A 115343-nucleotide genomic window follows, 5' to 3' on the forward strand; every position below is an offset into this window, starting at 1 on the left:
CGCCCCCGTGTCAAACGGGAAAAGCCCACAACGGCCACTCGAACGGTAACCCGACTACCGCCATTCCTGCCGCCCGGACTGCCAGGCAAAACTTGCCCCCCTGTCCGGAGCGTGACGCTCCCCTTACTCGGCGAACAGGGTGGCGCCCGGTGTCAGAGGCGGCTCAGGCAGTACGCGCCGAGGGCCAGCGCCACCGTTGCGGTCACGCCCGCGACCGTGGCCGACGCGACCCGGCCCACACCGTCGGCCACCGGTTCCCGGTGCCGCAGACGGGTCCCCGTCCAGGCCAGCAGACCGGCCCCGAACAGGGCGAACACCACTCCGGTGAAGATCGTCGGTCCGCTCTCCACGCCTCGCCCACCTCTTCCGCGCCGCCCGGTCCAGCCCCGCGCCGGGAGGGTGGCACGCGGGGGCGGCGGGGAGGCGACGGCGGGGTGAACGGAAGGCCGACGGAACGCCCGTGTGCGTTCGGACACGTCACCCGGAACGCGGCGCCCGTATTTTTCCGGCCTTTTTCCGTCACGGGTCCCGGCCGCCTGCCCGCGGCGCCCCCGCGGGGCCCTTGCCGACGGCATACGACACGGCGTGTGCTCCGTGCCGGGACCCGAGCCGGCGGCGCCCATGCGACGGCCCGGGCGCCGGACCTGCGGCCTCCACCGGCGACTGCGCGAGGCCCACGGAGACCGGACCTGCGGCCTCCACCGCGACTGCACGAGGCCCACGGAGACCGGACCTGCGGCCTCCACCGCGACTGCACGAGGCCCACGGAGACCGGGGCGCCGAGCGCGCGCCGGCCCCTGCTCCCCGGCGTGCGCCGGCTCAGCTCACCGGCTCCAGGAAGCCCTGCTCCACCAGCAGCCGGATCTGCGCCGGCGTCCGGTCACGCAGCACCACCGGGTCGTCGCCGACGAGCTGCGCGATGGCGTCCAGGATGCGGCCGGCGCTCAGCGTCCCGTCGCACACGCCCGCGAACCCGGCGCCGACCGTGTCCACCTTGGTCGCCCGGCGCATCCCGCGGTGCTGGCGCAGCACCACGTGCTCCGGGTCCTCGGCCCCGGGCAGCCCGACCTGCTCCTGGACCACCTCCACGGCGAGCCGGAAGCGGCTGTCCAGCAGCGACGCGTCGTCGTGCGCCCGGAGGTAGTCGAGACGCTCGAAGTGTTCCCGGATCGCCTCGCCGAGGGGCTGCTCCACCGGGTGCGGCCACTCCTCCACGGTGACCACGGGCTCGGCGGACCCGGTGCGGCGCAGGGTGATCCAGCCGAAGCCGACCCCCCTGACCTTGCGCGCCTCGAACTCGTCCAGCCAGGCGTCGTACCGCGCCTGGTACTCCACCGGGTCCGCGCGGTGGTCACCGGCGTCCCGCAGCCACAACTCGGCGTACTGCGTGATGTCCTGCACCTCGCGCTGCACGATCCAGGCGTCGCACCCGCGCGGCACCCACGACCTCAGCCTGTCCTGCCAGTCCTCCCCCGCCACGTGCTGCCAGTTGGCCAGGAACTGCGCGAACCCGCCCTCGGTCAGCCGTTCCCCCGCCCGCTGAACGAGCGAGCGGCACAGATCGTCCCCGCCCATGCCACCGTCCCGGTACGTCAGCCGGGCACCGGGGGAGATCACGAACGGCGGGTTGGACACGATCAGGTCGAACGTCTCGTCGTCGCGGACCGGCACGAACAGCGAACCCTCGCGGAGGTCCGCGGCGGGCGCCCCGGAGAGCGCCAGCGTGAGCGCCGTGATGTGCAGCGCGCGCGGGTTGAGGTCGGTCGCCGTCACGCGCGTGGCGTGCTGGGCGGCGTGCAGCGCCTGGATGCCGGAGCCGGTGCCGAGGTCCAGGGCGGAGGCCACGGGCGTGCGGACGGTGATGCCGGCGAGGGTGGTGGAGGCACCGCCGACGCCGAGGACGACACCCTCGTCGCGCTGTCCGATGCCCCCGGCGCCACCGACCGCGCAACCGAGGTCGGAGACGATGAACCAGTCCTCGCCGCCGGGCCCGCCGTACGGCCGTACGTCCACGGTGGCGACCACCTCGTCGCCGCCCACACGCGCGAGCCACCCGGCGTCCAGCGCCTCCGCGGCCGGCAGGATCGCCGCCGCCCGTGCGTGGGGCACCGGTTGCTGGAGCAGGAACAGCCGTACGAGGGTCTCCAGCGGCGTGTCGCCACGGGTCGCCCGGAGGGCGGGCACGGTCTCGCTGCGGGCCAGCGCCGCGTAGGCGGGCGCGCCGAGCAGGTCGAGCAGGCCGTCGGCGGTGAACGAGGCGGCCAGCAGGGCGTCCCGCAGGCGTGCGGCGATGTCGGGCCGGTCGGCGGCGGGCAGGGGAGCGGGTCCTGAGTCAGTCACCTCCCCATTGTGGCCCGGGGCGGCCGCCCGGGCCCTGCGCGCGGACCGGCCGCCGGTGTCAGCCGGCCGTCCCCGGGGAGGTCGCCTTGGACGTCGCGGACGCCGCCGGGACCTTGCAGCTGGGCTGCTCGGCCATCGCCGCCTTGACGTCGCCCTGCTCCAGCCGCTTCAGCGCCTGGGTACCGCTGTCGCTCTGCTTGCCGACGTCCTCGGCCTGGGCGGCGGCGACCTCCTTGAGGCCCTTGGCGAACTTGCCCTGGTCCTTGGTGTCGAGCCCGTCCACCTTCTTCTTCAGGTCGACGTACGACGAGGAGAGGCCGGCCAGGTTCCTGGCGGCGTCCTGCTGCCGCTTGGCGCCGTCGTCGACCCCGGGGGGCGCACCGGCGTGGCCGAGGGCGTCGGCGAGGGCCTTGTAGCCGTCGGCCAGGTCCTCGAAGGCCTGTGCGTACGTCTTCTGGGCGCTCTTCGGGGGGAGGTTGCTGTCGGTGGCGATGGACGCTATCGAGGCGTTGGCCGACCTGATCTTGGCGTCCTGCGCGGGAATCGCGTCGCACACCTTCTTGGCCCAGGCGACCAGCTTCGGATCGGGCCCCTTGTCGCCGCCGCTGCCGCCGCAGCCCGACAGTGCCCCTACCAGTACCGCACCGCCGGACAGCGCGGCCGCGAGCTTCTTGTTCACCGGATCGGTCCCTTCCATGGCTCTCGGCCCCCGGAATCTACACGGCGGACGGCGACCCTCCCTCGGCCGGACGACCTCTACGTAGGCTTTTGTGCCTATTCGCCCAGCGGGAGAGAAGGCTCACGGCGTACGCGGGCGCACAACAGGAAAATGGAGGGGCCACACCTACGCGGGCGCACGGAGACGGGCGGGTGGCGCGCCGTCATGCGCCACCCGCCCGCCCTGGACCCGGGGCTCCCGGCAGTCCTACGAGACCACCGCCGCGTCCGGTGAGTTGGCGGGCCGCCCGGTGTCTTCCTCGTCACCGACGGCGATGCCGCGCCGCTTGGAGATGTAGACCGCGACCACGATCACCAGCAGCGCGAGGACCGCGACCGCGATCCGCACCCCGATGTTCCTGTCGGCGCCGTAGGAGAACCTGATCACCGCGGGCGCGATGAGGAGCGACACCAGGTTCATGACCTTCAGCAGCGGGTTGATCGCCGGTCCGGCGGTGTCCTTGAAGGGGTCGCCGACCGTGTCGCCGATCACCGTGGCCGCGTGGGCGTCGCTGCCCTTGCCGCCGTGGTGCCCGTCCTCCACCAGCTTCTTGGCGTTGTCCCAGGCGCCACCGGAGTTGGCGAGGAACACCGCCATCAGCGTGCCCGCGCCGATCGCGCCGGCGAGGTACGCGCCGAGCGCGCCGACACCCAGCGTGAACCCGATGAAGATCGGCGCCATGACGGCGAGCAGACCGGGGGTGGCCAGCTCCCGCAGCGCGTCCTTGGTGCAGATGTCGACGACCCGCCCGTACTCGGGTTTCTCGGTGTAGTCCATGATCCCGGGGTGCTCGCGGAACTGCCGCCGCACCTCGAACACCACCGAACCCGCCGACCGTGACACCGCGTTGATGGCCAGGCCGGAGAAGAGGAAGACGACCGCGGCACCCGCGATCAAGCCGACGAGGTTGTTGGGCTGTGAGATGTCCATGGACAGGGTCAGCGGCGAGCCCGGCCCGCTGAGCGTCGCGCCGACGTCCCGCACGTTGGTGGTGATCGCGTCGCGGTACGACCCGAACAGCGCCGACGCGGCGAGGACGGCGGTGGCGATGGCGATGCCCTTGGTGATGGCCTTGGTGGTGTTGCCCACCGCGTCCAGGTTGGTGAGCACCTGCGCGCCCGCGCCCTCGACGTCGCCGGACATCTCGGCGATGCCCTGCGCGTTGTCGGAGACCGGACCGAACGTGTCCATGGCGACGATCACCCCGACCGTGGTGAGCAGTCCGGTGCCGGCCAGCGCCACCGCGAACAGCGCCAGCATGATCGACGTCCCGCCGAGCAGGAACGCGCCGTACACACCGAGGCCGATGAGCAGCGCGGTGTAGACGGCCGATTCCAGGCCCAGCGAGATACCGGAGAGCACGACGGTGGCCGGCCCCGTCAGCGAGGTCTTGCCGATGTCCCGCACCGGGCGGCGGTTGGTCTCGGTGAAGTAGCCGGTCAGCTGCTGGATGACGGCGGCGAGCAGGATGCCGATGGCCACCGCGACCAGCGCCAGGATCCGCGGATCACCGCTCTTGCCCCTGATGGCCACGTCGGTGACGCCGTCCAGGTCGGCGTACCGCCCCGGCAGGTAGACGAAGACGGCCACCGCCACCAGCACCAGCGAGATCACCGCGGAGACGAAGAAGCCCCGGTTGATCGCCGTCATGCCGCTGCGGTCGGCGCGCCGCGGGGCGACCGCGAAGATCCCGATCATCGCCGTGAGCACGCCGATGGCGGGCACCAGCAACGGGAAGGCCAGCCCGGCGTCGCCGAAGGCGGCCTTGCCGAGGATCAGCGCGGCCACCAGGGTGACGGCGTAGGACTCGAACAGGTCGGCCGCCATGCCCGCGCAGTCGCCGACGTTGTCGCCCACGTTGTCGGCGATGGTCGCGGCATTGCGCGGATCGTCCTCCGGAATGCCCTGCTCGACCTTGCCGACCAGGTCGGCGCCGACGTCGGCGGCCTTGGTGAAGATGCCGCCGCCCACCCGCATGAACATCGCGATCAGCGCGGCACCGAGGCCGAAACCCTCCAGCACCTTGGGCGCGTCGGCCGCGTACACCAGCACCACGCAGGAGGCACCCAGCAGGCCGAGACCCACGGTGAACATCCCGACGACGCCGCCCGTGCGGAATGCGATCTTCATCGCGGTGTGCGAGACGGTGGTGAGATCCTTTTCCGGTTCACCCGGTGCCGGGGTGGCTTCCCGGGCCGCCGCGGCGACCCGCACATTGCTGCGCACCGCGAGCCACATGCCGATATAGCCGGTGGTCGCCGAGAAAACCGCTCCGATCAGGAAGAACAGCGAGCGTCCGGCACGCTGATTCCAGTCGTCCGCGGGCAGCAGCATGAGCAGGAAGAAGACCACGACGGCGAATACGCCGAGCGTGCGCAACTGCCGGGTGAGATACGCCTTGGCGCCTTCCTGGACCGCCTCGGCGATCCGTTTCATGCTGTCGGTGCCCTCGTCCGCCGCCAGCACCTGGCGCACCAGGACCCCTGCGACCACCAGCGCGGCGAGGGACACCACCGCGATGACGGCCACGAGGATCCGGTTGTCGTCGGTCAGCACCGCGGCCGCGAGCGCCGCCGGGTGATCCGACTGATGTGAGAGGAAAAGCCCCGCCATTCGTCCTCCTTGACGCTTGGGCTGAGCTCAAGATGTGGACGGGATTGTAGGTACACCCGAGTGAACTAGACAGGGGACGGTAAACGAATCAGCCTCCGCGCACCCTCCACAATGATGGAGCCGATCATCGATGGCACGCCAGGAGGGCCGAATGAGGTAATGCCCCCGGCGCATTCACCCCGGATGGGCGCTTGCTTGATCGAATCATCCGCCGATTGATCGTGAATTCCTTCACGAATTCTGGGAGAGGAGCGGGAGAAGCAGCGTGAGAAGGGTGGCAGCGCCCCGAGAGGGGGCGGGCAGGGGGTGGCGCGAGGGCCGGGGAAACGATGAAGGGCCCTGCTCGGCAGGGCCCTTCGAGGAGGGTGCGAGGAGCGCGCGGGACGGCCGCGTCGGCTCAGAGCAGCACGGTGGCCGGCGGTGTGGTCGGCCAGGTCATCCGGATGAGTCCGCCGTCGCGTCCGGTGGAGACCTCCACGTCGTCGACGAGGCCGCTGATGACCGCGAGGCCCATCTCGTCCTCCTCGACGTCCGCGTCACCGTCGGGCGTGTCGCCGGGCGTGTCACCGCCCGGCACGGCGTGCGGGGCCTCGTCGCCGACCTCGATGGAGAACTGTTTCTCGTCCTCGATCAGCGCCACCTTCACCGGTGCCGTGACGCCGCTGTTCCGGTGCAGTCCGACGGCGCGGGAGCACGCCTCGCCCACGGCGAGCCGGACCTCGTCCAGGACGGCCTCGTCCACTCCGGCCCTGCGCGCCACCGCTGCCGCCACCAGCCGGGCGGTCCGGACGTGCTCGGGCAGCGCGCTGAAGCGGAGTTCGACGGTGGCCATGCATCCCCCTCGCGACTACGGGCGTGCGGTGGGGGGCGGGACCGCCTGGGGCCCGCACCCCCTGGTGTACTTCTGTGCCGGACCGTTTCACCGGCTCCACCGGCCCGGAACCGGCCGCATCAGCGGACGTGCCACGGGCCGGAGCCGACCCGCCACGGGGCCGACCGGAGCCACGGCCACCCATGGCACCCGCCCGGGCCGGTCACCTCCCGCGAACCGGAAGGGCCCGGGCCCGTGAACAGGACCGGACGGCCAGGACGGACGATTCAGACCGGCCATGACCGACGGCCTGGACGGACCACGACCGACGACACGGACGGGCCACGACGGACGACACGGACGGATGACGACCGATGGCCGGGACGGGTGACGGCCCGGAATCCGGACCGCTCACCGGCCCGTCCCTGGCAGGTCATCGCCCGGGCAGGACCGGCCGGCGGCAGACCCCGACGGGGGCCCGGCGCCGACGGCCGGTCCGACGTCAGTCGGTGGCCGACACCGCTTCATCGACCGAGGTGTGAATCGGGAACACCTTGGTGAGACCGGTGATGCGGAAGATTTTCAGAATGCGCTCCTGGTTGCACACCAGGCGCAGGGAGCCCTCATGGGCCCTTACCCGCTTCAGGCCGCCGACCAGCACGCCGAGCCCGGTGGAGTCGAGGAAATCCACGCCCTCCATGTCGACGACGAGGTGGAAATTCCCGTCGTTCACCAGCTCGACCAACTGCTCGCGCAGCTTGGGCGCGGTATATACGTCGATTTCGCCACCGACCTCGACGACCGTACGATCGCCGACGGTACGGGTCGACAGGGACAGGTCCACGGATCCTCCAGCACCTTGCTATCGAGCGCTCGCCCCTCGGGCACCTTGTCTTGCGGCCCCCGGGACGTATCGCCAGCCGCGATGGCATTCAATCACTTACCGGCAGGCGTGCACGACGCCTTGGCTCCATTGTCCGTCACTCCAGTGACACACTCGGTGCCGATGGCCAAGAATCACCGATCCGATCACTCCCCGGCGACCACGGCTTCCCGCCCGTCTCCCGGGACGGTCCTGGACCGGCTCGCCTCCGGGCCGAGCCGGTCTGCGCGCATCACTCATACGGAGCACTTGCCCCCGCGTGCGGGCCGCCATGCCGTCTGGCCTCACCGGATTCGCTCAGAAGTGATCGCGGCCGTACAGGCGTGCGGAATCGAGCACCCCTGGGCACACCAGGCCCTGGCCGCCGAGCACGCCCTGGACGGTGATTCGGTGGTCGTCGCCACCGGCACCGCCTCCGGCAAGTCCCTCGCCTACCTGGTGCCGGTCCTCTCCACCCTCCTGGAGGGCTCCGAAGCCCCGAACGGCCGCGGCGCCACCGCGCTGTACCTGGCGCCCACCAAGGCCCTCGCGGCCGACCAGTGCCGGTCGGTGAAGGAACTTTCACAACCTCTCGGCACGGCCGTACGCCCAGCCGTGTACGACGGCGACACACCGTTCGAGGAACGCGAGTGGATCCGCCAGTACGGCAACTACGTCCTCACCAACCCGGACATGCTGCACCGCGGAATACTCCCGTCCCACTCCCGCTGGTCCTACTTCCTGAAGTCGCTCAGGTACGTCGTCGTCGACGAGTGCCACACCTACCGAGGCGTGTTCGGCTCGCACGTCGCCCAGGTGCTGCGCCGCCTGCGCCGCCTGTGCGCCCGCTACGGCTCCTCCCCCGTCTTCCTGCTCGCCTCGGCCACCTCCGCCGAGCCAGCCGTCGCCGCCCGCCGGTTGACCGGCCTGCCGGTGGTGGAGGTCGCCGACGACGCCTCCCCGCGCGGCGAACTGGTCTTCGCGCTGTGGGAGCCCCCGCTCACCGAGCTGCACGGCGAGAAGGGCGCACCCGTACGGCGTACCGCCACCGCCGAGACCGCCGACCTGCTGACCGACCTCACGGTGCAGGGCGTGCGCTCGGTGGCCTTCGTACGGTCCCGGCGCGGCGCCGAGCTGATCTCGGTGATCGCCCAGGAGAAACTGGCCGAGGTCGACCGCTCCCTGGTCCGGCGTGTCGCGGCCTACCGCGGTGGTTACCTCCCCGAGGAACGCCGTGCACTGGAGCGCGCGCTGCACTCGGGCGAACTCCTCGGCCTGGCCGCCACGACGGCCCTGGAGCTCGGTGTGGACGTCTCCGGCCTGGACGCGGTCGTGATCGCCGGCTATCCGGGGACACGCGCCTCCCTGTGGCAGCAGGCGGGCCGCGCCGGCCGCGCCGGTCAGGGTGCCCTCGCGGTCCTCGTGGCGCGCGACGACCCACTGGACACGTTCCTCGTCCACCATCCCGAGGCCCTGTTCCACCAACCGGTGGAATCCACCGTCCTCGACCCCGACAACCCCTACGTCCTCGCCCCGCACCTGTGCGCCGCCGCCGCGGAACTCCCGGTGACCGAGGAGGACCTGGACCTCTTCGGCCCCGCCTGCGCCGACGTCCTCGCGCAGCTGGAGGCCGCGAAGCTGCTCCGCCGGCGAACCAGTGCCTGGCACTGGACCCGCCGCGAGCGGGCCGCCGACCTCACCGACATCCGCGGCACCGGCGGCCGTCCCGTGCAGGTCGTCGAGTCCGGTACGGGCCGCCTGCTGGGCACGGTCGACGCGGGCGCCGCGCACTCCTCCGTCCACGAGGGCGCCGTCCACCTGCACCAGGGCCGCACCTACCTGGTCCGCTCCCTCGACCTGGAGGACTCGGTGGCCCTGGTGGAACGCGCCGACCCGCCCTACTCGACGGTGGCCCGCGACACCACCGCGATCTCCGTCCTGGAGACGGACACCGAGGTCCCCTGGGGCACCGGCCGCCTGTGCTACGGCTCCGTCGAGGTCACCAACCAGGTCGTCTCCTACCTCCGCAGACGCCTCATCACCGGTGAGGTGCTCGGCGAGACGAAGCTCGACCTCCCTCCCCGCACGCTGCGCACCCGCGCGGTGTGGTGGACGGTCACCGAGGACCAGCTCGACGAGGCCCGGATCACCCCGGAGATCCTCGGCGGCTCCCTGCACGCCGCCGAACACGCCTCGATCGGCATGCTGCCCCTCTTCGCGACCTGCGACCGCTGGGACATCGGCGGAGTCTCGATCCCCCTCCACCCCGACACGCTCCTCCCGACCGTCTTCGTCTACGACGGTCATCCCGGTGGCGCGGGCTTCGCCGAGCGCGCCTTCCACACCGCACGCGCCTGGCTCACCGCCACCCGCGAGGCCATCGCCTCCTGCGAGTGCGACGCCGGATGCCCGTCCTGCATCCAGTCCCCCAAGTGCGGCAACGGCAACGATCCCCTGCACAAGCGCGGCGCGGTACGCCTGCTCACGACGCTCCTGCGAGGAGCCCCGGAGGAGCAGCCGGAACCATCCCCTTCGAACGAGGGCAACTGATCGGGACTGACCCGGTACCGGTGCGGGCCGATCTCGGCACCGGCACTTGTGCCGGCGGCTGATCGGCCTGGCCCCCCTTCACCTGGGCAGGCGCGCGGCCGGAGACTCGTCCGGCAAGATGGGCGAACCGGGGTCAACCGGTCCCGCCGGTCCCGCTCTCGCCCTGATCTCCGCTGTGAAGGGCCCGCTCCCGGATGCCACCGAGACGTCCGAGGTCTCACCCACGATCACGCACCGGACCAGACGTGTCCCCTGCGCTGCCGCCACCCGTTCGGCCCGGGCGCAGGCCGCTGTGCCGCCGCCGGCCCAGCCGTCCGCCGCCGCGAGCGCCGCCAGGTCCGCACCGCCTGCCGCCCTGTGCCGGACGACGACGGCATGCCCGAGAGCCAGTACCCCGCCGAACACCGCCAACAGGACAGCGATCGCCCCCAAGCTCCATACGGTGGCGGATCCCCGGTCGGACTCCCGGTCGCGGCCGGGAAGACCACGCTCCGCGCCCCGTCCCGTGCCAGGGCGCCGTTGACCCGTTTCCTCCCTTCGCCGCTCCGCGTCCTCGCCACCGAGACAACCCCCAGCGTCGGTGTTCCCCCGTCCGCCGTTCCGCCCACGCCGATGTCTCATGGCCTCGCCTCCCCCGCTCCCGCCATGTCCTCGGCGAGTGCCACGGCCTCCTCCCGCACCTCGAACGGCAACCCGTGCAGCACCGGTGGTTCGGCTACCACCGTCACCCGCACCCGCTCGCCCTCGCGTGCCACGCTCACCCGGGCTCCCGCCGGCGCCGCGTCCCGGGTCACGGTCACCACCGCGTCGGCCGGGTCCTGCCGGGCGGCGGCCCGGGCGCCCGTGCGGGCGGCGTCCACGCACTGGATCTGGGCCACCACGACGAGCAGCCCCCAAACCAGTGCCATCGTGAACGCCACCAGCACGGACAGCACCACTGCGGTCTCCGCGGTGACGAACCCCCGGTCCCCGCCTCGGTCACATCCGCGCACTGAGGGCCCTCTTCACGATGCCCTGGAGCTCCGCCCGGACCTGGCCGCTGGTGACGACCTCGTAGAGCAGCAACGCGAACCCGACGGCCGCGATGATGCCCATCGCGTATTCGGACGTCACCATTCCGGTGTCCTGCCGGCACACCCTGCGCACCCGGACCGCCGCTTTCCTGATCTTCCTGTTCATCGTCTTCCCGTTCCTCTCGATCCCGTGAAGGTCTGTCGTCGCCGTTCCCAGCGCCTACCTGACATGTGGGTCCTGGTCCGCTCTCGTGCTCCTCACCTCCCTCCCACCACCCCGCCCGCCAGTCCGATCACGACGGGCAGCACGCCTACGGCGATGAACGCGGGCAGGAAACACAGGCCGACCGGCGCGGAGATCAGTACGGCCGCGCGGCGCGCCCGGGCCGTCGCGGTTCGGGCCCACTCCGCCCGCGCGTCCGAGGCGAGGCGGGCGACCGGGCCGGCCGCGGGGACCCCGGTCTCGTCGGCCCGTTCCAACAGCCGCGCCAACCCGCCCGCCCCGGGCAGTGCGGCCAAGCCCCGCCACGCCGCCGCGGGTTCACCACCGAGCCGGACCTCCGCGGCACCCCGCGCCAGTGCCTGCCCGACAGGTCCGCCGAGGGCCTCGCCGACCGCGTGGGCGGCGATCACCGGACCGGCACCGGCCGCGATGCAGGCGGCCAGCAGATCGGCGGCGAGCGGAAGCCTGCGCGCGGCCCCCGCGGTGTCGACCGCCTCTTTCGGCCCGGTCGCCGCCTGGTGGTTCCGCCACCGCCACAGGACCACGCCCAGGCCGATCCCCAGCAGGACCCCCGTGACCCCGCCGGCCAGCACCCACACCCCGCACGCCGCACCGGCCGAGGGCAGCCACCGGCGTACGGCACCCGGGATCGCGAACGACGCCCCGGTCGCGGACGCCTCCATGTCCAGCAGCTCGATCACCCGGCGCCGCGCCAGGCGCCGTCTCCGCGCCAGCCCGAGTCTCCGGGCTCCCCAGCCGAGAGCCAGCACCCCGGCCACGGCCATCCCCAGCCTGTGGAGGACTTCCCCGCTCATACCGCTTCCGTCCTTTCCGCATCGTTCACACGGCGTCCCGCGCGCCGCACCGCACCGCATCCCGTGCCGGGACCGCCTCGAACAGCACCCGCCCATGCCCCGCGTCGGTCGCTCACACCGCCTCGGCGCCCCGCACGATCCGCATCGCCCACCACGTCCCGGCCGCCTCGAGCACCGCCCCCACCGCCAGACAACCGAGGCCGGCACCGCTGTGCAGCAGGACTTGGAGCGGATCGGCGCCCATGGCCGCGCCGAGCAACAGACCGAGGACGGGAAGGGCGGCGAGCAGTACCGCCGTGGCCCGGGCGCCCGACAACTGGGCGCGCAGGTCGGCACGCTGGTCCCGCTCGGCGCGCAGGGCACCGTCCAGCCGGTCGAGGCCGCCGGCGAGTCCGGCGCCCTGGTCCACGGCCACCCGCCAGCACGCGGCGAGTCCGAGCAGGCCCTCGGCGCCCGGTTGCCGGGCCGCCGTGGTGAGTGCGCCGGGCACGTCCCCGCCGAACCGGGCCGCCGCGACCACGGCCGCCTGCGCGTCACCGAGTCCGCGCGAGTCCCGTGCCGCCCGAAGCAGCGCCTCGCCCGGCTGCCGTCCCGCCCGCACCTCCCCGGCGAGCGCCCCGCACAGGGCGATCACCGCGTCCACGCGCCGTTCCCGGATGCGCCGTGCCTGCTGGGCGAGCCGCACCCGGCGGAGTACCGGCACTCCGGCCGCCCCCGCGACGACCGGCAGTACCGAGGCACCCAGCAGGCCGATCACCAGCCCCGCGAGGAGCGCCGCCCACTCGGGCCCCCACCGGGCGCGCAGCCGCCGCAGTTCCGCCAGCGCCTGTTCCCAGGCGGGGGGCCCGGTCGCCACCGCCCCGCCACCGGCGAACAGCCGCCGGGCACGCCGCAATCCGTGATGCCGTCCGCCGAGCAGCCAGGCCATCGCGCCGAGACAGAGCAGCGCGCCCGTCGTCGTCCCACCGGTCACCTCAGTCACCTCGGTCACCTCTCTCCCTCGTCCCCGAACTCGTCCGCCGCACCGAGCAGTCGCCGCAATCGCTCCCACCCCCGCTCCCGCACGAAGGCCCGCTCGCCCCACCGCAGGGCGGGCACCGTCCGGACCAGCCCCGTGGCGTCCCGGTCCAGCACATGGACCTCGGCGATCCGGCGCCGCCCCGACCGGTCGCGTGCGAGGTGCACCACCACGGACAGGGCCGCCGCCACCTGGCTGTGCAGCGCGGCCCGGTCCAGGCCGGCGGCGGTGGCCAGCGCCTCCAGCCGGGCCGGCACGTCCGTCGCGGTGTTGGCGTGGACCGTGCCGCAGCCGCCGTCGTGCCCGGTGTTGAGGGCCGCGAGCAGGTGCACGACCTCGGGTCCGCGCACCTCACCGACGACCAGCCGGTCCGGCCGCATCCGCAGCGCCTGCCGCACGAGGTCCTCGAGGGTCACGAGACCGGCACCCTCCTGGTTGGCGGGCCGGGTCTCCAGCCGGACGACGTGCGGGTGATCCGGTCTCAGCTCGGCCGAGTCCTCGGCGAGCACGATCCGCTCGCCCGGCCCGACCAGCCCGAGCAGCGCACTGAGCAGGGTCGTCTTGCCGCTTCCGGTGCCGCCGCTGACGAGGAAGGACAGCCGGGCCGCGAGCAGTGCCCGGAGGAAGCGGTCGCCGCCGGGCGGCACCGTGCCGGCCGCGACGAGTTCCTCGACGGTGAAGGCCCGCGGCCGCACCACCCGCAGGGCCAGGCAGGTGCAGCCGACGGCGACCGGCGGCAGCACCGCGTGCAGCCGGGTCCCGTCGGGCAACCGGGCGTCCGCCCACGGCCGGGCGTCGTCCAGCCGGCGGCCGGCCACGGCTGCCAGTCGCTGCGCGAGGCGTCGTACCGCCGCCGCGTCGGGGAAGGTCACCTCGGTCAGTTCCAGGCCGCCGCCGCGGTCCACCCACACCCGGTCCGGGGCGGAGACCAGGACGTCGGTGACCCGGGGATCGGCGAGCAGCGGCTCCAGCGGGCCACTGCCCACGAGTTCGGATCTCAACTGCTCGGCCGCTCCGAGGACTTCCGCGTCGCCCAGCACCCGCCCCTGTTCACGCAGTGCCTGGGCCACGCGCGCCGGAGTGGGTTCGGCGCCGCTCTCGGCGAGCCGGCGGCGGACGCCGTCGAGGAGGGCCGCGCCGTCGGCCAGGTCGAGCCCGGGCAGGCTCATCGGATGCCTCCCGCCTCGACCAGGGCACGCTCCCAGAAGTCCGCGCAGAACCGGGCCAGTGGACCGCGCCCGGTGGCGCCCGGGGGTTTCGCGCCGCCCTGCGGACGCAGCAGCGCCGGTTCGACGGGCACCTCCCCCGCCAGCGGCAGACCGAGCAGCCGGGCCACCTCCTGGTCGCCCAGACCGGGCGCGTACGGCCCGCGGACGGCCACTCGCAGGTCGCGTACGACCATCCCGACGGCGGAGGCGACCCGGCCGGCCGCCGCGACCGCGCGCAGCTCGGCGGGGACCACCAGTACGGCCAGGTCGAGCTGGGCCAGGGCCTCGGCGACCTCGTCGTCCAGGCGGCGGGGCAGGTCGACCACGACGGTTCCGCCGCGCCGCCGGGCAGCGGCCAGTACCGCGCGCACCGCCTGGGGCGGGACGGCGACGCAGTCGCCCCGGTCCCAGCTGAGCACCCGCAGGGAGTGCAGTTCGGGCAGCGACTCCTCCAGGGCACCGCCGCCCACGCGGCCCCGGGAGGCGGCGAAGGCGGGCCAGCGCAGCCCCTCCGCGCTCTCGCCGCCGAGGAGCACGTCGAGTCCCCCGCCCAGCGGATCGGCGTCCACGAGCAGGGTGCGCAGGCCTTCGCGGGCGGAGGTGACGGCGAGCGCGCAGGCCAGGGTGGAGGCCCCGGCACCACCGCGGCCGCCGATCACCCCGACGGTGAGGGCCGGTCGGCCGATGCCCTCGGCGACGTCGGCGATGCGGTCCACCAGCCACTGTTCTCCGTCGGGGAGCATCAGTACGTGGTCGGCGCCGAGCTGGACGGCTCGTTTCCATACCCCCGAGTCGTCCTGGTCACGGCCGACGAGCACGACTCCGGGCCGGCGCGCGGCCCCGCGCACCCGGTGGGCGGCATCGTCCCCGACCAGTACGAGCGGTGCCGACTCCCAGTCGTCGACGGATTCCGGTACGCCGTGGTGGACCTCGGGTGTGGCGCCTGCGGCGGCGCACAACCGCAGCAGATCGTCCAGCAGGGCGGCGTCCTCGGTGACGATGAGCGGTCGTCCGGGCCGCTCTCCGGCTCCGGCCGGCGGATCGTGGGTGACGGTTCCGGTCACGGTGTTCCCCCTTCGCTGCGCGGGGCCGCACGACCCCGCGGCCACGCGATTCCCATAGATGTGGAGAACCGGCGAACGGCCCCCATATGAACGGCCGATAGGAACCGGCCGTACGCGCTCGGGCAATCGGAACCGGCCATGAACTCGCCGCGGCCTGAGCGCGTGGGAATCACAGTGCGGCGATCCGCGAAATAATGTGGATCTTGGTCCAAAACTGTGGACGGCGCGGGCCCTGTGAATATTTCCGTCACCCGTACCGGTGGCCCGCGTGCCGATCCGCGCGCGGTTTCCCCAGCGCAGCGCGACAATTACGCACAGTGAGCAATCATGGGCATACGCGGACCCGGGACGGAACGACACGATGCCGGCCGCACGGTCGCGGGAAGGAAGGAGAGGACGGGCAAAATGCGTCCGGACATGCGACGACCCCCGCCGGGGGGGAGAGCGGGGGTCGTCCCCACGGCCGACTCGGGGGGGAGGAGTCGGGCCGGGTTAGCACGGTCGCGAACGATCCGTGACTTCCATGGTGTACCCGAGAGGCCTCTCAGGCAAACCCACGCGCCACACCTTACGCCGAATGGTGGGCGCCTATGCTCGGGGACGTGGAAAACCACTCCTTGCCCCGCGCGGCAGCCTTCTTTGACCTGGACAAGACGGTCATTGCGAAGTCGAGCACGCTCACCTTCAGCAAGTCGTTCTACCAAGGCGGCCTGATCAACCGCAGGGCCGCGCTGCGTACCGCGTATGCCCAGTTCGTCTTCCTGGCCGGCGGTCTGGACCATGACCAGATGGAACGGATGCGCGAGTATCTGTCCGCGCTCTGCCGCGGCTGGAACGTCCAGCAGGTGCGAGAGATCGTCGCCGAGACCCTGCACGAGTTGATCGACCCGATCATCTACGACGAGGCCGCCTCCCTCATCGAGGAGCACCACACGGCCGGCCGCGACGTGGTGATCGTGTCCACGTCCGGTGCCGAGGTGGTCGAGCCGATCGGCGAACTACTGGGCGCGGACCGGGTGGTGGCCACCCGGATGGTCGTCGGTGAGGACGGCTGCTTCACCGGGGAGGTGGAGTACTACGCCTACGGCCCGACCAAGGCGGAGGCCATCGAGGAGCTGGCGGCATCCGAGGGATACGACCTCGACCGTTGCTACGCCTACACCGACTCGGCGACCGACCTGCCGATGCTCCGCGCCGTCGGGCACCCGCACGCCGTGAACCCGGACCGCGCGCTGCGGCGTGAGGCCCTCGCGCAAGGATGGCCGGTGCTGGAGTTCCGCCGCCCGGTGCCGCTCAAGAAGCGGCTGCCGGTGCTGTCCGTCCCGCCGCGCCCGGCGCTGGCCGCGGCGGCGGCCATCGCGGCGGCGGGGGCGACCGCGGGCCTCGTCTGGTACGCCAGCAAACGCCGCGGCACCGCCTGACGATCGCCCGTTTCCTCCTTCTTCATCCCCATGCGTAAAGAAAGATGAGCAAGGGTATCGCTTTGTCGTGACTTGGGATACAAAGGAGTCATAGGCCCGCGAGACCAGAGGACATCCGAGAGGATCCCCTACCACTACGCACACGGCCCCACGGACCTCGCATGAACACCGCGCACCCACGCGACGTCGACCCGTCGATTACGGGCCAGCCGCACCAGGTGACGGGCAAAGTCCCCGGCCTGATGGGCATCTATCGAGGACGCTTGGTAACCCGGTGACCATGCCAGCGGCGGTACGAGAACTCGTACCGCCGCAACCCTGTCCGGGGAATTCGTCAGGCCGCGCCGCGCTGGAGCGCCTCGCACACCGCCGTGGACTCCCGCACTCCCAGCTCGACCGCCCGGCCGCAGTGGGCGATCCAGGCCGCCATGCCCTCGGGCGTGCCGGAGACGTACCCGTCCAGCGCGGCCAGGTAGGAGGCGCGGCCCAGTTCGGCGTGGCCGACCTCGGCCGGGCAGACCGCCTTCGGGTCCAAGCCGCTGCCGATCAGCACGATCCGTTCGGCCGCGCGCGCGACGAGACCGTTGTGGGACACGAAGGGACGCAGCGCGAGCAGTTCGCCGTGCACCACGGCGGCCGTCACCAGGGCGGGCGCGGAGCTTCCGGCGATGACCAGGTCCGCCAGCCCCTCCAGCCGGCCCGAGACCTCCGCGGCGTCCGGCAGCGCGAGCTCGACCAGCGGCTCGTCCACCTGCTCGCCGGCCTGACGCGGGCGGCCGACCTCGTCCCCGGTGTCGGCCGCTGCCACCAGGTGCAGGCGGGCCAGGACGCGCAGCGGCGACTGGCGCCAGACGGACAGCAGCTGTCCCGCCTCGGCGGTGAGGCGCAGGGCGGCACCCAGGACACGGGCCTCGGCGTCGGCGCCGAAGTCGGTACGCCGTCGCACCTCCTCGAGGGCCCAGTCGGCACCGGACAAGGCCGCCGAGCCGCGCGAGCCACGCAGGGCCGCCTCGGAGGTGATCTCGTTGCTGCGGCGCCGCATGACCCGGTGCCCGTAGACCCGGTCCACGGCCTTGCGCACGGATTCCACGGACTCGGCCACGCCGGGCAGTGCGCCCAGGGCCGCGAGCGGATCGGCGGTCGCGCCTGTCGTACTCATGAGTACGACAGTACGCACCCCACCGGCCGACCCCACGAAGGAGTGGTCTTCTTCACGTACGCGTGACACGCACAGCTAATGCGCGACTACTCTTGGTGAACATGAAAATTGCTTTCGTCGGGAAGGGCGGGAGCGGCAAGACCACTCTCTCCTCCCTCTTCGTCCGCCACCTCGTGGCCGCCGGCGCTCCGGTGGTCGCCATCGACGCGGACATCAACCAGCACCTCGGACCCGCGCTCGGCCTCGACGAGAAGGAAGCGGCGGCGCTGCCCGCCATGGGCGAGCGGCTGACGCTGATCAAGGACCATCTGCGTGGCACCAATCCCCGCATCGCCTCCACCGCGACGATGATCAAGACGACACCGCCCGGCGAGGGTTCCCGGCTGGTTCGGGTCGCGGATCCGAACCCGATCTACGACGCCTGCGCGCGTCCGGTGGAACTCGACGGCGGCGCCGTCCGTCTGATGGTCACGGGCCCCTTCACGGACGCCGATCTGGGGGTCGCCTGCTACCACTCCAAGACCGGAGCGGTGGAGCTGTACCTGAACCACCTCGTCGACGGCCCCGACGAGTACGTGGTGGTCGACATGACGGCCGGTTCGGACTCCTTCGCCTCCGGCATGTTCACCCGCTTCGACATGACGTTCCTCGTCGCCGAGCCGACCCGGAAGGGGGTCTCCGTCTACCGTCAGTACAAGGAGTACGCCCGCGACTTCGGCGTGGCCCTGAAGGTCGTCGGCAACAAGATCCAGGAACAGGACGACATCGACTTCCTGCACGCGGAGGTCGGTGACGACCTGCTCGTGACCGTCGGGCGCTCGGACTGGGTGCGCGCCATGGAGAAAGGTCGCCCGCCCCGCTTCGATCTGCTGGAGGAGGCCAACGCCCGCGCCCTGCGCGCCTTGCGGACCACCGCGGACGCCACCTACGAGCACCGCGACTGGGAGCGTTACACCCGGCAGATGGTGCACTTCCACCTGAAGAACGCCGAGGCCTGGGGCAACGAGCGCACCGGGGCCGACCTGGCGGCGCAGGTCGACCCCGGGTTCGTGCTCGGCGAGGGAGTGGCGACGCCGGCCTGAGAGCTACGACTTGTCCGCCGGCGCCCCGGGCACCCCCTTGGGCGCCGGGGCGGGGCGGCCGGACAGGAAGGACGCCCAGCCCTGCCGGGGCGCCTCGCCCACCTCCAGGGTGCGCAGGCGCTCCAGGGTCTTCGGGTCCTGGGCGTCGAGCCAGTCGGCCAGCTGGTGGAAGGAGACGCAGCGCACCTCGGGCTTGTTGCAGGTCTCCTTCACCACGTCCTCGACGGCGCGCATGTACGTGCCGCCGTTCCAGGACTCGAAGTGGTTGCCGATGATCAGGGGCGCACGGTTGCCGTCGTAGGCCCGGTAGAAGCCCTTGAGCAGGCCGTCGCGCATCTGGTCGCCCCAGTAGTCGAACTTGTCGGGGTCGCCCTGGGTCTCGGTGCCGGACTGGTTGACCATGAAGTTGTAGTCCATGGTCAGTTGCTCGTAGGTGTGGCCGGGGAAGGGCACGAGCTGCATGGACAGATCCCACAAGCCCTGCTTCTTCTTGGGCCAGACCTGGTTGTCGACTCCGCTGGAGTCGTAGCGGAAGCCCAGTTGGCGGGCGGCCTTCATGAAGTTCTTCTGCCCTTCCAGGCAGGGGGTCCGGGCGCCGATCAGCTCCTTGTCGTAGTCGAAGGGCAGCGGGGCCGCCCGCTGCATGCCGGTGTTGGTCTTCCACGACTTCACGAAGTCCTTGGCCTGGGCGATCTCGCTCTTCCACTCCTTCACCGACCAGGTGCCGACGCCGCCGTCGGGGCCGCAGAAGTGACCGTTGAAGTGGGTTCCGATCTCGTTGCCCTCCAGCCAGGCGAGACGTACCTGCCTGAGGGTGTCGGTGATGCCCTGCTCGTCGTTGAAGCCGATGTCGGAGCGGCCGGGCGCGTGTTGTGGCGGCCTGTACAGGTCGCGCTTCTCCTCCGGCAGCATGTACACGCCGCTGAGGAAGTACGTCATGGTCGCGTGGTTCTCCTTGGCGACCTTGCGGAAGTGGGAGAACAGCTTCTGGCTGTCCTCGCCCGCGCCGTCCCAGGAGAAGACGACGAACTGCGGTGGCTTCTGACCGGGTTTCAGCCGCTCGGGGCTCGGCAGGTACGGCTGGGCGCCGGTGTAGGCGGTGGAGCCGTCGCCGATCATCCGGAGCACGCTCTTGGGCGCGGGTGCTCCCTTCTGCGGGCCGGGCGCCCCTTCCTTGGCGCCGTCGGGGCCGGTCGCACAACCGGCGAGCGACGCCGCACAGGCCGCGGCGGCCATGGCGCCGACGGCGATCCTCTGGGTGGCGGCCATGTTCCGCCCACCTTCTTCCTTCTCTCGGACAAACGCTGACGAGGGCCTTTTGTGTTGGTGTGTCGGCCTTGCACCGACAGCGCCGTCAAGGTCCCACGGAGCCGAGAAGGAATTAATACGACAAGCCGATGAAATGACCACTTCACCCTGACGCGCGATTCACTAGGCCATTCGCCCCAGAAAGCTATGCCGCGCCTTTACGTGGCATTACTGTTCTTTTACCGAAAGCGATTCGTCCCGCCGCTGCACGCCGTGACCCACGGCCGCGACCGATCCCCGCCCCGTCGCCACGGGGTCCCATCCAGTCCGCGACCGCGCCGCCCCGGAGGAGACGGGAACATGCCAGCCTGCGCACCCCCTCACATCCAGCACCCCCAGCCACCGCAAGGTTCCGAACCGAAGCACCGCCGCCTCGCCGTCGACGGCGCCGACCTGTCCGCGGCCGTCGCGGTCTTCCTGATCGCCCTGCCCCTCTCCCTCGGCATCGCGCTCGCCACCGGCGCACCGCTCCAGGCCGGCCTCGTCGCCGCCGCGGTCGGCGGGATCGTCGCCGGACGGCTCGGCGGCTGTCCGCTACAAGTAAGCGGACCCGCCGCCGGACTCACCGTGGTGACCGCCGACCTGATCCAGCGCTACGGGTGGCGGACGACCTGCGGCATCACCGTGCTCGCCGGACTGGCCCAACTCGGCCTCGGCTGCCTGCGGGTGGCGCGCGGCGCGCTCGCGGTCAGCCCGGCCGTGGTGCACGGCATGCTCGCCGGCATCGGCATCACCATCGCCGTCGCCCAGCTGCACATCGTGCTCGGCGGCACGCCGGACAGCTCCGTCCTCGCCAACCTGGGCGCACTACCGGCGCAGTTGGCCGCAGTGGACCTGGCCTCCGTGGCGATGAGCGTGCTCACCCTGGCCCTACTGCTGGCCTGGCCACGTCTGCCCGGCCGTGCCGGTGGTCTGCTGCGCAAAGTGCCGGCCGCACTCGTCGCCGTAGCCGGTGCCGGCGTGACCGCCGCTGTCACCGGCCTGACCCTGCCCCGGGTCGACCTGCCGTCCTGGCGGAGCCACGCCCTGGCCGGGCTGCCCGGGGGGCCGGTGTCCGGCATCACCGCCGCCGTGCTCACCACCACCCTGGTGTGCAGCGTGCAGTCGCTGCTCGGCGCGGTGGCCGTGGACAAACTGGTCGCCGCCCGACCCCACCCCGCACCCCGGCCCGGCCGCGCCGACCTGGACCGGGAACTACTGGGCCAGGGAGCCGCCAACCTGCTGTCCGGTGCGCTGGGCGGACTGCCGGTCGCGGGGGTGGCGGTACGCAGCACCGCGAACGTGAAAGCGGGCGCCGTCAGCCGGAACTCCACGATGCTGCACGGCGTTCTCGTAGTAGCGGCCGCGCTGCTGATGGTCCCGGTCCTGGAGGAGATCCCGCTCGCCTCCCTCGCCGCCCTGGTGATGGCCGTCGGCATCCAGATGGTGTCCCCGCACCACATCCGCACGGTGACACGCCACCGCGAAGTGCCGGTCTACGCCTCGACCACCCTCGGCGTGGTGGTCCTCGGCGTCCTGGAAGGCGTGTTCCTCGGGGTCGCCGTAGCGGTCGCCGTCGCCCTGCACCGCCTGGCCCGCACCCACATCACCCACCACGAGAGAGAAGGAGTCCACCATGTGCGAGTCCAGGGCCAGTTGACCTTCCTCGCGGTGCCGCGGCTCAGCAGAACCCTGCACCTCGTGCCTCATGACGCCCATGCCGTCGTAGAACTGGACGGCTCGTTCATGGACCACGCGGCGTACGAGTCCCTACAGGACTGGCGCGGCACCCACACCGCGCGGGGCGGTACGGCCGAGGTGACGGGCCGGCGCGGGGGCATCCGCACCACCGGGCCGGACCCGGCGGCTGGGTGAGGGTGACAGCTGTGGACGACCTGGCGCACCTATCGGTCAGGAGCCACCGGCCTCTCCGGCAGCAGGCAGCCGGCAGGGGCGACGATCGGCGAGTCCGACGAGGCCGGACAGCGGAGCCGGTTGACAACTCGTCCGCAGCGTCGACTCGTTCCACCGATGGCCCGCGCTACCGGTGCGGGAGGGAGGGGAGGAGGAGCTCACGCTGTTCACCCAGGGGACCGAGCGGCTTCCGCGGCTCTGCCTCGGCCCGCAGCGAGTGACGGCTGACCGGATCGACGGCCGGCTCCAGCGGTCCCGATGACCCATTCGCGACCCGGGATGCCAGCCTCGCCTGCGAGCACCTGCCCCTGGCGAGGCACCCAGGGACGACTCGGTGGTCGCGGCCGTCGAGTGAGAAGTGGACGTGTCTTCCGGAGGCGCCCCATCACGGCGTGCGGGCGATCCCGACGCGGGGCGATGCCGGCCCTGCCGTCCGCCGACGCCGTCCGGGGCTCCGCTCCGCTGTGCCGACGCGTGCGGCACGGCCTGCCGCGCCGCACGCGGATGGCCGGGGAGCACCACAGCCGTCCGAGTCTGGCGGGGCGTGCCCCTGCGGACGAGGTGGAACGGCTGTACCTGACCGGCGCGGTCGGTCGGGCAGTCGGCGCACCGCGGGCGCACGGGCCGGTCCGCCCGGGCGTCGGCCACGGGCGTGCGGGCGCCGCACGGATGCACGTCGACGTGGCCGAGGCGCAGGCGTACCGCTCGCGCGGGCGGAGGAAGCGGCGCCGTCCGGGGAGGCTTGGAGGGATCGAGGGAGGTGGGGCGGTGCGCGGACTGGTGCGAGCGACGCGAATGAGATAGGTCTAAACCAATTCTGCCGTCGACCCTTGTCATCGGCCCCCCGCGTCTGATGAGCTGTGGACACAACGGACACCCTTGGAAAGGGAGATGTCGTGAGCAACGAGAGCCTGGCCAACCTGCTGAAGGAAGAACGCAGGTTCGCGCCGCCCGCCGACCTGGCAGCGCACGCCAACGTCACCGCGGAGGCGTACGAACAGGCCAAGGCTGACAGGCTCGGCTTCTGGGCCGAGCAGGCCCGCCGGCTGGCCTGGGCCAAGGAACCGACCGAGACGCTGGACTGGTCGAACCCGCCGTTCGCCAAGTGGTTCAAGGACGGCGAGCTGAACGTCGCGTACAACTGCGTGGACCGGCACGTGGAGGCCGGACACGGGGACCGCGTCGCGATCCACTTCGAGGGTGAGCCCGGTGACAGCCGTGCGATCACCTACGCGGAGCTGAAGGACGAGGTGTCCAGGGCCGCCAACGCCCTGCTGGAGCTGGGCGTCCGCAAGGGCGACCGGGTCGCGATCTACATGCCGATGATCCCCGAGACGGCGATCGCGATGCTGGCCTCGGCCCGGATCGGCGCCGCCCACTCGGTCGTCTTCGGCGGCTTCTCGTCGGACGCGCTCGCCACCCGGATCCAGGACGCGGACGCCAAGGTCGTCATCACCTCCGACGGCGGTTACCGGCGCGGCAAGCCGTCCGCGCTCAAACCGGCCGTGGACGAGGCGGTCCAGAAGGCGGGGAACGTCGAGCACGTGCTCGTGGTCCGGCGCACCGGGCAGGACGTGGCCTGGAACGGCGAGCGGGACGTGTGGTGGCACGAGCTGGTCGGACGGCAGTCCGAGGAGCACACCCCGGAGGCCTTCGAGGCGGAGCACCCGCTGTTCATCCTCTACACCTCCGGTACGACGGGGAAGCCGAAGGGCATCCTGCACACCTCCGGTGGCTACCTCACCCAGGCGGCCTACACCCACTGGGCCGTGTTCGACCTCAAGCCGGAGACGGACGTGTACTGGTGCACGGCCGATGTCGGCTGGGTCACCGGGCACTCGTACATCGTCTACGGTCCGCTGGCCAACGGCGCCACGCAGGTGATGTACGAGGGCACGCCGGACACCCCGCACCAGGGCCGGTTCTGGGAGATCGTGCAGAAGTACAAGGTCACGATCCTCTACACGGCGCCGACCGCGATCCGGACGTTCATGAAGTGGGGCGACGACATCCCCGCCAAGTTCGACCTGTCCTCCCTGCGCGTCCTGGGCTCGGTCGGCGAGCCCATCAACCCCGAGGCGTGGATCTGGTACCGCAAGCACATCGGTGCCGACCGGACCCCGGTCGTGGACACCTGGTGGCAGACCGAGACCGGCGCCATGATGATCTCGCCGCTGCCGGGGGTCACCGCGGCCAAGCCCGGTTCCGCGCAGCGCGCGCTGCCCGGCATCAGCGCCACGGTCGTGGACGACGAGGCGAACGAGGTGCCCGACGGGGGCGGCGGCTACCTGGTGCTGACCGAGCCGTGGCCGTCGATGCTCCGCACCATCTGGGGCGACGACCAGCGGTTCATCGACACCTACTGGTCCCGCTTCGAGGGCCGGTACTTCGCCGGGGACGGCGCGAAGAAGGACGACGACGGCGACATCTGGCTGCTGGGCCGGGTCGACGACGTCATGCTGGTGTCGGGGCACAACATCTCCACCACCGAGGTCGAGTCGGCGCTGGTCTCGCATCCGTCGGTGGCCGAGGCGGCCGTCGTCGGCGCCGCGGACGAGACCACCGGCCAGGCGATCGTCGCCTTCGTGATCCTGCGCGGCACGGCGTCGGAGGACGAGGCGCTCGTCGGCGCGCTGCGTGACCACGTCGGTGCCACGCTCGGCCCGATCGCCAAGCCGAAGCGGATCCTGCCGGTGGCGGAGCTGCCGAAGACCCGTTCGGGCAAGATCATGCGCCGTCTGCTGCGCGACGTGGCCGAGAACCGCCAGCTCGGCGACGTCACCACGCTGACGGACTCCACGGTCATGGACTTCATCCAGGCCAAGCTGCCGGCCGCGCCGAACGAGGACTAGGACCGTCCGTTCGGATCTTGCCGGGCTCACGGGGTCCGGCGAGATCCGAACGAGTGAGTGCCTCCGTACCGCTCCACCGCGGTGCGGCTGGGGCGGGGCGTCCGTTGGGGCACCGGGCGCACCGCTTCGGTTCCTCCACGGGCCCTCGATGTCACAGTCGGGTAAAGTGGCTGTTCCAGGGCGTGCCGGGAAGTCTGGTCGGCAAGGCCGTCGGCGATCCCGCGGGCGGCCGGAACCGTCGTACCGACTCGGAGGTCTTCCGTGACCGCGCCGCCCCGCCCCCCGGACACCGCCCGCAAGGCCCTCGGACGCCTGTCCCTGCCCGAGCGGAACTTCCTGGCGGAGGCGCTGCGCACGGAGACCACCGGCGGTGTCCTGCTGCTGCTCGCCGCGGTCGCGGCACTGGTCTGGGCGAACATTTCCGCCTGGAGCCACAGCTACGAGAGCGTGAGCGACTTCCACTTCGGTCCCGCCGCCCTCGGCCTGCACCTCTCCGTCGCCCACTGGGCGGCCGACGGTCTGCTCGCGGTGTTCTTCTTCGTCGCCGGCATCGAGCTGAAGCGCGAGCTGGTCGCCGGCGACCTGCGCGATCCCCGGGCGGCCGTACTGCCCGTCGTGGCCGCGCTGTGCGGGATGGCCGTACCCGCGCTCGTCTACACCCTGACCACTCTCAGCGGCGGCGGCACCACCCAGGGCTGGGCGGTGCCCACCGCGACCGACATCGCCTTCGCGCTCGCCGTGCTCGCGGTCATCGGCACCTCGCTGCCCAGCGCCCTGCGCGCCTTCCTGCTGACCCTCGCGGTCGTCGACGACCTGTGCGCGATCCTGATCATCGCGGTCTTCTTCACCGACCGGCTGAACTTCGCCGCGCTCGGCGGGGCCGTCGCCGGCCTCGTGGTCTTCTGGGTGCTGCTGCGCAAGGGCGTCCGCGGCGGGTACGTCTACGTCCCGCTCGCGCTCGTCATCTGGGCGCTGATGTACAACAGCGGCGTGCACGCCACCGTCGCCGGCGTGGCGATGGGCCTGATGCTGCGCTGCACCACCCGCGAAGGTGAGCGGCACTCGCCGGGCGAGCGCATCGAGCACCTCGTGCGACCACTGTCGGCCGGCCTGGCCGTCCCGCTGTTCGCCCTGTTCAGTGCTGGTGTCCCCGTGTCCGGCGGTGCGCTGCGGGACGTGTTCACCCGACCGGAGACGCTCGGGGTCGTCCTCGGCCTGGTCGTGGGGAAGACGGTCGGCATCTTCGGGGGGACCTGGCTGACCGCCCGCTTCACCCGGGCCCGGCTCGGCGAGGATCTCCGGTGGGCCGACGTCTTCGCGGTGGCGTCCCTCGCCGGGATCGGGTTCACCGTCTCGCTGCTCATCGGCGAGCTGGCCTTCGACGGCGACGCGGTGCTGACGGCGGAGGTGAAGGCGGCCGTCCTCACCGGATCGCTGATAGCGGCGACGTGGGCGACGGTGCTGCTGAAGATACGCAACGCCAGGTACCGCAGGCTGTGCGAGGAGGAGGACCGCGACGAGGACCTCGACGGCATCCCGGACGTCTACGAGCAGGACGACCCGGCGTACCACCTGCGGATGGCCGGGATCTACGAGCGCAAGGCCGCCGAGCATCGGCGTCTGGCCGCCGAGCGGGCGGCGAAGGCGCGCCACGGGCTTGCGGAAGTACAGGGTGGGGCAGGCGAGGAGGGCGACCGTCCGGCATGATCTGACGAGACGGTACAGATCAAGACGGCCCCGGCGAGTACGGCGGCCGGCCGCGGGGACACGTACGGCCGCACCCGGCCGTACGAACACGACGGCCACCCGACACAGCACACTTGCGGCACGAGAGACCTCTAAGGGAGAACGCGATGAGCGCACCCGACGGCAGCCCGGTCGGCGCCGAACGCAGCATCGGCCAGCTGTTCGCCTCCGCGACGACCGAATTGTCCGCGCTGGTGCACGACGAGATCGCACTGGCCAAGGCCCAGCTGAAGCAGGACGTGAAGCGCGGCGCGGTGAGCGGCGGCGCCTTCTCGGTGGCCGGCGCGGTCCTGGTGTTCTCCCTGCCGATGCTCAACTTCGCCCTCGCGTACGGCATCCGCACCTGGAGCCACTGGAACCTGGCGATCTGCTTCCTGCTGTCCTTCCTGGCCAACGTGCTGGTCGCCGGCCTTCTCGGCCTGATCGGCGTGGTGTTCGCGAAGAAGGCCAAGAAGGGCCAGGGCCCGCAGAAGGCGGCCGCCTCGATGAAGGAGACGGCCGGCGTCCTCCAGAACGCCAAGCCGCACCCGCGCCCGGAGCTGCCCGAGGACCGGGCTCCCGCGGCCATCGAGGCTGTGGCACGCTCATCGTCATGACGGACCCCGCCGCCCCCTCGGCCGTACGGATCGAAGGTTCCTGGACGCACAGGGACGTCGCCGCCAACGGCGCCCGCTTCCACATCGCCGAACTCGGCGACGGCCCCCTGGTGCTGCTCCTGCACGGCTTCCCGCAGTTCTGGTGGACATGGCGGCACCAGCTGACCGCGCTCGCCGACGCGGGCTACCGAGCGGTGGCGATGGACCTGCGGGGCGTCGGCGGCAGCGACCGCACACCCCGCGGGTACGACCCCGCCAACCTGGCCCTCGACGTCACCGGCGTGATCCGCTCGCTCGGCGAACCGGACGCCGCGCTGGTCGGCCACGACCTCGGCGGCTATCTGGCGTGGACGGCGGCGGCCATGCGTCCCAAGCTCGTCCGGCGCCTCGCCGTGGTGTCCATGCCGCACCCGCGGCGCTGGCGCGCGGCGATGCTCCGGGACGCCCGGCAGACGGCGGCCGGCTCCTATGTCTGGGGCTTCCAGCGACCCTGGATCCCCGAACGTCAACTCACCGCCGACGACGCCGCCCTGACGGGGCGGTTGATCCGGGAGTGGTCCGGGCCCCGGTCGCCCGAGGAGGCGGCCGTCGAGACGTACCGGCGGGCCATGTGCATCCCGTCCACCGCGCACTGCTCGATCGAGCCGTACCGCTGGCTGGTGCGCTCGCTGGCCCGCCCGGACGGCGTGCAGTTCTACCGGCGGATGAAGCGCCCGGTGCGGGTGCCGACCCTGCACCTGCACGGCTCGCTGGACCCGGTGGCCCGCACCCGCAGCGCGGCCGGTTCCGGTGAGTACGTCGAAGCCCCCTACCGCTGGCGGCTGTTCGACGGCCTGGGGCACTTCCCGCACGAGGAGGACCCGGCGGCCTTCTCCACCGAGCTGGTCAACTGGCTGAAGGACCCCGAACCCGACCGCTGAGCCGGCGACGTCCGGCCGGTGACCGCCCGGTGAAGAACCGATGCACGGAGTATCCGGTTTCCTGAACAGTTGTCCCCCGGACGGCCCATGCCCGCCGCATAGGCCAATTGGGCGGCGCCCAGGCGATTATGGACCTTCGGGCGGGGGCACACGTCGGGGTATGGGCTGGACGCAGGACTACAGTGACGCACCCCGCACCCGCCGCTCGGCCACCGGCCTGAGCACGCCCCGGCGAGGTACCGCGCAGCTCGCGGAAGCGGACCTCCGAGTGGGCATCCCGCGCATCCTGCGCCGTCGGGCCCGCTGGGTCTCGGTGCGGCTGCGTCATCCGCGCGGCTGACCTCACACCGCCCGCCTACAGGGCGCAGCTGTCCGTGCCGACCTGCTCGTTCGCCGTACGACCCTGTCTGATGTCGGCCCGGATCTCGTCCGCCGTGAGGGCGTAGCCGGTGTCCGCGTCGTCGAGGGACTTGGCGAACACCACGCCGTACACCCTGCCGTCCGGCGTCAGCAGCGGACCGCCGGAGTTGCCCTGGCGGACGGTGGCGTACAGCGAGTAGACGTCGCGGCGGACCGTGCCGCGGTGGTAGATGTCCGGGCCGTTGGCCGTGATGCGCCCGCGCACGCGCGCGGCGCGCACGTCGTAGGCGCCGTTCTCCGGGAAGCCCGCGACGATCGCGCCGTCACCGCCGGAGGCGTCCCCGGCGGAGAACTTCAGCGCGGTGGCCCTCAGGTCCGGGACGTCGAGGACGGCGATGTCCCGCTTCCAGTCGTACAGGACGACCTTCGCGTCGTACGCGCGGCCCACGCCGCCTATCTGCACGGTCGGTGCGTCCACGCCCCCGACGACGTGCGCGTTGGTCATCACCCGGCGGTCGGCGAACACGAAACCGCTGCCCTCCAGGACCTTGCCGCAGCTCTGCGCCGTGCCGGTGACCTTGACGATGGAACGCTGGGCGGTGGCGGCGACCCGGCTGTGCGCGAGGGCCGGGTCCGGCGGCCGCACGTCCTTGATCGGCTCGTCGGCGAACGGGCTGAAGACCTGCGGGAAGCCGTTCTGCGCGAGAACGGAGGAGAAGTCCGCGAACCAGGTGTCGGCCTGCGCCGGCAGCGCCCGGGACACGCCGAGGAGCACCTTGGAGCCGCGGACCTCCTTGCCGAGCGTCGGCAGGGTCGTCCCGGCGAGCGCGGAGCCGATCAGCCAGGCCACCAGCAGCATCGCCACGACGTTGACCAGGGCGCCACCGGTGGCGTCCAGGGCGCGCGCCGGCGACCAGGTGATCTGCCGGCGCAGCTTGTTGCCGAGGTGGGTGGTCAGCGCCTGGCCGACGGAGGCGCAGACGATGACGACGACCACGGCGACGACGGCGGCGGTGGTGCCGACGTCCGCCTTCTCGGTCACGGCGTCCCAGATGACGGGCAGCGCGTACACGGCGACGAGGCCACCGCCCAGGAAACCGATCACCGACAGGATGCCGACGACGAAGCCCTGGCGGTAGCCCACCACCGCGAACCACACGGCCGCGACCAGCAACAGGATGTCCAGCACGTTCACCGCTTCAGGCCTCGCCTACTCACTCCGGTCCCCGCGGCCCGGCCGGGGGTCCGGCACGCCGCGCGGTGGCTGCGGGACACGGCGTCTCCGGAAGACACAGCACGGGGATCACCCTGTCATGCGCGCCAGTCCAGCGGGACCTGCTTGTCCCGGTCCCAGGGGCGCTCCCAGCCCGCGTAGTGCAGCAGGCGGTCGATCACTCCGGCCGTGAAGCCCCACACGAGGGCCGATTCGACCAGGAATGCCGGACCGCGGTGGCCGCTGGGGTGGACGGCGGTGGCCCGGTTGACGGGATCCGTGAGATCCGCCACGGGCACGGTGAAGACCCGTGCGGTCTCGTTGGGGTCGACCACGCCGACCGGGGTGGGCTCGCGCCACCAGCCGAGCACCGGCGTCACCACGAAGCCGCTGACCGGGATGTACAGCCGGGGCAGCACGCCGAAGAGCTGTACCCCGGACGGGTCGAGGCCGGTCTCCTCCTCGGCCTCGCGCAGCGCGGCCCGCAGGGGCCCGTCGCCGTGCGGGTCGCCGTCCTGGGGGTCCAGCGCGCCGCCCGGGAAGGAGGGCTGACCGGCGTGCGAGCGCAGCGAACCCGCGCGCTCCATGAGTAACAGTTCGGGGCCGCGTTCGCCCTCGCCGAACAGGATGAGCACGGCGGACTGCCGCCCCGAGCCGTTCTCCGGCGGCAGGAAGCGGCTCAGCTGGAGCGGCTGGACCGTCTCGGCGGCCCGTGCCACGGGATCCAGCCAGCCCGGCAGCCCTTCCTCGCTGAGCGCCACCGGGCCGCCCTGCGCGTCACTGGTCCTCGTCATCGCACCCCCGTCGCTCTGCCCTCTGAAAACGCCGGGAGTCCCGGCATCGTTCCGTCACGCGGCCCCCAGCGGCGGTGCCGGCCGGCCACCCGCGTCCAGGTAGGCCTGCGGCGGGTTGAGCCGCTGGCCGGGGAAGCCGCCCTTCTCGTACTTCAGGAGCTTCTTCGCCTTCTCGGGATCGGTCTCGCCCTCGCCATAGGCGGGGCAGAGCGGGGCGATGGGGCAGGCGCCGCAGGCGGGCTTGCGGGCGTGGCAGATGCGGCGGCCGTGCCAGATGACGTGGTGGGACAAGTCGGTCCAGTCGGCCTTCGGGAAGAGCGCGCCGACGGCGGGCTCGATCTTCTCGGGGTCGGTCTCGTCGGTCCACCGCCAGCGCCGCACCAGCCGCTGGAAGTGCGTGTCCACGGTGATGCCGGGCCGGCCGAACGCGTTGCCGAGGACGACGAAGGCCGTCTTGCGGCCGACGCCGGGCAGCTTGACCAGGTCCTCCAGCCGTCCGGGCACCTCACCGCCGAAGTCCTCGGCGAGGGCCTTGGAGAGCCCTATGACCGACCTGGTCTTGGCCCGGAAGAAACCGCAGGGACGCAGGATCTCCTCGACCTCCTCCGGGTTCGCGGCGGCGAGGTCCTCGGGCGTGGGGTAGCTGGCGAAGAGCGCGGGGGTCGTCTGGTTGACCCGCAGGTCGGTGGTCTGGGCCGACAGCACGGTGGCGACGAGCAGCTGGAAGGGATTCTCGAAGTCCAGCTCGGGATGGGCGTACGGGTACACCTCGGCCAGCTCGCGGTTGATGCGGCGGGCGCGGCGGACCAGGGCGGTACGGGACTCACCGCCGGCCGGTGCCGCTCCCGCGGGGACGGCCGGCCCCGCGGACGCCTTCTTGGCGGGCTTCTTGGCGGCCTTGGCGGGTTTTCCGGCGCCCGCGGTGTTCTCGGCGGCCTTCTCGTCGGCCTCGACGTCCTTCTCGTCGGCCCCCTCGGCTGTCTTCCCGACAGCCTTCTTGGTGGGCGCCGCCTTCTTGGCGACGGCGACCACCTTTTCAGCCGATTTGCCTGTTTTATTACTTTCCTCGGGGATCTGTTCGCCCACAGCGGAATTACGACGTACAACCACCCGCCCAGCCCCCTTGGCCTGTGCTCTCACCGGCATTTTGGATACCCGACCAGCCTAGAGCCCGGCACCGTGATCCACCCCGGACCCGGCGAACCGGCCCCCGATTGGACCCCTGACGCTTACCCCGGCACACGTGTGCGGCATCCTTGTGACAGATCACACTGTTTGGACCGTCCGGCAAAACGGGGAACACGGTCCCCTGGCACGCGGGGAGCAAGATCCCCTGAGCAGGTCGACAAGGAGAGAACTCGTGGACGACGTTCTGCGGCGCAACCCGCTCTTCGCGGCACTCGACGACGAGCAGGCCGCGGAGCTTCGCGCCTCCATGAGCGAGGTGACCCTGGCACGCGGCGACTCGCTGTTCCACGAGGGCGACCCCGGAGACCGGCTCTACGTCGTCACCGAGGGCAAGGTGAAGCTGCACCGCACCTCCCCCGACGGCCGCGAGAACATGCTCGCCGTCGTCGGACCCGGTGAGCTGATCGGCGAGCTGTCGCTGTTCGACCCCGGCCCCCGTACGGCCACGGCGACCGCACTGACCGAGGTCAAGCTGCTCGGCCTCGGGCACGGCGACCTCCAGCCCTGGCTGAACGTCCGCCCCGAGGTGGCCGGCGCCCTGCTGCGCGCCGTCGCACGCCGGCTGCGCAAGACCAACGACGCGATGTCCGACCTGGTCTTCTCCGACGTCCCCGGCCGTGTGGCACGCGCCCTGCTGGACCTCTCCCGCCGCTTCGGCGTGCAGTCCGAGGAGGGCATCCACGTCGTCCACGATCTCACCCAGGAGGAGTTGGCCCAGCTGGTCGGCGCCTCCCGCGAGACCGTGAACAAGGCCCTGGCCGACTTCGCCCAGCGCGGGTGGCTGCGCCTGGAGGCGCGGGCGGTCATCCTGCTGGACGTCGAGCGGCTGGCCAAGAGGTCGCGCTGACACCGGGGCCCGCGCCCCACGGCCCCGGGGCCTCCCGCACGCGCGGGCGGGCCCGCTGCCGTACGGGCTAGATCAGCCCGTGGTCGCTGAGGTAGTCCAGCTGGGCCCGTACCGACAGTTCCGCCGCCGGCCACAGCGAGCGGTCCACGTCGGCGTACACGTGGGCGACTACCTCGGCCGGGTCGCGGTGGCCGTTCTCGACCGCGGTCTCCACCTGCGCGAGCCGGTGGGCGCGGTGGGCGAGGTAGAACTCGACGGCGCCCTGGGCGTCGTCCAGGACCGGCCCGTGGCCCGGCAGGACGGTGTGCACGCCGTCGTCCACCGTCAGCGACCGCAGCCGCCGCAGCGAGTCCAGGTAGTCGCCGAGCCGCCCGTCCGGGTGGGCCACCATCGTCGTACCGCGGCCGAGGACGGTGTCCCCGGTCAGCACCGCCCGGTCGGCCGGGAGGTGGAAGGACAGCGAGTCGGCGGTGTGCCCCGGGGTCGGTACGACGCGCAGCTCCAGGCCGCCGGTGGTGATCACGTCACCGGCCGCCAGGCCCTCGTCACCGAGGCGCAGGGCCGGGTCGAGGGCGCGCACCCGCGTACCGGTCAGCTCGGCGAGACGGACGGCGCCCTCGGCGTGGTCGGGGTGGCCGTGGGTGAGCAGGGTCAGGGCCACACGCCTGCCGGCCTTCTCGGCCGTGTCCATGACATTGCGTAGATGGCCGTCGTCCAGCGGGCCCGGGTCGATCACCACGGCGAGGTCGGAGCCGGGCTCGGCGACGATCCAGGTGTTCGTGCCGTCCAGGGTCATCGCGGAGGCGTTGGGCGCGAGCACGTTGACGGCGCGTTCGGTGGCGGGGCCGGAGAGGACCCCGCCGCGGGGCTGGCCCGGCAGGGCCGCTGCGTCGGTCATGCGGGGCCTCCACCGCTCTTCTCGGTCGTGCCGGCGGCCCGCTCGGCCGCCTCCTCGGCGCTCTGTGCAGCGGACCGGCCGGCGGTCCGCCCGGCCGTCGTGCTGCCGGCGGCCGTCACGGTCGGACGCGCGCGCGTGCCACTCGTCGCCGGGTCGGCCGCCTGAGCGGCCGTCCCAGCCGTCGTCGCGGCGGCCGGGACGTGTTTCGTGAACTCGTCGTGCCCCGGCCAGGAGAGGACGATCTCGCCGTCCCGCAGGCGGGCCCGGGCCAGGACCGGGGTCATGTCGCGCCCGGGAGCGGCGGCCAGCGCCTCGGCAGCGGTGGCGTACGGCAGCAGCTGGCGCAGCGTGGCGATGGTGGGCGGCATCATGAGCAGCTCGCCCCTGTCGTACCCGGCGGCGGCCTCCTCCGGGCGGATCCACACCGTGCGGTCGGCCTCCGTGGAGGCGTTCCGGGTGCGCTGGCCCTCGGGGAGGACGGCCACGAAGAACCAGGTGTCGTAGCGGCGGGCCTCGAACTCCGGGGTGATCCAGCGGGTCCAGGCGCCCAGCAGGTCCGAGCGCAGCACCAGACCGCGCCGGTCGAGGAACTCCGCGAAGGACAGCTCGCGCGCGACCAGGGCGGCGCGGTCGGCCTCCCAGTCGTCACCGGTGGTGTCACCGACGACCGAGTCCTCGCCGGGCCCGGCGAGGAGCACGCCGGCCTCCTCGAACGTCTCCCGGACCGCCGCGCACACGATGGCCTGGGCGCCCGCCTCGTCGACGCCGAGCCGCCGCGCCCACCACGCGCGCGCGGGCCCCGCCCAGCGGACCCGGCGGTCGTCGTCGCGCGGGTCGACACCGCCGCCGGGATACGCGTACGCGCCCCCGGCGAAGGCCATGGAGGCGCGTCTGCGCAGCATGTGGACGGCCGGACCGGCGACGGTGTCCCGCAGCAGCAGCACGGTGGCCGCGCGCCGGGGGGACACCGGGGTGAGAGTGCCGTCCGCGAGGGCGCGGATGCGGTCCGGCCACTCCGGGGGGTACCACTGACCGTTCGCCATGGCCGGAGGCTATCCCGTGTAGGGCGAATGTTCGAGAGGTACCGAGGTCAGTGGCGCCCCGGGCGGATCACTGGGCCAGTTCGACCTGGATCTCGACCTCGACCGGCGCGTCCAGCGGCAGCACCGTGACACCGACCGCGCTGCGGGCGTGCACGCCCTTGTCGCCGAGGACCTCGCCGAGCAGCTCGCTGGCACCGTTGACGACACCGGGCTGCCCGGTGAAGTCGGCCGCCGAGGCGACGAAGCCGACGACCTTCACCACGCGCGCGATGCGGTCCAGGTCACCGGCGACGGACTTCACGGCGGCCAGGGCGTTCAGCGCGCACGTGCGGGCCAGCTCCTTGGCCTCCTCCGGCGTGACCTCGGCACCCACCTTGCCGGTGACCGGCAGCTTGCCCTGGACCATCGGCAGCTGGCCGGCGGTGTACACGTACGCACCGGAGACCACGGCCGGCTGGTACGCGGCCAGCGGCGGTACGACGTCCGGCAGGGTCAGTCCCAGTTCGGCCAGCCTGGCCTCGACCGCGCTCACGCCTGCTTCTCCCGCTTCAGGTAGGCCACGAGCTGCTCGGGATTGTTGGGCCCGGGCACGACCTGGACGAGCTCCCAGCCGTCCTCGCCCCAGGTGTCCAGGATCTGCTTCGTGGCATGGACGAGCAGCGGCACGGTTGCGTATTCCCACTTGGTCATGGGCCGACTGTAGCCGCTGTGCCGGAGGGGTCCGGACCCCCGTTGTCCACAGCCTCCCGCGTGCTTGTCGGCCGGACTGGTTAGGCTCGATGACGTGAGCAGGCTCCAGGTCGTCAGCGGCAAGGGCGGGACCGGAAAGACGACGGTCGCCGCAGCCCTCGCGCTGGCCCTCGCGACCGAGGGGAAGCGGACGCTTCTCGTGGAGGTCGAGGGCCGGCAGGGCATCGCACAGCTCTTCGAGACGGAGGCGTTGCCCTATGAGGAGCGCAAGATCGCGGTCGCACCGGGCGGCGGGGAGGTGCACGCCCTCGCCATAGACCCGGAACTGGCCCTTCTGGACTACCTCCAGATGTTCTACAAACTGGGCGGGGCGGGCCGGGCCCTGAAGAAACTCGGCGCCATAGATTTCGCCACCACCATCGCCCCCGGCATCAGGGACGTCCTGCTGACCGGCAAGGCGTGCGAGGCGGTGCGCCGCAAGGACAGGAGCGGACGGTTCGTCTACGACCACGTCGTCATGGACGCGCCGCCGACCGGCCGCATCACCCGGTTCCTGAACGTCAACGACGAGGTCGCGGGGCTCGCCAGGATCGGCCCCATACACAACCAGGCGCAGGCGGTGATGAGGGTGCTCAAGTCGCCGGACACGGCGGTGCACCTGGTGACGCTGCTGGAGGAGATGCCGGTCCAGGAGACCGCCGACGGCATCTCCGAACTCCGCGCCGCGGGGCTCCCGGTGGGCCGGGTCATCGTGAACATGGTCCGGCCGCGGGTGCTCGACGCGGACGAGCTGGAACTCGTACGGGGCGTGGAGCGTTCATCGGTCGCGCGGGCGCTCTCGGCCGCCGGTCTGGGCGGGGCCCGGCGGGGCGGGAACGCCGAGCGGCTGGTGGACCCGCTGCTGGCCCAGGCCGCGGAGTACGCCGAGCGGCACGCGCTGGAGGAGGAGCAGCGCGCGGTCCTCGGCGAGCTGGGGCTGCCGCTGGGCGAACTGCCGCTGCTCACCGAGGGAATGGACCTGGCGGGTCTGTACGAGCTCGCCACCGAGCTGCGGAAGCAGGGGTTGTCATGAGTGCGGACCCGGCCGAGGCGCGGGAGGCCTCCGAGGCGCTGGACGACTCCGGGGCGGCGGACACCGGCCGCCGGCTCTCCCGCGCGCGCGTGCTGGACGTCGATCCGCTGCTGGACGACCCGAACACCCGGATCGTCGTGTGCTGCGGCTCGGGCGGAGTGGGCAAGACGACGACCGCGGCGGCCCTCGGCCTCCGGGCCGCCGAGCGGGGCCGCAAGGTGGTCGTCCTGACCATCGACCCGGCCAGGCGGCTGGCCCAGTCGATGGGCATCGACTCGCTCGACAACGTGCCCCGCCGGGTGAAGGGCACGGAGGGTGACGGCGAGCTGCACGCCATGATGCTCGACATGAAGCGCACCTTCGACGAGGTCGTGGAGGCGCACGCGGACTCCGAGCGGGCCGCCGCGATCCTGGCGAACCCCTTCTACCAGTCGCTCTCGGCGGGCTTCGCGGGCACGCAGGAGTACATGGCGATGGAGAAGCTGGGCCAGCTGCGGGCGAGGGAGGAGTGGGACCTGATCGTCGTGGACACCCCGCCGTCCCGTTCGGCGCTGGACTTCCTGGACGCGCCCAAGCGGCTGGGCTCCTTCCTGGACGGCCGCCTCATCCGCCTGCTGACCGCGCCCGCCAAGCTGGGCGGACGCGCGGGCATGAAGTTCCTGAACGTCGGCATGTCGATGATGACCGGCACGCTGGGCAAGCTGCTGGGCGGCCAGCTCCTGAAGGACGTCCAGACCTTCGTGGCCGCCATGGACACCACCTTCGGCGGGTTCCGTACGCGCGCGGACGCCACCTACAAGCTGCTCCAGGCACCCGGCACCGCGTTCCTGGTGGTGGCGGCCCCGGAGCGGGACGCGCTGCGTGAGGCCGCGTACTTCGTGGAGCGGCTGGCCGCGGAGCGCATGCCGCTGGTCGGCCTGGTGCTCAACCGGGTCCACGGCAGCGGGGCCGGCGGACTGTCGGCCGAACGGGCGCTCGCCGCCGCCGAAAATCTTGAGGACGTCGGCATTGTGGATCAGGGGGGCGGGAAAGCTGGACTTCGTAACTCTCCCGACCCGCACGGCAGTTCACCCTCTCCCGCATCCGAGACCGCAGTCGCCGCCCCAGCCGCTGCCGCCGAGGAAGGCATCCCCGCCGACGCGGAAAGCTCCGTCGACCGGCTCACCGCGGCCCTGCTGAGACTGCACGCCGAGCGCATGCAGTTGCTCGCGCGCGAGCAGCGCACGCGTGACCGGTTCGCCGCCCGCCACCCCGAGGTGGCGGTGGTCGAGGTACCCGCCCTCCCGGGCGACGTCCACGACCTCACGGGCCTGCGCGACATCGGCGACCTGCTGGCGGCCGGGCGGCCGCCGGAACACCCGTAGGGCGGAGCCGCCGCGTCCGCGCCACGCGCGGGTGAGCGGCGGTCACCGGCGCATCGGCCGGTCCGGCGGAGCGAGCGGCGGTCGTCGTCGGCGTGGCACCGGGGTCACCGGCACGCGTGCGACGGCCGCGAGCACCGTACGCACGGGCGCCGCACGCGGGTGGACGCGGGCGCCGCACGAGACGGGTGTCGCTCCGTACGCGACGAGTGTCACTCCGTACGCGGTGGACGTGGCGCGCTGCGGCGCGGGCGGACGCGGGCGTACGGGCGTTGCCGTGGGGGGTCTGCCGGAACGGTGCGCCGGTGCGCTCCTAGGGTGCTCCCGGGGTATGCCGTCAGCTCACCGCCGCGTAGTTCTCGTAGACCTCGTCGCTGTCGAGCGACACGATCCCGACGCCCCGCTCGTATTCCGAGCGTGCGGTCTCCAGCAGCCTGCGCCAGGAGGTCACGGTGGGCCGCCGGCGCAGCAGTGCGCGGCGCTCCCGCTCCGTCATGCCTCCCCACACACCGAACTCCACGCGGTTGTCCAGCGCGTCGGCCAGGCACTCGGTACGCACCGGGCATCCGGTGCACACCGCCTTGGCCCTGTTCTGCGCTGCTCCCTGAACGAACAGTTCATCCGGATCAGTAGTGCGGCAGGCAGCCTGCGCACTCCAGTCGGTTACCCAGCCCATACCGGCGCCGTCCTCTCCCGAATCGAGGCTCCCCCACGGCGGCAGCGGCATATTCACCGCCGCCAGTTGAGGACGTTACGGAAGGTCGACACAGCGCAACACCCCCTTCGGGCCCAATCTTGGATGGCCCGAACGGACTATGGGTAAGCGGCAGATCACCCGCGGGAGTGAGCCGGCGACAAGCGCGACCATCCCGGCGAACCGGGACAGCCGCGGTGCGCCACATCGGGCACCGGGTGACACACGAGGCGATTCCGGGCGCGTGTGCCCCGCAGAACGGGCGCGCGCCCCGGTTCTTCCGGGCTACGGCCGGAGCGATTCGGGGTCGCCGGACGTAGTACGTACGTGACCGCATCGCCGTGACAGTCGAGAGCAGCTTAGGCCAATGCCTGTGGGCGTGTCCGGCGAACGGGAACGCGGGCATCCCGCTTTCCGCGCCATGACACGGTCGCTCCTTAGGAACGCTCAACCGTACGGATTAGGCTGCCCCCATGCCAAAGAAGCGCTCGGGTGGCGGTCTGTCGCCAACGCAGCAGGCCGCCAAGTTCCTCGGTGTCAGTGTGCTCGCCGGAGCCGTGCTGGCGGGCATCGCGCTGCCCGCGGCCGGCGCGCTGGGCCTCGCGGCCAAGGGATCGGTGAAGAGCTTCGACGAGATCCCGGCCAACCTCAAGAGTCCCCAGCTCAGTCAGCGCACCACCATCCTGGACGACCGCGGCAGACAGATCGCGACCGTCTACTCCCGCGACCGTACGGTGGTCGACCTCAAGGACATCTCGCCGTACATGCAGAAGGCGATCGTCGCCATCGAGGACTCGCGTTTCTACCAGCACGGCGCGGTCGACCTCAAAGGTGTGCTGCGCGCCCTGAACAAGAACGCCCGGAGCGGCGGGGTCGCCCAGGGCGCCTCCACGCTCACCCAGCAGCTGGTGAAGAACTACTTCATCGAGGAGGCCGGCGACGACCCGACGAAGGTCGCCGAGGCCACCCAGCAGACCCTCGGCCGCAAGATCCGCGAGCTGAAGTACGCCATCCAGATCGAGGACAAGCTCGGCAAGAAGAAGATCCTCGAGAACTACCTGAACATCACCTTCTTCGGTGAGCAGGCCTACGGGGTCGAGGCCGCCGCCCAGCGCTACTTCTCCAAGCACGCCAAGGACCTCAACCTCCAGGAGTCCGCCCTCCTGGCCGGCATCGTGCAGTCGCCGAGCCGCTACGACCCGGTGAACGACGAGGCCGAGGCCACCAAGCGGCGCAACATCGTCCTCCAGCGCATGGCGGAAGTCGGTGACATCTCCCAGAAGGAGGCCGACGACGCCAAGGAGAAGCCGATCGAACTCGACCCCAGCCACCCCAAGAACGGCTGCATCACCGCCGTGAAGGGCGCCGGGTTCTTCTGCGACTACGTTCGCCAGATCCTCCTCACCGACAAGACCTTCGGCAGGACCAGGGAAGACCGGTCCAAGCTGTGGAACCGGGGCGGCCTGACGATCCGTACGACGCTCGACCCGCAGGCCCAGCGCTCCGTGCAGGCGTCCCTCAAGGACCACGTCTACGAGAGCGACTCCGTGGCCACCGCCGCGACCGTCGTGGAGCCCGGCACCGGCAAGATCCTCGCGATGGGCCAGTCCCGGCCGTACGGCGTCAACACCAAGAACCACGAGACGACGATCAACCTCTCCGTCAACCAGGACATGGGCGGCGGCGCCGGCTACCAGCCCGGTTCCACGTTCAAGCCGATCGTCGCGGCGGCGGCCATCGAGGGCGGCAAGCAGCCCACGCAGGAGTACTCGTCGCCGTACGAGATGGCCTACCCCAGCCCGGTCGCCGCGTGCGGCGGCAAGACCTGGCACGACGACCCGAACCGGCCGACGAAGCTGACCAACGAGAACGAGTCGGAGCACGGCCCGTACGGCATGAAGGAGGCGACCGCGAAGTCGGTCAACACCTACTACGTGCAGCTGATCAGTGACATCGGCATCTGCCCGGTGATCGACATGGCGCACCGGATGGGTGTGCAGCGCGCGGACGGCCGCAAGGTCCAGCAGGCGCCCTCCATCGCGCTCGGCACCCAGGAGATGTCCCCGCTGACGATGGCGAACGCGTACGCCACCTTCGCCGCCCGCGGGATGTACTGCACGCCGGTCGCCATCGCCTCGGTCACCCAGAAGGCGGGCAGCGAGCAGAAGTCCCTGGAGGTGCCGAAGTCGACGTGCTCGCGTGCGATGTCGGAGAACACCGCCGACACGGTCAGCACGCTCCTGAAGGGCGTCGTCGAGGACGGCACGGGCCAGGAGGCCGGCCTCGGCAGCCGCCCGAGCGCGGGCAAGACGGGTACGACGGACGAGCGGTACGCGGCCTGGTTCGTCGGCTACACCCCGAACATGGCGGGCGCGGTCTGGGTCGGCGACCCGCAGCACAAGCGCCGGATGGTCGACATCACCATCGGCGGTGTCCCGCACGCCAAGGTCTACGGCGGTGAGGTCCCCGGACCGATCTGGCGCGACATGATGTCCGGCGCCCTGGAGGGCAAGCCCGCACCGGACTTCCACCTGATCGACATTCCCGACCCCGCCCACGACGGGGGTGATGAGGGAAAAGGGGACGGGGGGACGGACGACGGCCACAACGGGGACAACGGGACCGCGACGGGGCAGGTGACCGGCGGGCTGATCGGCGGTCTGACCGACGGGGACACGACCGGCGGAGCCACGGGTGACCAGGGCACCGGCGGAATCGGCGGCACCCTGCCGACGCCGACGTTCTCCCTCCCCGGCAACTTCATCCAGGGCCAGGGCAACGGCGGGGCGGGCGGCCACGGCGGCCGCCACCGGGGGTGATCACGGCGTGACATGACCGCGAGGCCGCACCCGGAGTCCCGGGTGCGGCCTCGCGGTCTTCCACGTGTGTCACGACCGAGGCGGCTCGGCCGGTTCCGGTTGCCCGACCGGTCGCGGCGGCGGCTCGACCGATCCCGGCGGCTCGACCGATCCCGGCGACTCGGCCGATCCCGACGGCTCGACCGATCCCGGCGGCTCGACCGCTTCCGGTGACTGGCCGATGCTGCTGACTCGACCGATCCCGGTGACTGGCCGATCCCGATGACTCGGCCGCTTCCGGCGGCTCAGCCCTGGAGGCGCTTCTTCACCGCGGCGGCGACCCGGCCGCCCTCGGCGAGACCGGCCACCTTCGGGTTCACGATCTTCATGACGGCGCCCATGGCCCGCGGCCCCTCGGCGCCGGCCGCCTTCGCCTCCGCCACGGCCTGGGCGACGATCGTGTCCAGCTCGTCGTCGGACAGCTGCTTGGGCAGGTACTCGGCGAGCACCTCGCCCTCCGCCTTCTCCCGCTCCGCCTGCTCGCCACGACCGCCCTGGGCGAAGGCCTCCGCGGCCTCACGGCGCTTCTTCGCCTCACGGGCGATCACCTTGAGCACCTCGTCGTCCGAGAGCTCACGCTTCTCCACGCCCGCGACCTCCTCCTTGGTGATCGCGGTGAGCGTCAGCCGGAGCGTCGAGGAACGCAGCTCGTCGCGTCCCTTGATCGCGGCGTTGAGGTCGTCGTGCAGCTTCGACTTGAGGGTGGTGGTCATGGCCCGATTGTCGCAGGTCCCCGCCCCGGTGCGCCCGCTCATTTATCCGGTGGCCGGTCCCGCCCCGGTCAACCCGTCTGACACGATGGGAACATGCGCGCGCGATACGGAATCCCCCTGGGCATCGTGGCCGCCGGCTCAGCCGGCCTGATGTATGCGGCGGGCTTCGAGGCCCGGTCCTTCCGCCTGCGACGGGTCACCGTCCCGGTCCTGCCCCCGGGCATGCGCCCGCTGCGCGTCCTCCAGGTCTCCGACATCCACATGGTCGGCGGCCAGCGCAAGAAGCAGCGCTGGCTGCGGTCACTGGCCGGCCTGCGCCCCGATTTCGTGATCAACACGGGCGACAACCTGTCGGACCCCGAGGGCGTCCCCGAGGTCCTGGACGCGCTGGGCCCCCTGATGGAGTTCCCGGGCGCGTACGTCTTCGGGTCCAACGACTACTACGGCCCCAAGCTGCGCAACCCCGCCCGCTACCTGCTGGAGAAGACGAACGGCCGCCACGGCCTGAACGGCAACGCCCCCGCCGTGGGCGTCATCCACAACCCGTGGGAAGACCTGCGCGACGGTTTCGACGGCGCGGGCTGGCTCAACCTGACGAACACCCGGGGGGTCCTGAAGATCGAGGGCGTCTCCATCGAGCTGACCGGCCTGGACGACCCCCACATCAAGCGCGACCGCTACGCCCGGGTGGCCGGCGGCCCGTCGGGCACGTACGACCTCTCCCTCGGCGTGGTCCACGCCCCCTACCTGCGGGTCCTGGACGCGTTCACGGCGGACGGCTACCCCCTCGTCCTGGCCGGCCACACCCACGGCGGCCAGCTGTGCATCCCCTTCTACGGCGCCCTGGTCACCAACTGCGACCTGGACACGGACCGGGTGAAGGGCCTCTCCACCCACACGGCGGAGGGCCGCACGTCCTACCTCCACGTCTCGGCAGGGTGCGGCACCAACCGCTACACCCCGGTCCGCTTCGCCTGCCCCCCGGAGGCGACACTGCTGACGCTGGTGGGCAAGGAGTAGGGAAGCCCCCTGGGGGACCCTGGGCGAGCAGCCCATCTCGGGGAAAGCGCTGGGCGGACCGCGGCCCGCGCCGGGCACGGCACCAGCCGTAACCCACCCGGCCCAATCCGCCTCGCCGCGCCCCTCCCCCGCTCCTAGCGTGAGGGCATGACCGCCCCGATACCCAGGGACATCCCGGACCTGCCCGCGATCCCGGGCCCACCCCTGCTGCTGCCCGCCCCGGTACCGGCCACGGCGGTGGTGGCCCCGGTCCGGCGCCCCCGGGCCGCGGCGCTGCGCCTCGTCATCGCCGTGGTGGCGACCGGCGGCGTCGCGCTGCAAGCCCTGCTGAGCACCCCGGCCCACAGCCTGAGCTACTTCAGCGTCCAGGCCGATGCCCTGCTGGCCGTGGTGATGCTCCTGTCCGCGCGGAGAGCCTGGCGGGGCCGCCGCCCGCTGCCGGCCGCCCTGACAGGCGCCGCACTCCTCTACGTCCTGACCGCGGCGCTCGCCTACCACCTGCTCCTGGCCCACGCGACGCCCCCGTTCTCCATGACCGGCGCGACGACGGCCCCGGAACGCTGGCACACCCGGTGGGCGGCACTCCAGATCCTGCACACGGTCATCCCGCTGGCAGCCCTGCTGGACTGGCTCCTACTCACCCCCGCGGCCCGCCTGCACCTGCGCCAGATCGCATCCTGGCTCCTCTACCCCCTGGCCTACCTGGCCTTCGCCCTCACCCGAGCGGTGTTCCTCCCGCCCGCCCACCCGGCCCGATACCTCTATCCCTTCCTCGACGCCGCCGCCCACGGCTACCGCGCCACCCTGGCCAACGCCCTCCTCATCGGCCTCGGGATCTACGCCCTGGCCGTGCTCCTCGTGACCCTCGACCACACCCGCCCGACCCCGGTCCGCCACCGCTGCTGAACCGGATTTCGCCTACAGCCACCGGTGGGCTAAAGTAAACGTCGTCGCCGCGAGAGCAGCGACATCGGGGTGTAGCGCAGCTTGGCAGCGCGCTTCGTTCGGGACGAAGAGGTCGTGGGTTCAAATCCCGCCACCCCGACAGCTAAGTAGCAGGTCAGAGGGCCTTTACCAATTCGGTAAGGGCCCTCTGGCTTTGCTGCGTGTCTATCTGCGTGACTATCGATTTCCGCGTGTCTATGAGCGTCGCGGGTCGGTGCCGAAGATCCCGTCCATGACTACGGCGCCGGTCTGGATCACGGGCCGGATCTGCTTCCGATAGACCTCCTCGGTCACGGCGGTTCAAGCCCCGGCTGCGCTCCGCTCCGCCGGGCGCGCTCACGGCACCGCTCGGGGCGCCGCTCCTGCCTCCGGCCCGCTCCGCCCCGGCTGTGCCTCCGCGCGCTCACATGTGGATAGGGCCGGTGCCCATGAGCCGATCACCGCATAGCGCGGCCACGGTCAGAACAGTGCCTCCGGCGGGGGATCGGCCGGTACCAGGGTGGAGGGGGCGCCGTCGCCGCCCGCGGGTACATCGTGGCGGATGCTGGGGGCTCCCATCCCGCACACCATCGCCCCAGGCAAAGCCGAGCAGACGCGGCCCAGGGCGTCAAAGTCGTTCGTACAGTGGCGCGCTCCACCTTGACGCCCTGAACCACGCCCGCTCCTCGGTGTGTGGGTCGACGGCGTACGGGATGGGAGCTGGGGAGAGTGGGGGGCCGGGGGCGGTGCGATCACTGACACCATGCCAGTCACCGGAGGCACCCCTTAAGATCACCACCATGACGAGCCCTCTGGCGCCCGACGATTACATTGGCGATCGTGAGGCATTCAGTGCCTTCCTTGCGCGTCTTCGCGCAGACCACGCAGCCCACGGCCAGCAGTGGGAGAACGCGACGCTGGACAGGTTCTTGGAAGCCCTGGAAGCCTGGGTCGCAGCGTCTCCGGGGTGGTACCGGAACTTCCGGCACGATCTACCACCCGAAGGCGACTGGACGTTCTTCGCCCGTGCCCTCACTGCCGCTCGGGTCTACGAATAGCCCTGGTGGGCAACGTGCCCCTCGCGTGCCCGACCGAGCGGCGAGCGTCGCAGGAACGCGCAGATCAGCGTCTTACCAGGTCAGCGGCAATCCGCGTACGCGATCTTCCAAATTGGCGCTCCAGGCTGAGCCGCCGAGTTGACTGCGCCGTTGCCCGACCGGTGTACTTCCGCGCATGTCAGGTGCGGATGACGCATCTCCGGATGAGGACGATATCCGTCGTCGGGGGAGCGTTGGTCCCTGTGTTAGTCAACCTTGACCTGTCATTCGCGAAACTTACCGCTACGGTGCTGAGCTTGATCGTTGTCGGTTCCGTCTCCGCGAGCTGCCAGCCGTTCTTCCGTGCCGCTTGGCCCAGCAGACCGCGGACGTAGTCCCGCATCCGCCACCGCAGATCCGCCCGCCCGAACCGGCCTGCCACCCGGGCGAACACCGCCTCCAACTCTGCGGCCCAGCAACCGACATCAGTCGTACCCTCCAAGCCAGGACAACGACATACACCAGCTCAGGACACGATCCGCTGCTGGAGTACTGAAGCGGTGCCGGGAGTGGCGGCCCCTAAGGCCGTGGCTTCAAATACCGCGCTCTGCCGGCACACGAAACACCGGGCCTCGGGCACCCAGCAGCCCGGGCACGGTCTGCCACAGGTCTGCCTCGTTCACGCGCTCCCATTTCGCGGTCGCCCGGGACTGCGCCCACTGGGCCACGGCCACCGGAACCAGCATGAGCGGCGGCATCAGCTGATGCGATGTCAGGCCAATGAGCATCATCCAACAGACCGCTCCACCCACGAATCCGGCCGTGCGCCGTAGCGACAGCCGCTGCGCCGCGTCCTGGCCGGTGTGCCGTTGTTCTTCGGCGCTGTCGATCCGCACGGCATGCTCGTACGTGCGGCGAAGCCGGGCGCGGAGACGGAAGCGCAGCGGTAGAAGCCCCACGGACACAAGAGCCACCGCAACTGCTCCCACCAAGAGGGTCTCCAGCCGGTGAGGCGTACCGATCAGGACCAGGAGCAACCCTTCGGACAGTACCGCGCCGCCGCCCATCATCAATGCGCACGTCTGCTGGAAGTACACCACCCTTATCAGCCCGGGTCTGGCGTCCTCGGTCATCGCCCCAGCTCTCTACCCGTACACCCGCACGGGCAGGGAAGATCCAACGCCGTATGGAGCGCGGCGTCAACAGACCGCGTGCCAGAACATCACCAAGTCTGCCGGGCCCAGCTCCTAGTCGCAGGGCAATGGCGGCAACGCTGACGGCAACGCCCGCAGACGGCGACGGCCGCCAGCAGCTCCTCTCCGAGGTGACGAGGAGCCGCCGGACCGGGACTGTAGGGCATGCCCGCATCTTCTAAGCGCCGGGCCACGGTGTGGTGAGGCGTAGGCGCCCGTGCCAGACGTGTGCCAGCTCGTGCGAGGAACCGCGGGGAACGGCGGGGACCAGGTCGGCCGGTCAGTCAGGCCCCGTAGTCGCTCCACCGCAGGCCAGCCCAGCAACCTTCCGGAAAAGACTCAAGCTTCCCAAGCTCATGGCCAACCGCTGCCGGTAGCCTGGGCCGGTGTCGATCGATCAAGGGTCAGAGGGTGCCCTTCAACTGAAGTGGGAACTGGTAGGCCATGGTTGGGCACGATGTCACGTAGCTGATGGCTCCCAGGCGGCATCGGTGATCGCCAGCTACTGCACTGACGCGTTGGCAGACCTCGTAGCAGGCACAAGCGAGCTGTATGGCCAGCAGCGGTCAGCCCGGTTCTTCTTCGACGCCGAACCCCAAGAGCTTCGCTGGGTGCTCCGCACAGCGGATGACGCGATCAACGTGACCATCTACAAGTTCCCCGACATCGCCGTGAGCCCGGACCTTCCGGACTCCGACGGCACGGTGATGTGGCAGTCGACCCATCCGCGTCCCACATTCGCTCACGCTGTTTTGACTGCGGCCCACACTGTGCTCAAAGAGCACGACGAGGCCGGCTATCTCGCCAAGTGGGCAATGCATGCCTACCCCGTCGCACTGGTCCAGGATCTCCGCCGGCTGCACATGCGCGACGACGTCTGCGACCTGCCCCACGACCTGTCGTGCCCGTAGGGGCACGCTGGGCCATTTCAGGTTCCGTCGAGGGCACAGTGATTGCCAGAAGGCACAGAACTCCGTGCGTCAGGGCTCCGCGGGCACGCGTGACTCCTGAAGGATCATGTTCGTGCACCTCCAAGCGGACTGCGACACCGACCGCGGCCGAACAAGCCCAGACCCTGGCACGCCGCCGTGTTGCCCATGGAAGTACGCCGTTCTCCAAGTTCCGGAGGTGTCCACCCACCCGATCCACGAGTGACCGTAGGAGATGACGCCGCACACGCTTACCGGGCGTTCCTGCTAGGGGCACTGCTCCCCGGTAGAGAAGACGCACCACGCTGGGGCTCAGCCCAGGTGCCACAGCGCATACGCCGCGATGAGCAGGAGAAGTCCCGCACCTGCCATGACAGCACCCATGAAGCGCAGATACCCGGGAGTTGCGAAAAAGGGCGGAGCTCCGCCGAGACGCCCCATCGCCATCGACGTCTCCTCGTTCCTGCGCCGGATCCGCTCGGCGCGGCGAGTGGTGACGCCCCGCACATCGAACGCCCAACTCAAACCGCACCACAGGGCGACCATGCCTCCCACCGCAAAGACGATGTCGATCACGGACTGTCCGTGTGCTCCAGCGGCGAGGTGCTGCACTTTCTTGGTGTTCCTTTCGTCGTTCTCCGCCTCCGGTGCCGGGCCGACATACCGGTGACGGCCACCCGAGTAAGTCCAGGTTGTGGGGTCGGTCTACTTGCGGCTCGTCGTCACCCGATCGGCTCTGCGGGGCTTGTGGCGATTCGCTTCACTTTTCGGAAGTGTCCGAGCCGGCTGCCGACCGCATCGTCGGCCACCATGCCTCCGTCGCTCGCGCTGCAACCTTGCGAGCAGTTCCACTACACCTTCGCCCGCACGAGGACCTCGAAGAACGTCCACGACTGCCGCCCGAAGGGTGACGACGGACGATGCGCGCAGGCCCAGCTCGGATCTCAGGCTCCAGTCAGCGGTGATACCGACCGTCCCTCGAAGACCAGCACTACGTACTAGAGGCCTGAAGCGGATGGCACATGGAGGACCATGCGGGCAGTTCTCCTGCGATGTGCTCCTGGCTCATGGCCGAGTAGTCAGGCGGAACATCACTGATCCCGTCCACTTCTAGGACATAGAATTCCGCCTGCGCGCCCGCGACCTCGAGTTGCGCGCCCGGGAAGAATCCGAATTTCGCACGGAACGATCCGGGAGCGCGATAGGGCACGTTGGAGACTACAGTCATGGCAGCGAGAGGTACTTGCACTGCCGAAGATTTCCAACCGAAAAGGCTCAGCCCGCGCACAACCAGCAGTGCGGCGTTACCTACGTCGAATTGCAGTGAGGTGCGCAATTCGAAGAGCAGCGCAGCCGTCGAGGTCAGCTGAGACACCCGGGAATCGAGCAATTGGGCCTCTTGCAGGGAGTCGGCCTCGATCAGGGGATTCGGGTCGGCCACCTCGGCGAGAGTTGAAATTTCGCACTTCGATGCAACGAGACTGTTCAATGAGATCATGGAATCGGGATGTGATTGTAGGGGTCAGCCTTGCTGACCGTCTGGCCGGTTAGGGGGTTTACTGACTGCCCTGCCTTGTTCATGTAGACCACATATCCATTGGGATATTGATATTTTCCTGTCGTCACCGGATCCATGACCCGGACTTGCGTAACCCGTGGATCGAGCCCCTTGGTACCGGCTGGAATATCGTAAGCCCAGCCTTTACCTGTTGCCACTGGCGTACCGGTGACCCCATGGGGGAGGGGCAGCGTTTCGCCGGCGGGTCCCTTCACCGATGCTATGCCGCAGGGCGTCAGCCCGAGAGGATCGGATATCGACAGAGGCGATGCCACATAGGCATGGTGGTTGGGTCCGGGCTCCAGGCCCAGGGGGTCGGGGCTGAGATACCGAGCGGTCTCGGGATCGTAATAGCGGAAGTGGTTGTAGTTCAGGCCGGTTTCCGCATCGGCGTACTGTCCGGGGAAGCGGAGCAGACATTCCACGGTTGTCTGGTCTTCTGCCATTGCGGGGAACCGGGTTCCCCATAGCGCGGTGCGGTGCTGCCATGCCACATTGCCATCGACAGAGACGAGTTCGGTAGGAGTGCCCACGAGATCGGTGACGATCGCATGGAAACGCGTGGTGCGGTCCGCATGTGTCTCCTCGGCGAGCTGAGCCAGGAAGGACGTCCCCGAAGTGCGTGTGTGAGACCAGTGATCGGTTTGAGTGAGTGGACGATGAGTTCCTGGGGCGTAATCCCAGGTGGTGGCACGCCCATCTGCCCCAGTCTGCTCTGCGAGCCGGGTGTCGTCCCAGATGAAGTCAGTTGTTGAAGCTGGGTCGCCATCGGTGGCCTCACGGCGTTTGGAGATTCGACGGCCGAGTGGGTCGTACGTGTATTTCCAGCACTCGCCTGCCGGAGTGGTTACTGCAGTGAGGCAATCTTCCGCATTCCAGGTGTAGGACCAGATTCGGGTCTGGCCGTTGAGTAGTTTGCGGGTCTTGCGGACCAAGCGGCCCTGGCCATCGTGCTCATACGCAGTGCGGCCCGCGGTGCGCAGGAGCGTGCCTGTGAAGGAGCGTCCGTCGGGCTCGGGGTGGCCTGGAGCGGTGGCCTGCGTGAGGTTGCCCGTGGTGTCGTACATGTAGGTCTCGGACCAGCCGAGGGCACGGACCGCTGTGGCCCGACCGGCCGCATCGAGGTCGAAGCGACGGGTGCCGGAGGTGAGTTCACGGATCTCGGAGACGTAGCCGTCGGTGCGGTAGGCGTAGCTGCGGTGCTGGAGCAGGCTTTCGGCGTCCGGAACCGACGCCGGGGCGCTCAGAGTCTGCGTGGTGAGGCGGTCGGTGCTGTCCCATCCCTGGGTGAGGATCGCGCCATCGCCGATGCGGCACTGGGTCTCACGTCCCGCAGCGTCGTACGTGAAGGCCAGCGAACCGTGCTCCGATTGGAGTCCGGCGAGGCGACCCGCCGCGTCGTACGTCCAGTCGGTGGCAAGGCCGGTGGGGGTGACTCGGCGGGTGCGCTGCCCCAAGGCGTCGTACGTGTACAGCATGGTGCGGCTATTGACGCTGTCAGACAACAAACGACCCAACGCGTCGTAACGCAAAACCACTTCGGCGTCCGCGTTGGTGGCGCGGCTGAGGGCTCCGCTGGGGTCGTAGGCGTACGTCGTGATGGCGCCTGCTTCGGTGCGCTGTTCAACGACTCGGCCGAGGGTGTCCCGGACGTAGTGGAGGGACTCGTCTGCGCCGTTGGTCCGAGAGGTGAGGTGGCCTGCCGCATCGTGCGTGTAGGTGATGGTGCGGCCGTTGAAGTCGGTCTCCGCGATCAGGCGGCCCGCTGCGTCATAGGTGTAACTCCATTGCAGACCAGCGGGGTTAGTGACCGTCCTGAGACGTAGTTCCGTGTCGTAGGCGAATTCATAGTGGGCGCCGTCGGGATCGGTGCGCGTCGCGGGGACATCGAAGAGGCCACGGGTGTGTCGAGTGACGTTTCCCGCTAGATCGGTGTAGGTGAGGAGGTTGCCCTCGCCATCCCAGGTCCACATCTCCCGAGTGCTGTCGGGGAGTTCACGCCAGGCGGGCTTGCCCTCGATGGTCCAACCTGTTCGCGTTACATGGCCGAGCGGGTCGGTGACTTCGGCGATACGCCCGAAGACGTCACGGCGGAGGGTGGTGGTGTGCCCAAGTTCGTCGGTAACCGATACGGGGAGCCCGGCGAGGTTCGGGATAGTGGTACGGGTATAGCCCAGCGCGTTCGTAACCGCCGTCGGACGGCCCGCATCGTCGTAGGCGTATCGTGTCTCGGCACCTAGGGGATCGACCGTCGTCAGCCGGTTGCCCCGCTCGTCGTAGGTGTGCCGCCAGACCGCGCCGCCCGGCTCGACCACCTCGGTCGGCAGACCGAGCGCGTTGTACTCCGCCTGGGCCTGTGTGCCGTCGGGGAGGGCCACGCCGGTGAGGTTGCCGGCTTCGTCGTACGTGTACCGCGTGGTGTGGCCCAAGGGGTCGGTCACGGCGACTGGCCGGGCGCCGTAGTCATCCCACTCCGTCCGGGTGACGTGGCCGAGTGGGTCGGTCTCCTCCACGACCAGGCCGTCGGTGTTGTGGCGGTGGAGGGAGATGTTGCCCTGGGAGTCCTTGTACGTCGTCGTGCGGGTCGTGTCGTCGTAGGTGAGAGTGCCGGAGAGGATGCCGTCGATGCCCTCGGTGCGGGTCACGCGGCCGCGGTCGTCGTAGACGTAGGAGAACCACGTGTCGTTGCGGTCGGTCCAGCGGGTGACGCGGCCTTCCGTGTCGTACGTGAACCGCAGGGGCTTGCCGCTGGAGTTGGTGACTTCCGTGAGGTTGCCGGCGGCGTCGTAGGCGTAGCGCATGACGAGCGTGCCCTGGTCGGTGGCCGGGTCCGGGCGGTAGCGGGAGGGGGGCTCGTCCAGCAGGCGGAGGGCGGTGATGCGCGGGCCCTGGGTGTCCACGGCCACGTAGTAGCCGCCCGAGTGACGGAGGCCGTACGGGATGCCGTCGTCGTCGCGTTCGACGTCGACGCGGTTGCCGTTGCGGTCGGTCCAGGAGTCCAGGGCCAGGTGGAAAACGCCGAAGGAGGGGGATGGGACGGGGGCGGCGAAGGTGCGGGTCACGCCGGTCGCCGGGTCCGTGACCGTCATCGCGCCGTCGGGCTTGCCGTCCCATTCCAGGGGCCAGCGGGCGCCCTTGGCGGGCATCGTCGGGACGCCGGCCTCCGGTACGGGGTAGACCAGGCGCATGCCGTCGGCCGCGGCGAAGACGACGCCCTCGCCGTCGATCTGGAGGCACTCGTCCAGGGTGGAGATCCAGGTCGGGCCGAAGCAGACACCGCCCCGGTAGGAGGACAGGTGGGTGCGGGTGAACTCCAGGGGCAGGCTGCCCGGCAGGGTCAGGTCCGTCTGGGTCATCAGCATCGCGCCGGTCGCCACGTCGATCGGCTCGCCCACGCAGGGGGTGCGTTCGGCGTTGCGGGCCGCCGGGCCGAGGTCGACCAGGTCCGGGCGGAGGGAGGGTGGGCGCAGCAGCAGGGGGGTGGTGTCGGTGAGTCCGCCCTCCATGCTCGCCTTGAGCAGGCCGCCGCCCGTGCCCAGCGCGCCACCGAAGATCATGCCGTCCTTGGCCGCCTGGTTGACCTCGTCCAGGCTGAAGCCGTGCTGGAGGCCGGTCGCCATCTGTAGGGGCTGCGCCACCGCCAGGTCCACGGTGACCGACTCGACCCCGCCGAACGCGGCCGCGACCAAGGCGCCGCCGGCGATCTCCGCGATGGTCGTGGAGATCGCGACGCCCATGGTGGCGCCGAACTCGATGACCGCGTCCGCCGCCGCGACGGCCGCACCGGAGGCGAGACCCGCGGTGAAGAAGGCGAGGGCCACTCCGCCCGCGATGACGGCGGCGTCGATGCCGATCCGCGTCCACAGCTTGTTGATGGCGTCGTCGATGGCGTCGGCGAACTTGTCGAGGGCCTTCGCCATCTCCCGCGACGAGTCCGCCAGGTCCTTCAGCCAGCCGCCGTCCTGGTCCTTGGCGTAGCGGCCCCAGAACTTGTCGAACGCCTCGATCGACTCGCCGGTGTTGTGGTGGATGATCGAGGAGGCGCTGCGGTGCACCGGGGAGCGCACGTCGTCCACGGCTCCGGCGAACGTACGCCACGCCTTCGCCGCGTCCCGGAGTTTGCCGGAGTCGGCCTCCGGCCACCACAGGCCCAGCTTCAGCAGGATGTGGCGGGCCTTGTCCTCAACGCTCACCGGCACCGTCGCTCTGCTGGTCGGTCTTCACCTTCGTGAACATGCCTGCGATGAGCTGGTCGTTGTCCACGTGCCCGTCGGCCAGGTCCACCATCGCCTCGTGGATGCTCGTCAGGCCGAGCACCAGGACGCCCGCGGCGCTCTCGATCTTCTTCTGCTGGGGCTTGTACGCGTTGCCGAACTGGTTGCCCTGTTCGTCGTGGCCCCAGGGCTCGCCGAGGGCGTCCAGGGTGTTGACCAGCATGGTCAGCGCCTTGCTCAGATCGATGGCTCCCTGATGGAAGGCCGGAGCCGCCGCCTTGATGTCGGCGGTTTTTATGTCCAGGACCTTGCCGGGGACCTTGCCGTCGCCCACCGATGAACCCCCGTTCGCATCCGCGGTATCCGACCATAGGGCAGACGGGTAAAGAGAGTGTCATGTCGAGAGCGTGCGTGCGTCATGACGCCCGTCGCGTGCTCGTCTCCGAGGCCCCCTACTGGTTGGCCGTGACGGCCCTCCGAGGAGCGGGTGAGTGAACGCCACGTCAACCGAGGAGTGACCAAGCAGGCCGCAGTGATGCGGGCCTGCGCCTCCGCCGGAACTCGGGGTCGAAAAGGTGGCGGGTAGGCGTGCAGAGCCCTTCGGGCGCACGCCCTGGGAGCCATCTGGGAGCCGAACCTCATTCGGGACGAAGAGGTCGACGGTTCAGTCCCGCCACCCCGACAGTCAAGTAGCAGGTCAGAGGGCCCGGGCCCTTACCGGATCGGTGAGGGCCCGCCCTCTGGCTTTGCCGTGTGTCCGACTGCGTGACAGTTGATTCCGAGCGTCTGGATAATCGCGGGTCGGGGCCGAAGATCCCGCCCATGACACGGCGCCGGTCTCACGGGCCCCGGATCTGCTTCCGGTAGACCTCCTCGGTCACAACCGCTCCAGAGTGCCCGACAAGCCGGGAGACCTCCGCCAGTGGTCCCCCGGCCGGCCAGAGGGGCATCACCTACAAACGTCCGTAGGTGTTGCCGCTCTGGCATCTACGGCTGACCTCGACGAGCGCGGTCACTGACGACCGGGGCGCCTCCTGAGCCAGCGGTCCATACGTGGCTCATGGACTCACGCTGGGTGTCCTGGACGACGTGCGCACTGACGGGACAGCATCGGTCCCCAAGGCCGGGAGGCTCTCGGGGACCGACGACCGCTAACTCGTCAGAGCGCCTTCAGACGCCCGCGCTGATCACATGCGCCGGGCGTTCCTGCGCGCAAGGAATTCGGCGGCGGCACCGGTCAGCAGGGCAAGGCTCAAGCCCAAGGCCCCCGCGTTGATGACCGAAGGGCCCTGGGACCAGGCCCAAACGCACCCGACCGCGAAGGCCACGGCTGCGGCGATGCGCCCGGGAGTTCCGCTGACCGCAAGCAGGGGGGTCTGCCCAGCCATGCGCCGACGGTACTTGAGTACGACGATCACCGCGGCAACCAGCACCAGGATGGTCGGAGCTGCAAAGCTGTCCATAACCTATGCGTGCCCTCTCTTTTTATCCGCAGCTACGGCGGACCTACTTGCAGTATCCGCCCTTGTACTCGTACGGGAGGAAGGTCGGCACCTTCACCTCAACGCACTTGCCGTCGGAGCTTGCGTTCCAGGCCACCCGGGATATGTTCGCCGCGTTCAAGATGCCGTACGCATCGAACGGCGGCGGAGCTGCCGCGAACAACACCGCCACGAATCCGGCGTTGGAGGCGAGGTGGGATGTCTCCTTCTTATTGAAGTAGACCGTTCCGCTGATGATTCCCCACGTCCACTTCGGGTCGGCGACAATGGGATATGTGGCGTTCGCACCGGGTTCCACGACCTGGGTGACGGTGTCTCCCTCGACCCGGTAGGACGTAGGCACCGGCGCACCGTTCGCGTCCTTCGCCCAGGGCGTCTCCAGCCCACCGGTGATCTTTCCGGAGGCGTCGAAGACGACCAAGCCACCCTCGGCGGTCTGCCGTACCGTGGCGCCCTCCGGCAGAGTCAGCTTGTACGACTGCTGCCGCGGAGCGTTGGCGTCTTCGAGGGTGAAGAGCGCGCGGAAGCCGCCGTCTGTCGTCGCCTGCGCGGCAGTGGAGACCGAATCATCGCGGCCGGCGAAGACGGTCGTGCCGCTTGTGCTCGAGGCTTCCTTCTCGCCGACTCCGGGAAGGGTGAGCCTGATGGTGTCCTCCCCCTTGGTCGCGCTGATCGGATCGTCAGCGCGGGTCGGAAGTGTTACCTGAGCACCCTCCGCAGCAAGAGTGCCCGAGCCCTTGAGGATCTCCTGGGTGCCCGTCGCCTTCTCTATCACCGCCGATGGCGTCGCAGTGCGTGATGGAGCGTCAGCCATGGCGCCGGGCACAGTGAACATGGTCAGTGCCGCTGCCCCAGCAATGAGCGTCAGATTTCTAACTCCTGCTCTGTACAACACAGTTCCCCCAATTTTCTGGTCCGAGCCGACATCGTCGGCTGGGGGATCTTCACACAGCCAATCAAGGGATCACAAGATCGTCTTTCTTGGCTGCCGTCTTGGCGTCGGCGGCACACGTAACTCATTACCTGCATATAACACTCTCATGGTGAACCTCGGTTGCTTCGCCCGCTTTTGACGGGCTCCTCCACACGGCAATGAACACCGCTGTGAAGTAGGCCACTTGACTTGGAGCGTGCGCGCGGCATCGGTAAATGTTCCGCCGATCTGCGCCCAGCGGCGTCGGGAGGCACACGGCCGGTGGCGTTGCAACTCCGCAGTGACGATCACCGCGATGGCCAGGACGCCGCCCATTCAGTTCTTCGGCTTGCCGAGCACTGGTCCCAAGACGGCCGAGCCGTAGGTGATCACCGCGTAGACCGTCGACACGATCACGCTGACGACATGCTTCTGCCAGGAGGCGGCCGACGACACTGCCACGACGGCCTGCTCACGATCCCCTCTCGCTCCAACAGTCACCCAGTGCGACCCGGCATACATCTCGGGCGGGATCGTCTTGCGAAGTTCGTGGAACCGGCCGTTCGGCACCGGCGCCCTCGAGGATCGACGTTCACCGGTCGGAGACTTCGTCGCGCCTGAAGTTGGTGCCCCTCCCTCAGGGCGCTCCTCACGCATAGTCACAGGATGGTCACGAGGTGACAACCGTGGCTGATCGGGTGACTGATCAGCAAGAAAATGTCTCTCTGTGTTGGCCGGAACTATCCGGCGACCTGTGTGCTGAGGAGCCACAGGGGCGAGGGGGTGGGGAATGACTTACCGTTTCAATCCGCCACCGGGGTGGCCGGTGCCACCTGCGGGATGGATGCCGCCGCCGCACTGGCGGCCCGACCCCTCGTGGCCCCCGATGCCGCAAGGGTGGCAATTGTGGGTTCCTGAGGCCGACTCCGCCACCGCCGCGCTCGCCGTCGCTCCTGCCTCAGGATCTACGGCGCCGGCTGTGACCGTTCCTGAGGACGCGACGACGGTGCCGGCCCCTCGGAAGGGAGGGCTGTTCGGGCGTCGGCGTTCGGATGCCGTGTCCGAGGCTGAAGAACTGCGCGCGTGGATCGCAAGGACACAGGGGGTGGACGCCGCGCGGGTCGCCGGCCTTGTGCGGCAGGTCGAGGCGGAAGCCGCCGCGCTACGTGAGAAGGCGTCCGCCGAAGCCGCCCAGGAAGCCGAGGGGATCCTCAAGGACGCGCGTGAGACTGCGAAGGAGGTTCTCGGCGACGCGCGCCGGACGGCGAAGGAGACCGACCGGATTCGCAAGGAGGCCGACCGGCACCGCAGGGACGTCTTCGACGCTGAGCACCGGCTTGCCGAACTGCAAAGCCGGATCGTCAACGCGGACGAGACTGCCATGCTGCAGGAGGCCGGGATCTATGCCTACCGGCATGCGCTGCACGACGCGATCGCCTACCGCAGCAGGCTCGACACCTTACAGAGCGAGATCAAGGCACTCTCCCGTGCGGGCCACGCCGTCCAGGCGGCCACCGACTGGACGGTCAACGGCTCCAAACGCGAGGGTCAGAAGATGGTCCGCGACTTCTCCAAGCTCATGCTGCGCGCTTACAACGCCGAAGCCGAATACGCCGTGCGGTCCATGCGGCCGCACCGGCTCAGCTCCCTCGTGGACCGGCTCTGCAAGAGCCGTGAGACGATCGCCAAGCTGGGCGCGACGATGCACATTCGGATCACCGACGAGTACCACAACGCACGCGTGCGGGAGCTCGAACTCACCGCCGACTTCCTACAGAAGAAGGAAGAGGAGAAGGAAGCCCAGCGCGAGGCACGTGCCCGGCAGCGCGAGGAGGCAGCGGTCCAGCGGGAACTCGACCGGCAGCGCGAGAAGCTGGACAAGGAACTCAGCCACTATCAGGCAGCACTGGAGCGCCTGCGCGATCGTGGGGACGAAGCGGGTGTCGCGGAGCTGCAAGCCAAACTGGCCGAGATCGAGAACGCCCTACAAGACGTCGAGTCCCGCAAAGCGAACGTCCGCGCCGGCTACGTGTACGTCATCTCGAACGTCGGCGCCTTCGGCGATCGTATGGTGAAGATCGGTTTGACGAGGCGACTCGAACCTCTTGATCGCATCTACGAGCTGAGTGGCGCGGCTGTGCCCTTCCGCTTCGACGTGCACGCGCTGATCTTCAGCAAGGACGCGGTCGGCCTGGAGACGGAACTCCATCGCCAGTTCGCCTCGCAGCGAGTCAACCAGGTCAACAGCCGGAAGGAGTTCTTCTATGCCACCCCGGCCGAGGTGCGCGACGCGCTGCAACGGTTCGCCGGTCAGCATCTGATCGAGTTCACCGAGGAACCCCAGGCACTGGAATGGCGGGCCGGCCAGCGCTTGGGCGAAGCCGGTGCGCCGGTCGCAGGCGCAGGCGGAGTTACAGCCCGGACAGCATGATGTACGGCCAAGCGTCACTACGATCACGGTCATGGATTGGCTGGAGCGTGCCACGAAACTGAGGCAGTGGAGTCGGGGTGGTGCGCGGGCGCCGCACAAGCCGTTGCTGCTGCTGTACGCGCTGGGCCGGTTTCAGGCGGATGCCGCCGACGAGTTGCCGTACAGCGCGGTGGAGTCGGATTTGAAGCGACTACTGGCGGAGTACGGTCCGCCGCGCGGGACCACGCCCGCCTATCCCTTCCATCATCTGGTCAGTGACGGGGTGTGGGAAGTGCGGACCGAACACGGTGTCGGCAGCCCGGGCACCGGGGTGCTGGAACTACGAGCCAGTCGGGCCACCGGGCGGCTGGCGCCGGACCTCCAGGTGGCGCTCCGGCGGGAACCGTCGCTGCTGGGCCGCATGGCAAGGGTGCTGCTGGATCTGCACTTCCCAGCGACACTGCACCAGGACCTGTGTGACGCGGTGGGCCTGGAACTGGAACCGGCGGAGGCCGACGCTCTGGCAGCGCCCGAGAGACGCCAGCGGGACCGCCGGATGCGGGAGACGGTGCTGACCGCGTACGAGTACCAGTGCGCCTTCTGCGGCTACGACGGCATGATCGGCACGGCGCCCGTCGGGTTGGAGGCGGCGCATGTGCGCTGGTGGGCCTTCGACGGCCCGGACGACATCGACAACGGACTGTGCCTGTGCTCGCTGCACCACAAACTCTTCGACAAGGGCGTCATCGGCATAGGCGACGGCCACCGCATCCTGGTCTCGCAGCAATTCGTCGGCCGCAGCCAGGTCGCCCGCGAGTATGTGACCGCACTCGCGGGCCGTCCACTCATCGGCCCTCAACCCGGCATCCCGCCCATTGCGGCAGCGCACCGCTCTTGGCACACCAGCCAGGTCTTCCGCGGCAGCCCCCGCCCGATCGCCGCCTGACCCGTTGTTGAGCGGGGAATATCAAGGGGCGGGGTTCACCGGCAGCCCTGATCGCTTCTCATGTGCCTTCTCCTTCTTCTCCCACAGGTCGACGCCCGGGCGCAGGTCGCCGGCGAGCACCTTGTCCTCGAACTCGCGTATGCGGTGGCAGCCCCTCTTGGAAGCGGTAGAACCGGGACGGAGGGAGGAAACGACGGAATACGGCAAGGGCCGCTTCCCAGTCGGAGGCGACCGGGTCTTGCGGATAGAGGGCCGGACCTGGGTCTTCGGCCGCCCGCGGCACGGCGGAGGCGAGCTCCGGCACCGTCGTCCGTGCGACGACGCCGTTCTTAGCGGCGACCGATAGGCCGTCTTTCATCCGTCGCACGACAGGGCCGAAAGAGGTGTCGGCACCGGTGTAGCTCAGCACGCGGTCATCGCCCCGGAAGAACGCGCCCAACCGTCCAGCAACTGGATGACCGAGAGATAGATCATCATGTCCTGATCAGGGATGTGGCCGGCCGAGTCGACCGTGCCGGAATCCCCGGTAACGGCCATGCCGCCCAGATCGAACCCGCTGGCGTCTCCCCGACCGGACCGTACGGTGAACTCCACACTGATCACGGGGTGTAGCTCTTTCCTGCCATCACTCGGTCCGAGCCGGTGTCCCTCGGCGGGGGTGCGTTCGCGGGGGGCCGTCGGTGGCTCCGGCCGGAAGGGAGGGGAGCCACCGACGGGTGGGGGATCAGTCCTCGTTGGGGTCGAGGACCCGGCCCTTGAGCTTGACCGGGTTCGCGGCGCCCACGCGGAGTTCGCCGTCGGTGTAGCGGCCCGGGGTCGCGCCGTCGGTGGCGGTGACCTGGGCGGCGTAGCCGATGCACTCCTGGTTGGTGGAGAGGTACGGGTTGTGGGTGAAGGACAGCGTGCGGCCCTGGTTGCCGAGGGTGCCCTGGGTGGTCTGCATGTTGCCCTTGGCGGCGAGGGTGTTGACGTCGTGGTAGGCCCACGACAGCCAGCCCGTGAAGACGAAGCCCGTGGGGGCCTTGAGGGTGAAGGTGAGGTCGCCCGGGTTCACCGGGTCGGGGACAGTGCTGAGGACGCCGAAGCTGAGGTGGGCCGGTACCCCGCCCGGGGCGTCCTCGACGATGCCCTGCTGGAGGATGTACAGCTTGCTCTCGGAGCCCGGTTCGACGGGGGCCTGGGTCTGTGTGCCCATGGTGTTCCCTTCTGTGGATGGGTGCGTCCGCGTGAGCGGATCCGCCGGTGGCGGGCTTGGGGCGCGGGCGGCTCCGCTCGTGGCCCGTGGGGCACGGGACGGGCGCCACGCGTCAGGCGGAGGAGGCGTCCTCGGCGGGGGGCTCCTCGGACGGCGTCTCCTCGGCGGGGGCGTGGTCGGACAGCAGGGGGCCCAGCACCGTCAGGGCGCCGAGGACGATGTCCTCGTAGAGGTAGAACCCCGCCTCCAGGGGCGGTAGTTCGGGGGCCTCGGCGACGTGTGCAGGGGTGTCCTCGTCCATGGGGGTCCGGGGCGCGGGTGTGCCCAGGAGGTCCGTGAGGTCCTGCGCGGCGCCCAGGAACGCCGTGCGGGCGCTGGTGGCCAGCAGCCGCAGGGGCAGGTCGAGGGCGGCCGCGGTGCGCTGGCCGGGGACGGCCCTCGCCGCGGCGGGGGCGTCGGAGGTGGCGGCGGCCAGCCACTGGACGGGGAAGGTGGCGGCGGAGACGATCCGCTCGGTGGGCAGCACGGGCGGGGGGTCGCCGTCGACCATCAGGTCCTCCCACTCCATCAGGTCGAAGAGGAACTGGCCGCCCTTGTACAAGGGCCAGGGCCGGACCGTGTCGAGGAGGAGCCGGGCGCGCTCGGGGGTGTCGCGGCGCACCGCCACGCCGTGCCGGGCCAGCGTGCACAGGCTCCGGCGCAGACTGCCGTTGACCTGGCCGAGGAAGGCGAAGGCCCGGTGGTCGGTGGGGGTCAGCGGGCCGGCGGCGTCGGAGCCGGCGCTGGGGGTGGGGGTCACAGTGGCCTCGAGGTGACGTAGTGGGCGATCTGCCGCAGGACGGCCTTGCCCTCGTTCTCGGGGATGATCCGGAGGTCTTCCTCGAAGCGGGCGATGCCTTCGGCGGCGAGCCGGTCGGCGAGTTCGGTGGCGTACTCGATGGAGCCGTGCCGGCGCATGGCGGCGAGGAGTTCCTCGGCGTGCTGCTGGGTCTTGTCGGTACGGCGCTGCCGCAGGATGTCCAGGAGGCGGGGGCGCTCGTGGGCGTACGCGGTGCGGAACAGGTGGATCAGCATGACCGTCCGCTTGCCTTCGAGCAGGTCACCGAGGGGTTCCTTGCCGTAGAGGGCCTCCTCGCCGACCAGGTTCAGGATGTCGTCCTGGATCTGGAAGGCGATGCCGATCAGGCGGAACGCCTCGTCGAACCGGTCCAGTACGGCCGGGTCGGTCACGCCGGCGCAGACGGCGCCGATGCGGCACGGGCTGATGCAGGTGTACCAGCCGGTCTTCTTGGTGCTCATCGTGAAGTAGGCGTCGTCGGCCTCGGGGACGACTTCGTGGCGGATCCAGCCCAGCTCCATGGCCTGGCCCTCGATGGACTCCCGGCACATGTGGACCGCCTCGTGGATGAGGCCGAGGGTGCGGGCGAGACCGAGCGTCTCGAGGTTGGACAGGACGGCGTCGACGGCGAGCAGGTTCAGTCCGTCGCCGACGTTGACCGCCAGGCCCAGACCGTGTTCCTCGTGCATGGTGGGCATGCCGCGCCGGTGCGTGGACTCGTCGGCGATGTCGTCGTGGACGAGGAAGCCGTTGTGGAACAGTTCCAGCGCGGCGGCGGCGCGTACGGCGTCGTCGGGGCGTCCGCCGAACGCGGCGCAGGCGGCGATGGTCAGGGTGGGGCGCAGGCCCTTGCCCTGGCGGGCCGGGTAGGAGCGCATGAGGTCGTACAGCTCGGCGCGCGGCTCGCGGTCCGGCAGCAGCCGTTCGATCTCCTCGCCGGTGCGGGCGCGGCACCGGAACATGGTCTCCAGCAGGTCGGCGTCGCGGACGGTGTCCTCCAGCGACCAGCTGGTGCTGGTGCGGCCGTCCCACAGCACGCGCGGCGCCCGTACGGTGGTGTCGCCGATCAGCACGGGGGGTGCGGGGGCGTCCTCGGGGGCGCGCCGGGCGAGGAAGTCCAGCGCCGTCCAGTCGACCGGGTCGGCGGCCGGTTCGAGGGCGGCGGGCGCCGCGGTGCCCCACAGCCGGGGGGCCTGTTCCCGGTAGGTGCCCCAGAGTTCCTGCATGCTGCGCAGGCCCGCGGCGCGCTGGGACAGCAGCGTGAAGGCCCGCCACACGGCGAGGGTGTCCTCCTGGGAACCGCGGACGTCGAGGCTGTCGGACAGCACCTGGTCGACGGGCGGGCGCTGGAGGTCGAACAGCAGGTTCATCGCGCGGTCGTCGAAGACGACCTCGACGTCGGGGTCCGGGCAGGGAGCCCGGCGCACGACGATGCGGCTGTGCCGTGCGGTGAGCGTGGCGTGGCTGCCGTCGTCGAAGCGCAGGCCCAGCCGGATACCGCCCAGGTGGCCGGCGGCGGCGGCGAGGACGGCCGGCGCCCGGTCGGACAGGGCGGCCACGGTCTCGTCCAGCAGGCCGGCGCCGGTGAGCGCGGGGGCGGTCTCAGTCATGGGCACCGCCGGCGAACTCCACGATGCCCTCGGCGCGGAAGCCGATGCGACGGCCGCCGACCGTGCCCTCCACGGTGCACGGGCCGAGGGTCTCGTGCACGCTGAACGGGCGCAGGCTCGTCTCGGACGGGTTGGCGATCCGGCCCGCCGTGTGCGAGCGGAAGTCCAGGACGAGACGGTCGTCGCCGAGCCTGGCGGTGATCAGCAGCCGGCCGGGAACGGCCGCCATCGGCGGGGTGCCCAGCGTGTCCGCCAGCGGCGGCACCGTCGCCACCCGGTCGCGGTCCAGGCTCCCGCTGACCGCGACCCGCAGGTTGCGGCGGGGGAAGTGCCGGATCATGCGTCCGTCGCGCCACAGCATCACCGAGCCGTTGGCGGCGTCCGCCGGGCGTTCGGGCTGGAGGAGGGTGAAGACCACCGCCGCCGGCGGGGCGGCGTCGGGCGCTCCGGACGGGTCGTTGACGAACCCGAACACCCAGCCGCCGAGCGTGGGCCAGGACCAGCGGCCGCGCACCCGCTCGTGGTAGCCCAGCAGGTCCGTCCGCGTGACCGTGCCGTCGCCGTGCCGCAGCGTGCCGGTGCCCAGCACTCCGGGTTCCGACTGCCAGCGCAGGTGCTCGTCGTCACCGAACGGCGCGCACTGCGAGGTGCAGGGCCTGCTGGTGCGGACCAGCCGTACGTCGGCCGCCGGTGCCGCCGACCGGGCCGCCACCCGGAACGCGCCGGGCGTACCGTGCGGGTGCGGCAACCGGAAGGCCGACCAGGGCAGTTCGGGCTGGTCGGCGTTGAACTGTGTCGCGCTCCAGCCGTGGTCCTCCCCGTGGACGAGCAGGATCGCCATGTGCTGCCCCTCGGCCGCGGTGCCGGTGCCGCTGCGCCGCCCGCCGACCGGGGCGCCCGGGTCGGCGTGGATCTCGCCGGTGGAGGACCCCAGGACGGACAGGTTGGCGATCAGTGCCTGCCGGCCGCACCGGGACAGGAAGGCGTAGTGCAGCCACTTGCGGTCGAGCGGGTGCGCGAGCGGCGCGTGCGGGAAGGGACCCGGGGGCCCGAGCCTGGGGAGGGTGGGCGTGGACACGTTTCGGACGTTAACGCACGGAATCCGCAATGTCGCAATCTGTCACCTTCATGCGGGTGAGCTGGTAGCACAGAAACGTTTACTTCCGTATTGAGGGTTTGAAGTCGTCGCCCTCGCAAAGGATGTGCCGTGGTGCGCGGGACCCGCCCATGGCCGTCCGTGGCGCCGGGTCCGCCGTGGACGACTCATGGGCCGGGCGTCCCGCGCTACTCGTCGTCGTCCAGCACGCTTGCCTTCAGGCGCACTTCGGGCTGCCCCGCGATCACCGCCCGTCCGTCGGTGTAGCGGCCCGGCCGGGCGTCCGCCAGGGCCCGGATGCCGAGCGTGTAGACCAGGGCCGCCGCCGGATGCTCCCGGGTGTTCAGCCGCGGTTCGTCCGTGAGTGTCAGTGCTCCGCCGTTCTCCCGCACGGTCGCCGTCGGCGCCCCGCCGGGGAGCACGGTGCGGTCCGCGCGGTAGTACGCGCTGGTCGCCCGGCCGTCGAAGACGAACCCCGTGGGAGCCGTGAAGCGGTGCTCCACGCGTCCGGGGATCCACGGGTCGGTGGACGACACCCGTACGTGGAGCAACTCGCTCGCCCCGCGCGGGATCTCGATGCCGACCTCCTGCCGGACCAGCAGCTCCGTTTGTGGCTCCCGTTCATCCTCCGGCGTCGGCCCCGGTTCCCGCTCCCGTTCCTCCGCCGAGGCGGACGCGGTGGTGAGGGGAAGGGCGACGATCCGGTGGTGGAAGTTGTCCGCCACGAGCAGCCGGTGGCCGGCCTCGTCCACGGCGAGGCCGCACGGGTAGGCCAGCTCCGCGCCGACGACCGTACCGGCCGTGCCGTCGGCGCCACCGGCGTCCCCGTCCCCCGGCTCGCCGCCCGACGGAACGCGCCCCGCGACGACGCGGGCGGTTCCGTCGGCCAGCCGCCACACCCGGTGCCCGTTGACGTCGGCGACGTACACGGCGCCCCGGCCGTCGACCGCCACCGCGAGCGGCGCGCTCCAGTCGACTCCCGTGGCCCCCGTGCCGTCGCCCCCGTCCGGGTCCGCCGGTCCGGCGAGGACACGTAGTGTTCCGTCCGTGCCCAGCACCAGCACCCGGCGGCCCACCGGGTCGGCGATGTACAGCTGACCGGCCGCGTCGGCGGCGAGGCCCGCGGGCACGAACGCCTCGCCGGCGTCGGCCGCCCCGGGACCGCCGGGCCGCCCCGATGCCGCGACGACGGTGGTGACGACTCCGTCGCCGCCGACCCTGCGCACGCGGCGACCGCCCGCCTCGCCGATGTACAGCGATCCGGTGCCGTCCACGGCCACCGCGCACGGGGAGTCCAGCCGGGCGCGGTCGGCCGGACCGCCGTCACCGTCGTCACCGTCGGCGCCCGCGCGGGAACCGTCTCCCGCCACGGTGCAGATGACGCCCGACGGGTCCACGCGCCGGACCCGGTGGTTGGTCTCGTCGGCGATGAACAGGCCGCCGTCCGGCGCGACCGCGAGGGCGGCCGGGAACGCCAGACGGCTCCGCGTCGCCTCCGCGCCGTCCCCCGCGAAACCCCGCAGCCCGTCGCCGGCGACCGTGGTGAGGGTGCCCGAGCCGTCGATCCGGCGGACCCGGTGGTTGGCGTGGTCGGCGATCCAGACCGCGCCGCCGCCGACGGCGGCGGCGGCGGCGGGGAAGGCGAGCCGTCCCGCCGGGGCGGGTCCGCCGTCCCCGGAGAATCCGGCGGTGCCGGTCCCCGCCACGGTGCCCGGCGTTCCGGCCGCGGCCGGGGAGTCCCGCCGGTCCGGGCGGGCCGTGGCGTCGGCGGTCATGCCGTCACCACCCGGTACGGGCACGGCCGCGGCCCCCTGGCGCCCGTACCGTTGCGCTGCCACGGCCTCGTCTGCCGCATGTCGGTCTCCTTCCGAGCCGTCGTTGGCGTTCGTCCTGCATACCGGCCGGACCGGCCCCGGGTGAGCAGCGCACCGCACGCTCCACCCGCACGAGGGAGTGGACGCGGACGGCACGCGGCGCCCGGAACCGGGAGGGAAGCCGCGGGGGTCGTGGGACGCGGGTCGGGGACGACGGGCGGCCGGGAGGCGCCGGCGTCTTCGGCGCGGCCCGGAGCCGGCGCGGCCCGGAGCCGGCGCGGCCCGGAGCCGGCGCGGCCCGGAGCCGGCGCGCCGCGCACCCCCTGCGCACTCCCCCGTGCCTCAAGTGCACTCGAACAAGTGACGCAGAATCGATCCGGCATTCGCGAACGGCGCAACGGCGGCATACCGTCCGCCGGCCCGGGCTAACGATCACCCAGGAGACGGCCCGGTGCGTGCCCGGCACCCGCGCCGACGCCCCGCCCGGAGCCGCGCGCGGCGTCCCGCCCCACCTCACCGCGGACACCGCCCCCCATGGCGTCCCGCAGGCGGTGGGCCACGCGCGGTGCGGTACGGCGGGACACCACCGCGGGCCGCGGGCCGGCGTCCCCGCGCCGGACGTCCCCTTTCGTCGTACGCCTCGACCACAGCCCAGGAGGACCGCGGAGATGACCACCGACGTGCAGGCCAAGAGGGAAGCGTACAAGCGGGGGGAGGAACAGGGCCGTGCCGACGCCCTCGCCGGGCGGCCGTACGCCGATCCGGCCCGGGACGGGGCGCGCGGTGAGAAGGACCAGTACGCGAACGGCTACGACTGGGGCTACGAGCAGGGCCGCGCGCACAAGCTCGACCTGGTCGTCTGGCAGGAGGGCGGTGTGGAGGACGCCCCCGGGGGTCTCGGCACCACCGTCAACGTCTGTGTGCGCACCCCGAACTGGAGCGAGACGGTCGACGCCGGCGAACGCGAGCACGTGTTCACCGCCCCCACCGGGTTCCGCTGGAACGGCGTGGTGGGTGCCCAGTACAAGCGGATGGACCAGACCACGCGCGGCGGCCTGCCTCCCGTGCGGGCCACGGTCGGCGCGGACGGCCGCACGCTGACCTTCACCTACCACGTGCACCTGAACACGACCGACGACGACAAGGACTGCCTCGTCTACACCTGTGGCCTGGAGGCCGCGGACGGAGCCACGCCCGGCCGCCGCACCGACGGTGTCGCGCAGATCGGCACCGCGCCGCCGGCCAAGCTCAAGGCCGAGGTGATCGAGGACGAGGACTGAGGACGCGGACCGAGGACGAGAACCGAGAGAGCAGGGAACAGGCATCATGACCACCGTCGTCACCTCCGGCGTCTTCCCCTCCACCGCTCCGCCCGTCGCACCGCTCGACGGGCTGGGCACCGCGGACATCAGGTGGGGCAGCAACAACTCCCAGAGCGGTTACCAGTTCCGCGGTGCCGCCGCGGACGTCCAGCTCGACGGCACCGAGTTCGTCGTCGGCACCTTCGTGCACCGCAACGTCCCCACGAACGTCACCCCGAGCGTGTTCGACGTCCAGCTGACCGTCAACGTCATGTTCGAGGACGGCAGCACGACCGACCTGAACTTCAGCTTCCACCACAACGAGACGCCGAACACCACCAACTCCAGTCCGGCCGACGACGACCTGGTCGACCTCCAGACCTTCGTGCACCCGCAGCCCGTCACGATCGACGGCAAGCAGTACCGGGCGGTCCTGAGCGGGTTCAAGCGGGGCGGCCGGATCGTGCGGCAGTTCCGCAGCCCCGAGGGCGGCATCAACTTCGCCGAGGTCGTCTGCGCGTTCGCGTTCGACGAGCCCGACGTGGTGATCTCCGATCTGCGCTACCTGGGCACCGGCGCGGCCCAGGCCGACGAGTACGTCGAGATCCACAACAAGGGCGGCGCGCCGCAGGACCTGAGCGGCTGGAGCGTGCAGGCCAAGCCCACCGGGTACTCCTACCCCTTCCCACCGGGGACGGTGATCCAGCCGGGCCAGCGCTACCGCGTCTACACCAACGAGACCCACCCGCAGGACGGCGGGTTCTCCTTCGGTTCCACCGGGGAGGTCTGGCGGGACCAGGGCGGTATCGCCCGCCTCGTCGCGGACGACGGCTTCGTCGTGGACCAGCACCCCTACCTCGACAAAGGGTTCAACAAGTCCGGGACGCCGTAGGCGAGGTCACGAGGGGCCGTCCGGCGGCGGGAGCGCTCCGGTGCCCCCCGCCGCCGGACGGCCCGGGTGCCGCCGTGGGAGGACGGCACCCGCTCAGCGCGCGGGACCCCCGGTGGCGGCCAGTGCGGTCTCGACGAGGTCGGCGGCGCGCGGGGTGCCGCCCTCGGCCCGGGCGGCGGTCCGCAGCCGCTGGGAGCGGCGGATGCGTTCCGGATCCGTGAGCAGGTCGTCCAGGGCCGCGCGGAGGGTCTCGGCGGTGGCGTCGGCGGTGTCCACACGGCGGGCGACGCCGAGTTCCACGAGCCGGTCGGCGTTCATGAACCGCTCGGCCCCCCGCGGCACGGCGATCATGGGGACGCCGGTGAGGAGCCCTTCGCCGCAACCGCCCATGCCCACGTGGGTGACGAAGGCGTCGGCCTGTTTCAGGATCGCCCGCTGCGGGACCCAGGGGTGCACTTCGACAGCGGGCGGGACGGTGCCGAGTTCCCTGGGGTCGGTGTGCCTGCCGATCTGGAGCACGACGTGCCAGCCGGGCAGCTCGCCGAAGGCGGCGAGGCACCGGCGGTAGAACGCGGGCCGATGCGTGTACGCGGAGCCGAGCGAGATCAGCAGCACGCGGTCCGCGGCCGCCGGGCGGGTCCAGCCGTCCGCGTCCGCCGGGGTGTCGGAGCAGGGGCCGACGAAGGTCACCGTGCCGTTGTCGACGCGGTCGGCGTGCGGCTGCATCGCTCGGGGGATCAGGGCGAGGGTCCGGGTGGGCGGCTCGCAGAACGTGTCCACGTCGGTGGTGGTCGCACCGCAGTCGGCGAGCCACCGCGCGAACCTGTCCCGGTAGGCCCCGGCGCCCGGCAGCTTCCACAGCCGCTCCGCGACCTCCTCCTGGTAGCCGTCCCAGCCGACGAACGTCGGGGACGGCTGTACGGGGGGACGGCCCTGCGCTTCGGCGAGGGCGCGCGCGGCATGGGCACCGATGTCGTAGAGGTAGAGGTCGGCCGGATCGTCGTCGTAGGCGGCGCGCAGTCGTGGGAGTGCCTGGACGGCGTCGTCGAGGAACAGGCTCGCCGCGACGATGGGATCGGCGGGCCAGTCGTCGTCCGCGACGGGCAACGTGGAGGCGCAGGGCACCGGTTCCGCGCCGGTGGCGGCGATCCGGTCGGCCACGGACGGGTCGTTGGCGTAGGTGACCCGGTGCCCGCGGGCCACCAGTTCGCGGATGAGCCCGAGGCTGGGCAGGACGTGGCTGACGATGGGGATGCCGATCATCGCGATGTGGGCGCGGCGACGGGGCATGGGCGGTCACTCGTTCCTGGCGCGGGGCGGGTGCGGGGGTGCGGCGAGGTCGCGGTGTCAGGGCCGGTCGAGCTGCGCGGCGGCCTCCTCCGGCTCGGCGACGGTCCCCGACGTGATCGTCCGCACGTGTCCGGTGACGTGCCGCACGGGCCAGTCCCATCACGCCACGGCGAGGAGCCGCGCGACGTCCGCGGCGTCGTAGCGGGTGCGGAGGAGCCGGGCGGGGTTGCCCGCCGACGATTCCGTAGTCGGGGACATCGCCGGTGACCACGGCGCCCGCGGCGACGATCGCGCCGTGGCCGATGCGTACACCGGGCATGACCATGGCGCCGTGGCCGAACCAGACGTCGTTGCCGACGACCGTGTCGCCCCGGCCGGGCAGGTCGGTGATCAGGTCGAAGTGCTCCGCCCAGGAGCCCCCCATGGTGGGGAACGGGAAGGCGGACGGGCCGTCCATGCGGTGGTTGGCGCCGTTCATGAGGAACCGGGTGCCCGTTGCCAGGGCGCAGTACCGGCGACGAGCCGCTCGGGGCCGTAGTGGTGGAGGACGTTGTGCGTCTCGAACGCGGTCGGGCCGTCCGGGTCGTCGTAGTAGGAGAAGTCACCGACCTCGAGGACGGGGAGCCGGCCCGTCATCGGCGACCGGGTTCGTGACGGCGGCGTCCGGGGCAGCGCTGCCTGCCAGCGCAACTCCATGGTTCTTAGTGCGGCGGGGAGGAGCGGCGGTGGCGGCGGGCCTCGGCCCGGCGGCGGTCCCCCACTCGGCGGCGGTCGGGCCCCTCGTAGTTGAAAGAGGGATCAAGGTAACCGATCAACGAACGGGTGTGAGAATTCGGTGAAGGTTGGTGATCGCGCCGTTATTCCCAAGATCTCCGGTGTACGCGACAGCAGACCCCGGGGGACGGTCCGAAGTGGGGGCGGTGTGGGCCGGGATCTAGGCTTTTGGTGTTGGAGCAGCGTCTCGTCGGTGCGGTCTGTTCAGTCATGAGGGATGTCCCGTTGAACTTCTGGTCGATCTATCAGCACGGCTTCGCGCGGGTCGCCGCGTGCACGGGCCACACCGTCATCGCCGACCCCCGGGCCAACGCCGCGGCGGTGCTGCGCCAGGCCCGCCGGTGCGCGGACGAGGGCGTCGCCGTCGCCGTCTTCCCCGAGCTGGGCCTCACCGGCTATTCGGTCGAGGACCTGCTCCTCCAGGACGCGCTGCTGGACCAGGTCGAGGAAGGGCTCGCCGAGGTCGTCGCCGGGTCGGCCGAGCTGCTGCCGGTGCTGGTCGTCGGTGCCCCGCTGCGGCACCGCAACCGGATCTACAACTGCGCGGTGCTGGTGCACCGCGGGCGAGTTCTCGGTGTCGTGCCGAAGTCCTACCCGCCGACCTACCGGGAGTTCTACGAGCGCCGGCAGCTCGCCGACGGGCACGACGAGCGCGGCGGGACGATCCGCGTCGGGGGCGTGTCCGTGCCGTTCGGGGTGGACCTGCTGTTCGCCGCCGACGACGTGCCCGGGCTGGTGGTGCACACGGAGATCTGCGAGGACATGTGGGTGCCGGTGCCGCCGAGCGCCGAGGCCGCGCTCGCCGGCGCGACCGTGCTGCTCAACCTGTCCGGCAGCCCCATCACCGTCGGACGGGCCGAGGACCGCAAGCTGCTGTGCCGCTCGGCGTCCTCACGCTGCCTCGCCGCCTACGTGTACGCCGCGGCCGGACTGGGCGAGTCCACCACCGACCTGTCCTGGGACGGACAGACCATGATCTTCGAGAACGGGGTGCTGCTCGCCGAGACCGAGCGGTTCCCGGCCGACGATGGTTACGCGGTGGCCGACGTGGACCTCGACCTGCTGCGCCAGGAGCGGCAGCGGATGGGCACCTTCGACGACAACCGCCGGACCCACCGGGCGCGCACCGGCGACTTCCGCACCGTCGGGTTCCGGCTGGAGCCGCCGGTCACCGACCTCGGGCTGAAGCGGCGCGTGGAGCGGTTCCCGTTCGTGCCGGCCGACCCCGAGCGGCTCGCCCTGGACTGCTACGAGGCCTACAACATCCAGGTCGCCGGGCTCCAGCAGCGGCTCGCCGCGATCGGCGGGCCCAAGGTCGTCATCGGGGTGTCGGGCGGCCTGGACTCCACGCACGCGCTGATCGTGGCCGCCCGGGCCATGGACCGCGCCGGCCGGCCGCGCAGCGACATCCTCGCGTTCACCCTGCCCGGCTTCGCCACCAGCGACCACACCAAGGACAACGCCCACACGCTGATGCGGGCGCTCGGCGTCACCGCGGCCGAGCTGGACATCACGCCGACCGCGCGGCTGATGCTCCAGGAGATCGGCCACCCCTTCGCCTCCGGTGAGCCGCAGTACGACGTCACCTTCGAGAACGTCCAGGCCGGATTGCGCACGGACTACCTGTTCCGGCTGGCCAACCAGCGCGGCGGCATCGTGCTGGGCACCGGGGACCTCTCCGAGCTGGCGCTCGGCTGGTCCACGTACGGCGTCGGCGACCAGATGAGCCACTACAACGTCAACTCCGGCGTGCCGAAGACCTTCATCCAGCACCTGATCCGCTGGGTGATCGGCAGCGGCCAGTTCGACGAGGAGACCGGCGCGGTGCTGGCCGCGATCCTGGACACGGAGATCAGCCCGGAGCTGGTGCCGGGCGAGGAGATGCAGTCGACCGAGTCCCGGATCGGGCCGTACGCGCTGCACGACTTCACCCTGTTCCAGGTGCTGCGCTACGGCCTGCGCCCGTCCAAGATCGCCTTCCTGGCCTGGCACGCCTGGCACGACGCGGAGTCCGGCGCGTGGCCGCCCGGTTTCCCCGAGGCCAAGCGGGTCGCCTACGACCTGGCGGAGATCCGGCGCTGGCTGGAGGTGTTCTGCCGCCGCTTCTTCGCGTTCTCGCAGTTCAAGCGCTCGGCCATGCCGAACGGGCCGAAGGTCTCGGCGGGTGGCTCGCTCTCCCCGCGCGGCGACTGGCGGGCCCCGTCCGACGGCAACGCCGAGGCGTGGCTGCGGGACCTGGACCGCTTCGACTTCGACGACGCGGGCGCCGGCCGGTAGGGCCGTCAGGTGTTCCAGGTCTCGTCGTAGGGGTCGCGCGGTGCCGGGACCGGCCGTGCCGCGGTGACGCGCAGGTACGGGACCGGGCCGGCGTTGACGGGGTCGCGGGCCAGACGGGGGGCGTACGTGCCCGTCACCTCCAGCCAGGCGTCCGGCCGCAGCACCGGCGGCAGCGCGCCGGTGAGGGCGATCTTCACCGGCTGGGCGTCCGCGGCGCAGCAGTTGAGTGCCATGCGCACCAGGTAGGGCCGGCCCTTGCCGTCCAGCGCGAGGAAGCCGGTGACGCGTACCGCGCGGCCGTGCAGCGAGCGGCCGTGGCCGTAGGCCGCGCGGGAGGCGTAGTCCACCACGGACAGCGGCACCGGGTTCCCGGCGGGCAGCGGGCCGTAGGCGTACGGCTTCTGGAGCGCCGTGCCCGAGCGCAGGGCGCTGTAGGAGCCGAGGGCCGGCGGGGCGATGAGGATCAGCGCGAGGAGCGGGAGCAGGAGCAGCCACGCGACGCGCGGTTCGGGGTGCTCGCCGGTCCGGGCGCGCCGGTGGCGGCGAAGCTCGTACCAGGCCGTGGCCAGGGCCGCCGCGATCAGCACCGCGCCCGCGGCCAGCACCAGCGGGCGCAGGCCCGCCTTGACGTAGCGCAGGTACAGGTCGGTGGTGCCCGCGTGCAGCAGGGCCCCGCCGAGCAGGAACAGGACGGCCGCCTGCGCCTGGCGGTTCACAGCAGCACCGCCCCGGTCAGCACGGCGCCGGTGACGGCCAGCGCGAAGGTGGCGGGGGCGAAGCGCAGGGCGAACGCGCGGCCGAAGGTGCCGGCCTGCATCGCGAACAGTTTCAGGTCGATCATCGGGCCCACCACCAGGAACACCAGCTTGGCCGTCGGGGAGAACTGGGTGAGGGACGCCGCGACGAACGCGTCCGCCTCCGAGCAGATGGACAGCAGGACGGCCAGGACCGCCAGGGCGAGCACCGAGACCGACGGGTCGCCGGCGGCCTCGCGCAGCCAGGTCGCCGGCACCGCCGACTTCAGCGTGGCCGCGGCCGTCGCGCCGATGACCAGGAAACCGCCGGCGTGCATGACGTCGTGGCGGACCGCGCCCCAGAACGCCTCCCCCCGGGTGGCGCCCCCGTGCGCGCCGTGGGCCGGCGGGCGCAGCCAGTCCGTGCGGCCGAGCCGCTGCCAGAGCCAGCCCATCGCGCAGGCCACCAGGAGACTGGCCGCGAACCGGGCCAGGACCATCTCCGGGTGCCCGGGAAAGGCGATGGCGGTGGCGGTCAGCACGACCGGGTTGATCGCGGGCGCGGACAGCAGGAAGGCGAGCGCGGCGGCGGGGGTGACACCCCGGCGGACCAGGGCGCCCGCCACCGGCACCGACGCGCACTCGCAGCCCGGCAGCACCGCGCCCGCCAGGCCCGCCACGGGGACCGCCAGGGCGGGGCGGCGGGGCAGGGCGCGCGCGAAGAAGGACGCCGGGACGAACACCGCGATCGCCGCCGACAGCAGCACGCCGAGGACCAGGAACGGCAGCGCCTGGACGGTCACGGCCACGAACACCGTCGTCCAGGTCTGCATCAGCGGCGTGCCGAGCAGGCCGCGGAGCGGGGACTGCGCGAGGACGGCCCCGAGCAGGAGCAGCGTCAGCAGCAGCGGCGAACTGAGCCGCCGGCCCTCGCCCTCCGGCGGCTCACCGCGGGGGTCGGTGTCCGCGCCGGGCGGGGCGTCCTCGGTGATGGCCACTGGTGTTCCCTCCGGCTGCTGCTGTGCCTCCCCTGGTTACGCGGATCGCCGCACGGGTGTTCAGGGCATTGCGGGAACCACTCGACTCCTTGGGGCACTCTTTCCCCTCGTGACGAGCGTTCCGTACCAAGGGGGGCCGGGTGGCCCGGCGGCACACATGGTGGTGTGCGGTGACGACGGGCTCGCGCACCGGCTGGCCGCCGAGTTGCGCGGGGTCCACGGCGAGCGGGTCACCCTCGTGGTGCCGCCGAACGAGCGCACCGTCCGGCCCCCCGTGGTCGGACGGGCCCGGGCGGCCTCGGCGGCCCTGTTCGACCGCGTGGTCAGTGCCGCGGTCGGCTCCGTGGGCCGGACCGGCGCGGCGGGGCAGCCCGCCGGCCCGGCCGCCGGGCACCGCCCGGACGGCGAGGGCGTGCTGGAGGCCTTCGAGCTGACGGAGGCGGTGCTCGCGGAGGCCGGGGTGGCCCGCGCCACCGCCCTGGCCCTCGTGTACGACGACGACGAGACCAACATCCGTGCCGCGCTGACCGCCCGCCGGCTCAACCCCCGGCTGCGGCTCGTCCTGCGGCTCTACAACCGGCGGCTGGGCCAGCACGTCGGCGAACTCCTCGACCAGGCCGCCGCGCTGGCCGCCGGGGCCGACGCGGACGGCGGGACGGGCGGGGACGGCCCGGAGGCCTCCACGACCGTGCTGTCCGACGCGGACACCGCCGCGCCCGTGCTGGCCGCCACCGCCGTCGCCGGCACCAGCAAGGTCGTCCAGGCCGAGGGGCTGCTGCTGCGGGCGGTGGAACGCCCCCTGTCCGCGGACGGACCCGACGCCGACTCCGGGCTGTGCACCTTGGCCCTGCTGTCCGGCGGCGACCGGGCCGGCGCCGACGGAGCGGACGGCGGCGGACCGGACGGCGGCGGGGAGCAGCAGCCCCGGCTGCTGCCCGGTGACGAGGAGGTGCGGCAGGCCGCCGGCCGGCAGGCGGTGGTGCTGGAGCAGGTCTTGGCCACGGGCGGCACGGAACCCGCGGCGCCCGCCCGCGGCGTGACCGGCGTACCGCCGCTGGCCTCGCTCTTCTCCCGTCGGCTGCGCTGGTCCGTGGCCGGCCTGGTGGGGTGTGTCGTCGCGCTCGCCGTCGCCCTGTGGCTGGTGACCGGCATCCATCCGCTGCGGGCCTTCTACGTCACCCTGCTGGACCTCCTCGCCATCGACGAGCCGGCCCTGCGCGCGTCCCTGGGCCGGCAACTGCTCCAGCTCCTCTCCGCGTTCGTGGGGCTGCTGCTCCTGCCGGTGCTGCTGGCCACCGCGCTGGAGGCGTTCGGCACCTTCCGCACCGCCTCCGCCCTGCGCAAGCCGCCCCGCGGCCTCACCGGGCACGTGGTCCTGCTCGGACTCGGCAAGATCGGCACCCGGGTGCTGACCCGGCTGCGGGAACTCGACGTCCCCGTGGTGTGCGTCGAGGCCGACCCGGAGGCACGGGGGCTGGCCACCGCGCGCCGGCTGCGGGTGCCGGTGGTGCTCGGTGACGTCACCCAGGAAGGCGTCCTGGAGGCCGCCAAGATCCATCGGGCGCGGACGCTGCTCGCGGTGACCAGCGCCGACACCACCAACCTGGAGGCGGTGCTGTACGCGCGGACCGTACGGCCCGATCTGCGGGTCGTCCTCAGGCTGTACGACGACGACTTCGCCACCGCCGTCTACCGCACCCTGCGGGCCGCGCACCCGCAGGCGCTCACCCGGAGCCGCAGCGTGACCCACCTGGCCGCCCCCGCGTTCGCCGGCGCGATGATCGGCCGGCAGGTGCTCGGGGCCGTCGCCGTGGAGCGCCGGGTGCTGCTGTTCGCCGCGGTCGACGTGGACGGGCACCCGCAGCTGGAGGGGCGATCCGTGCGGGAGGCGTTCCGGGCCGGGTCCTGGCGGGTGCTGGCGCTGCTGGGCCGGTCCGGCACGCCGGCCGGGCACGTGCTGGAGAAGGGCGACCGGGTGGTGGTCGCCGCCACCCGCCGGGGGCTCGCCGAACTGCGGTGAGCCCCCGGACCGGCCGGCGCGTCACGGCGCCAGGTGGCGCCGCGCGAACTCCAGCTCCAGCCGCACCTGCTTGATCCGCTCCTCGACCACCAGGGAGCCGTGCCCCGCGTCGTACCGGTACACCTCGTGGGCCGCGCCGCGGGCCTCCAGCCGTTCGACGTAGTTGTCGATCTGGCGGATCGGGCAGCGGGGGTCGTTGACGCCCGCCGAGATGTGGACCGGGGCCTTGACCTGGTCGACGTAGGTCAGCGGGGACGACGCCTCGAAGCGGTCCGGGACCTCCTCCGGGGTGCCGCCCAGCAGGGTGCGGTCCATGGCCTTCAGGGCTTCCATCTCGTCGTGGTACGCGGTGACGTAGTCCGCGACCGGCACCACCGCGATGCCCACCGCCCACGTCTCGGGCTGGGTGCCGAGGCCGAGCAGGGTGAGGTAGCCGCCCCAGGAGGCGCCGGTGAGGACGAGGCGGGCGGGGTCGGCGAGACCCGAGGAGACCGCCCACTCGCGCACCGCGGCCACGTCCTCCAGCTCGATCAGGCCGACCCGGTGCTTGAGGGCGTCGGTCCAGGCGCGGCCGTAGCCGGTGGAGCCGCGGTAGTTGACGCGGACGACCGCGTAGCCGTGGTCGACCCAGGCCGCCGGGCCCGCGGCGAAGGAGTCGCTGTCGTGCCAGGTGGGACCGCCGTGCAGGTCGAAGACGGTGGGCAGGGGGCCGGTCGCGCCGGCCGGCTTCTGGATCAGGGCGTGGATGCGGCCGCCCGGGCCCTCCACCCAGGCGTCCTCCACGGCCACCGACGGCGGGCAGGCCATGCCCGGCGGGTCCAGCACGACCCCGCCGGCCGTGGAGCGCACCACCGGCGGCCGGGCGGCCGAGGACCACAGGTACTCCACGCTGCCGTCGGGGCGGGCCGTCGCACCGGAGACCGTGCCGGGCGGGGTGGGGATGCGGGTCAGCGCGCGGGACGCCAGGTCGTAGCGGAACAGCTCGCTGCGGGCCTCGAAGCCGTGCGCGACGAGCAGCGCCGAACCGTCCGGGTACCACTCGGCGCTGACGTCGCCGGGCAGGTCCAGCGCCAGGTCGGTCTCCTCGCCCGTCGCCACGTCCCAGACCAGCGGCTCCCAGCGGCCCCGGCGCTGGTGCCCGACGAGCAGCCGGGTGTCGCCGTCGACCGGGGCGAAGCCCAGCACCTCCAGGCCCAGCTCCTCGGTGCCGCCCCTGGTGTCGTCCAGCTCGGCGACGGGCGTGCCGTCCGGCCGCAGGACGCGCAGCGCGGCGTGCATGGCGTCGCCGTGCTCGGTGTGCTCGACGGCGATCAGGGTGCCGTCGTGGGAGATGTCGCCGACCCCCGCCGACTCGCGGTGCCGGTAGATCTCCACCGGGTCCCCGCCCTCGCGGGCCAGGTGGATCGTGGTGCCGTCCTCGTCCGTGGAGCGGCCGACGACCGCCGTGCGGCCGTTCCGGGACAGGGCCAGGCCGGCCGGGTAGGACGGGGCGAGGCCGGGGACGGCGGGCTCGTCCGGGCCGCCCGCGAAGGGCTGGCGGCGCCAGATCCCGAACTCGTCGCCGTCCTTGTCGTCGAACCACCAGATCCACGCGCCGTCCGGGGACAGGACGCCGTCCGTGGTGCCGTTCGGCCGGTCCGTCGCCTGCCGCTGGCCGCCCGTCGCGCGGTCCCACGCGTACAGCTCGTACGTCCCCGTCGCGTTCGACACGAACAGGGAGCGGTCCGGCGCGTCCTCGGCCCAGTCGGGCAGCGACACGCGCGGTGCCCGGAACCGCTTCTCCCAGTCCGGCATGTCCGGTGTGCCCGGCGTCCTGCTCTCACTCATCGCCCCAGTCATGCGCCCATACTGCCTGGCCGCGGCGGTTTCCGGTGCCGGGTGCCCCCAGCCTGTGGACAACTTCCCGGACGCGGCCGCGGGGCAGGGGCGCCCCGCGGCCGAGGAGCCGGGGCGGGCGCCGTACCGTGGAGGGCGTGTACCGGTTTCTGCTGACTCCCCGCTGGTGGGGCATCAACGTCTTCGTGCTGCTCGCCATCCCCTTCTGCGTCTTCATGGGGTCCTGGCAGTTGAGCCGGTTCGAGGACCGGGTGCAGGACCACCGGGCGGTGACCGAGCGGGTCGCGTCCGCCCGGGACGAGGCCGCTCGTCCGCTGGCCGCGATGCTCCCCGTCGACCAGGCCACCGCCGGACGCCGGGTCACCGCGAGCGGGCGGTACGGCAAGCAGCTGCTGGTGCCGGCCCGGGAGCTGGACGGCCGGCGCGGTTTCTACGTCCTCACCCTGCTGCGGACCGGCTCCGGCAGGGCGCTGCCCGTGGTCCGGGGGTGGCTGCCCGGTACGGCGGACCCCGCGAAGGCGCCCGCGCCGCCCCGGGGCGAGGTCACCGTCACCGGGGCCCTGGAGGCGTCCGAGACGCCCGGCAGCGACGGGGTCGGCGCGCAGGGCGGCCTCCCCGCGGGCCAGACCGGGGTCATCAGCTCGGCGGCCCTGGTCAACCTGGTGCCGTACCGGCTGTACGACGCCTGGGTCACGCTGGACCACGCCGACGCGGGGATGAAGGCGGTGCCCGCGACCGCGCCGGCCGGCTCGGGACTGGACCTGAAGGCGTTCCAGAACCTCGGCTACACCGGCGAGTGGTTCGTCTTCGCGGGGTTCGTGGTGTTCATGTGGTTCCGGTTGCTGCGGCGCGAGGTGGAGGCCCAGCGGGACGCCGATCTGGGCCTGCTGACCGCGGACCACCCGGCGCCCGTGTCCGGCGGCTGACCGGCCACCGGCCCGGAGACGGGCCGCCGGCCCGGCCGCCGGCCCCGCGTCACGTCCCGGCCAGTACCCCGGTGTAGTAGACCGTCCCGGCGCACGCCCCGGACACCGTCGCCGTGGCCGTCGGGGAACCCGGGGCCGCCGTGTGGGTCAGCAGGATGCTGCCGTCCGCCGTGCCGTCCTCGGTGACGAGCTGCGGCGTCGTACCCACCGAGGCGCCGGGGTCGGTCGTGCCGCCGGCGGCGTCCGTGCCGCCCTGGGTCGGCGTCGGGTCCGGTGTGGGCTCGCCCGTCTCGGTGCCGCCGGTGCTGCCGTCGCCGGTGGTGGGACAGGTCTCCGAGGGCACGAAGGCGAACTTCTCCTGGTAGGCCGCGCCGGGCTGGAGGATCAGCCCGGAGACCTCCTGGGACGGGTCGGGCAGCGCCGCCGCCGCGTCCCCGGCCACGTGTCGGGCGGAGACGATCTTGGCCGGGTCGGCGGCGCCCAGCGCGGTGGGCGTGACGGTGCCCGGTCCGCCGAGGGTGCAGGCGGTGCCGGAGACGTTGACGACGCGGAAGACGCCGTAGACGACGCCCGTGGTGTCCGGCGCGTCGGCGGTGCCGGTGGCGGAGCCCAGCTGGGCCGCCGTGCACGGCGTGACGCCCGGTGCGGCGGTGGCCGGCGGGTTGACGCCGCCGGTGGAACCGCCGCCGGTGTGGCCGCCCTTGTCCTTCTCCCCGTGCTTGCCGGGGGTCTTGTCCGGCTTGGCCGTCGCGGCGCCGGTGTCCTTCGGGCCGCTCTTGTCGTCGCCCTTGTCCTTGCCGTGGCTCGTGCCGCTCTGGGCCTGGGAGGACTGGCCGGCCATGGCGGTGTTGGGGTCGGAGCCGCCGGCGTAGGAGACGTGGACGAGGGCCGGGACGGCGGTGCCGATGAACAGGGCCGCCGCGGCCGCGCCCACCAGGGCCTGCCGCTTGCGGGCGCGCCGCGCGGGCACGGCCCGGCGCAGGTGGTCCAGGGTGCCGGTGCTCGGTTCGATGCCGTCGACCGCCGAGTGCAGCAGCCGGCGCAGGGCCAGCTCGTCGGAGCCGAGCGGGTCCGGTCCGTCGAGTGCCTCGGGCCCGTCGCCGGTGCTGCCGGAGTCGTCGGGACGGGGGCCGGACCCCTCGGGGCCCTTGTCGTCGGGGCCGTGGTTCACAGTTGCTTTCCCAGCGTGCGATGGCGTGTGCTCTTGCCCGTACCGTTGCGTCGGCTCGTGCCAGGCGTAGGGCTCGTGACGTTCGTGGGAGTGACGTTCGTGGGAGTGACCGTCATGCGGTTCGCCCCCTTCGGCGCGGTCGTTCATGCCGATGCCTCCATGACCACCCGCAGCGCGGCGATGCCCCGCGAGCCGTACGCCTTGACGGAGCCCAGCGATATGCCGAGGGTCTCGGCGACCTGGGCCTCGGTCATGTCCGCGAAGTAGCGCAGCACGAGCACCTCGCGCTGGCGGCGCTGGAGGCCCTTCATCGCCTTGATGAGGTCGCGGCGTTCCAGCTGGTCGTAGGCGCCCTCCTCCGCGCTGGCCATGTCGGGCATCGGCTTGGCGAGGAGCTTCAGGCCGAGGATGCGCCGGCGCAGCGTGGAGCGGGAGAGGTTGACGACCGTCTGGCGCAGGTAGGCGAGGGTCTTCTCGGGGTCGCGGACGCGCTTGCGGGCCGAGTGGACGCGGATGAAGGCCTCCTGGACGACGTCCTCGCAGGAGGCGGTGTCGTCGAGGAGGAGGGCGGCGAGGCCGAGCAGGGAGCGGTAGTGCGCCCGGTAGGTCTCGGTGAGGTGGTCGACGGTCGTGCCGGCGGTCACGGAAGCCTGGGCGGACCCGGCCTCCTCGGTGCCGTCACGCTGACTGGGTATGTGGGCCGGCCGCGCTGCGGGCATGGGCGCGATCACCGGCATGCCGCCGGGCGTGCGGGGCCTGAGCGCCGCACGGGGCGGCCGCAGGGCCGTGCCGGTGCGGGCCACACTGAGTTCGAGTACCTCTGCCACGCCAGTTGGACACGTAGCCCCCCTCGGGGGTTGTACGTGCCGGGCGTCACATGTGCGACAACCGACGGTGCCTCAAGTGCCGTCATGCGTCCCGCTCTTCCCTCATGTCCCATTTGAACGGGCGTCCCCACGCCCCGATCACGGCGTCCCCACGCCAGGATCATCACGCCCCCAGGTCCCGCAAGGGTGACCGCAAAGACGCTCCCCGCCCTCCGTACGGTTGCGGGGAGCGGGGAGGCACATCCTCCGTCGCGAGGGGAGACCGGTTCAAGTGGTCGCGATCACGCACCGGGCCACACTTCGCACACAGATCCTACGCAGGGGCTAACCGCGGCCCGCCGGCTCGGCCGCGATCACCTCCGCGATCTGCACGGCGTTCAGCGCGGCGCCCTTGCGCAGGTTGTCGCCGCACACGAAGAGTTCGAGGGCGGCCGGGTCGTCCAGGGCCCGGCGCACCCGGCCGACCCAGGTCGGGTCCGTGCCCACCACGTCGGCGGGGGTGGGGAACTCGCCGGCCTCCGGGTCGTCGCAGAGCACGACGCCGGGCGCGGTGGCGAGGATCTCGCGGGCACCGTCGACCCCCACCTCGCGCTGGAAGCGGGCGTGGACGGTCAGCGAGTGGGTGGTGACCACCGGCACCCGCACACAGGTCACGGCGACCGGCAGCCGCGGCAGTCCGAGGATCTTGCGGGTCTCGTCGCGGACCGCCATCTCCTCCGACGACCAGCCGTCCTCCCGCAACGCCCCGGCCCACGGGACGACGTTGAGCGCGACCGGCTCCGGGAACGGCCCGGTGCCGTCCCCGACGGCCCGCCGTACGTCCCCGGGTTTGGTGCCCAGTTCGGTGCCGGCCACCAGGGACAGCTGGGAGCGCAGCGTCTCCACCCCGGCCCGGCCGGCCCCGCTCACCGCCTGGTACGACGAGACGACCAGTTCCCGCAGCCCGAACTCGGCGTGCAGAGCGCCCAGGGCGACGATCATCGTCAGGGTCGTGCAGCCGGGGTTGGCGACGATCCCGCGCGGGCGGGAGCGCACGGTGTGCGGGTTGACCTCGGGGACGGCCAGGGGCACGTGCGGGTCCATCCGGAACGCCCCGGAGTTGTCGACGACGACCGCGCCGCGCGCGGCGGCGACCGGCGCCCACACGGCGGCGACCTCGTCGGGGACGTCGAACAGGGCGATGCCGACCCCGTCGAAGGCCTCCTCCGACAGGGCCACCACCTCGGTCTCCGCCCCGCGCACGGACAGCTTGCGGCCGGCCGAGCGCGGGGAGGCGATCAGCCGGATCTCGCCCCAGACGTCCGCCCGCTGGGACAGGATCTGGAGCATGACCGTGCCGACGGCCCCGGTCGCCCCGACGACCGCGAGCGTCGGCCTCCCGGTCGGCGCCATCAGCGGCCGGTGCCTCCGTAGACGACGGCCTCGTCGGTGTCGGAGTCGAGCCCGAAGGCGGTGTGCACGGCGCGGACGGCCTCCGCCACGTCGTCGGCGCGGGTGACGACCGAGATGCGGATCTCGGAGGTCGAGATCAGCTCGATGTTCACGCCGGCGTTGCTCAGCGCCTCGAAGAAGGAGGCGGTGACGCCCGGGTTGGTCTTCATGCCGGCGCCGACCAGGGAGATCTTGCCGATCTGGTCGTCGTAGCGCAGCGAGTCGAAGCCGATGCCGGACCGGTTGCGCTCCAGCGCGTCGATGGCCTTGCGGCCCTCGGTCTTCGGCAGGGTGAAGGAGATGTCCGTCAGGCCCGTGGAGGCGGCGGACACGTTCTGCACGACCATGTCGAGGTTGATGGCGGCGTCGGCGATGGTCCGGAAGATGGCGGCGGCCTCGCCCGGCTTGTCCGGCACACCGACGACCGTGATCTTGGCCTCGGAGGTGTCGTGCGCGACACCGGAGATGATGGCCTGCTCCACCTGCTTGTCCCCAATCGGCTCACTGCTGACCCATGTGCCCTGGAGCCCGCTGAAGCTGGACCGGACGTGGATCGGGATGTTGTAGCGGCGGGCGTACTCCACACAGCGGTGGAGGAGCACCTTGGAGCCGGAGGCCGCCAGCTCCAGCATGTCCTCGAAGGAGATCCAGTCGATCTTCTTCGCCTTCTTCACCACGCGCGGGTCGGCGGTGAACACGCCGTCGACGTCGGTGTAGATCTCGCAGACCTCGGCGTCGAGGGCGGCGGCGAGCGCCACGGCCGTCGTGTCGGAGCCGCCGCGGCCCAGCGTGGTGATGTCCTTCTTGTCCTGGCTCACACCCTGGAAACCGGCGACGATCGCGATGTTGCCCTCGTCCAGCGCGGTGCGGATGCGGCCCGGGGTGACGTCGATGATCCGGGCCTTGTTGTGGACCGAGTCGGTGATGACACCCGCCTGGCTGCCGGTGAAGGACTGCGCCTCGTGGCCGAGGTTCTTGATCGCCATCGCCAGCAGGGCCATGGAGATCCGCTCTCCGGCGGTCAGCAGCATGTCGAACTCCCGGCCGGCAGGCATCGGAGACACCTGCTCGGCGAGATCGATCAGCTCGTCCGTCGTGTCGCCCATCGCGGAAACGACGACGACAACCTGGTTGCCGTTCTTCTTCGCTTCCACGATCCGCTTGGCGACGCGCTTGATGCCCTCGGCATCGGCTACGGAGGAGCCTCCGTACTTCTGCACGACAAGGCCCACGTGCGCTCCTCGCTCGGTTCGTTTGTGTCGGCTCAGTTTACCGAGCGTCCGTATCCCACCATCGCGCTCCCGCATGGTGAGACGCCGGACGCCCGCTACCGCCACCTGCCCGGCGCGCCGCCCGGCACGCGGAACGTGCCCGGGCTCACAGCGCGCGCCGGCCGGTCAGGTCGCCGGCCGGATGCCCAGCGGGTCACCGATCTCCTGGGCCATCACCCGGCCCGCCTCGAACTCCAGCGTCTCGTCGCCGAGGCCCGCCTGGTCGGTGTCGAGGCCGTCCAGCTCCTCCAGCGGCTGGTTCAGGCGGACGTGGATCAGGACCGACTGGAGGGCGCGCAGCACCGCGGAGGCCATCGGCCCCCAGTTGGAGAAGTAGGAGAACTGCCACCACCACAGGGCCTCGGTGGTGCGGCCCGCACGGTAGTGGACCATCCCGTGCCGCAGGTCGGTGATGATGTCGGCGAGGTCGTCGGAGATCCGCCCGGGCACCGGCGCCTTGCGGGGCTCGTACGGGTCGAAGACCTCGGAGTAGACGTCGACGGGGTCCAGGAGACGCGCGAAGTTCTCGCGGATGGTGTCCACGTCCGGTTCGGGGCCCGGGTCGGGCTCGTAGCGGTCGTCGGGGACGATGTCCTCGTGCGCGCCGAGCCGGCCGCCGGCCAGCAGGAGCTGGGAGACCTCCAGGAGGAGGAAGGGCACCGTCGAGCCGGGCTCGTCCCCCTTGGCCACCTCCGTGACGGCCACCAGGAAGCTCTCGACCTGGTCCGCGATCTGGACCACGAAATCGTCCGGGTTCTGCGCCGAGGCGTGCAGTGTGGCGTCAGACATCTAGGAGTCGTCTCCCCTCGAAGGCGCGGCCGAGGGTCACCTCGTCCGCGTATTCCAGGTCGCCGCCCACAGGGAGGCCGCTGGCCAGGCGGGTGACCTTCAGGCCCATGGGCTTGATCATGCGGGCGAGGTACGTCGCCGTGGCCTCGCCCTCCAGGTTGGGATCCGTGGCAAGGATCAGTTCCGTGACCGTCCCGTCGGCCAACCGCGCGAGAAGTTCCCGGATACGCAGGTCGTCGGGTCCGACTCCCTCGATCGGGCTGATCGCGCCGCCCAGCACGTGGTAGCGGCCGCGGAACTCGCGGGTCCGCTCGATCGCGACGACGTCCTTCGGCTCCTCCACCACGCAGATGACGGAGCGGTCGCGGCGCGCGTCACGGCAGATGTTGCACAGCTCCTCCTGCGCCACGTTGCCGCACGTCGCGCAGAACCGGACCTTCGCCTTCACCTCCAGCAGGGCGTGCGCGAGCCGCTTCACGTCGGCCGGCTCCGCCTGGAGGATGTGGAAGGCGATCCGCTGCGCGCTCTTGGGACCGACGCCGGGCAGCCGCCCCAGCTCGTCGATGAGGTCCTGGACCACGCCTTCGTACAACGGACTGCCTTTCCTGGAGACCTTTCGGTACGTACGGTAGTCGGCACCCGCCTCCGCTCGGAAGGCGCCGGGGTCAGAACGGCAGGCCCGGGATGCCGCTGCCGCCGCCCAGCCCCTGCGCCAGCGGGCCGAGCTTCTGCTGCTGGAGCGCCTGCGCGTTCTCGTTGGCCGCCTGGACGGCCGCCACGACCAGGTCGGCGAGGGTCTCGGTGTCCTCCGGGTCCACCGCCTCGGGGTCGATCCGCAGCGCGCGCAGCTCCCCGGAACCGGTCACCGTGGCCCGCACCAGACCGCCACCGGCCTGCCCGTCGACCTCCGTGTTCGCCAGTTCCTCCTGCGCCTGCTGGAGGTCCTGCTGCATCTTCTGGGCCTGCTGGAGCAACTGCTGCATGTTGGGCTGGCCACCGGGGATCACGATCAGCTCCTCGCCGTCTTCTCCGACGTCCCTCACGACGTCTTCCTTCTCCGTCCTGACTGAGCCTACGTGGTCCACGCGGCCATCGCCGCGCCACTCTTTCGAGTGAGAACCACGGGAGTCCTATACCTGATCAAGACGCACTTCCGGGCGGAAAAGCCGGGGAAGCTCCCTCCCCGCCACCCGTTGGGCGGTAGGAAGGTGGCCGCGCGTCGGCAGGGCATGTCACGCGATGTGACCGGTCGTGATCAGTAGGGAGTGCCGGGTGGGTCAGCCGGAGATGCAGCCCGAGGGTCCGCCTCAGGACGGGCGGGGCGAGGGCGCGGCCGGGCTGCGGCCGGGCGACCTGACCGGGCGGGACTTCCCGCTCGGCGACTGGGCGGAACCCGCCGAACGGCTGGACGAGCTGTACCGGTGGGTCGAGGACCGGGCGCTGGAGACGGCCGCGTGGTACCTGCGGGACCGGGTGCGCAAACGGCGCGGGGCGCGGGTGCTGCGGGCGGGCACGGCGGCCGGGGCCGTGGTGGGCGCGGCGCTGCCCCTGCTGGACCTCACCGGGGCGGCCGGCGGTATCGCGCCCTGGGGCTGCCTGTCCCTGCTGCTCGCGGCCTCCTGCACCGGCGTCGACCGGTTCTTCGGGCTCACCTCCGGCTGGATGCGGGACGTGGCGACCGCGCAGGCGGTGCAGCGGCGGCTCCAGGCGCTCCGGTTCGACTGGGCGTCGGAGTGCGTGCGGGAGGTGCTGGGGCCGGCGGAGGGCACGGCGAGCGAGGCGGCCGAGCGGTGCCTGTCGGTGCTGCGGCGGTTCTCGGAGGACGTCACCGAGCTGATGCGCGCGGAGACGACCGACTGGATGGTCGCGTTCCGCACGGGTTCGGTACCGCTGGGCATCCAGACGGCGGTGACGTCGGTGCCACGCCAGGAGACCGGGGGCCCCGGCAGCCGCTTCCCGCTGCCACCGGCGAACGGCAGCCGACCCAACATGCCCCGACAACGCCCCCCCGAACCACGCTGACCACCCGGCCCCCGGTCGCCCGAGAGGAGGGCCCCCGTCGGCCGGGGCCCCGGCCGACGGGGGCGGTGAAGATGCCGAGCGGCACGGACGGGTGGCCCAGGACGGCGTCCTCGGACGAGTCGTCGGCGTGGCGCTCCAGCCCCGACTGGGTGGGTCCGCCCGAGCCGCGCCGGCACCGCCCCCGGTCATCCACAGGTCCCCCAGCCCGAGACCGGGCGCGGCGGCGGGCCGGGGTGTCCCGGTCGAGGGGGCGGGAAGCTGCCGGGGGCCGGGCAGATGGGTCCAGGACGGTGTCCTCGACGTGGCGTCCGGTCGACCACGGCCACCGGGCACCGCAGGCGGCAGCCCCGAGGCGGTGGGTCCACCCGCCAGCGCCTGCCCGAGCCACGCTGGTCACCCCGCCGGAGGCCACCCGGCCCGAGACCGGGCGCGGCGGCGGGCCGGGGATGTCGGCCGACGGAGGCGGTGAAGACGCCGAGCGGCACGGGCGGGTGGTTCAGGACGGCGTCCTCGGAGGAGTCGTCGGCGTGACGCGCTGCGACCAGGCGGTCGGACACCACTGGCGGCAGCCCGGAGGCGGCGGGTCCGCCCGAGCCGCGCCGGCCGCGCCGCCCCCGGTCACCCACCGGTCCCCCCGGACCGAGACCGGGTGCTGCGCCGAGCCGGGGACCCCCGGTCGACGGAGCGGGAAGCTGCCGGGGGGCCAGGACGGCGTCCTCGGCGTGGCACTCCGGTCGAGCACGGCCGCCGGACACCACACGCGGCAACCTCGGCGCGGCGGGTGCACCCCGCAGCGCCTACCCGAGCCGCGCCGGCCATCCCCGGTCACCCACAGGTCGCCCAGCCCGGGACCGGGCGCCGCTGGGAGTCCCCGGTGTCTCACAGTTCGCGGCGTCGATCACTGCTTGCGGTAGGTCAGGCTTTCTCCGCCGTCCGCCTTCGCGCGCTTCAGGCGGCCGTCCGGCAGCAGGGTGACCTCGGTGGCCTCGCCGGGCGAGCAGGAGGATGCGGGCGCGCCGCTGGTGACGGTGGAGGGACCGATCTCCAGGGGCCCGCCGGTGCCGGGCTCCGCGGCGAGGCTGCCCGTGAAGACGCAGTGGTACGTCCCGCCGGCGTCGGTGGGCCCGTCCGCGACCAGTGACAGCACGGCGTCGCCCACCCCGCCCTGGCGGATGGTGAGTTCGCGGGTGTGGGAGCCGTCGGCGTTGTCGATGGTGGTCCGCCAGGAGCCCAGGTAGGCGTCCGGGACCGCGCCCGCCGCGGAGCCGGACGCCGACGGCGTGGCGGTGCCCGGCGTGGACGCCCCGGAGGTGACCGGGGGCGCGGAGGTGACGGTGGGGGCGGGTCCGGCCGTGCCGCCGCCCTTGCCGTCGGGGGCACCGCCGTTCTTCATCAGCGCGTACACCGAGCCGCCCGCGCCCAGCGCGACGACCAGGGCGATCACGACGAGCAGCGCGGTGGACCGGCCGTTGCGCCGCTCCGTCTCCGCCGGCATCCCGGTGGTCGTCGGCCCGTACGGCGGGGTGTGCCCGGAGCCGCCGGCGTACGGGTTGTACGGCTGCGGCGCGCCGCCCCAGCCCCCGGCGCCGGACTGCTGCGGGTGACTGTGGGCGGCGGGCCCGGGGTGCTGCCGCGGACAGCCGTACGCGGACCCGTACGCGTCGGGCGCGGCACCGAACCCGGGCGGCACCGGCGGCGCGCCGGACGGGAGCGCCGGGGCGGTGACCGCGGCGGGCGGGTGTCCGGCACCTCCGGGCGGCACCGGGCCGGCGGACCGGGCCGGCGGACCGTCGGACACGGCGGCGTGCTCGGGGGAGGCGGCTGCCTGCCCGGGGAACGCGCCCGCGCCCGGGAAGGGCGCCCGGCCCGCACCGGCACCCCGGTCCGGCGTCGTCCCCGCTTGCCGCCGGGGCGGCGCGAGCGGGAAATCGTCCGCCCGGACACCCACGTCCGCGTCGGACGGCACCGGCGCCGGACCGCCGCCCTCCGGGCTCTCCGTCTCCAGCAGCCGTACGGCGTGCCGGCCCAGCTGCGCGACGAGCGAGCCGGGCAGCCAGGGGTCCCGGGACCGCCCGTCGGCCACGGTCTCCTGCGCCCCGGTGCGCTCCAGGACCGCGTCCAGCGAGGGCCGCGCGCCGGGGTCCTTGCGCAGGCAGTCCCGGACCAGGTCGGCGATCCCCTCCGGGACCCCCGTCAGGTCCGGCTCCTCCTGGGCGATCCGGAACATCAGCGCGTGCACCCCGCTGTCGGCGCTCCCGAACGGCATCGCCCCGGTCGCCGCGTAGGCCAGCACGGACCCCAGGCAGAACACGTCGCAGGCCGGTGTGATCCGGTCCCCGCGGACCTGCTCGGGCGCCATGAACCCGGGCGACCCGACGAGCGACCCGGTCCGGGTCAGCCCCTCCCCGGCGGCGGTGGCCGTCTCCAGGGCGCGCGCGATGCCGAAGTCGATCACGCGTGGCCCGTCGATGGTCACCAGCACGTTCGACGGTTTCAGGTCCCGGTGCACGATCCCCGCCGCGTGGATGTCCTCCAGCGCGTGCGCGAGGCCCGCCGCCAGGATCCGCACCGACCGCTCGGGCAGCGGCCCGTGGTCGTGCCCGACGACCCGCTGGAGGCTCGGCCCGGCCACGTACCCGGTCGCCACCCACGGCACGGGCGCCTCGGTGTCCGCGTCGAGCACGGGCGCGGTCCAGTACCCGCCGACGCGCCGCGCGGCCCGCACCTCCTGCCGGAACCGCGCCCGGAACTCCTCCCGGGCGGCCAGTTCCGCGCGGACGAGTTTCACGGCGACGGTGCGTCCCCGTTCCGACCGGGCCAGGAACACCTGCCCCATGCCGCCCGCGCCGAGCCGCGCCAGCAGCCGGTAGGACCCGATCTCCCGGGGGTCCCCCGGTCCCAGCTTCTCCATCCCCGCGCCGCCTTCCCCCCCATAGGTCGCAACGGACCGAGAATAGTGCGGGGGGCGCGGCGGCGGCACGGGCCGCCGTCCCCGGGCGCGCGACGGGCCGCCGGGACCGTCCGCCGACGGCGCGTCGACAACCTGTCGGGTATTGCGGCCGTCCACGGAACAGGACGCCGATACCCCTTCCGCACCGCGGACACCTACCCTCGGCCGCATGACCCCTCAGCCCCGCCCCGACGCCGGCGCCGCAGTGAAGGCCGCGGACCGCGCGCACGTCTTCCACTCCTGGTCCGCGCAGGACCTCATCGACCCGCTCGCCGTCGCCGGCGCCGAGGGGTCGTACTTCTGGGACTACGACGGCACGCGGTACCTGGACTTCACCAGCGGGCTCGTCTTCACCAACATCGGCTACCAGCATCCCGAGGTCGTCGCGGCGATCCAGGAGCAGGCCGGGAGGATGACGACCTTCGCGCCCGCGTTCGCCGTCGAGGCCCGTTCGGAGGCGGCCCGGCTGATCGCCGGTCGCACCCCCGGCGACCTGGACAAGATCTTCTTCACCAACGGCGGCGCGGACGCCGTCGAGCACGCGGTGCGCATGGCCCGGCTGCACACGGGCCGCCCGAAGGTGCTCTCCGCCTACCGCTCGTACCACGGCGGCACCCAGCAGGCCGTCAACCTCACCGGCGACCCGCGCCGCTGGGCCTCCGACAGCGGCAGCGCCGGCGTCGTCCGCTTCTGGGCCCCGTTCCTCTATCGCTCCCGCTTCTACGCGGAGACCGAGGAGCAGGAGTGCGCGCGGGCGCTGGAGCACTTGGAGACGACGATCCGCTTCGAGGGGCCGGCCACCATCGCCGCGATCGTCCTGGAGAGCGTCCCCGGCACCGCCGGGATCATGGTGCCGCCCCCCGGCTACCTGGCCGGGGTCCGCGAGCTGTGCGACACGTACGGGATCGTCTTCGTCCTGGACGAGGTGATGTCCGGGTTCGGGCGGACCGGCGAGTGGTTCGCCGCCGACCTGGCCGGTGTCGTGCCCGACCTGATGACCTTCGCCAAGGGCGTGAACTCCGGTTACGTCCCGCTCGGCGGTGTGGCCATCTCGCCGCGGATCGCCGAGACCTTCGCCCGGCGCCCCTACCCCGGCGGCCTCACCTACTCCGGGCACCCGCTGGCCTGCGCCGCCGCCGTCGCCACCATCGGCGTGATGGAGCGGGAGGGCGTCGTCGAGAACGCCCGGAACCTCGGCCGGACGGTCCTCGGCCCCGCCCTCGCCGCGCTGGCGGAGCGGCACCCGAGCGTCGGCGAGGTGCGCGGCGTGGGCATGTTCTGGGCGCTGGAGCTGGTGCGCAGCAGGGAGACCCGCGAGCCGCTGGTGCCGTACAACGCGGCCGGCGAGGAGAACGCGCCGATGGCCGCGTTCGCGGCCGCCGCCAAGCGGAACGGCCTGTGGCCATTCGTGAACATGAACCGCACGCACATCGTGCCGCCGTGCACCGTCACCGAGGCGGAGCTGAAGGAGGGGCTGGCCGCGCTCGACGCCGCGCTGACCGTGGCCGACACCTACACGGTGTGACGCCGGGCTCCCCCGGAGCCCGCGCCGAGGCTGCCGCCGGGCCGGTCCGAACGCGTAAGGTGACGTGCTCGTGAGTGACACGTGCGCGCGCTCGTCGCGCACACGTGCGAGTACGTCACCCGGACCTGTGAGGAGAGGCACGGACCATGCCCGGTAGCGGCGCCGTGACGCGCAGCACCCTGCGCCAGCAGATCGCGGACGCGCTCCGCGACGAGGTGCTGGCGGGGCGGCTGCGCCCGGGCCGGGCGTTCACCGTCAAGGAGATAGCCGACCAGTACGGCGTCTCCGCCACCCCCGTCCGCGAGGCGCTGGTCGACCTGTCGGCGCAGGGCATCCTGGAGGCCGACCAGCACCGCGGTTTCCGCGTGCCCGAGTACTCCCTCACCGACCACCGGAACATGATCGAGGCCCGCAGCCTGGTCACCGACGGCATGTTCCAGGTCCTCGTCGCGGACCACCCCGCCTTCCGCACCCCGCCGGACGACCCGCGCACGGCCGCCGCCCTGGCCACCGTGCGCCGCCGCGGCGAGGAGGCACAGCGGGCCGCGGCCGCCGGGGACCTCACCGTCCTCGTCGGCTACGACCTGCGGTTCTGGCGCGAGCTGAGCGCCCTGTTCGGCAACCCCTACCTCGGCGACTTCCTGCACCGCCTGCGGGTGCGGTCCTGGGTCTGCGCCGTGCAGCACCTGCTGCGCCTGCCCGACCTGCGCGGCCGGCTCTGGGCGGGGCACACCGAGCTGGTCGACGCGCTGGCCCGCCGCGAGGCCCGGGCGGCGCGCGCGATCGTGGCCGCCTCCAACACCCACGCGCTGGCACTGCTGGAACACCTGGCCGACGGGTAGGGGACGGGTACGACCCGCGGGGACCGCCCCGTGACCGGACGCACTACCCTGCCCTGACCACCTGCTGTCGTGCGTGACCTTCGCCCCTGCCGATGCGAGGAGCCTCTTTTGGCCTGTGACCTGTGGCTGGTACCGCTCGTGGACGTGTTGTGCCACACCCCGGACAACCCCTTCGCCGAGGAACTCGCCCAGTACAACAAGGCGTTGGCCGACGCCGGCCTGCCGCCGGTGCCGGTGTACCAGTACATGCCGGGGCTCTCCGGCGACGTCGCCCCGGTCGCCGGGTTCGACTACGACGCACTGCACTTCCTGCGCCGCGCCCACCTCCTCCAGGTCTGCGGCCTGCCGGTGACGCCGGTGGACGAACTCGGCGGGGACTACGAGCAGTTGCTGGAGATGTTCGAGACGACCGCGCAGCAGTCGCACCTGGTCTGGCACTACGACCACGCGGGCGCGTACGTCCCCGTGGACTTCCCGCACCCGCTGTCCAACGACGAACTCCTCGCCGGCGGCGGCCCCCTGGGCAGCTCGCAGACCCTGCTGCGCGAACTCCAGCACGTCGCCCCGGTCATCGGCATCGACCCGGCGAACCCCCCGGCGCCGCCCACCCCGCCGGCCGGTCCGACGGAGCTGGAGGAACCGGCCGTCCCCGCCCCCTACGACCCCAGTCCCTTCGCCCGCGAACGCCACGTCTGGCTGGGCCTGCACGCGGCGGCGACCCGCTCGCTGGCCCAGGGCTCGATGATCGTGTTCAGCTGAGGCGTGTCACCCACGGCTACGGCCGCAGGCCGGGCACCCGGCCGATGAGGTGGATCACCGGGGGCCACAGCACCCCGCTCGCCAACAGCAGCGAGGGACCCAGGTGCACCGGGCACACCCGCAGGGGCGGCCTGTCGTGGCGGACGATCTCGAAGACGGCCGGGTCGGAGCAGTCCGTGCCGCCGGCCCGGTCCCCCTCACCGCCGTACGGGCCCCGGCATCGTGCGTTCCGGTGGACGCCCATACCTCGATTGTGCACCGTGCGCGGACACGGCGGCGCCCGCCGGCCGCCCCGGGAGGGACGGGCCGGCGGGCGCTGCCGCGGAACGGACCGGCTGGACGGACCGGTGGGACGGACTAGAGGAACGAGTTGATCTCGATCGTCTCGTCGCGACCCGGGCCCACGCCGATCGCGGAGATCGGGGCGCCGGACATCTCCTCCAGCGCCTTGACGTAGTTCTGCGCGTTCTTCGGCAGGTCGGAGAAGGACTTCGCCCCGGTGATGTCCTCCGACCAGCCCGGCAGCGACTCGTAGACCGGCTTCGCGTGGTGGAAGTCGGTCTGCGAGTACGGGAGTTCCTCGACGCGCCTGCCGTCGATCTCGTACGCCACGCAGACCGGGATCTGCTCCCAGCCGGTCAGCACGTCCAGCTTGGTGAGGAAGAAGTCGGTCAGGCCGTTCACGCGGGTCGCGTAGCGGGCGATGACCGCGTCGAACCAGCCGCAGCGGCGGTCGCGGCCGGTGGTGACGCCCCGCTCGCCGCCGATGCGGCGCAGCGCCTCGCCGTCCTCGTCGAACAGCTCCGTCGGGAACGGGCCGGCGCCGACACGGGTCGTGTAGGCCTTGAGGATGCCGATCACGCGGCTGATCTTCGTCGGGCCCACGCCGGCGCCGGTGCAGGCGCCGCCCGCGGTCGGGTTGGAGGAGGTGACGAAGGGGTACGTACCGTGGTCGATGTCGAGGAGCGTGCCCTGGCCGCCCTCGAACAGGACGACCTTGTCGTCCTCCAGCGCCTGGTTCAGCACCAGCACGGTGTCGGCGACGTACGGCGCGAGCTTCTCCGCGTACGTCAGCAGCTCCTCGACGACCTGGTCGACGGCGATGGCGCGCCGGTTGTAGAGCTTGGTGAGGATCTGGTTCTTGACGTCGAGGGCCGCCTCCACCTTCTGGGTGAGGATCGACTCGTCGTACAGGTCCTGGACCCGGATGCCCACGCGGTTGATCTTGTCCGCGTAGGTCGGGCCGATGCCGCGACCGGTGGTACCGATCTTGCGCTTGCCGAGGAAGCGTTCCGTCACCTTGTCGACCGTCACGTTGTACGGCGTGATGACATGCGCGTTACCGCTGATCAGGAGCTTGGACGTGTCAACGCCACGCTCGTTCAGACCGCTCAGCTCGGAGAGCAGGACCGACGGGTCGACGACGACACCGTTACCGATGACCGGCGTACAGCCGGGCGACAGGATTCCGGAAGGAAGGAGGTGCAGTGCGTACTTCTGGTCGCCGACGACCACCGTGTGGCCGGCGTTGTTGCCACCCTGGTATCGCACCACATAGTCGACGGAGCCACCGAGCAGGTCCGTCGCCTTTCCCTTGCCTTCGTCACCCCACTGAGCACCGAGCAGCACAAGTGCGGGCACGCGCGTACACCCCTTCCGGGCGGGGCATGTCCAAGGTCGGGGGCTTGGGCGTAAGGTTCACCGCCGCGTGCCACAGCGACCGCCGTTGGTCGCACAACCGTCGGACCGGATGCCCCGGAATAGACGAAGCCCCTGGCGCAATAGCGCAAGGGGCTCTTGCACAAAGATGCTACCCGAGGAAGCGAGGCAGGACCGAGGTGGCGACTTTCGCGACGTCCGATCAGCTGCTGGTGATCATCGATCCGGCGGCACGGCAGACGGACGGGGAGTCCGTGCGGATCGCGAAAGACGTGCTCAGCGCGGGTGCGGCGGCCAAGGTGTGTCTGCCGGAGGGGCCGGAGGAATTCGCCCGCGCACTCGGCCGAAGGGGGTCGCGGCGGCCGGTGGTGATCGGCGACGGCCGGGCCCTGGCGCGCACCGTCGCCCTGCTGCACCGGCGACGGGAGCTGGCCGGATGCGCCCTGTCGGTGGTGCCGGTCGGGGACGGCGCGCTCGCCGAGTCGCTCGGGGTGCCGCGGGGCACGGTGGCGGCGGCGCGGGCCGTGCTGGACGGCGCGGAACGGCGGCTGGACCTGCTGGTGGACGACAGCGACGGGGTGGTGCTGGGCGCGCTGGGCATCCCGCCGGCGCCGGTGCGGGCCGGCGCCGCCCCGCCGGTGCACGTGCTGCTGGGCCGGCCCTGGTACCGCTCCCTGGTGCGCCCGCTGGCCTCGCGTCCGCTCCGGCTCCCCGCCGTACCCGCCCCGGGGCCCACGCGGCTGCGGGTGGAGGTCGACGGCGAGACGCTCGTGGACCTGGACCAGCCGGTGGAGACCGTCTCGGTGACGCCGGGCTGCCGCGGAGTGGCCCAGGTGGAGGTCCGCCCGCTGTCGGTGGGCGCGGCGGCGACCCCGCTGCTGACCTCCGGCCGCACGGTGACGGTCACCGGCGCGGACTTCCGCTACCGGGCGGACACGGCCGTGTCGGGGCCGGTACGGCGGCGGACCTGGCGGGTGGAGGAGGGGGCGTGGGGGCTGGTCCTGCCCCGCCGCGCCCCCGCCGGCGAGGCAGCCGCGGTGGCGGACGCCTGACCCGGCGCCCGTCCGTCGGCCGGGCTCAGCCGACCTCCACGTCCAGGCCCCGCAGCCCCCGGATCACGAAGCCCGGCGTGCGCTCCGGCGGTGCCGTCAGGGTCAGCGTGGGGGCCCGCCGCAGCAGCGCCGACAGGGACGCGGTCAGTTCCATGCGGGCCAGCGGGGCGCCGATGCAGTAGTGGATGCCGGCGCCGAAGGAGACGTGCGGGTTGTCCCGGCGGGTGAGGTCGAGGCGGCCGGGGTCGGCGAAGACGGCCGGGTCGTGGTTGGCGGAGCCGAAGAGCAGGGCGACCTCCGCGCCACGGGGGATCGTGGTGCCGCCGATCTCGATGTCGTCCAGCACCCAGCGTTCGAAGAGCTGGAGCGGGGTGTCGTGGCGCAGCAGCTCCTCGACCGCCGTCGGGATCAGCAGGTGGTCGGCGCGCAGGGCCGCCAGCTGCGCCGGCGCGCGGAACAGGGCCCACCAGCTGTTCACGGTGGCGTTGACGGTGGCCTCGTGGCCGGCGTTGAGGAGCAGCACCACCGTGGAGATCATCTCCTGCTCGGTGAGGCGGTCGTCCTCGTCGTGCGCCGCGATCAGCCCGGAGACCAGGTCCTCCCCCGGCCGCTCGCGACGGGCCGCGATCAGGTCGCGCAGGTAGCCGGAGAACTCCACCGACGCCCGTACCGCCCGGGCGGCCGTCTCGGGCGTCGGATTCAGCTCGTACATCCCGCAGATCGCCGCGGACCAGGGGCGCAGCCGATCGCGGTCCGCCTCCGGGACGCCGAGCATCTCGGCGATCACCGCGACCGGCAGCGGTTCCGCCACGTCCGTCAGCAGGTCGCCGCCGCCCCGGCGGACGAGGCCGGCGACCAGGTCGTCCGCCAGCCGGCGCACGTACGGCTCCAGCCGCTCCACCGTGCGCGGGGTGAACGCCTTCGACACCAGGCGCCTGATCCGGGTGTGGTCCGGCGGCTCCAGGTCGAGCATCCCGTGGTCGTTGAGGGTGTGGAACGGCTCGTGCTCCGGTGGCGGCGCGCTCCGGCCGAACTCCTCGTGCGAGAAGCGGTGCCGGTAGGTGCGGCCGAGGCGGCGGTCGCGCAGCAGCGCCGAGACGTCCGCGTGGTGCGGGACCAGCCACTGGTCGGTCGGCTCGTAGCGGATCACCCGGCCGCGGGCCCGCAGCTCCGCGTAGGCCGGGTAGGGGTCCGCGACGAACGCCGGGTCCCAGGGGTCGAACGCGAGGTCGGTGGGGCCTGCCATGCGGGGACGCTAGCGCGCGGCGCGGCATCCGGCCAGAGGCGCGCCCCGGCCGGGCGCGGGGCGGTCAGCCGGGGGTCACCAGCCGTGCCTCGTACGCGAACACCGCCGCCTGGGTGCGGTCCCGGAGGCCGAGTTTCACCAGCACGCGGCTGACGTGCGTCTTGATCGTCGACTCCGCCACGACCAGCCGGGCGGCGATCTCCGCGTTGGACAGCCCCTGGGCGATCAGGACCAGCACCTCCGTCTCGCGTTCCGTCAGCTCCCCGTACGCCGCCCGCGCCGACGGCATCAGGCGCGGTGTCTCGGACAGCCGGGAGAACTCGGTGATCAGCCGCCGGGTGACCGAGGGGGCGAGCAGGGCCTCGCCGGCCGCCACCACCCGGACACCGTCGGCCAGCTGCCGGGCGGAGGCGTCCTTCAGCAGGAAGCCGGAGGCCCCCGCCCGCAGCGCCTGGTACACGTACTCGTCGAGGTCGAACGTGGTCAGCACCAGCACCTTCGCCGCCGCGTCGGCGGCCACGATCTCCCGGGTCGCCTCGATGCCGTTCAGCTCCGGCATGCGGATGTCCATCAGCACCACGTCCGGGGCGAGCCGCCGCACCTCGCCGACCGCCTCCCGGCCGTTGACCGCCTCGCCGACGACCTCGATGTCCGGCATCGCGTTCAGCAGGACCGAGAAGCCCTCGCGCACCATCATCTGGTCGTCGGCGACCAGCACCCGGATGGTCATGCGTCACCCTCGATCGCGGCCGCCGGCACCGGCAGGAACACCGTGACCTCGTAGCCCCCGTCGGCCGTCGGGCCCGCCGTCATCTCGCCGTTCAGCATGGAGACGCGTTCGCGCATGCCCGTGATGCCGTGCCCGGCGCCGGGCGAGGGCTCCACGAGGTGCGGGGCCGGCGGCGGGTCGTTGACGACGCGCAGGCCCAGGCCGCCGAGGACGTAGGCGATCTCGACCCGCGCGTCCGCGCCGGGCGCGTGCCGCAGCGTGTTGCTCAGCGCCTCCTGCACGATCCGGTACGCCGACAGCTCCACACCCTGCGGCAGCTCCCGCACCGCCCCGGTCACCGTCCGCGTCACGTCCGGGCCGGCCTCCCGCACGTTGGCGAGCAGTCCGTCCAGGTCGGCGAGGGTGGGCTGCGGGGCGTCCGGCGCCGCGTAGTCCTCCGCGCGCACGACGCCCAGCACGCGGCGCAGTTCGGTGAGGGCCGCCACCGCGTTCTCCCGGATGGTGACGAAGGCCTTCTCCAGCTCCGGTGGCGGGTTCTCCACCCGGTACGGCGCGGCCTCCGCCTGGATGGCCACCACCGACATGTGGTGGGCGACCACGTCGTGCAGCTCGCGTGCGATGGTCGTGCGCTCCTCCAGCAGCGTGCGCCGCGAACGCTCCACCGCGGTGACCGTCTGCTGCGCGGTCACCTCCCGCTGGGCCTCCCGGCGGATCTGCCGGACGGCGACGGCCAGCAGGGCCAGCGCGGAGACGACCGGCATCGGGCCCACGCCGTTGCCGTCGTGCTCCCAGCCGAACACCGCGTCGGCCCACACGCCGTACAGGGTGGTCAGTGCCCACATCCAGGCCGCCGTGCGGGGGCGGGTGCGGGCCGCCACGACCACGAGCACCAGCAGGTGGGACACGAAGCTGCCCGGCAGCCACGGCCAGCTGCCCCAGCTGGCGCCGAGCAGGGAGGTGGCGCTGGTCGCCGCGAGCGACACCCAGAACGCGCCGACCGGGCGTACCAGCGTCAGCAGGACCGGGCCCAGGGCCAGCAGCCCACCGAAGATGGACGGGCCGCCCGACCCGGTGTGGAACAGCCCGAGGACCATGGCCACCAGCCCGCCGGCCGTCACCAGCGCGTGCGGCGCCCAGGCCGCGTGGGCGCGCGCCCGGCCCGGCAGGTGCCGGATCAGCGGGCCGTCCACGCCGGCGGGGGGCAGTGGCCGGTAGGCGAAGGCGTGGTGGAACAGGTCCTGCCTCAGCCCGCGCAGCGCTTCCGCGGCGGCCCGGAACTCCGGGCTGCGGGGCCTGCCGGCCACGGGCGGCCTCGTGGTCTGCGTGTGCGTCGTCTCTGTCACCCGGGAAACGGTAGGCGCGACCGGCGGCTCGGTCGTCACCAGCGAGGCGGGCCTTCGTCGTCCGCCGGAAGTACTACGGGGGCGAAGTCAGTGGGCGGAGGGGCGGACCAGGCCGGACTCGTAGGCGAAGACCGCCGCCTGGGTGCGGTCCCGCAGCCCCAGTTTCACCAGGATGCGGCCCACGTGCGTCTTCACGGTCTGTTCGGCCACCACCAGCCGCCCGGCGATCTCCGCGTTCGACAGGCCCTGGGCGATGAGCGACAGCACCTCCGTCTCCCGGTCGGTCAGGGCGCCGACGCGCTGCCGGAGCGGGGGCCGGGGGGCGCCGTCCAGCCGGGAGAACTCGGCTATCAGCCGGCGGGTGATCCCGGGCGCCAGCAGCGCGTCGCCGGCCGCCACCACCCGGACCGCCTGGGCGAGCTGGTCGGCGGAGGCGTCCTTGAGGAGGAAGCCGGAGGCGCCCGCGCGCAGGGCCTCGTACACGTACTCGTCCAGGTCGAAGGTGGTCAGCATCAGCACCCTGATGTCCGGGTGGTCCGCGGTGATGCGGCGGGTCGCCTCGATGCCGCCGAGTACGGGCATGCGGATGTCCATCAGGACGACGTCCGGGGTCAGTTCGGCGACCCCGTCGATCGCCTCCCGGCCGTCCACCGCCTGCCCGACGACCTCGATGTCCGGCTGGGTGTCGAGCAGCACGGTGAAGCCCTGCCGGACCATCTGCTGGTCGTCGGCGATGAGCACCCGGATGGTGCCGCCGGTGCGGTCGGTGCCACTGGTGCCGTTGGTGCCAGTGGTGCCGTTGGTGCCAGTGGTGCCGTTGGTGCCGCTCGTCATGCGGATGGTTCTCCTGACGGGGTGGGGACGGTCGGGGTGGCCGGGGCCGTGGACGGTGTGCCGTCGCGGGGGAGGAAGGCCGACACGGCGAAGCCGCCGGCCGGGGTGCCGGCCGCCGTGACGGTACCGCCGAGCATCGCCGCCCGCTCGCGCATGCCGAGCAGCCCGTGCCCGGCTCCCGCGGAGGGCGGGACGGGGTGCCGGGGGCGGGAGTTGGTCACGGCCAGCCGCACCCCGCCCCTGAGGTGGGCGACCTCCACCCGCACCCGGGAGCCCGGGGCGTGCCGTAGGGCGTTGCTCAGCGCCTCCTGCACGATCCGGTACGCCGACAGCTCCACCCCAGGGGCGTAGGGGCGGGCCCTGCCCGTGACCTCGCTGGTCACGTCCAGGCCCGCGGCGCGGGTGTTCTCGATCAGCGCGTCGAGCCGGTCCAGCGTGGGCTGCGGGGCGTCGGGGGCCGTACCGGCGCCGGGGTTCCCCAGCCCGTACGGGTCCTCGGGGTTCTCCGAGCGCAGGACGCCGAGCACCCGGCGCAGCTCGGTGAGCGCCTCCAGCGCGTTCTGCCGGATGCCCGCCAGGTTCTCGACCAGCTCCGGCGGCGGCCGCTCCACGAGGTGCGGTGCCACCTGGGCCTGGATGGAGATGACCGACATGTGGTGCGCGACCACGTCGTGCAGCTCGCGCGCGATGCGGTTGCGCTCCTCCAGCAGGGTGCGGCGGCCCCGTTCCTCGGCGGTGAGGGTGGTCTGCTCGACGAGCTGGGCGCGGGCCTCGCGGCGGCCGCGCAGGGCGCTGCCGAGCACCACGACGACCGTGGACAGCACCACGGCGATGATCCCGGTGGGCTGATAGCGGCCCCCGCCCCACACCCCCTCCAGCAGGTAGGTGAGCAGCGCGGTCAGGGCCAGCGCCTCGACCGCCGCCCGGGTGCGCACCCGCAGGGCGAGCAGCAGCAGGACGAGCAGGTGCGCGATGACGCCCGCCGCGGTCCAGGGCCAGGTGAACGCCGGCCCGGGCACGGAGCCCAGCCGCCCGTGGACCGCGACGGCGCCCAGCAAGGTCCCGGCCATCGACAGCCACCAGGCCGCGACGGGCCGCCACAGCGCGAGGACGACCGCACCGCCCGCGGCGAGGGCGATCAGCAGGGCGGGCCAGGGGGCCAGGTGCCCGTTGTCCCCGAGCTGCGCCGCGTCACCGAGCGTGATCCCGAACGCGGCCAGGCACAGCAGGCCGTGCGGCAGCCAGCGCGTCCACACCGACACGGGCAGCGGATCGGGCCGGACGGTCAGCAGGTCGTCGCGCAGCACCCGCAGCCGGCGCCCGGCCCAGCCGGTGAGCACCACGAGCACCCGGCGGCCCCCCGTTCCCGTCACGCGCCCCACCTTAGACACGGCGGGCCACCCGCGTGACCTCACGGCCGGTGTCCGGGTCGGCCCCCGCCGCCCGCGGGGGACGCCGGCGCGCCCCAGCCCGGGCGGGAGCGCCGGGTGCCTTCCTCCAGGGCGCGGAACGCGGCCAGGCACACGCCCAGGGCCAGTACGAGGACCGGCAGCCAGAACAGCCGGCCGGCCAACCAGGCCGGGCCGTCGGGCAGCGTGTGCAGGCCGGGCAGGCGGCCGGCCGGCAGGGTGGCGGCCGTCGTCACCATCAGCGCCGTCTGGTGCCACAGGAAGACCGTCATCGCGGACAGGTTGACCAGTGCCACCGCCGCCCACGCCAGTGGCCGGCGCATCGCCGAGCGCAGCCGGTCGCGCAGCAGCAGTGCCAGGCCGCACTGGGCGGCACCGAAGGTGACGGCCGCCAGCGTCGGCGGGTCGAGGTTGGAGACCGCGGCGCCCGGCACCCCCACCATGGAGGCGGGATAGCCCGCCCACAGGACGAGCCCCGCCGTGGCCGCCGTACCGCCCAGCAGCAGGCAGCGGGCGGCGCGGCGGGACTCCAGCTCGCCGCGGGCCCAGGCCGCGCCCAGGGTGTACGGCACGAGCCAGCCCGCCGGCAGGTTCAACCAGCCCAGCCAGGCCGGGCCGAGGTGCAGGCCGAAGCGGAGGAGGTCCACGTGCAGGACGACGGCCAGTGGCCACAGCGGGTGCAGACGGGCGACCAGCGGGGTGGCCGCCGTCAGGGCGGCGAACACCAGCAGGAACCACAGCGGGGACAGCGCCAGTCGCACCAGCGTGCGGACGGTGTCCACGGAGGTGCCGGTCAGCAGCAGGACCGTCGCCGCCACCGCCCACAGGCCGAGCAGGGCCGCGGCCGGCCGGAGGAGCCGGACCAGACGGCCGCGCAGCCACGCGCCGTACGACACGCCGCGGGCGCGGGCCGAGGCGTGGCCGTCCGCCGCCGACCGGCCACCGACCAGGAAGAACACGGCGAGCGTCTGCAACACCCAGGAGACCGGGGCCAGTGCCGGCAGGTACCGCAGCGGGCTCGCCGTGCGCAGCGTGCCGTCCTCGGCGACCAGGGCGGTGACCAGCCAGTGGCCGAGGACGACGCCGAGGATCGCGTAGGCCCGCAGGGCGTCGACCGCCCGGTCGCGGGTGGCGGGGGTGGCCGCGTCCACGCGCCGGGCACCCGAGCGGACGGCGTGCGCGACGCGGCGCGGGACGGGGGCGCCGGGGACCGGTTCAGCCACGGGACACCTCCGCCGTCCTGCCGAGGGTGATCCGGGCCAGGTTGGCGAGGGCGGCCGAGCCCGGGCGGAAGTAGCCGCTGTGCCCGGCGCCGGCGGCGTCGAACACCCGGGCGCCGAACGCCGGGGAGACCGGGTCGGTGCCCAGGCCGACGGTGGTGAACAGCAGGTCGGCGCGGACGTGCGGGACGTGCGCCACCCAGTCGTCGCTGCCGCGTGCCGCCCAGACACGGGCGGGGGTGCGCAAGGCCGCGGCCGTGTCGGCGCCGGTGCCGGGGCTGCCGACGAGGGCGATGTCGTCGACGTCCAGACCGGCGGCGGCGCGGGCGCAGACCACCGTGCCGTAGGAGTGGCAGAGGAGGGAGAGGTGGGCCCGGGCGGGGGTGAGGGCGCGCAACTGCCGTACGAGCGCGCGCAGGCGGGGCGCCGCCCGGTCGGCGCGGTCCGTGGTCGCCACCGCGGGGCTGACCGTCTCCGGCGTCCGGTAGCCGAGCCAGGCGACGACGGCGACCCGGGTGCCGGTGGGGGCACGGCGCGCGAGGTCCGCGTACAGGGCGGCCGCCGCCCGGTGGAAGCGGGCGTAGGTGTCCAGGGAGGTGTCCGAGCCGGGCACCAGGACCGCGACCCGGTCGGCGCGGGCCAGGTCGCCGAGCACCTCCGTGGCGAGGCCCGGGCCCCGGCCGTCGAAGGAGAGGAGCCGGCGGGAGCGGGCGGCCAGGACCCGGTCGGCGCCGGCGCGGTGCGCGTCCCCGTGGGCGGCGGCCATCCGGGCCGCCCGGGCGGCGTCGGCCCGGTTCGCCTCGTACGCGGACGGGAGGGCGGCCGGGGTGAGGCGGCCGAGGACGGCGGGGGCCGGCGCGGGGATGTCCGGCCGGGCCGCCCCGGCGAGGGGGACGACGATCGCGGCGGTGAGCAGTGGGGGCAGCAGCAGACGCCGCCAGGTGCGGCGCGGCCGCGGGGCCGGCGCGGGCGCCGGGGGCCGCGGGACGTCGGTACGGGGTCGCCCCATGGGTGGCTTCCTTTCGGGGCCCGGCCATCGGGCTCGTCCGACAAGGAAGTTAGGAGCCGGGGGGCGTCGTCGGCGTCCCGCCGCGGAGCTGTTCCGCGCCGTAGCTCTCAGGTACTACGGGTACGACCGGGACGGTCCCCTACGTGGCGGGCGGCCGGGTCACCAGGCGAGCTGGGCGATCTCCTCGGCCACCACCGCGCAGGCGTCCGCCGCCGGGTCGATCAGCGGGAAGTGGCCCACGTCCGCCAGGAGCGTCAGCCCGGTCAGCTCTCCCGCCTCCGCCGCGGCACCGGCGTACGACTCGGCGACCGCCGGCGGTACGACCAGGTCCGCCCGGCCCTGGACCAAGGTCGTGGCGATGCCCGTGGGGAGGAGCAGCACGGGGTCCGCGTAGGCCCGGCGCTGTGCGAACAGGTCCTCGCCGCCGAGGAGTTGGCGGGAGGCGTGCGCGCAGACGCCGAGTTCCTCGGCCGTGCCCAGGTCCGCGATCGGCGCGAGCGCGACGACACCGCGCAGCGCCGCCGGGCCGGCGGTGCGCCAGGGGGCGTCCGCCGGGAGGTTGTGGCGGGCCGCCGCCCACAGGGCGAGGTGTCCGCCCGCCGAGTGACCGGTCAGGACCGTACGGCCCGGGTCCGCCTCCGGGAGCGCCTCGCGCACCAGCGTGGGCAGGGCGTCCAGGGCCGCCGCGACGTCGTCGAGGGTGTCGGGCCAGCGGCCCGCGACGGGCGTGTCCCCGGCTCCGGGGTCCTGGCCGGGGTCCGTGGGCCGGGCGCCGCGCCGGTACTCGACGTTGGCCACCGCGAAGCCCCTGCGGGCCAGGTGGCCGGCGAAGGGCGTGATGTGCCGGCGGTCGTAGCGGGCCCGCCAGGCACCGCCGTGCAGGACGACGACCAGGGGCGCCGGGGAGGCGGGTCCCCCGCCGGGACGCGGGGCGTAGAAGTCGATCACCTGGTCGGGGTGGCCGCCGTAGGCCGCGGTGGCGTCGGGGTCGACCGGCGCGTGCGAGAAGGCCGAGTCCTCCTCGGCGGCGGACCGGACCGTGGCGGCGTCGTCCGGCATGCTGCGACCTTCCGACGCGGGAACGGGAACGGCGGACCGTGCGGAGCGGCCGCTGGCGGGACGGTACCAGCCCGGTGACGTGCATGGACACCAGCATCCGGCACCCACTGCACGGCCCAGCACACGCCCCGGACGAACCGACCGGCGACACCCCGGGCTCCCGGCATCCGGCACCCGGTCCGGGGCGCGGGGCGCTCGACGCGGGGCGGGGTACGGGGCGCTCGGCGCGGCGAGGGGCGGGGTACGGGGTGGCACCCGGAGCGGAGCACGGCGCGCGGCGCGCGGCACGCGGCACGGGCGGAGCGCGGCACGGAGCACGACGCCACGCGGGGCACGACGTGTGGCGGCACGCGATGGGGAGCCCGGCACGCAGCGCGCGGTACGGCGCGCGGTACGGAGCGGAGCGCGGCACGGGACGCTGCGCGCGGCACGGGGTACGAGGTACGACACCACGCGGGCACGCCGCGGGGTGGCAGGCGACGCGGGGTACAGCGCACGGGACGCGGGACGCGGGACGGGACGCGGGACGAGGCAGGACGCGGGACGAGGCAGGACGCGGGACGAGGCCCGGCGGGACGCGGGACGAGGCCCGGCACGCGGCACGGAGCCGGTAGGTCCGGCCGGCCGCGGCCCTGCTCGGCCTGTGAGCGGTGGCGGCGACGGTCCTGCTGCTGACCGGCACCTCCGTGGACACCGTCCGCACGCGGCACAGCACGCGGTGCGGGGACGGCACGGAGCCCGGTGCCACACGGGGTGCGGCACGAGACGCGGGACGGAGCGCAGTCTGGGACGCGGCATGACACGCGACGCGGGGTACGGCGCGGCACGGGGCACCCGGCACGGGGCACCCGGCACGGGGCACCCGGCACGGGGCACGGCACGCGGCACGGCACGCGGCACGGCACGCGGCACGCGGCACGCGGCACGCGGCACGCGGCACGCGGGAGCGGAGCGCGGCACGGCGCGGCACGGCGCGGCGCGGTACGCGGAGCGCGAGGCGCGGTGCGGCACGACACGCGGCACGACGTACCGGCACGACGTACCGGCGCGTCGCATCCGTCCCCGCGCCCGGTGGAAGGGGCGGCCCGTGGTGGGTGCGGACGCCGGGATTCGGGCGGGTCGGGGTGGGGGCGGGTCGGTGCGGGGCGGGGTTCGTCCGTGCCGGACCGGCTCGTCCGTGCCGGACCGGCTCGTCCGTGCCGGACCGGTCCGCCCCGCACCGTGCTCTAGGCCAGCACCTCCGCCAGGATCCGCGCGGCCCGCTCGGTGTCCCGGAAGCCCACGTACAGCGGCGTGAACCCGAACCGGAGCACGTCGGGGTGGCGGAAGTCCCCGACGACCCCCCGTTCGACGAGGCGCTTCATGACCTCGCCGGCGTCCGGGCAGCGCAGCGCGATCTGGCTGCCGCGCTCCTCGTGGCGTCCGGGTGTCACGGACTCCGTCCGTCCCGGCGCGGTGTACTCGGCCACGCAGCGCAGGAAGAAGTCCGTCAGGGCGAGGGACTTGGCGCGCACCGCGGTGAGGGACACCCCGTCCCAGACCTCCAGGGCGGCCTCCAGGGCCAGCATGGAGAGGATGTCCGGGGTGCCGACCCGGCCGCGCGGGGCGCCCGGCGCCGCGGTGTAGGCGGGGCTCATGCCGAAGGGGTCGGCGTGGGAGTTCCAGCCGGGCAGCGGGGAGTCGAAGCGGTCCTGGAGCGCGCCGCGCACGTACAGGTACGCCGGTGAACCCGGGCCACCGTTCAGGTACTTGTAGGTGCAGCCGACCGCCAGGTCGACCCCGTGCTCGTCCAGGCCGACCGGCAGCGCGCCCGCGCTGTGGCACAGGTCCCAGACCGCGAGGGCGCCGGCCGCGTGGACGGCGGCGGTGAGCCCGGGCAGGTCGTGCAGGCGGCCGGTGCGGTAGTCGACGTGGTTGAGCAGGACCGCCGCCGTACGGTCGCCGAGCAGCCCCGGCACCTCGGCCGGGGTGACGGCGCGCAGGGTGCGACCGGTCAGGCGGGCCGCCGACTCGGCGATGTAGCCGTCCGTGGGGAAGGTCGTGGCGTCGACGAGGATCTCGGTGCGGTCCTCACCGGCCATGCGGACCGCCGCCACCAGCGCCTTGAAGACGTTGACGCTGGTGGAGTCGCCGACGACGATCTGGCCCGGGGCGGCGCCGACCAGCGGGGCGATCCGGTCGCCGATCCGCTCGGGCGCCGTCCACCAGCCGCTCTCCTCCCAGGAGCGGATGCGCAGTTCGCCCCACTGGCGGCGGACGACGTCCTCGATCCGGCCCGGTACGTGCGCGGGCAGCGCGCCGAGCGAGTTCCCGTCCAGGTAGACGACGTCGTCGAGGACGAACCGGTCGCGCAGCGGGGCCAGTTCGTCCGCCGCGTCGAGCTTCTCCGCGAGCAGGGGCAGCTCAGACATGGGACCTCGCCGTCCACAGCTCGGGGAAGACGTTCTTGCGGGCGCGCTTCTCCAGCCAGGCCACGCCGGCCGAGCCACCCGTGCCGGCCTTGGCGCCCATCGCGCGCCGGGTGGCGACGAGATGGTCGTTGCGCCAGCGCCACACCAGTTCGGCGACGTCCGTCAGCGCCTCGCCCAGCCGGGCGACCTCGTCGCTCTCGTCGGCCGCGTAGACGGCCGTCCAGGCGGCCTCCACCGCCTCCGACGGCTCGTGGCGCCGGGTGACGTCGCGGTGCAGCACGGAGTCCGGGATGGCGTGCCCGCGGCGCGCGAGGAGCCGTACGACCTCGTCGTACAGGCTCGGCTCGTGCAGGGCCTTCTCCAGTTCCGCGTGGACGCGCGGGGCGCCGCGGTGCGGGACGAGCATGGACGCCGACTTGTCGCCGAGCAGGAACTCCAGGCGCCGGTACATCGCCGACTGGAAGCCGGACCCCTCGCCGAGCGCGCTGCGGTAGCTGTTGAACTGCGCGGGGGTCAGCTGGCCGAGCGGCTTCCAGGAGGCGTTGAGGGCCTCCAGCTCGCGCACGGAACGCTTCAGCGCGGCGATCGCGGTGGGCACGTCGTCCGAGCGGAGCGCCTTCGCGGCGGTCTCCCACTCGTGGACGAGGACCGTGAACCACAACTCCATCACCTGGGTGGTCACCAGGAAGACCATCTCCCCGGGATCGTCGGAGAGGGTGTGCTGGAGGTGCGTGAGCACGTCCGCCTTGACGTAGTCCTCGTAGGGCGTCGTACCGGCGAAGTCGAGATGCGGGGTCTCGGGCTCAGTGGCCTCGGCAGGGAGGTGAGCCTGGTGGGACATCGCTGTCTCCTGTTGTTGCTCCGGGTAGCGGTCCGCCCCTGCCGATGCCGGCACGGGGGCCCCGGTCCCCACCCCGCATCCTCCGCATTCCTCCCACAAACGGCAAGGCCCGCCCGCTGCCGGACGGGCCACACCGACTCTTCGCGCGCGGGTCAGCCGAGCGTGCGGACGGCCGTCGGCGAGGAGTCCTCCAGGAACTGCGCGCAGCGCTCGTGCTCCTCCTGCTCGCCGATGACCCCGGCGGCGCGGGCGAGGGCGTGCAGGGCCCGCAGGAAGCCGCGGTTCGGCTCGTGCTCCCACGGCACCGGGCCGTGCCCCTTCCAGCCGCTGCGGCGCAGGGCGTCCAGACCGCGGTGGTAGCCCGTACGGGCGTAGGCGTACGACTCGACGACCGCGCCGCGCTCGAACGCCTCGTCGGCCAGCTGCGCCCAGGCGAGGGAGGAGGTGGGGAAGCGCGCGGCGACGTCCGCCGCCGCGGTGCCCTCCGCCAGCATCCGGCGGGGCTCCGGGTCGTCCGGGAGGTGGGTGGGGGGCGGGCCGCCGAGGAGGTTTCCGTGAATCGTCATGGGGTCAGTCTCGCGCACCCGGGTGCGGCCGGCGGCGACCGGCCCGGTCCCGGGCGGACGTGGGTGCCCGGGCGCGCGGTGGGCCCGGCGCCGTGCCGGCCGCCGGGCCCACCGCGGACGAACCGCCTACTTGATCCTGTTGCCCGCGGAGCGCAGGTGCTGCGTGGCCTCCGTGACGCGCGCGGCCATGCTCGCCTCGGCGAGCTTGCCCCAGGTGCGCGGGTCGTACTTCTTCTTGTCGCCGACCTCGCCGTCGACCTTCAGCACGCCGTCGTAGTTGCGCAGCATGTGGTCGGCGACCGGCCGGGTGAAGGCGTACTGGGTGTCCGTGTCGAGGTTCATCTTCACGACGCCGTTCTCCAGCGCGGTGCGGATCTCCTGCTCGGTGGAGCCGGAACCGCCGTGGAAGACGAAGTCGAACGGGGACGCCTTGCCGAACCGGGCGGCGACGCCCTCGTTCAGCTCCTTGAGCAGCTCGGGACGCAGGACGACGTTGCCCGGCTTGTACACGCCGTGCACGTTGCCGAAGGAGGCGGCCAGCAGGTAGCGGCCCTTGTCGCCCAGGCCCAGGGCCTCGGCGGTGCGGATCGCGTCGTCGACCGTGGTGTACAGGGAGTCGTTGATCTCGTGCGAGACACCGTCCTCCTCGCCGCCGGTCGGGGTGATCTCGACCTCGAGGATGATGTGCGCGGCGCGGGCCTGCTCCAGCAGGTCCTGCGCGATCTCCAGGTTGTCGGCGAGGGTCTCGGCCGAGCCGTCCCACATGTGCGACTGGAACAGCGGGCCGAGGCCGGCGTCCACGCGCTTCTTCGACAGCGCGAGCAGCGGGCGTACGTACCCGTCCAGCTTGTCCTTGGGGCAGTGGTCCGTGTGCAGGGCGATGTTGACCGGGTACTTCTCGGCGAGGATGTGCGCGTACTCGGCGAGCGCGACCGCGCCGGTCACCATGTCCTTGCTGTACTGACCGCCGAGGAACTCGGCACCACCGGTCGAGATCTGGACGATGCCGTCGCTCTCCGCCTCCGCGAAACCGCGCAGCGCCGCGTTCAGGGTCTGGCTCGAGGTGACGTTGATGGCCGGGTAGGCGAACTTGCCTGCCTTCGCCCGGTCGAGCATCTCGTTGTAGACCTCGGGGGTTGCGATGGGCATTGTCCGCTCCTTGTGTTGCGGGTGGATTCTGCGTTACGGCCCTGACCTAGACCTGGGGTGCGACGTCATCGTCGGCCCCATCTTTCCAGACACGACGTGCCGGCCGGCGCGATGGTGGGCGCACCGGCCAAGTCCAGGTCATACCGGTCGGTCAGTCCAGACCCAGTTCATCCTTCGAGAAGGCGAACCGGTACGGAACGCCCGCGCCGGCCCGGATCTTCTCGGCGGCACCGGTCGCCCGGTCCACGATGGTCGCCACGGCGACGACCTCGGCGCCGGCCTCGCGCACCGCCTCCACCGCGGTCAGCGGGGAGCCGCCGGTGGTGGAGGTGTCCTCGACGACGAGCACGCGGCGGCCGGCGATGTCCGGGCCCTCCACGCGCCGCTGGAGACCGTGCGCCTTCGCCGCCTTGCGGACGACGAACGCGTCCAGCCGGCGTCCGCGCGCGGCGGCGGCGTGCAGCATGGCGGCGGCGACCGGGTCGGCGCCCATGGTGAGGCCGCCGACCGCGTCGAACTCCAGGTCGGCGGTGAGGTCCAGCAGCACCTGGCCGACCAGCGGGGCCGCCTCGCCGTCGAGGGTGACGCGGCGCAGGTCGACGTAGTAGTCGGCCTCCAGACCGGAGGAGAGAGTCACCTTGCCGTGCACCACGGCCTTGTCCTTGATCTGCTGGAGCAGCGCGCCACGTACGTCCGTCATGGCAGCCAGCTTAAAGGCGCCGCCAGCTCCAGGTGGTCGTCGCCTCCAGCGGTTCCAGCGGGGTGACCAGGCGCGGGTGGGTGTTCAGCCCGTCGGGCGGCCCCGTCTGCGGCTCCACGCAGACGGCCTCGGCCTGCTCGTCGTAGACCACCACCCACTTCTCCGGGCTGGTCACCGCCAGTTCCAGCTGTCCGGGCCAGGTCAGGGTGACGTCGACGCCGTCCGGCATGCCGAAGCAGTCGTCCCACGGGCCGGGCTCGGGATCGACCCGGTGGCCGGTGGGCAGGTGGTCGTCGCCGCGCTCCTCCTGCCAGGCCGGCGCGAAGTCCAGCCGTACGTCCCCGCCGCCGAGGTCGCGGCGGAACCACGGGTGCCAGCCGATCTGCGCGGGGAAGGAGTCGTCGTACGCCTCCACGGACATCGTCAGCGTGAGGGCGTCCCCGGTGAGCGCGACGACCTGCGTGACCCGGCCCGGGTAGGGCCAGGGGTCGGTCAGTTCGCAGGTGATCACCGCCTCGGTGTCCGTGACCCGCGCGGTGCGCCAGGCCGCGTCGCGCGCGGTGCCGTGGATGGCGTGCGGCGGGGCGTTGAGCGGCATCCGGCGGACGGTGGCGCCGTCCCGGAAGCGGCCCTCCCGGATCCGGCCGCACCAGGGCACCATCGGGAAGCAGCCGTAGCGGTCGCCCTGCCGCAGCAGCTCCGCACCGCCGATCCGGAGTCCGCCGATACGTCCGCCGTTGCCGGGTCTTACGCTCACTTCCGCGTCGCCCGCGGTCAGCGTGATGTCTTTGTCGCTCACGGGACCGACCCTACTGGGGCGATCAAGAGGGCGTGGGCGAGCGGCTCAGCGCCGCTTGCGCAGGGCGCGGGTGAGCACGACCGCCGAGGCGAGGGCGAGCGCCGCGGCGGGGGCCGCCCAGCGCAGGGCGGGGTTGCCGGCGATCGTCTGGGGGGCCGGGACGGGGGCGTAGCGGCCGCGCGGCGGGGCGTGGTCGACCTCCTCGGCGCTGCGGCCGATCATCGTCCGGCGGGCGTGCGCGGCCTCGGCCGGCGGGTCACCGGTGTCGTTGAAGTCCTCGGTGAGGCGGTCGAGGGTCTCGTCCTCGGCGCCGGGTCCCGCGTCGGCGCCGGGATGCGGCGCCGGCACGGCCGCCTCGCCCCCGGTGCCGGTGCCGGTGCCGGTGCCAGTCCCGGTGCCGGTGCCGGTTGCCGGTTCCTGGCCGTCGTCCGCCGCCAGGGCCGCCACGAAGCGGTCCAGCAGCCGGGTCGCCGCGGTGGCCACGGCCTGGGCGGGCAGTTCCGCGACGCGGCCGTCCGCGGCCGCCGTGCCCCGCACGGTGACCGTGCAGCCCCCGTCGCCGTCCGCGAGGCTCAGGGTCAGGGCGAGGCGCACGGAGCCCTCGCCGCGGGCCTCCCCCGCGTCACCGTCGACGGCGTACGTGCCGTCCGCCCGGGCCGTCACCCGCAGCGTGCCCCGGTAGGTGACGGAGTGTCCGCCGACGCGCAGCCGCAGCCGGCCGGCGATCGGTTCGGCACCGGCGTCCTGCTGTAGACCCGGAACCGCTCGGGCGACGCGCGCGGGATCGGCCAGTGCCGCCCTGAGCCGTCCGGCGGAAACCGGGACGAAGACCTGGTGCTCCATGTCCGGTGAGCCTACCCAGTCCGGGCGGGAACGCACCCGGCTCCGCCGCGGGCGTCACCCCCGCTCCCGCCCCCGTTCACCCGGCCCTCAGTACCGCGGGTGGGCCAGGGTCGACGGCCGCAGGCCCCCGACGCGGGTGCGTGCCACCGCCCCGGCGGCCGAGGCGAGGGCGGCCCGGGTCAGCGCGGGCGGGTGGCCGGGGCCGGGGCGCAGGGCCGGCGGGGTGCGGCCGGGCGCCGCCAGGATCAGGCCCCAGTCGGGCGGGGCGGCCGAGACGGCCACCGGACGGCCCGGCCGGGGCGGGAGGCCGGAGCCGTCGCCGGGCGCCCGGTAGGGGGAGGTGGCGAAGCCGGCCGCGCGCAGGGTCGTGGCGACGGTCCAGAAGGCGCGGGGGCGGGCGGTGACGGGCCCGGCGCGCACCGCCAGCCGGCCGTGCGCGGCCAGGACCCGGCGGACCAGGCCGTAGAACTCCTCGGAGTACAGCCCGGCGCCGGCGCTGATCCCGGGGTCGGGGAGGTCGGTGATCACCACGTCGTACGCCGGTCCGCGCGCCCCGCGCAGCCAGGTGAGCGCGTCGGCGGCGGTGACGTGGACGCGCGGGTCGGCGAGGGCGTGGCCGTTGGCGGCGGACAGGCCGGGGTCGTGGCGGGCGAGGTCCACCAGGCCGGGGTCGCTCTCCACGACGTCGACGCGGCGGACCCCGGGCCGGCGCAGCACCTCGCGGACGGCCAGGCCGTCGCCGCCGCCGAGCACCAGGACGCGGGCGTGCGGGCCGGTGAGGGCGGGCCGGACCAGGGCCTGGTGGCGGCGGGGCTCGTCCCGGCCGTCGGCGCGGAGCCGGCCGTCGAGGTAGAGACCGAGGGGCCGGCCGCGGGTGCCGCCGGTCAGGACGATCTCCTGGACGCCGGTCCGCACGGCCACCCGGACGTCCCCGCCGTACACGGCGCGCCGGGCGGCGCGCTCGAAGTCGCCGGCGAGGGCGGCGGCAGAGGCGAGGACGCCGAGGACGAGGAGGGTGGTGACGAGGAGGGTCCAGCGGGCCCGGCGGGTGAGGTCGCGGCGGAAGAGGCCGAGGACGAGGGCGCCGCCCGCGGCCAGGTTGACGGTGCCGGTGAGCAGCGCGCCGGTCAGCTGGCCCAGGAACGGCAGGAGCAGGAAAGGGAAGGCGAGGCCGCCGACGAGGGCGCCGACGTAGTCCGCGGCGAACAGGTCGGCCACCGCGCCGCCCGCGTCCTGGCGGCGGATGCGCTGGATCAGCTCCATCAGCAGGGGGATCTCGGCGCCGATGAGCAGGCCGATGGCGAGGGAGAAGACGACCAGCAGGCAGCGCGGACCGCCGGCCCACATCCCGCCCCAGCCGCCGGTCCAGGCGAACACGGCGTACAGCGCCATGCCGCTGCACCCGCCGACCAGGGCGAGGACCGACTCGACCGCGCCGAACCCGGCGGCCGCGTGCCGGCGCAGCCGTTTGGCGACGAGGGAGCCGACTCCCATGGCGAACACCATGACGGACAGCACGACGGAGGTCTGGGTGACCGGGTCGCCCGTCAGGTAGGAGGCGAACGCGACGAGTTCCAGCTCGTACACCAGCCCGCAGGCCGCGCAGACGAAGACGCACACGAGGACCAGGAACCGGCCGGTGCCGGGCCGGACGGGCAGCCGCGCGGGGCCCGCCCAGGCGGGCGGGGTGCCCGGGGACGCGGGAGCCTGCGTTTCGATCACGTTGCGACGTTACGTCACGCACTGGGCACGCTTCGTCACCCGCAGGAGTGAATCAGGGGGCGGTCGACGTGTTCCAGGTTTATGCCGCGTGGGACGGGATCCGGCCGGGCCGTCCCGTCGTCTTGCGGGCGCCGACCCGGGTCCGGGTGGCCACCAGCTGTCCGTCCTGCGGGTAGGCGTGCCAGGTCCGCCAGTGCACCTGGTCCTCCTGCCGCTGGGCGAGCATCGCGGTGAAGGCGTGCGGGCTGCCGGGGAAGACGCCGGCCAGGCCGTGCGGATGGTCGGAGACGAGGGCCAGCAGTTCCTGGGCGCGGCCCGCGAAGGAGCCGGGCGTCAGCTCCTCGACGCGGGCGGCGAACTCGTACTCCCAGTCGCCGACGCGCTTGGCGACGCCCAGCGGCAGCGGGGTGCTGGAGCCGGGGAGGCAGGCGACCGTCTCCGAACAGCTGCTGCTCCGCTCCTCGAGGAGGATCTGGTGGGAGGCGCCGAGCAGGCGCAACTGGAGCTTGGCGCCGGTCAGTTCGAGGTCGAGGGTGGCGAGGGCGGGCAGCGGTTCGCGTCCCAGGGCCCAGGCGAGGTCGGCAGCCCGTGTATCGGTGTAGGAGGTGTTCAGGGTCGTGAGCATGGGTCGGCTCCGCTGGCGCGCGAGGGAGGGTGGGAGATCGGCCTGTCAGTCCGGTCGGCCCGGCCGCAGGGGGGCCGGGGGGACGCCCGAGGGGGCTGCGTCGGCGTTGTAGAGGGAACCACGAACTGGGGAGACGCCATAGGGTTTTTACCCAACTCCGCCGGGTTTCCATCCCCTAGGGGGCTGCACAGCTCAACTGTTCAACCATCGCGTACGACCGGCGTGCGCCGGGAACGCGCGGGCGCCCGCCGGACGTCGCCGTCCGACGGGCGCCCGGTGCGGCCCGGACGCGGTCCCCCCGCCCCCGAGGCCCGGCTGCCCCCTGTCAGCCGCCGCCCCCGCATCCGCCCCCGCCGCCGCACGAGGAGCCCCCGCCGCACGACGAGCCGCCCCCGCAGGACGAGCCCCCGCCGCAGGAGGAGTGACCGCCCCCGCAGGAGTGACCCCCGTGGTGACCCCCGTGATGCCCGCCGCCGTGCCCCCCGGAGGAGGCGGAGCCCAGACCGCCGGCCCACCAACTGGAGCCGCCGTCGGAGAACGACGACGATGACGAGCGTGACGAGCGGGACGACCCGCCGCGCCTGCCGCCCTTGCCGAGCGACAGCCCGGCCTGCCGGTTCCGGCGGTTGCGGCTCGCCACGCGCGCGCTGATCAGCACCGCCGCCACCACCACCACCAGGATGATGCCGAACACCATGGCGTCACCCTCCTTTCCGTCTCCCCCGAAGCGACCCCCCGTGGGCGCCCCGCCGCCACCGGTTCCCCGGCGCGGTGACCGGGAGATGCCCAAGCCGATCCCCGCCCAAAGCACAATTGAGCAAGTCCTGAGCCTCTGTCGGAGGAAGCGCGTCCCGACCGGCACCGGGACGGGCCTCGGCGGCCCCCACACGGCACTGGGCGAGCCGGAGGTCCGGCCCGCCCAGAGTGATCGCGGTCAGAGACCCGTTCCTGTCGCTGTCAGGGGTGCAGCCTCCTGCGCGCCCGGAGGAACCCGATCGATCCGCCCACGACTGCCATGTACGCGGTCAGCGGCCCGTCCTTCACCAGGATGCCGGGCAGGGAGATCACGGCCACGATGAGCAGCCACCCGCACCCGGCCACCACGAGATCCGCCGGATCAGGGCGGCGTCGCTCGTTCTGCACTCGTTTCCCCATTCATCAGAGCGCACCTGCCCGCGGTCCCCGCGCATCCACGATATCCGCGGGGGGCGGCAGTCTGTGCGCAGTTGTGCCGCCTCCTTCGCATCGGCGCGATGAGGATCGGACGCCGGCCTTGCCCCTGGGAGCCGTCCGGGCCCTCATGGGGTTCGGCACGGGTTGAGGAAGTCCTGCGCTCGGGCGGAGGATGACCGGCATGACCTCCAGCGCACGCCCCCTCCTCAACCGCCGGCTCGCCGCGTTCGGGACGACGATCTTCGCCGAGATGTCGGCGCTCGCCGTGGCGACCGGGTCGATCAACCTGGGCCAGGGCTTCCCCGACACGGACGGGCCCGAGGAGGTCCGGGAGGCCGCCGTACGGGCACTGCGCGACGGCCGTGGCAACCAGTACCCGCCGGGCCCGGGCGTGCCCGAGCTGCGCTCCGCGGTCACCGCGCACCAGCTCCGCCACTACGGACTGTCCTGGGACCCCGACACCGAGGTGCTGGTGACGGCCGGCGCGACGGAGGCGATCGCGGCGGCGCTGCTGGCGCTGGTCGAGCCCGGGGACGAGGTCGTGGCCCTGGAGCCGTACTACGACTCCTACGCGGCGAACATCGCGATGGCCGGCGGCACCCGGGTGCCGGTGACGCTGCGGCCGGACGGGGGGCGCTTCGTGCTGGACCTGGACGAGCTGCGCGCCGCCGTCACCGGCCGCACCCGGCTGCTGCTGATCAACACCCCGCACAACCCGACCGGCACGGTCCTCACCCGGGCGGAACTCGCCGCGATCGCCGAGCTGGCGGTGGAGCGCGACCTGCTGGTGGTGACCGACGAGGTGTACGAGCACCTGGTCTTCGACGGCGCCGAACACCTGCCGCTCGCGGCGTTCCCGGGGATGCGCGAGCGCACGGTGAGCATCGGCTCGGCCGGCAAGACGTTCTCGTTCACCGGCTGGAAGGTGGGCTGGGTGACGGGGTCACCGGAGCTGGTCGGCGCGGTCCGCGCGGTGAAGCAGTACCTGACGTACGTCGCCTCGGGACCGTTCCAGTACGCGATCGCCGAGGCCCTCGCGCTGCCCGACTCCTACTTCGAGGAGTACCGCCGGACCATGCGGGCCCGCCGGGACATCCTGGCGGAGGGACTGACGGCGGCCGGTTTCGAGGTGTTCCGGCCGGCCGGCACCTACTTCGTCACCGCCGACATCCGTCC

At 72.5% G+C, this 115343-nt stretch carries 100 protein-coding genes, 1 tRNA gene and 3 pseudogenes (1 of these 104 running past the window's edge); 31 read left to right on the forward strand and 73 right to left on the reverse strand.

Going from position 1 to position 115343, the window contains the following annotated elements; translation table 11 throughout:
* Positions 1 to 152 precede the first annotated feature (152 nt).
* The 6 genes from ACIQVT_RS29345 to bldG form a co-directional block, all read right to left on the reverse strand.
* A complete protein-coding gene (locus ACIQVT_RS29345) occupies positions 153 to 350 on the reverse strand; it encodes a hypothetical protein (RefSeq protein ID WP_403760585.1) in 198 nt (65 codons plus the stop codon).
* Between the two features lie 469 nt (positions 351 to 819).
* Positions 820 to 2340, reverse strand: coding sequence for a methyltransferase (locus ACIQVT_RS29350; RefSeq protein WP_403760588.1), 1521 nt, complete (start codon positions 2338 to 2340; stop codon positions 820 to 822).
* Positions 2341 to 2398: 58 nt separating this feature from the next.
* A complete protein-coding gene (locus ACIQVT_RS29355; RefSeq protein ID WP_403760591.1) occupies positions 2399 to 3019 on the reverse strand; it encodes a small secreted protein in 621 nt (206 codons plus the stop codon).
* Between the two features lie 246 nt (positions 3020 to 3265).
* The gene (locus tag ACIQVT_RS29360) at positions 3266 to 5671 is read right to left on the reverse strand and encodes a sodium-translocating pyrophosphatase (protein WP_403760594.1); all 2406 of its coding nucleotides are present in this window, start codon (positions 5669 to 5671) and stop codon (positions 3266 to 3268) included.
* A gap of 397 nt (positions 5672 to 6068) precedes the next feature.
* A complete protein-coding gene (locus ACIQVT_RS29365) occupies positions 6069 to 6503 on the reverse strand; it encodes an ATP-binding protein (RefSeq protein ID WP_403760597.1) in 435 nt (144 codons plus the stop codon).
* 481 nt (positions 6504 to 6984) lie between these two features.
* Positions 6985 to 7326 carry an anti-sigma factor antagonist BldG gene (gene bldG / locus ACIQVT_RS29370; RefSeq protein ID WP_121787637.1) on the reverse strand — a complete coding sequence of 114 codons (342 nt, stop codon included), beginning with the start codon at positions 7324 to 7326 and terminating at the stop codon, positions 6985 to 6987.
* A gap of 81 nt (positions 7327 to 7407) precedes the next feature.
* On the opposite strand from bldG, the gene ACIQVT_RS29375 reads away from it, so the two are divergent.
* Positions 7408 to 9894, forward strand: coding sequence for a DEAD/DEAH box helicase (locus ACIQVT_RS29375; protein WP_403760603.1), 2487 nt, complete (start codon positions 7408 to 7410; stop codon positions 9892 to 9894).
* Positions 9895 to 9972: 78 nt separating this feature from the next.
* On the opposite strand, the gene ACIQVT_RS29380 is transcribed toward ACIQVT_RS29375, so the two are convergent.
* From ACIQVT_RS29380 to ssd, 7 genes are all read right to left on the reverse strand, one after another.
* Positions 9973 to 10326 carry an Rv3654c family TadE-like protein gene (locus tag ACIQVT_RS29380; protein WP_403760606.1) on the reverse strand — a complete coding sequence of 118 codons (354 nt, stop codon included), beginning with the start codon at positions 10324 to 10326 and terminating at the stop codon, positions 9973 to 9975.
* A gap of 185 nt (positions 10327 to 10511) precedes the next feature.
* Entirely contained in the window at positions 10512 to 10886 is a 375-nt protein-coding gene (locus ACIQVT_RS29385; protein ID WP_403760611.1) for a TadE family type IV pilus minor pilin, read from the reverse strand.
* Positions 10873 to 11073, reverse strand: coding sequence for a DUF4244 domain-containing protein (locus tag ACIQVT_RS29390; protein ID WP_403760614.1), 201 nt, complete (start codon positions 11071 to 11073; stop codon positions 10873 to 10875). The genes ACIQVT_RS29385 and ACIQVT_RS29390 overlap by 14 nt, the downstream gene beginning before the upstream one ends.
* Before the next feature lie 92 nt (positions 11074 to 11165).
* Positions 11166 to 11945 (reverse strand): type II secretion system F family protein, encoded by a 780-nt coding sequence (locus tag ACIQVT_RS29395; protein WP_403760617.1) that lies wholly within the window; start codon positions 11943 to 11945, stop codon positions 11166 to 11168.
* 112 nt (positions 11946 to 12057) lie between these two features.
* Positions 12058 to 12873 (reverse strand): type II secretion system F family protein, encoded by an 816-nt coding sequence (locus ACIQVT_RS29400; RefSeq protein ID WP_403761043.1) that lies wholly within the window; start codon positions 12871 to 12873, stop codon positions 12058 to 12060.
* Between the two features lie 59 nt (positions 12874 to 12932).
* Positions 12933 to 14132, reverse strand: coding sequence for a TadA family conjugal transfer-associated ATPase (locus ACIQVT_RS29405; RefSeq protein WP_403760620.1), 1200 nt, complete (start codon positions 14130 to 14132; stop codon positions 12933 to 12935).
* Positions 14129 to 15235, reverse strand: coding sequence for a septum site-determining protein Ssd (ssd, locus tag ACIQVT_RS29410; protein ID WP_403760623.1), 1107 nt, complete (start codon positions 15233 to 15235; stop codon positions 14129 to 14131). Before ssd ends, ACIQVT_RS29405 begins: the two co-directional genes overlap by 4 nt.
* A gap of 590 nt (positions 15236 to 15825) precedes the next feature.
* On the opposite strand from ssd, the gene ACIQVT_RS29415 reads away from it, so the two are divergent.
* Entirely contained in the window at positions 15826 to 16656 is an 831-nt protein-coding gene (locus ACIQVT_RS29415; RefSeq protein ID WP_403760626.1) for an HAD family hydrolase, read from the forward strand.
* Positions 16657 to 16990: 334 nt separating this feature from the next.
* On the opposite strand, the gene ACIQVT_RS29420 is transcribed toward ACIQVT_RS29415, so the two are convergent.
* Positions 16991 to 17815 (reverse strand): Fic family protein, encoded by an 825-nt coding sequence (locus ACIQVT_RS29420; RefSeq protein WP_403760628.1) that lies wholly within the window; start codon positions 17813 to 17815, stop codon positions 16991 to 16993.
* 101 nt (positions 17816 to 17916) lie between these two features.
* Here ACIQVT_RS29420 and ACIQVT_RS29425 point away from each other — a divergent pair, with 101 nt between their 5' ends.
* A complete protein-coding gene (locus tag ACIQVT_RS29425; RefSeq protein ID WP_403760632.1) occupies positions 17917 to 18897 on the forward strand; it encodes an ATP-binding protein in 981 nt (326 codons plus the stop codon).
* A 3-nt stretch (positions 18898 to 18900) separates the two neighbouring features.
* Here the strand turns inward: ACIQVT_RS29425 and ACIQVT_RS29430 are convergent, their stop codons facing one another.
* Positions 18901 to 20166, reverse strand: a complete 1266-nt coding sequence (locus ACIQVT_RS29430) for a hypothetical protein (RefSeq protein ID WP_403760634.1) — start codon at positions 20164 to 20166, stop codon at positions 18901 to 18903.
* 339 nt (positions 20167 to 20505) lie between these two features.
* Here ACIQVT_RS29430 and ACIQVT_RS29435 point away from each other — a divergent pair.
* The 6 genes and pseudogenes from ACIQVT_RS29435 to ACIQVT_RS29460 all read left to right on the forward strand — a co-directional run bounded on the left by ACIQVT_RS29435 (position 20506) and on the right by ACIQVT_RS29460 (position 28552).
* Positions 20506 to 22902, forward strand: a pseudogene (locus ACIQVT_RS29435) (SulP family inorganic anion transporter).
* Positions 22903 to 22994: 92 nt separating this feature from the next.
* Positions 22995 to 24950: an acetate--CoA ligase gene (gene acs / locus ACIQVT_RS29440; protein WP_403760637.1), complete on the forward strand. Its 1956-nt coding sequence runs from the start codon at positions 22995 to 22997 to the stop codon at positions 24948 to 24950.
* 261 nt (positions 24951 to 25211) lie between these two features.
* Positions 25212 to 26657 (forward strand): Na+/H+ antiporter NhaA, encoded by a 1446-nt coding sequence (nhaA, locus tag ACIQVT_RS29445; RefSeq protein ID WP_403760640.1) that lies wholly within the window; start codon positions 25212 to 25214, stop codon positions 26655 to 26657.
* A gap of 146 nt (positions 26658 to 26803) precedes the next feature.
* A complete protein-coding gene (locus tag ACIQVT_RS29450) occupies positions 26804 to 27292 on the forward strand; it encodes a phage holin family protein (protein WP_403760643.1) in 489 nt (162 codons plus the stop codon).
* Positions 27289 to 28212 (forward strand): alpha/beta fold hydrolase, encoded by a 924-nt coding sequence (locus tag ACIQVT_RS29455; RefSeq protein WP_403760646.1) that lies wholly within the window; start codon positions 27289 to 27291, stop codon positions 28210 to 28212. Before ACIQVT_RS29450 ends, ACIQVT_RS29455 begins: the two co-directional genes overlap by 4 nt.
* A 160-nt stretch (positions 28213 to 28372) precedes the next feature.
* The gene (locus ACIQVT_RS29460) at positions 28373 to 28552 is read left to right on the forward strand and encodes a hypothetical protein (protein ID WP_403760648.1); all 180 of its coding nucleotides are present in this window, start codon (positions 28373 to 28375) and stop codon (positions 28550 to 28552) included.
* Between the two features lie 15 nt (positions 28553 to 28567).
* Here ACIQVT_RS29460 and ACIQVT_RS29465 read toward each other — a convergent pair whose 3' ends face one another.
* From ACIQVT_RS29465 to nth, 3 genes are all read right to left on the reverse strand, one after another.
* The gene (locus ACIQVT_RS29465) at positions 28568 to 29767 is read right to left on the reverse strand and encodes a MarP family serine protease (RefSeq protein WP_403760651.1); all 1200 of its coding nucleotides are present in this window, start codon (positions 29765 to 29767) and stop codon (positions 28568 to 28570) included.
* A 116-nt stretch (positions 29768 to 29883) separates the two neighbouring features.
* A complete protein-coding gene (locus ACIQVT_RS29470; RefSeq protein WP_403760654.1) occupies positions 29884 to 30579 on the reverse strand; it encodes an NUDIX hydrolase in 696 nt (231 codons plus the stop codon).
* A 54-nt stretch (positions 30580 to 30633) separates the two neighbouring features.
* Positions 30634 to 31665: an endonuclease III gene (gene nth, locus ACIQVT_RS29475; protein WP_403760657.1), complete on the reverse strand. Its 1032-nt coding sequence runs from the start codon at positions 31663 to 31665 to the stop codon at positions 30634 to 30636.
* 274 nt (positions 31666 to 31939) lie between these two features.
* On the opposite strand from nth, the gene ACIQVT_RS29480 reads away from it, so the two are divergent.
* Positions 31940 to 32614: a Crp/Fnr family transcriptional regulator gene (locus tag ACIQVT_RS29480; RefSeq protein ID WP_030734182.1), complete on the forward strand. Its 675-nt coding sequence runs from the start codon at positions 31940 to 31942 to the stop codon at positions 32612 to 32614.
* A 67-nt stretch (positions 32615 to 32681) separates the two neighbouring features.
* Here ACIQVT_RS29480 and ACIQVT_RS29485 read toward each other — a convergent pair whose 3' ends face one another.
* The 4 genes from ACIQVT_RS29485 to ACIQVT_RS29500 all read right to left on the reverse strand — a co-directional run bounded on the left by ACIQVT_RS29485 (position 32682) and on the right by ACIQVT_RS29500 (position 35245).
* Entirely contained in the window at positions 32682 to 33512 is an 831-nt protein-coding gene (locus ACIQVT_RS29485; protein ID WP_403760661.1) for an MBL fold metallo-hydrolase, read from the reverse strand.
* Positions 33509 to 34555, reverse strand: coding sequence for an NUDIX hydrolase (locus ACIQVT_RS29490; RefSeq protein WP_403760664.1), 1047 nt, complete (start codon positions 34553 to 34555; stop codon positions 33509 to 33511). The genes ACIQVT_RS29485 and ACIQVT_RS29490 overlap by 4 nt, the downstream gene beginning before the upstream one ends.
* 67 nt (positions 34556 to 34622) lie before the next feature.
* Positions 34623 to 35087 carry a RidA family protein gene (locus ACIQVT_RS29495; protein WP_403760668.1) on the reverse strand — a complete coding sequence of 155 codons (465 nt, stop codon included), beginning with the start codon at positions 35085 to 35087 and terminating at the stop codon, positions 34623 to 34625.
* Entirely contained in the window at positions 35084 to 35245 is a 162-nt protein-coding gene (locus ACIQVT_RS29500) for a DUF4177 domain-containing protein (protein ID WP_003975360.1), read from the reverse strand. The genes ACIQVT_RS29495 and ACIQVT_RS29500 overlap by 4 nt, the downstream gene beginning before the upstream one ends.
* A gap of 94 nt (positions 35246 to 35339) precedes the next feature.
* On the opposite strand from ACIQVT_RS29500, the gene ACIQVT_RS29505 reads away from it, so the two are divergent.
* Positions 35340 to 36317 carry an ArsA family ATPase gene (locus ACIQVT_RS29505; protein ID WP_403760671.1) on the forward strand — a complete coding sequence of 326 codons (978 nt, stop codon included), beginning with the start codon at positions 35340 to 35342 and terminating at the stop codon, positions 36315 to 36317.
* Positions 36314 to 37681, forward strand: a complete 1368-nt coding sequence (locus ACIQVT_RS29510; RefSeq protein ID WP_403760674.1) for an ArsA family ATPase — start codon at positions 36314 to 36316, stop codon at positions 37679 to 37681. Before ACIQVT_RS29505 ends, ACIQVT_RS29510 begins: the two co-directional genes overlap by 4 nt.
* Positions 37682 to 38015: 334 nt before the next feature.
* Here the strand turns inward: ACIQVT_RS29510 and wblA are convergent, their stop codons facing one another.
* The gene (gene wblA / locus ACIQVT_RS29515; protein WP_403761046.1) at positions 38016 to 38354 is read right to left on the reverse strand and encodes a transcriptional regulator WblA; all 339 of its coding nucleotides are present in this window, start codon (positions 38352 to 38354) and stop codon (positions 38016 to 38018) included.
* 491 nt (positions 38355 to 38845) lie between these two features.
* On the opposite strand from wblA, the gene ACIQVT_RS29520 reads away from it, so the two are divergent.
* The gene (locus tag ACIQVT_RS29520) at positions 38846 to 41191 is read left to right on the forward strand and encodes a transglycosylase domain-containing protein (RefSeq protein ID WP_403760677.1); all 2346 of its coding nucleotides are present in this window, start codon (positions 38846 to 38848) and stop codon (positions 41189 to 41191) included.
* Between the two features lie 284 nt (positions 41192 to 41475).
* On the opposite strand, the gene ACIQVT_RS29525 is transcribed toward ACIQVT_RS29520, so the two are convergent.
* Positions 41476 to 41943 (reverse strand): GatB/YqeY domain-containing protein, encoded by a 468-nt coding sequence (locus ACIQVT_RS29525; protein WP_403760680.1) that lies wholly within the window; start codon positions 41941 to 41943, stop codon positions 41476 to 41478.
* A 93-nt stretch (positions 41944 to 42036) separates the two neighbouring features.
* Between ACIQVT_RS29525 and ACIQVT_RS29530 the strand changes: the two genes are divergently transcribed.
* The 3 genes from ACIQVT_RS29530 (at position 42037) to ACIQVT_RS29540 (ending at position 44008) form a co-directional block, all read left to right on the forward strand.
* The gene (locus ACIQVT_RS29530; protein WP_403760684.1) at positions 42037 to 42963 is read left to right on the forward strand and encodes a metallophosphoesterase; all 927 of its coding nucleotides are present in this window, start codon (positions 42037 to 42039) and stop codon (positions 42961 to 42963) included.
* Between the two features lie 147 nt (positions 42964 to 43110).
* Positions 43111 to 43869 (forward strand): Pr6Pr family membrane protein, encoded by a 759-nt coding sequence (locus tag ACIQVT_RS29535; protein ID WP_403760687.1) that lies wholly within the window; start codon positions 43111 to 43113, stop codon positions 43867 to 43869.
* A 65-nt stretch (positions 43870 to 43934) separates the two neighbouring features.
* Positions 43935 to 44008 (forward strand) — tRNA-Pro (locus ACIQVT_RS29540).
* Between the two features lie 95 nt (positions 44009 to 44103).
* Here the strand turns inward: ACIQVT_RS29540 and ACIQVT_RS29545 are convergent.
* A pseudogene (locus ACIQVT_RS29545) lies at positions 44104 to 44208 on the reverse strand (site-specific integrase); the annotation flags it as partial.
* Between the two features lie 479 nt (positions 44209 to 44687).
* Here ACIQVT_RS29545 and ACIQVT_RS29550 point away from each other — a divergent pair.
* Positions 44688 to 44945, forward strand: coding sequence for a hypothetical protein (locus tag ACIQVT_RS29550; RefSeq protein ID WP_403760690.1), 258 nt, complete (start codon positions 44688 to 44690; stop codon positions 44943 to 44945).
* Between the two features lie 572 nt (positions 44946 to 45517).
* Here ACIQVT_RS29550 and ACIQVT_RS29555 read toward each other — a convergent pair.
* Positions 45518 to 46057 carry a hypothetical protein gene (locus ACIQVT_RS29555; RefSeq protein ID WP_403760693.1) on the reverse strand — a complete coding sequence of 180 codons (540 nt, stop codon included), beginning with the start codon at positions 46055 to 46057 and terminating at the stop codon, positions 45518 to 45520.
* 551 nt (positions 46058 to 46608) lie between these two features.
* Here ACIQVT_RS29555 and ACIQVT_RS29560 point away from each other — a divergent pair.
* Positions 46609 to 47028, forward strand: coding sequence for a hypothetical protein (locus tag ACIQVT_RS29560; RefSeq protein ID WP_403760696.1), 420 nt, complete (start codon positions 46609 to 46611; stop codon positions 47026 to 47028).
* Positions 47029 to 47358: 330 nt separating this feature from the next.
* Here ACIQVT_RS29560 and ACIQVT_RS29565 read toward each other — a convergent pair whose 3' ends face one another.
* The 7 genes from ACIQVT_RS29565 to ACIQVT_RS29595 form a co-directional block, all read right to left on the reverse strand.
* Positions 47359 to 47622 (reverse strand): hypothetical protein, encoded by a 264-nt coding sequence (locus ACIQVT_RS29565; protein WP_403760700.1) that lies wholly within the window; start codon positions 47620 to 47622, stop codon positions 47359 to 47361.
* A gap of 415 nt (positions 47623 to 48037) precedes the next feature.
* A complete protein-coding gene (locus ACIQVT_RS29570; protein ID WP_403760703.1) occupies positions 48038 to 48544 on the reverse strand; it encodes a hypothetical protein in 507 nt (168 codons plus the stop codon).
* Entirely contained in the window at positions 48541 to 52797 is a 4257-nt protein-coding gene (locus ACIQVT_RS29575) for a DUF6531 domain-containing protein (protein ID WP_403760706.1), read from the reverse strand. Before ACIQVT_RS29575 ends, ACIQVT_RS29570 begins: the two co-directional genes overlap by 4 nt.
* Positions 52787 to 53152 (reverse strand): hypothetical protein, encoded by a 366-nt coding sequence (locus tag ACIQVT_RS29580; RefSeq protein WP_403760709.1) that lies wholly within the window; start codon positions 53150 to 53152, stop codon positions 52787 to 52789. Before ACIQVT_RS29580 ends, ACIQVT_RS29575 begins: the two co-directional genes overlap by 11 nt.
* 853 nt (positions 53153 to 54005) lie before the next feature.
* Positions 54006 to 54281 carry a hypothetical protein gene (locus ACIQVT_RS29585; RefSeq protein ID WP_403760712.1) on the reverse strand — a complete coding sequence of 92 codons (276 nt, stop codon included), beginning with the start codon at positions 54279 to 54281 and terminating at the stop codon, positions 54006 to 54008.
* 43 nt (positions 54282 to 54324) lie between these two features.
* A complete protein-coding gene (locus ACIQVT_RS29590; protein WP_403760715.1) occupies positions 54325 to 55134 on the reverse strand; it encodes a hypothetical protein in 810 nt (269 codons plus the stop codon).
* 435 nt (positions 55135 to 55569) lie between these two features.
* Entirely contained in the window at positions 55570 to 55695 is a 126-nt protein-coding gene (locus ACIQVT_RS29595; RefSeq protein WP_403760718.1) for a hypothetical protein, read from the reverse strand.
* A gap of 517 nt (positions 55696 to 56212) precedes the next feature.
* On the opposite strand from ACIQVT_RS29595, the gene ACIQVT_RS29600 reads away from it, so the two are divergent.
* A complete protein-coding gene (locus tag ACIQVT_RS29600) occupies positions 56213 to 57664 on the forward strand; it encodes a DUF4041 domain-containing protein (RefSeq protein ID WP_403760721.1) in 1452 nt (483 codons plus the stop codon).
* A 31-nt stretch (positions 57665 to 57695) separates the two neighbouring features.
* Positions 57696 to 58589 (forward strand): phosphorothioated DNA-binding restriction endonuclease, encoded by an 894-nt coding sequence (locus ACIQVT_RS29605; protein ID WP_403760724.1) that lies wholly within the window; start codon positions 57696 to 57698, stop codon positions 58587 to 58589.
* A gap of 402 nt (positions 58590 to 58991) precedes the next feature.
* Here the strand turns inward: ACIQVT_RS29605 and ACIQVT_RS29610 are convergent, their stop codons facing one another.
* The 6 genes from ACIQVT_RS29610 to ACIQVT_RS29635 form a co-directional block, all read right to left on the reverse strand.
* On the reverse strand, positions 58992 to 59192 hold the full coding sequence (locus ACIQVT_RS29610; RefSeq protein WP_403760727.1) for a hypothetical protein: 201 nt from the start codon (positions 59190 to 59192) through the stop codon (positions 58992 to 58994).
* Positions 59193 to 59313: 121 nt separating this feature from the next.
* Positions 59314 to 59784 (reverse strand): hypothetical protein, encoded by a 471-nt coding sequence (locus ACIQVT_RS29615; protein WP_403760730.1) that lies wholly within the window; start codon positions 59782 to 59784, stop codon positions 59314 to 59316.
* Between the two features lie 112 nt (positions 59785 to 59896).
* Positions 59897 to 60583 carry a hypothetical protein gene (locus ACIQVT_RS29620; protein ID WP_403760733.1) on the reverse strand — a complete coding sequence of 229 codons (687 nt, stop codon included), beginning with the start codon at positions 60581 to 60583 and terminating at the stop codon, positions 59897 to 59899.
* Positions 60580 to 62232 (reverse strand): polyprenyl synthetase family protein, encoded by a 1653-nt coding sequence (locus ACIQVT_RS29625; RefSeq protein ID WP_403760737.1) that lies wholly within the window; start codon positions 62230 to 62232, stop codon positions 60580 to 60582. Before ACIQVT_RS29625 ends, ACIQVT_RS29620 begins: the two co-directional genes overlap by 4 nt.
* Positions 62225 to 63310 (reverse strand): hypothetical protein, encoded by a 1086-nt coding sequence (locus tag ACIQVT_RS29630; RefSeq protein ID WP_403760741.1) that lies wholly within the window; start codon positions 63308 to 63310, stop codon positions 62225 to 62227. Before ACIQVT_RS29630 ends, ACIQVT_RS29625 begins: the two co-directional genes overlap by 8 nt.
* 206 nt (positions 63311 to 63516) lie before the next feature.
* Positions 63517 to 65103, reverse strand: a complete 1587-nt coding sequence (locus ACIQVT_RS29635) for a serine/threonine protein kinase (RefSeq protein ID WP_403760745.1) — start codon at positions 65101 to 65103, stop codon at positions 63517 to 63519.
* A gap of 707 nt (positions 65104 to 65810) precedes the next feature.
* On the opposite strand from ACIQVT_RS29635, the gene ACIQVT_RS29640 reads away from it, so the two are divergent.
* Positions 65811 to 66422, forward strand: a complete 612-nt coding sequence (locus tag ACIQVT_RS29640; protein WP_403760748.1) for a hypothetical protein — start codon at positions 65811 to 65813, stop codon at positions 66420 to 66422.
* A 46-nt stretch (positions 66423 to 66468) separates the two neighbouring features.
* Positions 66469 to 67335, forward strand: a complete 867-nt coding sequence (locus tag ACIQVT_RS29645) for a choice-of-anchor K domain-containing protein (RefSeq protein ID WP_403760751.1) — start codon at positions 66469 to 66471, stop codon at positions 67333 to 67335.
* Between the two features lie 93 nt (positions 67336 to 67428).
* On the opposite strand, the gene ACIQVT_RS29650 is transcribed toward ACIQVT_RS29645, so the two are convergent.
* Both ACIQVT_RS29650 and ACIQVT_RS29655 read right to left on the reverse strand, forming a co-directional pair.
* A complete protein-coding gene (locus tag ACIQVT_RS29650; RefSeq protein ID WP_403760754.1) occupies positions 67429 to 68625 on the reverse strand; it encodes a macrolide family glycosyltransferase in 1197 nt (398 codons plus the stop codon).
* A gap of 57 nt (positions 68626 to 68682) precedes the next feature.
* A pseudogene (locus ACIQVT_RS29655) lies at positions 68683 to 69261 on the reverse strand (CatB-related O-acetyltransferase).
* A 348-nt stretch (positions 69262 to 69609) separates the two neighbouring features.
* Between ACIQVT_RS29655 and ACIQVT_RS29660 the strand changes: the two are divergent.
* Complete coding sequence (locus tag ACIQVT_RS29660; protein ID WP_403760760.1) at positions 69610 to 71676, forward strand: NAD(+) synthase; 2067 nt, start codon at positions 69610 to 69612, stop codon at positions 71674 to 71676.
* Positions 71677 to 71681: 5 nt separating this feature from the next.
* Here the strand turns inward: ACIQVT_RS29660 and ACIQVT_RS29665 are convergent, their stop codons facing one another.
* Both ACIQVT_RS29665 and ACIQVT_RS29670 read right to left on the reverse strand, forming a co-directional pair.
* Entirely contained in the window at positions 71682 to 72392 is a 711-nt protein-coding gene (locus ACIQVT_RS29665) for a TIGR03943 family putative permease subunit (protein ID WP_403760763.1), read from the reverse strand.
* Entirely contained in the window at positions 72389 to 73408 is a 1020-nt protein-coding gene (locus tag ACIQVT_RS29670; RefSeq protein WP_403760766.1) for a permease, read from the reverse strand. Before ACIQVT_RS29670 ends, ACIQVT_RS29665 begins: the two co-directional genes overlap by 4 nt.
* A 157-nt stretch (positions 73409 to 73565) precedes the next feature.
* Between ACIQVT_RS29670 and ACIQVT_RS29675 the strand changes: the two genes are divergently transcribed.
* Positions 73566 to 75428: an NAD-binding protein gene (locus ACIQVT_RS29675; protein WP_403761049.1), complete on the forward strand. Its 1863-nt coding sequence runs from the start codon at positions 73566 to 73568 to the stop codon at positions 75426 to 75428.
* Positions 75429 to 75449: 21 nt separating this feature from the next.
* Here ACIQVT_RS29675 and ACIQVT_RS29680 read toward each other — a convergent pair whose 3' ends face one another.
* Entirely contained in the window at positions 75450 to 77222 is a 1773-nt protein-coding gene (locus tag ACIQVT_RS29680) for a prolyl oligopeptidase family serine peptidase (protein WP_403761052.1), read from the reverse strand.
* A 179-nt stretch (positions 77223 to 77401) separates the two neighbouring features.
* Here ACIQVT_RS29680 and ACIQVT_RS29685 point away from each other — a divergent pair, with 179 nt between their 5' ends.
* The gene (locus ACIQVT_RS29685; RefSeq protein WP_403760769.1) at positions 77402 to 78190 is read left to right on the forward strand and encodes an SURF1 family protein; all 789 of its coding nucleotides are present in this window, start codon (positions 77402 to 77404) and stop codon (positions 78188 to 78190) included.
* 49 nt (positions 78191 to 78239) lie between these two features.
* Here the strand turns inward: ACIQVT_RS29685 and ACIQVT_RS29690 are convergent, their stop codons facing one another.
* The 7 genes from ACIQVT_RS29690 to ACIQVT_RS29720 form a co-directional block, all read right to left on the reverse strand.
* Entirely contained in the window at positions 78240 to 79361 is a 1122-nt protein-coding gene (locus tag ACIQVT_RS29690) for a hypothetical protein (RefSeq protein WP_403760773.1), read from the reverse strand.
* A gap of 143 nt (positions 79362 to 79504) precedes the next feature.
* Positions 79505 to 80188, reverse strand: coding sequence for a SigE family RNA polymerase sigma factor (locus ACIQVT_RS29695; protein ID WP_403760775.1), 684 nt, complete (start codon positions 80186 to 80188; stop codon positions 79505 to 79507).
* Positions 80189 to 80512: 324 nt separating this feature from the next.
* Entirely contained in the window at positions 80513 to 81580 is a 1068-nt protein-coding gene (locus ACIQVT_RS29700; protein ID WP_403760778.1) for an aspartate-semialdehyde dehydrogenase, read from the reverse strand.
* A complete protein-coding gene (locus ACIQVT_RS29705; RefSeq protein WP_121787698.1) occupies positions 81580 to 82851 on the reverse strand; it encodes an aspartate kinase in 1272 nt (423 codons plus the stop codon). Before ACIQVT_RS29705 ends, ACIQVT_RS29700 begins: the two co-directional genes overlap by 1 nt.
* A gap of 165 nt (positions 82852 to 83016) precedes the next feature.
* On the reverse strand, positions 83017 to 83679 hold the full coding sequence (locus tag ACIQVT_RS29710; RefSeq protein WP_403760782.1) for a DUF5063 domain-containing protein: 663 nt from the start codon (positions 83677 to 83679) through the stop codon (positions 83017 to 83019).
* Entirely contained in the window at positions 83672 to 84271 is a 600-nt protein-coding gene (recR, locus tag ACIQVT_RS29715) for a recombination mediator RecR (protein WP_403760785.1), read from the reverse strand. The genes ACIQVT_RS29710 and recR overlap by 8 nt, the downstream gene beginning before the upstream one ends.
* Positions 84272 to 84344: 73 nt before the next feature.
* Positions 84345 to 84686: a YbaB/EbfC family nucleoid-associated protein gene (locus tag ACIQVT_RS29720; protein ID WP_403761055.1), complete on the reverse strand. Its 342-nt coding sequence runs from the start codon at positions 84684 to 84686 to the stop codon at positions 84345 to 84347.
* A gap of 265 nt (positions 84687 to 84951) precedes the next feature.
* Between ACIQVT_RS29720 and ACIQVT_RS29725 the strand changes: the two genes are divergently transcribed.
* Positions 84952 to 85701 (forward strand): SLATT domain-containing protein, encoded by a 750-nt coding sequence (locus ACIQVT_RS29725; protein ID WP_403760788.1) that lies wholly within the window; start codon positions 84952 to 84954, stop codon positions 85699 to 85701.
* 898 nt (positions 85702 to 86599) lie between these two features.
* On the opposite strand, the gene ACIQVT_RS29730 is transcribed toward ACIQVT_RS29725, so the two are convergent.
* The gene (locus ACIQVT_RS29730) at positions 86600 to 88612 is read right to left on the reverse strand and encodes a protein kinase (protein WP_403760791.1); all 2013 of its coding nucleotides are present in this window, start codon (positions 88610 to 88612) and stop codon (positions 86600 to 86602) included.
* A 208-nt stretch (positions 88613 to 88820) separates the two neighbouring features.
* Between ACIQVT_RS29730 and ACIQVT_RS29735 the strand changes: the two genes are divergently transcribed.
* From ACIQVT_RS29735 to ACIQVT_RS29745, 3 genes are all read left to right on the forward strand, one after another.
* Entirely contained in the window at positions 88821 to 90176 is a 1356-nt protein-coding gene (locus ACIQVT_RS29735; protein ID WP_403760793.1) for an aspartate aminotransferase family protein, read from the forward strand.
* 146 nt (positions 90177 to 90322) lie between these two features.
* Complete coding sequence (locus ACIQVT_RS29740) at positions 90323 to 91018, forward strand: GntR family transcriptional regulator (RefSeq protein ID WP_403760796.1); 696 nt, start codon at positions 90323 to 90325, stop codon at positions 91016 to 91018.
* Positions 91019 to 91126: 108 nt separating this feature from the next.
* A complete protein-coding gene (locus tag ACIQVT_RS29745) occupies positions 91127 to 91777 on the forward strand; it encodes a hypothetical protein (protein ID WP_403760799.1) in 651 nt (216 codons plus the stop codon).
* Positions 91778 to 91793: 16 nt separating this feature from the next.
* Here ACIQVT_RS29745 and ACIQVT_RS29750 read toward each other — a convergent pair whose 3' ends face one another.
* Together ACIQVT_RS29750 and ACIQVT_RS29755 are read right to left on the reverse strand one after the other, a co-directional pair.
* Positions 91794 to 92021, reverse strand: a complete 228-nt coding sequence (locus tag ACIQVT_RS29750; RefSeq protein WP_403760802.1) for a hypothetical protein — start codon at positions 92019 to 92021, stop codon at positions 91794 to 91796.
* A 113-nt stretch (positions 92022 to 92134) separates the two neighbouring features.
* Complete coding sequence (locus tag ACIQVT_RS29755) at positions 92135 to 93418, reverse strand: adenylosuccinate synthase (protein ID WP_403760805.1); 1284 nt, start codon at positions 93416 to 93418, stop codon at positions 92135 to 92137.
* A gap of 197 nt (positions 93419 to 93615) precedes the next feature.
* Between ACIQVT_RS29755 and ACIQVT_RS29760 the strand changes: the two genes are divergently transcribed.
* Positions 93616 to 94488 carry a diacylglycerol kinase gene (locus tag ACIQVT_RS29760; RefSeq protein ID WP_403760808.1) on the forward strand — a complete coding sequence of 291 codons (873 nt, stop codon included), beginning with the start codon at positions 93616 to 93618 and terminating at the stop codon, positions 94486 to 94488.
* A 25-nt stretch (positions 94489 to 94513) separates the two neighbouring features.
* Here the strand turns inward: ACIQVT_RS29760 and ACIQVT_RS29765 are convergent, their stop codons facing one another.
* The 19 genes from ACIQVT_RS29765 to ACIQVT_RS29855 form a co-directional block, all read right to left on the reverse strand.
* The gene (locus ACIQVT_RS29765; protein ID WP_403760811.1) at positions 94514 to 95734 is read right to left on the reverse strand and encodes a cytochrome P450; all 1221 of its coding nucleotides are present in this window, start codon (positions 95732 to 95734) and stop codon (positions 94514 to 94516) included.
* A gap of 64 nt (positions 95735 to 95798) precedes the next feature.
* Positions 95799 to 96464, reverse strand: a complete 666-nt coding sequence (locus ACIQVT_RS29770) for a response regulator (protein WP_403760814.1) — start codon at positions 96462 to 96464, stop codon at positions 95799 to 95801.
* Positions 96461 to 97807 carry a sensor histidine kinase gene (locus ACIQVT_RS29775; protein ID WP_403760817.1) on the reverse strand — a complete coding sequence of 449 codons (1347 nt, stop codon included), beginning with the start codon at positions 97805 to 97807 and terminating at the stop codon, positions 96461 to 96463. The genes ACIQVT_RS29770 and ACIQVT_RS29775 overlap by 4 nt, the downstream gene beginning before the upstream one ends.
* An 87-nt stretch (positions 97808 to 97894) precedes the next feature.
* The gene (locus ACIQVT_RS29780; RefSeq protein WP_403760821.1) at positions 97895 to 98641 is read right to left on the reverse strand and encodes a response regulator; all 747 of its coding nucleotides are present in this window, start codon (positions 98639 to 98641) and stop codon (positions 97895 to 97897) included.
* Positions 98638 to 100014, reverse strand: a complete 1377-nt coding sequence (locus ACIQVT_RS29785; RefSeq protein ID WP_403760824.1) for a sensor histidine kinase — start codon at positions 100012 to 100014, stop codon at positions 98638 to 98640. Before ACIQVT_RS29785 ends, ACIQVT_RS29780 begins: the two co-directional genes overlap by 4 nt.
* A 38-nt stretch (positions 100015 to 100052) precedes the next feature.
* Complete coding sequence (locus tag ACIQVT_RS29790; RefSeq protein WP_403760827.1) at positions 100053 to 101273, reverse strand: acyltransferase; 1221 nt, start codon at positions 101271 to 101273, stop codon at positions 100053 to 100055.
* Positions 101266 to 102279 (reverse strand): alpha/beta hydrolase, encoded by a 1014-nt coding sequence (locus ACIQVT_RS29795; protein ID WP_403760830.1) that lies wholly within the window; start codon positions 102277 to 102279, stop codon positions 101266 to 101268. Before ACIQVT_RS29795 ends, ACIQVT_RS29790 begins: the two co-directional genes overlap by 8 nt.
* Before the next feature lie 159 nt (positions 102280 to 102438).
* Complete coding sequence (locus ACIQVT_RS29800; RefSeq protein ID WP_403760833.1) at positions 102439 to 103338, reverse strand: alpha/beta hydrolase family protein; 900 nt, start codon at positions 103336 to 103338, stop codon at positions 102439 to 102441.
* Between the two features lie 1226 nt (positions 103339 to 104564).
* A complete protein-coding gene (gene kynU / locus ACIQVT_RS29805; RefSeq protein ID WP_403760836.1) occupies positions 104565 to 105749 on the reverse strand; it encodes a kynureninase in 1185 nt (394 codons plus the stop codon).
* Complete coding sequence (locus ACIQVT_RS29810; RefSeq protein WP_403760839.1) at positions 105742 to 106590, reverse strand: tryptophan 2,3-dioxygenase family protein; 849 nt, start codon at positions 106588 to 106590, stop codon at positions 105742 to 105744. Before ACIQVT_RS29810 ends, kynU begins: the two co-directional genes overlap by 8 nt.
* 152 nt (positions 106591 to 106742) lie before the next feature.
* A complete protein-coding gene (locus tag ACIQVT_RS29815) occupies positions 106743 to 107156 on the reverse strand; it encodes a DUF3151 domain-containing protein (protein WP_403760842.1) in 414 nt (137 codons plus the stop codon).
* A 126-nt stretch (positions 107157 to 107282) separates the two neighbouring features.
* Positions 107283 to 108305 (reverse strand): class II fructose-bisphosphate aldolase, encoded by a 1023-nt coding sequence (gene fbaA, locus ACIQVT_RS29820; protein WP_403760845.1) that lies wholly within the window; start codon positions 108303 to 108305, stop codon positions 107283 to 107285.
* Between the two features lie 151 nt (positions 108306 to 108456).
* Entirely contained in the window at positions 108457 to 109005 is a 549-nt protein-coding gene (pyrE, locus tag ACIQVT_RS29825) for an orotate phosphoribosyltransferase (protein ID WP_403760848.1), read from the reverse strand.
* Positions 109006 to 109015: 10 nt separating this feature from the next.
* Positions 109016 to 109804 carry an aldose 1-epimerase gene (locus tag ACIQVT_RS29830; protein WP_403760851.1) on the reverse strand — a complete coding sequence of 263 codons (789 nt, stop codon included), beginning with the start codon at positions 109802 to 109804 and terminating at the stop codon, positions 109016 to 109018.
* A gap of 45 nt (positions 109805 to 109849) precedes the next feature.
* Positions 109850 to 110647: an SRPBCC family protein gene (locus ACIQVT_RS29835; protein ID WP_403760854.1), complete on the reverse strand. Its 798-nt coding sequence runs from the start codon at positions 110645 to 110647 to the stop codon at positions 109850 to 109852.
* Between the two features lie 87 nt (positions 110648 to 110734).
* The gene (locus tag ACIQVT_RS29840; protein ID WP_403760857.1) at positions 110735 to 112369 is read right to left on the reverse strand and encodes a polyamine aminopropyltransferase; all 1635 of its coding nucleotides are present in this window, start codon (positions 112367 to 112369) and stop codon (positions 110735 to 110737) included.
* Between the two features lie 79 nt (positions 112370 to 112448).
* On the reverse strand, positions 112449 to 112994 hold the full coding sequence (locus ACIQVT_RS29845) for a DUF2617 family protein (protein ID WP_403760859.1): 546 nt from the start codon (positions 112992 to 112994) through the stop codon (positions 112449 to 112451).
* 325 nt (positions 112995 to 113319) lie between these two features.
* The gene (locus ACIQVT_RS29850) at positions 113320 to 113691 is read right to left on the reverse strand and encodes a hypothetical protein (protein WP_403760862.1); all 372 of its coding nucleotides are present in this window, start codon (positions 113689 to 113691) and stop codon (positions 113320 to 113322) included.
* Positions 113692 to 113951: 260 nt separating this feature from the next.
* A complete protein-coding gene (locus ACIQVT_RS29855) occupies positions 113952 to 114149 on the reverse strand; it encodes a hypothetical protein (protein ID WP_403760865.1) in 198 nt (65 codons plus the stop codon).
* 190 nt (positions 114150 to 114339) lie between these two features.
* Between ACIQVT_RS29855 and ACIQVT_RS29860 the strand changes: the two genes are divergently transcribed.
* On the forward strand, positions 114340 to 115343 hold the 5' portion of the coding sequence (locus tag ACIQVT_RS29860; protein WP_403760868.1) for a pyridoxal phosphate-dependent aminotransferase. It continues 187 nt past the right edge of the window; only the first 1004 of its 1191 coding nucleotides appear in the window; the start codon lies at positions 114340 to 114342; the stop codon falls past the right edge of the window.

It is taken from the genome of Streptomyces sp. NPDC100445, assembly GCF_044759735.1.
GTDB lineage: Bacteria > Actinomycetota > Actinomycetes > Streptomycetales > Streptomycetaceae > Streptomyces.

Bases quoted from the DNA above. Each gene is read 5' to 3' on its own strand.
- ACIQVT_RS29360 (WP_403760594.1), bottom strand. From the start codon at position 5,671: ATGGCGGGGCTTTTCCTCTCACATCAGTCGGATCACCCGGCGGCGCTC.
- ACIQVT_RS29365 (WP_403760597.1), bottom strand. From the start codon at position 6,503: ATGGCCACCGTCGAACTCCGCTTCAGCGCGCTGCCCGAGCACGTCCGG.
- ACIQVT_RS29375 (WP_403760603.1), top strand. From the start codon at position 7,408: ATGGCATTCAATCACTTACCGGCAGGCGTGCACGACGCCTTGGCTCCA.
- ACIQVT_RS29390 (WP_403760614.1), bottom strand. From the start codon at position 11,073: ATGAACAGGAAGATCAGGAAAGCGGCGGTCCGGGTGCGCAGGGTGTGC.
- ACIQVT_RS29395 (WP_403760617.1), bottom strand. From the start codon at position 11,945: ATGAGCGGGGAAGTCCTCCACAGGCTGGGGATGGCCGTGGCCGGGGTG.
- ACIQVT_RS29400 (WP_403761043.1), bottom strand. From the start codon at position 12,873: ATGGCCTGGCTGCTCGGCGGACGGCATCACGGATTGCGGCGTGCCCGG.
- ACIQVT_RS29405 (WP_403760620.1), bottom strand. From the start codon at position 14,132: ATGAGCCTGCCCGGGCTCGACCTGGCCGACGGCGCGGCCCTCCTCGAC.
- ACIQVT_RS29415 (WP_403760626.1), top strand. From the start codon at position 15,826: ATGCTCGGGGACGTGGAAAACCACTCCTTGCCCCGCGCGGCAGCCTTC.
- ACIQVT_RS29420 (WP_403760628.1), bottom strand. From the start codon at position 17,815: ATGAGTACGACAGGCGCGACCGCCGATCCGCTCGCGGCCCTGGGCGCA.
- ACIQVT_RS29425 (WP_403760632.1), top strand. From the start codon at position 17,917: ATGAAAATTGCTTTCGTCGGGAAGGGCGGGAGCGGCAAGACCACTCTC.
- ACIQVT_RS29430 (WP_403760634.1), bottom strand. From the start codon at position 20,166: ATGGCCGCCACCCAGAGGATCGCCGTCGGCGCCATGGCCGCCGCGGCC.
- ACIQVT_RS29450 (WP_403760643.1), top strand. From the start codon at position 26,804: ATGAGCGCACCCGACGGCAGCCCGGTCGGCGCCGAACGCAGCATCGGC.
- ACIQVT_RS29455 (WP_403760646.1), top strand. From the start codon at position 27,289: ATGACGGACCCCGCCGCCCCCTCGGCCGTACGGATCGAAGGTTCCTGG.
- ACIQVT_RS29460 (WP_403760648.1), top strand. From the start codon at position 28,373: ATGGGCTGGACGCAGGACTACAGTGACGCACCCCGCACCCGCCGCTCG.
- ACIQVT_RS29470 (WP_403760654.1), bottom strand. From the start codon at position 30,579: ATGACGAGGACCAGTGACGCGCAGGGCGGCCCGGTGGCGCTCAGCGAG.
- ACIQVT_RS29485 (WP_403760661.1), bottom strand. From the start codon at position 33,512: ATGACCGACGCAGCGGCCCTGCCGGGCCAGCCCCGCGGCGGGGTCCTC.
- ACIQVT_RS29490 (WP_403760664.1), bottom strand. From the start codon at position 34,555: ATGGCGAACGGTCAGTGGTACCCCCCGGAGTGGCCGGACCGCATCCGC.
- ACIQVT_RS29500 (WP_003975360.1), bottom strand. From the start codon at position 35,245: ATGACCAAGTGGGAATACGCAACCGTGCCGCTGCTCGTCCATGCCACG.
- ACIQVT_RS29510 (WP_403760674.1), top strand. From the start codon at position 36,314: ATGAGTGCGGACCCGGCCGAGGCGCGGGAGGCCTCCGAGGCGCTGGAC.
- wblA (WP_403761046.1), bottom strand. From the start codon at position 38,354: ATGGGCTGGGTAACCGACTGGAGTGCGCAGGCTGCCTGCCGCACTACT.
- ACIQVT_RS29520 (WP_403760677.1), top strand. From the start codon at position 38,846: ATGCCAAAGAAGCGCTCGGGTGGCGGTCTGTCGCCAACGCAGCAGGCC.
- ACIQVT_RS29525 (WP_403760680.1), bottom strand. From the start codon at position 41,943: ATGACCACCACCCTCAAGTCGAAGCTGCACGACGACCTCAACGCCGCG.
- ACIQVT_RS29530 (WP_403760684.1), top strand. From the start codon at position 42,037: ATGCGCGCGCGATACGGAATCCCCCTGGGCATCGTGGCCGCCGGCTCA.
- ACIQVT_RS29535 (WP_403760687.1), top strand. From the start codon at position 43,111: ATGACCGCCCCGATACCCAGGGACATCCCGGACCTGCCCGCGATCCCG.
- ACIQVT_RS29550 (WP_403760690.1), top strand. From the start codon at position 44,688: ATGACGAGCCCTCTGGCGCCCGACGATTACATTGGCGATCGTGAGGCA.
- ACIQVT_RS29555 (WP_403760693.1), bottom strand. From the start codon at position 46,057: ATGACCGAGGACGCCAGACCCGGGCTGATAAGGGTGGTGTACTTCCAG.
- ACIQVT_RS29570 (WP_403760703.1), bottom strand. From the start codon at position 48,544: ATGATCTCATTGAACAGTCTCGTTGCATCGAAGTGCGAAATTTCAACT.
- ACIQVT_RS29585 (WP_403760712.1), bottom strand. From the start codon at position 54,281: ATGGACAGCTTTGCAGCTCCGACCATCCTGGTGCTGGTTGCCGCGGTG.
- ACIQVT_RS29590 (WP_403760715.1), bottom strand. From the start codon at position 55,134: ATGGCTGACGCTCCATCACGCACTGCGACGCCATCGGCGGTGATAGAG.
- ACIQVT_RS29605 (WP_403760724.1), top strand. From the start codon at position 57,696: ATGGATTGGCTGGAGCGTGCCACGAAACTGAGGCAGTGGAGTCGGGGT.
- ACIQVT_RS29615 (WP_403760730.1), bottom strand. From the start codon at position 59,784: ATGGGCACACAGACCCAGGCCCCCGTCGAACCGGGCTCCGAGAGCAAG.
- ACIQVT_RS29625 (WP_403760737.1), bottom strand. From the start codon at position 62,232: ATGACTGAGACCGCCCCCGCGCTCACCGGCGCCGGCCTGCTGGACGAG.
- ACIQVT_RS29635 (WP_403760745.1), bottom strand. From the start codon at position 65,103: ATGACCGCCGACGCCACGGCCCGCCCGGACCGGCGGGACTCCCCGGCC.
- ACIQVT_RS29640 (WP_403760748.1), top strand. From the start codon at position 65,811: ATGACCACCGACGTGCAGGCCAAGAGGGAAGCGTACAAGCGGGGGGAG.
- ACIQVT_RS29645 (WP_403760751.1), top strand. From the start codon at position 66,469: ATGACCACCGTCGTCACCTCCGGCGTCTTCCCCTCCACCGCTCCGCCC.
- ACIQVT_RS29650 (WP_403760754.1), bottom strand. From the start codon at position 68,625: ATGCCCCGTCGCCGCGCCCACATCGCGATGATCGGCATCCCCATCGTC.
- ACIQVT_RS29660 (WP_403760760.1), top strand. From the start codon at position 69,610: ATGAGGGATGTCCCGTTGAACTTCTGGTCGATCTATCAGCACGGCTTC.
- ACIQVT_RS29675 (WP_403761049.1), top strand. From the start codon at position 73,566: ATGGTGGTGTGCGGTGACGACGGGCTCGCGCACCGGCTGGCCGCCGAG.
- ACIQVT_RS29680 (WP_403761052.1), bottom strand. From the start codon at position 77,222: ATGCCGGACTGGGAGAAGCGGTTCCGGGCACCGCGCGTGTCGCTGCCC.
- ACIQVT_RS29700 (WP_403760778.1), bottom strand. From the start codon at position 81,580: ATGGCGCCGACCGGGAGGCCGACGCTCGCGGTCGTCGGGGCGACCGGG.
- ACIQVT_RS29710 (WP_403760782.1), bottom strand. From the start codon at position 83,679: ATGTCTGACGCCACACTGCACGCCTCGGCGCAGAACCCGGACGATTTC.
- ACIQVT_RS29730 (WP_403760791.1), bottom strand. From the start codon at position 88,612: ATGGAGAAGCTGGGACCGGGGGACCCCCGGGAGATCGGGTCCTACCGG.
- ACIQVT_RS29735 (WP_403760793.1), top strand. From the start codon at position 88,821: ATGACCCCTCAGCCCCGCCCCGACGCCGGCGCCGCAGTGAAGGCCGCG.
- ACIQVT_RS29740 (WP_403760796.1), top strand. From the start codon at position 90,323: ATGCCCGGTAGCGGCGCCGTGACGCGCAGCACCCTGCGCCAGCAGATC.
- ACIQVT_RS29750 (WP_403760802.1), bottom strand. From the start codon at position 92,021: ATGGGCGTCCACCGGAACGCACGATGCCGGGGCCCGTACGGCGGTGAG.
- ACIQVT_RS29765 (WP_403760811.1), bottom strand. From the start codon at position 95,734: ATGGCAGGCCCCACCGACCTCGCGTTCGACCCCTGGGACCCGGCGTTC.
- ACIQVT_RS29770 (WP_403760814.1), bottom strand. From the start codon at position 96,464: ATGACCATCCGGGTGCTGGTCGCCGACGACCAGATGATGGTGCGCGAG.
- ACIQVT_RS29780 (WP_403760821.1), bottom strand. From the start codon at position 98,641: ATGACGAGCGGCACCAACGGCACCACTGGCACCAACGGCACCACTGGC.
- ACIQVT_RS29795 (WP_403760830.1), bottom strand. From the start codon at position 102,279: ATGGGGCGACCCCGTACCGACGTCCCGCGGCCCCCGGCGCCCGCGCCG.
- ACIQVT_RS29800 (WP_403760833.1), bottom strand. From the start codon at position 103,338: ATGCCGGACGACGCCGCCACGGTCCGGTCCGCCGCCGAGGAGGACTCG.
- kynU (WP_403760836.1), bottom strand. From the start codon at position 105,749: ATGTCTGAGCTGCCCCTGCTCGCGGAGAAGCTCGACGCGGCGGACGAA.
- ACIQVT_RS29810 (WP_403760839.1), bottom strand. From the start codon at position 106,590: ATGTCCCACCAGGCTCACCTCCCTGCCGAGGCCACTGAGCCCGAGACC.
- ACIQVT_RS29815 (WP_403760842.1), bottom strand. From the start codon at position 107,156: ATGACGATTCACGGAAACCTCCTCGGCGGCCCGCCCCCCACCCACCTC.
- fbaA (WP_403760845.1), bottom strand. From the start codon at position 108,305: ATGCCCATCGCAACCCCCGAGGTCTACAACGAGATGCTCGACCGGGCG.
- pyrE (WP_403760848.1), bottom strand. From the start codon at position 109,005: ATGACGGACGTACGTGGCGCGCTGCTCCAGCAGATCAAGGACAAGGCC.
- ACIQVT_RS29835 (WP_403760854.1), bottom strand. From the start codon at position 110,647: ATGGAGCACCAGGTCTTCGTCCCGGTTTCCGCCGGACGGCTCAGGGCG.
- ACIQVT_RS29845 (WP_403760859.1), bottom strand. From the start codon at position 112,994: ATGCTCACGACCCTGAACACCTCCTACACCGATACACGGGCTGCCGAC.
- ACIQVT_RS29850 (WP_403760862.1), bottom strand. From the start codon at position 113,691: ATGGTGTTCGGCATCATCCTGGTGGTGGTGGTGGCGGCGGTGCTGATC.
- ACIQVT_RS29855 (WP_403760865.1), bottom strand. From the start codon at position 114,149: ATGGGGAAACGAGTGCAGAACGAGCGACGCCGCCCTGATCCGGCGGAT.